At 50.1% G+C, this 114,064-nt stretch carries 109 protein-coding genes and 1 tRNA gene (2 of these 110 running past the window's edge); 50 read left to right on the top strand and 60 right to left on the bottom strand.

All coding sequences use genetic code 11. From position 1 onward, the window contains the following. Window positions 1-483, top strand: partial view of a glycosyltransferase gene (locus CWE21_RS00860; protein ID WP_126832261.1) — the 3' portion only. The gene continues 822 nt to the left of window position 1, outside the view; the window shows 483 of its 1,305 coding nt (coding positions 823-1,305); its start codon lies beyond the left edge, outside the window; the stop codon is at window positions 481-483. Window positions 484-994: 511 nt separating this feature from the next. Here the strand turns inward: CWE21_RS00860 and rplT are convergent. The 4 genes from rplT to thrS form a co-directional block, all read right to left on the bottom strand. Next, the gene (gene rplT, locus CWE21_RS00855; RefSeq protein ID WP_126832260.1) at window positions 995-1,348 is read right to left on the bottom strand and encodes a 50S ribosomal protein L20; all 354 of its coding nucleotides are present in this window, start codon (window positions 1,346-1,348) and stop codon (window positions 995-997) included. 16 nt (window positions 1,349-1,364) lie between these two features. Further along, window positions 1,365-1,562: a 50S ribosomal protein L35 gene (rpmI, locus tag CWE21_RS00850; protein ID WP_026862320.1), complete on the bottom strand. Its 198-nt coding sequence runs from the start codon at window positions 1,560-1,562 to the stop codon at window positions 1,365-1,367. Window positions 1,563-1,638: 76 nt separating this feature from the next. Next, the gene (infC, locus tag CWE21_RS00845) at window positions 1,639-2,181 is read right to left on the bottom strand and encodes a translation initiation factor IF-3 (RefSeq protein ID WP_126832259.1); all 543 of its coding nucleotides are present in this window, start codon (window positions 2,179-2,181) and stop codon (window positions 1,639-1,641) included. 19 nt (window positions 2,182-2,200) lie between these two features. Then, window positions 2,201-4,117, bottom strand: a complete 1,917-nt coding sequence (gene thrS / locus CWE21_RS00840; RefSeq protein ID WP_126832258.1) for a threonine--tRNA ligase — start codon at window positions 4,115-4,117, stop codon at window positions 2,201-2,203. 139 nt (window positions 4,118-4,256) lie between these two features. Between thrS and CWE21_RS00835 the strand changes: the two genes are divergently transcribed. Both CWE21_RS00835 and CWE21_RS00830 read left to right on the top strand, forming a co-directional pair. Beyond that, window positions 4,257-5,147: a DMT family transporter gene (locus tag CWE21_RS00835; RefSeq protein ID WP_126832256.1), complete on the top strand. Its 891-nt coding sequence runs from the start codon at window positions 4,257-4,259 to the stop codon at window positions 5,145-5,147. Between the two features lie 79 nt (window positions 5,148-5,226). Next, on the top strand, window positions 5,227-5,421 hold the full coding sequence (locus CWE21_RS00830) for a CPXCG motif-containing cysteine-rich protein (protein WP_126770070.1): 195 nt from the start codon (window positions 5,227-5,229) through the stop codon (window positions 5,419-5,421). A gap of 91 nt (window positions 5,422-5,512) precedes the next feature. Here the strand turns inward: CWE21_RS00830 and CWE21_RS00825 are convergent, their stop codons facing one another. Then, the gene (locus CWE21_RS00825; RefSeq protein WP_126832254.1) at window positions 5,513-6,121 is read right to left on the bottom strand and encodes a riboflavin synthase subunit alpha; all 609 of its coding nucleotides are present in this window, start codon (window positions 6,119-6,121) and stop codon (window positions 5,513-5,515) included. On the opposite strand from CWE21_RS00825, the gene CWE21_RS00820 reads away from it, so the two are divergent. The 4 genes from CWE21_RS00820 (at window position 6,120) to CWE21_RS00805 (ending at window position 9,708) form a co-directional block, all read left to right on the top strand. Further along, window positions 6,120-7,184, top strand: a complete 1,065-nt coding sequence (locus CWE21_RS00820) for a DUF3080 family protein (protein WP_126832252.1) — start codon at window positions 6,120-6,122, stop codon at window positions 7,182-7,184. The two genes, CWE21_RS00825 and CWE21_RS00820, sit on opposite strands and share 2 nt — an antisense overlap. An 87-nt stretch (window positions 7,185-7,271) precedes the next feature. Continuing rightward, window positions 7,272-7,664, top strand: a complete 393-nt coding sequence (locus tag CWE21_RS00815; RefSeq protein WP_126832250.1) for a DUF6746 family protein — start codon at window positions 7,272-7,274, stop codon at window positions 7,662-7,664. Window positions 7,665-7,672: 8 nt separating this feature from the next. Continuing rightward, window positions 7,673-8,509 (top strand): AAA family ATPase, encoded by an 837-nt coding sequence (locus tag CWE21_RS00810; RefSeq protein ID WP_126832248.1) that lies wholly within the window; start codon window positions 7,673-7,675, stop codon window positions 8,507-8,509. Then, on the top strand, window positions 8,509-9,708 hold the full coding sequence (locus CWE21_RS00805; protein WP_126832247.1) for a vWA domain-containing protein: 1,200 nt from the start codon (window positions 8,509-8,511) through the stop codon (window positions 9,706-9,708). Before CWE21_RS00810 ends, CWE21_RS00805 begins: the two co-directional genes overlap by 1 nt. Here CWE21_RS00805 and CWE21_RS00800 read toward each other — a convergent pair. Beyond that, window positions 9,662-10,129, bottom strand: coding sequence for an Rrf2 family transcriptional regulator (locus CWE21_RS00800; protein WP_126832245.1), 468 nt, complete (start codon window positions 10,127-10,129; stop codon window positions 9,662-9,664). The genes CWE21_RS00805 and CWE21_RS00800 overlap by 47 nt on opposite strands. 103 nt (window positions 10,130-10,232) lie before the next feature. Here CWE21_RS00800 and CWE21_RS00795 point away from each other — a divergent pair, with 103 nt between their 5' ends. Continuing rightward, on the top strand, window positions 10,233-10,454 hold the full coding sequence (locus CWE21_RS00795) for a hypothetical protein (protein ID WP_126832243.1): 222 nt from the start codon (window positions 10,233-10,235) through the stop codon (window positions 10,452-10,454). Between the two features lie 141 nt (window positions 10,455-10,595). Then, window positions 10,596-10,672 (top strand) — tRNA-Val (locus CWE21_RS00790). A gap of 7 nt (window positions 10,673-10,679) precedes the next feature. On the opposite strand, the gene rnk is transcribed toward CWE21_RS00790, so the two are convergent. Together rnk and CWE21_RS13570 are read right to left on the bottom strand one after the other, a co-directional pair. Beyond that, window positions 10,680-11,084, bottom strand: a complete 405-nt coding sequence (rnk, locus tag CWE21_RS00785; protein WP_126832241.1) for a nucleoside diphosphate kinase regulator — start codon at window positions 11,082-11,084, stop codon at window positions 10,680-10,682. 67 nt (window positions 11,085-11,151) lie between these two features. Further along, window positions 11,152-11,523, bottom strand: a complete 372-nt coding sequence (locus tag CWE21_RS13570) for a GreA/GreB family elongation factor (protein ID WP_420821121.1) — start codon at window positions 11,521-11,523, stop codon at window positions 11,152-11,154. A 309-nt stretch (window positions 11,524-11,832) separates the two neighbouring features. On the opposite strand from CWE21_RS13570, the gene CWE21_RS00775 reads away from it, so the two are divergent. Next, on the top strand, window positions 11,833-13,758 hold the full coding sequence (locus tag CWE21_RS00775) for an acyl-CoA thioester hydrolase/BAAT C-terminal domain-containing protein (RefSeq protein WP_126832237.1): 1,926 nt from the start codon (window positions 11,833-11,835) through the stop codon (window positions 13,756-13,758). Between the two features lie 209 nt (window positions 13,759-13,967). After that, entirely contained in the window at window positions 13,968-14,177 is a 210-nt protein-coding gene (locus tag CWE21_RS00770) for a cold-shock protein (RefSeq protein WP_126832235.1), read from the top strand. Window positions 14,178-14,246: 69 nt separating this feature from the next. Here the strand turns inward: CWE21_RS00770 and CWE21_RS00765 are convergent, their stop codons facing one another. Genes CWE21_RS00765 through zwf form a run of 6 tightly spaced genes read right to left on the bottom strand, consistent with a single transcriptional unit; the run spans window position 14,247 to window position 20,279 of the window. Then, window positions 14,247-14,528 carry a hypothetical protein gene (locus CWE21_RS00765; protein ID WP_126832233.1) on the bottom strand — a complete coding sequence of 94 codons (282 nt, stop codon included), beginning with the start codon at window positions 14,526-14,528 and terminating at the stop codon, window positions 14,247-14,249. A gap of 41 nt (window positions 14,529-14,569) precedes the next feature. Further along, window positions 14,570-15,217 carry a bifunctional 4-hydroxy-2-oxoglutarate aldolase/2-dehydro-3-deoxy-phosphogluconate aldolase gene (locus tag CWE21_RS00760; RefSeq protein ID WP_126832231.1) on the bottom strand — a complete coding sequence of 216 codons (648 nt, stop codon included), beginning with the start codon at window positions 15,215-15,217 and terminating at the stop codon, window positions 14,570-14,572. Between the two features lie 12 nt (window positions 15,218-15,229). Beyond that, a complete protein-coding gene (gene glk / locus CWE21_RS00755) occupies window positions 15,230-16,225 on the bottom strand; it encodes a glucokinase (protein WP_126832229.1) in 996 nt (331 codons plus the stop codon). Window positions 16,226-16,253: 28 nt separating this feature from the next. Then, window positions 16,254-18,071, bottom strand: a complete 1,818-nt coding sequence (gene edd / locus CWE21_RS00750) for a phosphogluconate dehydratase (protein WP_126832227.1) — start codon at window positions 18,069-18,071, stop codon at window positions 16,254-16,256. Window positions 18,072-18,074: 3 nt separating this feature from the next. After that, entirely contained in the window at window positions 18,075-18,767 is a 693-nt protein-coding gene (pgl, locus tag CWE21_RS00745) for a 6-phosphogluconolactonase (protein ID WP_126832225.1), read from the bottom strand. 36 nt (window positions 18,768-18,803) lie between these two features. Further along, window positions 18,804-20,279: a glucose-6-phosphate dehydrogenase gene (gene zwf / locus CWE21_RS00740; protein ID WP_126832223.1), complete on the bottom strand. Its 1,476-nt coding sequence runs from the start codon at window positions 20,277-20,279 to the stop codon at window positions 18,804-18,806. Between the two features lie 135 nt (window positions 20,280-20,414). On the opposite strand from zwf, the gene hexR reads away from it, so the two are divergent. The 4 genes from hexR to CWE21_RS00720 all read left to right on the top strand — a co-directional run bounded on the left by hexR (window position 20,415) and on the right by CWE21_RS00720 (window position 28,131). After that, window positions 20,415-21,275, top strand: coding sequence for a transcriptional regulator HexR (gene hexR, locus CWE21_RS00735; RefSeq protein ID WP_126832221.1), 861 nt, complete (start codon window positions 20,415-20,417; stop codon window positions 21,273-21,275). Between the two features lie 2 nt (window positions 21,276-21,277). Next, window positions 21,278-22,333 (top strand): type I glyceraldehyde-3-phosphate dehydrogenase, encoded by a 1,056-nt coding sequence (gene gap / locus CWE21_RS00730; protein WP_126832219.1) that lies wholly within the window; start codon window positions 21,278-21,280, stop codon window positions 22,331-22,333. Between the two features lie 153 nt (window positions 22,334-22,486). Continuing rightward, window positions 22,487-25,123: a glycoside hydrolase family 16 protein gene (locus CWE21_RS00725; protein ID WP_126832217.1), complete on the top strand. Its 2,637-nt coding sequence runs from the start codon at window positions 22,487-22,489 to the stop codon at window positions 25,121-25,123. A gap of 32 nt (window positions 25,124-25,155) precedes the next feature. After that, window positions 25,156-28,131 carry a TonB-dependent receptor gene (locus CWE21_RS00720; protein WP_126832216.1) on the top strand — a complete coding sequence of 992 codons (2,976 nt, stop codon included), beginning with the start codon at window positions 25,156-25,158 and terminating at the stop codon, window positions 28,129-28,131. A 107-nt stretch (window positions 28,132-28,238) separates the two neighbouring features. Here the strand turns inward: CWE21_RS00720 and CWE21_RS00715 are convergent, their stop codons facing one another. Next, window positions 28,239-30,749 (bottom strand): glycoside hydrolase family 3 protein, encoded by a 2,511-nt coding sequence (locus CWE21_RS00715; RefSeq protein ID WP_126832214.1) that lies wholly within the window; start codon window positions 30,747-30,749, stop codon window positions 28,239-28,241. Next, window positions 30,749-31,981, bottom strand: a complete 1,233-nt coding sequence (locus CWE21_RS00710; protein WP_126832212.1) for a sugar MFS transporter — start codon at window positions 31,979-31,981, stop codon at window positions 30,749-30,751. Before CWE21_RS00710 ends, CWE21_RS00715 begins: the two co-directional genes overlap by 1 nt. A gap of 100 nt (window positions 31,982-32,081) precedes the next feature. Here CWE21_RS00710 and CWE21_RS00705 point away from each other — a divergent pair, with 100 nt between their 5' ends. The 4 genes from CWE21_RS00705 to CWE21_RS00690 are packed head-to-tail and all read left to right on the top strand — an operon-like array spanning window position 32,082 to window position 36,120. After that, on the top strand, window positions 32,082-33,443 hold the full coding sequence (locus CWE21_RS00705) for a GH1 family beta-glucosidase (protein WP_126832210.1): 1,362 nt from the start codon (window positions 32,082-32,084) through the stop codon (window positions 33,441-33,443). Continuing rightward, entirely contained in the window at window positions 33,440-34,765 is a 1,326-nt protein-coding gene (locus CWE21_RS00700) for a glycoside-pentoside-hexuronide (GPH):cation symporter (protein ID WP_126832208.1), read from the top strand. The genes CWE21_RS00705 and CWE21_RS00700 overlap by 4 nt, the downstream gene beginning before the upstream one ends. Window positions 34,766-34,779: 14 nt before the next feature. Beyond that, entirely contained in the window at window positions 34,780-35,769 is a 990-nt protein-coding gene (locus CWE21_RS00695) for a LacI family DNA-binding transcriptional regulator (protein WP_126832206.1), read from the top strand. Window positions 35,770-35,811: 42 nt separating this feature from the next. Next, a complete protein-coding gene (locus CWE21_RS00690) occupies window positions 35,812-36,120 on the top strand; it encodes a membrane lipoprotein lipid attachment site-containing protein (protein WP_126832204.1) in 309 nt (102 codons plus the stop codon). Here CWE21_RS00690 and CWE21_RS00685 read toward each other — a convergent pair. From CWE21_RS00685 to CWE21_RS00625, 13 genes are all read right to left on the bottom strand, one after another. Next, on the bottom strand, window positions 36,117-36,974 hold the full coding sequence (locus tag CWE21_RS00685) for a DUF7281 domain-containing protein (RefSeq protein WP_126832202.1): 858 nt from the start codon (window positions 36,972-36,974) through the stop codon (window positions 36,117-36,119). The genes CWE21_RS00690 and CWE21_RS00685 overlap by 4 nt on opposite strands. After that, window positions 36,971-38,212, bottom strand: coding sequence for a hypothetical protein (locus tag CWE21_RS00680; protein WP_126832200.1), 1,242 nt, complete (start codon window positions 38,210-38,212; stop codon window positions 36,971-36,973). The genes CWE21_RS00685 and CWE21_RS00680 overlap by 4 nt, the downstream gene beginning before the upstream one ends. Continuing rightward, the gene (locus CWE21_RS00675) at window positions 38,212-38,841 is read right to left on the bottom strand and encodes a condensin complex protein MksE (RefSeq protein WP_126832198.1); all 630 of its coding nucleotides are present in this window, start codon (window positions 38,839-38,841) and stop codon (window positions 38,212-38,214) included. The genes CWE21_RS00680 and CWE21_RS00675 overlap by 1 nt, the downstream gene beginning before the upstream one ends. Continuing rightward, window positions 38,838-42,512 (bottom strand): ATP-binding protein, encoded by a 3,675-nt coding sequence (locus CWE21_RS00670; RefSeq protein WP_126832197.1) that lies wholly within the window; start codon window positions 42,510-42,512, stop codon window positions 38,838-38,840. The genes CWE21_RS00675 and CWE21_RS00670 overlap by 4 nt, the downstream gene beginning before the upstream one ends. 131 nt (window positions 42,513-42,643) lie before the next feature. Then, the gene (locus CWE21_RS00665; protein ID WP_198675033.1) at window positions 42,644-43,009 is read right to left on the bottom strand and encodes a BON domain-containing protein; all 366 of its coding nucleotides are present in this window, start codon (window positions 43,007-43,009) and stop codon (window positions 42,644-42,646) included. A gap of 116 nt (window positions 43,010-43,125) precedes the next feature. Further along, the gene (locus tag CWE21_RS00660) at window positions 43,126-43,512 is read right to left on the bottom strand and encodes a TM2 domain-containing protein (RefSeq protein WP_126832195.1); all 387 of its coding nucleotides are present in this window, start codon (window positions 43,510-43,512) and stop codon (window positions 43,126-43,128) included. Next, window positions 43,502-43,759, bottom strand: coding sequence for a membrane protein insertion efficiency factor YidD (yidD, locus tag CWE21_RS00655; RefSeq protein WP_126832193.1), 258 nt, complete (start codon window positions 43,757-43,759; stop codon window positions 43,502-43,504). The genes CWE21_RS00660 and yidD overlap by 11 nt, the downstream gene beginning before the upstream one ends. Window positions 43,760-43,765: 6 nt before the next feature. Next, on the bottom strand, window positions 43,766-43,981 hold the full coding sequence (locus tag CWE21_RS00650; RefSeq protein ID WP_126832191.1) for a DUF4177 domain-containing protein: 216 nt from the start codon (window positions 43,979-43,981) through the stop codon (window positions 43,766-43,768). A 64-nt stretch (window positions 43,982-44,045) separates the two neighbouring features. Then, on the bottom strand, window positions 44,046-45,416 hold the full coding sequence (locus tag CWE21_RS00645; protein WP_126832189.1) for a serine hydrolase domain-containing protein: 1,371 nt from the start codon (window positions 45,414-45,416) through the stop codon (window positions 44,046-44,048). 82 nt (window positions 45,417-45,498) lie between these two features. Next, on the bottom strand, window positions 45,499-46,605 hold the full coding sequence (locus CWE21_RS00640; RefSeq protein WP_126832187.1) for a hypothetical protein: 1,107 nt from the start codon (window positions 46,603-46,605) through the stop codon (window positions 45,499-45,501). Between the two features lie 144 nt (window positions 46,606-46,749). Further along, on the bottom strand, window positions 46,750-47,148 hold the full coding sequence (locus CWE21_RS00635) for a DUF1294 domain-containing protein (protein ID WP_126832185.1): 399 nt from the start codon (window positions 47,146-47,148) through the stop codon (window positions 46,750-46,752). Then, window positions 47,148-47,426, bottom strand: a complete 279-nt coding sequence (locus CWE21_RS00630; RefSeq protein WP_126832183.1) for a hypothetical protein — start codon at window positions 47,424-47,426, stop codon at window positions 47,148-47,150. The genes CWE21_RS00635 and CWE21_RS00630 overlap by 1 nt, the downstream gene beginning before the upstream one ends. An 81-nt stretch (window positions 47,427-47,507) precedes the next feature. Then, complete coding sequence (locus tag CWE21_RS00625) at window positions 47,508-48,503, bottom strand: AraC family transcriptional regulator (protein ID WP_126832181.1); 996 nt, start codon at window positions 48,501-48,503, stop codon at window positions 47,508-47,510. Between the two features lie 116 nt (window positions 48,504-48,619). Here CWE21_RS00625 and CWE21_RS00620 point away from each other — a divergent pair, with 116 nt between their 5' ends. The 5 genes from CWE21_RS00620 (at window position 48,620) to CWE21_RS00595 (ending at window position 53,992) form a co-directional block, all read left to right on the top strand. Continuing rightward, entirely contained in the window at window positions 48,620-49,915 is a 1,296-nt protein-coding gene (locus CWE21_RS00620; protein ID WP_126832179.1) for a flavin-containing monooxygenase, read from the top strand. Beyond that, complete coding sequence (locus CWE21_RS00615; RefSeq protein WP_126832177.1) at window positions 49,915-50,811, top strand: bile acid:sodium symporter family protein; 897 nt, start codon at window positions 49,915-49,917, stop codon at window positions 50,809-50,811. The genes CWE21_RS00620 and CWE21_RS00615 overlap by 1 nt, the downstream gene beginning before the upstream one ends. Beyond that, the gene (locus CWE21_RS00610; RefSeq protein ID WP_126832175.1) at window positions 50,808-51,752 is read left to right on the top strand and encodes an SDR family oxidoreductase; all 945 of its coding nucleotides are present in this window, start codon (window positions 50,808-50,810) and stop codon (window positions 51,750-51,752) included. The genes CWE21_RS00615 and CWE21_RS00610 overlap by 4 nt, the downstream gene beginning before the upstream one ends. Continuing rightward, window positions 51,749-52,528 carry an SDR family NAD(P)-dependent oxidoreductase gene (locus tag CWE21_RS00605; protein WP_126832173.1) on the top strand — a complete coding sequence of 260 codons (780 nt, stop codon included), beginning with the start codon at window positions 51,749-51,751 and terminating at the stop codon, window positions 52,526-52,528. Before CWE21_RS00610 ends, CWE21_RS00605 begins: the two co-directional genes overlap by 4 nt. 267 nt (window positions 52,529-52,795) lie before the next feature. Continuing rightward, entirely contained in the window at window positions 52,796-53,992 is a 1,197-nt protein-coding gene (locus CWE21_RS00595) for an alginate export family protein (protein WP_126832171.1), read from the top strand. A gap of 22 nt (window positions 53,993-54,014) precedes the next feature. On the opposite strand, the gene CWE21_RS00590 is transcribed toward CWE21_RS00595, so the two are convergent. From CWE21_RS00590 to CWE21_RS13525, 4 genes are all read right to left on the bottom strand, one after another. Next, entirely contained in the window at window positions 54,015-54,320 is a 306-nt protein-coding gene (locus CWE21_RS00590; RefSeq protein ID WP_241970185.1) for a Rho termination factor N-terminal domain-containing protein, read from the bottom strand. 24 nt (window positions 54,321-54,344) lie between these two features. Beyond that, window positions 54,345-54,572: a hypothetical protein gene (locus tag CWE21_RS00585; protein WP_126832169.1), complete on the bottom strand. Its 228-nt coding sequence runs from the start codon at window positions 54,570-54,572 to the stop codon at window positions 54,345-54,347. 103 nt (window positions 54,573-54,675) lie between these two features. Continuing rightward, the gene (locus CWE21_RS00580; protein WP_126832167.1) at window positions 54,676-54,975 is read right to left on the bottom strand and encodes an addiction module antidote protein; all 300 of its coding nucleotides are present in this window, start codon (window positions 54,973-54,975) and stop codon (window positions 54,676-54,678) included. A 9-nt stretch (window positions 54,976-54,984) separates the two neighbouring features. After that, the gene (locus CWE21_RS13525; protein WP_276567292.1) at window positions 54,985-55,116 is read right to left on the bottom strand and encodes a type II toxin-antitoxin system RelE/ParE family toxin; all 132 of its coding nucleotides are present in this window, start codon (window positions 55,114-55,116) and stop codon (window positions 54,985-54,987) included. 198 nt (window positions 55,117-55,314) lie between these two features. On the opposite strand from CWE21_RS13525, the gene CWE21_RS00575 reads away from it, so the two are divergent. The 12 genes from CWE21_RS00575 (at window position 55,315) to CWE21_RS00515 (ending at window position 68,648) form a co-directional block, all read left to right on the top strand. After that, window positions 55,315-56,190 (top strand): WYL domain-containing protein, encoded by an 876-nt coding sequence (locus CWE21_RS00575; RefSeq protein WP_126832165.1) that lies wholly within the window; start codon window positions 55,315-55,317, stop codon window positions 56,188-56,190. Window positions 56,191-56,193: 3 nt separating this feature from the next. Then, window positions 56,194-57,405: a DUF429 domain-containing protein gene (locus CWE21_RS00570; protein ID WP_126832163.1), complete on the top strand. Its 1,212-nt coding sequence runs from the start codon at window positions 56,194-56,196 to the stop codon at window positions 57,403-57,405. Window positions 57,406-57,840: 435 nt separating this feature from the next. Further along, window positions 57,841-59,034 (top strand): hypothetical protein, encoded by a 1,194-nt coding sequence (locus tag CWE21_RS00565; RefSeq protein ID WP_126832161.1) that lies wholly within the window; start codon window positions 57,841-57,843, stop codon window positions 59,032-59,034. 36 nt (window positions 59,035-59,070) lie between these two features. Next, a complete protein-coding gene (locus CWE21_RS00560) occupies window positions 59,071-60,153 on the top strand; it encodes a hypothetical protein (RefSeq protein ID WP_126832159.1) in 1,083 nt (360 codons plus the stop codon). A 26-nt stretch (window positions 60,154-60,179) separates the two neighbouring features. After that, window positions 60,180-60,836, top strand: coding sequence for a hypothetical protein (locus tag CWE21_RS00555; RefSeq protein ID WP_126832157.1), 657 nt, complete (start codon window positions 60,180-60,182; stop codon window positions 60,834-60,836). Window positions 60,837-60,844: 8 nt separating this feature from the next. Beyond that, window positions 60,845-62,401: a CsgG/HfaB family protein gene (locus CWE21_RS00550; RefSeq protein WP_126832155.1), complete on the top strand. Its 1,557-nt coding sequence runs from the start codon at window positions 60,845-60,847 to the stop codon at window positions 62,399-62,401. Between the two features lie 482 nt (window positions 62,402-62,883). Continuing rightward, entirely contained in the window at window positions 62,884-63,570 is a 687-nt protein-coding gene (locus tag CWE21_RS00540; RefSeq protein ID WP_198675032.1) for a hypothetical protein, read from the top strand. A 444-nt stretch (window positions 63,571-64,014) separates the two neighbouring features. Continuing rightward, window positions 64,015-64,512, top strand: a complete 498-nt coding sequence (locus tag CWE21_RS00535) for a hypothetical protein (RefSeq protein WP_126832149.1) — start codon at window positions 64,015-64,017, stop codon at window positions 64,510-64,512. A gap of 1 nt (window position 64,513) precedes the next feature. Further along, window positions 64,514-64,885: a hypothetical protein gene (locus CWE21_RS00530; RefSeq protein ID WP_126832147.1), complete on the top strand. Its 372-nt coding sequence runs from the start codon at window positions 64,514-64,516 to the stop codon at window positions 64,883-64,885. 146 nt (window positions 64,886-65,031) lie between these two features. Then, window positions 65,032-65,856 (top strand): alpha/beta hydrolase, encoded by an 825-nt coding sequence (locus CWE21_RS00525; RefSeq protein ID WP_126832145.1) that lies wholly within the window; start codon window positions 65,032-65,034, stop codon window positions 65,854-65,856. 81 nt (window positions 65,857-65,937) lie between these two features. After that, on the top strand, window positions 65,938-67,191 hold the full coding sequence (locus CWE21_RS00520; RefSeq protein ID WP_126832143.1) for a DEAD/DEAH box helicase: 1,254 nt from the start codon (window positions 65,938-65,940) through the stop codon (window positions 67,189-67,191). A 56-nt stretch (window positions 67,192-67,247) separates the two neighbouring features. After that, complete coding sequence (locus CWE21_RS00515; protein ID WP_126832141.1) at window positions 67,248-68,648, top strand: GGDEF domain-containing protein; 1,401 nt, start codon at window positions 67,248-67,250, stop codon at window positions 68,646-68,648. Here CWE21_RS00515 and CWE21_RS00510 read toward each other — a convergent pair. The 12 genes from CWE21_RS00510 to CWE21_RS00455 all read right to left on the bottom strand — a co-directional run bounded on the left by CWE21_RS00510 (window position 68,645) and on the right by CWE21_RS00455 (window position 85,408). Next, on the bottom strand, window positions 68,645-69,724 hold the full coding sequence (locus CWE21_RS00510; RefSeq protein ID WP_126832139.1) for a sensor histidine kinase: 1,080 nt from the start codon (window positions 69,722-69,724) through the stop codon (window positions 68,645-68,647). The genes CWE21_RS00515 and CWE21_RS00510 overlap by 4 nt on opposite strands. Next, on the bottom strand, window positions 69,721-71,436 hold the full coding sequence (locus tag CWE21_RS00505; protein ID WP_126832137.1) for a two-component system response regulator: 1,716 nt from the start codon (window positions 71,434-71,436) through the stop codon (window positions 69,721-69,723). The genes CWE21_RS00510 and CWE21_RS00505 overlap by 4 nt, the downstream gene beginning before the upstream one ends. After that, window positions 71,433-73,223 carry a sensor histidine kinase gene (locus tag CWE21_RS00500; protein WP_126832135.1) on the bottom strand — a complete coding sequence of 597 codons (1,791 nt, stop codon included), beginning with the start codon at window positions 73,221-73,223 and terminating at the stop codon, window positions 71,433-71,435. The genes CWE21_RS00505 and CWE21_RS00500 overlap by 4 nt, the downstream gene beginning before the upstream one ends. Before the next feature lie 94 nt (window positions 73,224-73,317). Further along, entirely contained in the window at window positions 73,318-74,016 is a 699-nt protein-coding gene (locus CWE21_RS00495) for a GOLPH3/VPS74 family protein (RefSeq protein ID WP_126832133.1), read from the bottom strand. A gap of 356 nt (window positions 74,017-74,372) precedes the next feature. Then, complete coding sequence (locus CWE21_RS00490; protein ID WP_126832131.1) at window positions 74,373-75,404, bottom strand: IS110 family RNA-guided transposase; 1,032 nt, start codon at window positions 75,402-75,404, stop codon at window positions 74,373-74,375. A gap of 102 nt (window positions 75,405-75,506) precedes the next feature. After that, window positions 75,507-76,091, bottom strand: coding sequence for a DUF924 family protein (locus CWE21_RS00485; RefSeq protein ID WP_126832130.1), 585 nt, complete (start codon window positions 76,089-76,091; stop codon window positions 75,507-75,509). Then, the gene (locus CWE21_RS00480) at window positions 76,079-78,487 is read right to left on the bottom strand and encodes a cellulose synthase subunit BcsC-related outer membrane protein (RefSeq protein WP_126832128.1); all 2,409 of its coding nucleotides are present in this window, start codon (window positions 78,485-78,487) and stop codon (window positions 76,079-76,081) included. The genes CWE21_RS00485 and CWE21_RS00480 overlap by 13 nt, the downstream gene beginning before the upstream one ends. Further along, entirely contained in the window at window positions 78,474-79,664 is a 1,191-nt protein-coding gene (gene bcsZ, locus CWE21_RS00475; protein WP_126832126.1) for a cellulose synthase complex periplasmic endoglucanase BcsZ, read from the bottom strand. The genes CWE21_RS00480 and bcsZ overlap by 14 nt, the downstream gene beginning before the upstream one ends. A gap of 11 nt (window positions 79,665-79,675) precedes the next feature. Further along, window positions 79,676-81,901, bottom strand: a complete 2,226-nt coding sequence (locus CWE21_RS00470) for a cellulose biosynthesis cyclic di-GMP-binding regulatory protein BcsB (RefSeq protein ID WP_157982713.1) — start codon at window positions 81,899-81,901, stop codon at window positions 79,676-79,678. 2 nt (window positions 81,902-81,903) lie between these two features. Further along, on the bottom strand, window positions 81,904-84,474 hold the full coding sequence (gene bcsA / locus CWE21_RS00465) for a UDP-forming cellulose synthase catalytic subunit (RefSeq protein ID WP_126832122.1): 2,571 nt from the start codon (window positions 84,472-84,474) through the stop codon (window positions 81,904-81,906). Beyond that, window positions 84,471-85,223: a cellulose biosynthesis protein BcsQ gene (gene bcsQ / locus CWE21_RS00460; protein ID WP_126832120.1), complete on the bottom strand. Its 753-nt coding sequence runs from the start codon at window positions 85,221-85,223 to the stop codon at window positions 84,471-84,473. Before bcsQ ends, bcsA begins: the two co-directional genes overlap by 4 nt. Further along, window positions 85,220-85,408, bottom strand: coding sequence for a hypothetical protein (locus CWE21_RS00455; RefSeq protein ID WP_126832118.1), 189 nt, complete (start codon window positions 85,406-85,408; stop codon window positions 85,220-85,222). The genes bcsQ and CWE21_RS00455 overlap by 4 nt, the downstream gene beginning before the upstream one ends. A gap of 141 nt (window positions 85,409-85,549) precedes the next feature. Between CWE21_RS00455 and CWE21_RS00450 the strand changes: the two genes are divergently transcribed. From CWE21_RS00450 to bcsG, 3 genes are read left to right on the top strand one after another with little or no spacing between them, the layout of a single operon-like run. Next, the gene (locus CWE21_RS00450; protein WP_126832116.1) at window positions 85,550-87,091 is read left to right on the top strand and encodes a BcsE family c-di-GMP-binding protein; all 1,542 of its coding nucleotides are present in this window, start codon (window positions 85,550-85,552) and stop codon (window positions 87,089-87,091) included. 1 nt (window position 87,092) lies between these two features. After that, the gene (locus tag CWE21_RS13355; RefSeq protein ID WP_157982712.1) at window positions 87,093-87,242 is read left to right on the top strand and encodes a hypothetical protein; all 150 of its coding nucleotides are present in this window, start codon (window positions 87,093-87,095) and stop codon (window positions 87,240-87,242) included. A 21-nt stretch (window positions 87,243-87,263) separates the two neighbouring features. Continuing rightward, complete coding sequence (bcsG, locus tag CWE21_RS00445) at window positions 87,264-88,871, top strand: cellulose biosynthesis protein BcsG (protein ID WP_126832114.1); 1,608 nt, start codon at window positions 87,264-87,266, stop codon at window positions 88,869-88,871. 76 nt (window positions 88,872-88,947) lie between these two features. Here the strand turns inward: bcsG and CWE21_RS00440 are convergent, their stop codons facing one another. Continuing rightward, window positions 88,948-89,292 carry a BON domain-containing protein gene (locus tag CWE21_RS00440; protein WP_126832112.1) on the bottom strand — a complete coding sequence of 115 codons (345 nt, stop codon included), beginning with the start codon at window positions 89,290-89,292 and terminating at the stop codon, window positions 88,948-88,950. A gap of 159 nt (window positions 89,293-89,451) precedes the next feature. Here CWE21_RS00440 and CWE21_RS13390 point away from each other — a divergent pair, with 159 nt between their 5' ends. The 3 genes from CWE21_RS13390 to CWE21_RS00425 all read left to right on the top strand — a co-directional run bounded on the left by CWE21_RS13390 (window position 89,452) and on the right by CWE21_RS00425 (window position 90,559). Continuing rightward, the gene (locus CWE21_RS13390) at window positions 89,452-89,907 is read left to right on the top strand and encodes a hypothetical protein (RefSeq protein ID WP_198675031.1); all 456 of its coding nucleotides are present in this window, start codon (window positions 89,452-89,454) and stop codon (window positions 89,905-89,907) included. Window positions 89,908-89,976: 69 nt separating this feature from the next. Further along, the gene (locus CWE21_RS00430) at window positions 89,977-90,267 is read left to right on the top strand and encodes a type II toxin-antitoxin system RelB/DinJ family antitoxin (RefSeq protein WP_126832110.1); all 291 of its coding nucleotides are present in this window, start codon (window positions 89,977-89,979) and stop codon (window positions 90,265-90,267) included. Between the two features lies 1 nt (window position 90,268). Beyond that, window positions 90,269-90,559 (top strand): type II toxin-antitoxin system RelE/ParE family toxin, encoded by a 291-nt coding sequence (locus tag CWE21_RS00425; protein WP_126832108.1) that lies wholly within the window; start codon window positions 90,269-90,271, stop codon window positions 90,557-90,559. Window positions 90,560-90,579: 20 nt separating this feature from the next. Here the strand turns inward: CWE21_RS00425 and CWE21_RS00420 are convergent, their stop codons facing one another. Continuing rightward, a complete protein-coding gene (locus tag CWE21_RS00420; protein WP_126832106.1) occupies window positions 90,580-91,977 on the bottom strand; it encodes a M14 family metallopeptidase in 1,398 nt (465 codons plus the stop codon). Between the two features lie 133 nt (window positions 91,978-92,110). On the opposite strand from CWE21_RS00420, the gene CWE21_RS00415 reads away from it, so the two are divergent. Continuing rightward, window positions 92,111-93,172, top strand: coding sequence for a S66 peptidase family protein (locus CWE21_RS00415; RefSeq protein WP_126832104.1), 1,062 nt, complete (start codon window positions 92,111-92,113; stop codon window positions 93,170-93,172). Here CWE21_RS00415 and CWE21_RS00410 read toward each other — a convergent pair. The 3 genes from CWE21_RS00410 to CWE21_RS00400 are packed head-to-tail and all read right to left on the bottom strand — an operon-like array spanning window position 93,169 to window position 97,683. After that, window positions 93,169-93,795: an L-threonylcarbamoyladenylate synthase gene (locus CWE21_RS00410; RefSeq protein WP_157982711.1), complete on the bottom strand. Its 627-nt coding sequence runs from the start codon at window positions 93,793-93,795 to the stop codon at window positions 93,169-93,171. The genes CWE21_RS00415 and CWE21_RS00410 overlap by 4 nt on opposite strands. Continuing rightward, window positions 93,779-96,253 carry a DUF2309 domain-containing protein gene (locus tag CWE21_RS00405; RefSeq protein WP_126832100.1) on the bottom strand — a complete coding sequence of 825 codons (2,475 nt, stop codon included), beginning with the start codon at window positions 96,251-96,253 and terminating at the stop codon, window positions 93,779-93,781. Before CWE21_RS00405 ends, CWE21_RS00410 begins: the two co-directional genes overlap by 17 nt. Further along, complete coding sequence (locus CWE21_RS00400) at window positions 96,250-97,683, bottom strand: NADH-quinone oxidoreductase subunit L (protein ID WP_157982710.1); 1,434 nt, start codon at window positions 97,681-97,683, stop codon at window positions 96,250-96,252. The genes CWE21_RS00405 and CWE21_RS00400 overlap by 4 nt, the downstream gene beginning before the upstream one ends. A 122-nt stretch (window positions 97,684-97,805) precedes the next feature. On the opposite strand from CWE21_RS00400, the gene CWE21_RS00395 reads away from it, so the two are divergent. Together CWE21_RS00395 and CWE21_RS00390 are read left to right on the top strand one after the other, a co-directional pair. Next, window positions 97,806-98,741: a LysR family transcriptional regulator gene (locus tag CWE21_RS00395; protein ID WP_126832096.1), complete on the top strand. Its 936-nt coding sequence runs from the start codon at window positions 97,806-97,808 to the stop codon at window positions 98,739-98,741. Continuing rightward, a complete protein-coding gene (locus CWE21_RS00390) occupies window positions 98,731-100,215 on the top strand; it encodes a protein adenylyltransferase SelO (RefSeq protein WP_126832094.1) in 1,485 nt (494 codons plus the stop codon). The genes CWE21_RS00395 and CWE21_RS00390 overlap by 11 nt, the downstream gene beginning before the upstream one ends. A 31-nt stretch (window positions 100,216-100,246) precedes the next feature. Here the strand turns inward: CWE21_RS00390 and CWE21_RS00385 are convergent, their stop codons facing one another. Then, entirely contained in the window at window positions 100,247-100,735 is a 489-nt protein-coding gene (locus CWE21_RS00385; RefSeq protein ID WP_126832092.1) for a TspO/MBR family protein, read from the bottom strand. Between the two features lie 13 nt (window positions 100,736-100,748). Then, window positions 100,749-101,021: a TIGR03643 family protein gene (locus tag CWE21_RS00380; RefSeq protein WP_276567291.1), complete on the bottom strand. Its 273-nt coding sequence runs from the start codon at window positions 101,019-101,021 to the stop codon at window positions 100,749-100,751. Between the two features lie 139 nt (window positions 101,022-101,160). On the opposite strand from CWE21_RS00380, the gene CWE21_RS00375 reads away from it, so the two are divergent. Further along, the gene (locus CWE21_RS00375) at window positions 101,161-102,912 is read left to right on the top strand and encodes a long-chain-acyl-CoA synthetase (RefSeq protein ID WP_126832090.1); all 1,752 of its coding nucleotides are present in this window, start codon (window positions 101,161-101,163) and stop codon (window positions 102,910-102,912) included. Here CWE21_RS00375 and CWE21_RS00370 read toward each other — a convergent pair. Next, entirely contained in the window at window positions 102,884-103,561 is a 678-nt protein-coding gene (locus CWE21_RS00370) for a DUF6498-containing protein (protein ID WP_126832088.1), read from the bottom strand. The two genes, CWE21_RS00375 and CWE21_RS00370, sit on opposite strands and share 29 nt — an antisense overlap. 123 nt (window positions 103,562-103,684) lie before the next feature. On the opposite strand from CWE21_RS00370, the gene CWE21_RS00365 reads away from it, so the two are divergent. The 3 genes from CWE21_RS00365 (at window position 103,685) to CWE21_RS00355 (ending at window position 105,553) form a co-directional block, all read left to right on the top strand. Then, window positions 103,685-104,941, top strand: a complete 1,257-nt coding sequence (locus tag CWE21_RS00365) for a DUF418 domain-containing protein (RefSeq protein ID WP_126832086.1) — start codon at window positions 103,685-103,687, stop codon at window positions 104,939-104,941. Between the two features lie 67 nt (window positions 104,942-105,008). After that, a complete protein-coding gene (locus CWE21_RS00360) occupies window positions 105,009-105,260 on the top strand; it encodes a ribbon-helix-helix domain-containing protein (protein WP_126832084.1) in 252 nt (83 codons plus the stop codon). A gap of 5 nt (window positions 105,261-105,265) precedes the next feature. After that, the gene (locus tag CWE21_RS00355) at window positions 105,266-105,553 is read left to right on the top strand and encodes a type II toxin-antitoxin system RelE/ParE family toxin (RefSeq protein WP_126832082.1); all 288 of its coding nucleotides are present in this window, start codon (window positions 105,266-105,268) and stop codon (window positions 105,551-105,553) included. Here CWE21_RS00355 and CWE21_RS00350 read toward each other — a convergent pair. From CWE21_RS00350 to CWE21_RS00320, 7 genes are all read right to left on the bottom strand, one after another. Beyond that, window positions 105,550-105,951, bottom strand: a complete 402-nt coding sequence (locus tag CWE21_RS00350) for a YchJ family protein (protein ID WP_126832080.1) — start codon at window positions 105,949-105,951, stop codon at window positions 105,550-105,552. The genes CWE21_RS00355 and CWE21_RS00350 overlap by 4 nt on opposite strands. Further along, window positions 105,951-107,138 carry a 2-methylaconitate cis-trans isomerase PrpF gene (prpF, locus tag CWE21_RS00345; protein ID WP_126832078.1) on the bottom strand — a complete coding sequence of 396 codons (1,188 nt, stop codon included), beginning with the start codon at window positions 107,136-107,138 and terminating at the stop codon, window positions 105,951-105,953. Before prpF ends, CWE21_RS00350 begins: the two co-directional genes overlap by 1 nt. Before the next feature lie 4 nt (window positions 107,139-107,142). Continuing rightward, window positions 107,143-109,743: a Fe/S-dependent 2-methylisocitrate dehydratase AcnD gene (acnD, locus tag CWE21_RS00340; RefSeq protein ID WP_126832076.1), complete on the bottom strand. Its 2,601-nt coding sequence runs from the start codon at window positions 109,741-109,743 to the stop codon at window positions 107,143-107,145. A gap of 11 nt (window positions 109,744-109,754) precedes the next feature. Continuing rightward, window positions 109,755-110,879 carry a bifunctional 2-methylcitrate synthase/citrate synthase gene (prpC, locus tag CWE21_RS00335; protein WP_126832074.1) on the bottom strand — a complete coding sequence of 375 codons (1,125 nt, stop codon included), beginning with the start codon at window positions 110,877-110,879 and terminating at the stop codon, window positions 109,755-109,757. A 199-nt stretch (window positions 110,880-111,078) separates the two neighbouring features. After that, the gene (gene prpB / locus CWE21_RS00330; RefSeq protein ID WP_126832072.1) at window positions 111,079-111,957 is read right to left on the bottom strand and encodes a methylisocitrate lyase; all 879 of its coding nucleotides are present in this window, start codon (window positions 111,955-111,957) and stop codon (window positions 111,079-111,081) included. Further along, window positions 111,954-112,655: a GntR family transcriptional regulator gene (locus tag CWE21_RS00325; RefSeq protein WP_126832070.1), complete on the bottom strand. Its 702-nt coding sequence runs from the start codon at window positions 112,653-112,655 to the stop codon at window positions 111,954-111,956. Before CWE21_RS00325 ends, prpB begins: the two co-directional genes overlap by 4 nt. A gap of 173 nt (window positions 112,656-112,828) precedes the next feature. After that, complete coding sequence (locus tag CWE21_RS00320; protein WP_417682918.1) at window positions 112,829-113,341, bottom strand: fasciclin domain-containing protein; 513 nt, start codon at window positions 113,339-113,341, stop codon at window positions 112,829-112,831. Window positions 113,342-113,565: 224 nt separating this feature from the next. Between CWE21_RS00320 and CWE21_RS00315 the strand changes: the two genes are divergently transcribed. Further along, a protein-coding gene (locus CWE21_RS00315) for a YceI family protein (protein WP_126832068.1) crosses the window boundary here: on the top strand, window positions 113,566-114,064 show its 5' portion. 86 nt of this gene lie beyond the right edge of the window; the window shows 499 of its 585 coding nt (coding positions 1-499); it begins with the start codon at window positions 113,566-113,568; its stop codon lies off the right edge, out of view.

Raw genomic sequence — 114,064 nt, 5'->3', positions numbered from 1 at the left:
CTAACAGATATCGTCATTGAAGCACTTCAAAGAGCAGGCGTGCGGGGGATTCTGGCAACAGGCTGGGGCGGTATGGAAATTAAGGCATTGCCGGAGAGTATTATTGCAGTTGACCAAGTACCTCATTCGTGGCTATTCCCTCGTGTGTGCGGGCTTGTGCATCACGGAGGCGCAGGAACTACGGCTGCTGCCTTACAGGCGGGTAAAGCGTCTATTGTTATTCCGTTCTTTGGCGATCAGCCCTTTTGGGGAAATCGCTTACACTCGTTGAATGCCGGAGCCGCCCCTATCCCATTGAAAAAGCTGACGGTGGAAAGACTTGCGGCAGGCATTAAAGAGATAACCACAAATCAAACTATAATCGAACATGCCGCAGCGCTGGGAGCGAGTTTGCGAGAAGAACACGGCGTGGAGAAAGCTGTTGCAATAATTGAAAGCCTTGTATGCAAGCCTAACCAAGCATTGCAGCGGACAAGCCGCTGAATGCGGCGTTAACGTCTGCTAATGGCACAAAGCCGAGATCCGACGAAGTGGTACTTTCCGTGAAAGTTGTGGTGCGATTAATTTGCAACACGTGGTAAGGAGCGGTTGCAATGTGGTGGTAAATTAAGTGCAATTAATCAAGAAGGTGAATCAATGAGTGAACAACTGAACTGTCAAAGCCGCATGGATGCGGCGACAACTCTGTACTTGCCGCAAACAACTATCCCCGTCCTGCTAAACCAATGACGTAAACTCCTATCTCTCCCGACTTGTTGGAACAAGTCGCACTCACAAGGTGCAATTAAACACTGAACAAAAATTCATGGATGAATGGTTACCGCCGAAGGACTCGGCGCAAATAAAAAACGTACATACCATTATACACAGTATGTACGTTTGAAATAAAAGCCGCTGACCTTATATGTAAAGCCCTGTCACTCACTCACATGCGAATAGACACTGTTTTTACTATATACTCCTCGTAGCTCCCTTTTTCAACTTTATTCATGGCTTACAGAGAGCTTTTAGCTTTCTCTACTAGCGCAGCAAAACCACTTTGGTCATGTACTGCGATGTCAGCCAGAATTTTACGATCGATTTCAACAGATGCTTTTTTCAAACCGTTGATAAAGCGGCTGTATGACAAACCGTTTTGACGTGCTGCAGCGTTGATACGCACAATCCACAATTGGCGGAATTGACGTTTCTTGTTGCGGCGGTCACGGTATGCATATTGACCTGCTTTGATAACTGCTTGCTTCGCTACGCGATAAACGCGTGAACGAGCACCATAATAACCTTTCGCCTGCTTCAGGACTTTCTTGTGACGCGCACGCGCGATCACACCACGTTTTACTCGTGCCATTTGCTATCTCCTTTCCTTACGCGAATGGTAACATACGCTGAACTAAGCCAACATCGGCTTCGTGCACCATGCTCTTAGCACGCAGGTGACGCTTCCGCTTTGAGCTCTTTTTGGTCAGGATGTGACGCAAATGAGACTGTTTACATTTAAAGCCGCCTGAAGCGGTTTTTTTGAAGCGCTTAGACGCGCCCTTTTTCGATTTCATTTTCGGCATGAAAACTACTCCGCATTGTTAATTACAAGTGTAACAGGGTGAGGTCGGCCAACGCCTTCCTACTTGTGGACCACAGTTACTTCTTAGCAGGGGCCAGAACCATAATCATCTGGCGACCCTCAGCCCGTCTTGGGAACGACTCAACAGTTGAAATCTCTTGCAAATCGTCTTTGATACGATTGAGCAATTCGATGCCAAGCTCTTGGTGCGCCATTTCACGGCCACGGAAACGAACGGTGACTTTGGTTTTGTCACCTCCCTCGAGGAAGCGAGTCAGGTTGCGTAGTTTTACCTGATAATCGCCCTCATCAGTACCAGGACGGAATTTGACTTCCTTAACCTGAATTTGCTTCTGATTTTTCTTTTGCTCTTTAGCGTTCTTAGCTTTTTCGTAGAGGAACTTACCATAATCCATCAGACGACAAACTGGTGGCTCCGCATTTGGGCTAATTTCCACCAGATCAACACCGGCCTCTTCGGCCTTCTCAAGAGCTTCTTGAATACCTACGACACCAATCTGATCACCTTCAACGCCAATCAAACGTACTTCGTTTACGCGAATTTCGTCGTTGATCCGATTTTTATCTGCAGCTTTCTGAGTTCTTTTTCCGCCTTTAATGGGTCATTCCTCCAATCAATTAACTAATTTTGCGACTACGTACTTCGTCTTGCAGCTCAGCAATAAATTGCTCCAAGCCTTTTACGCCTTGGTCTTCGCCGCGACGGGTACGTACCGCAACCGCTTGGTTCTCGACTTCTTTATCGCCAACAACCAACATATAAGGAACACGTTTTAATGTGTGCTCGCGAATTTTAAAGCCTATTTTCTCATTTCTCAAGTCGGCTGTCGCCCTAAATCCGAGTTTATTCAACTCTTTTACGGTATTTTTGACGTAATCCGCCTGATTATCGGTGATATTCATCACTACAATCTGCGTTGGCGCAAGCCAAAGTGGGAAATAACCTGCGTATTCTTCAATCAGAATACCCATGAAACGTTCCAGCGAGCCCAAAATTGCGCGGTGAATCATTACCGGCGTGTGGCGCTCGTTATCTTCACCTACATAAGTGGCGCCTAAGCGACCCGGTAAGGCGAAATCGAGCTGTACAGTACCGCACTGCCACGCACGACCTAAACAGTCATGCAAGGTGAATTCAATTTTCGGACCATAGAATGCGCCCTCTCCTGGCAAGTACTCAAACGCAATGCCATTGTTTTTCAAGGCTTCAGCAAGAGCTTGCTCGGCGTGATCCCATGTTGCATCATCACCTAAACGTTTCTCCGGACGCGTCGACAGCTTCACCACAATGTCTTCGAAACCAAATGTTTTGTAGGTTTCGTAGACCATCTGAATACAGCCACTCACTTCGTCTTGAACTTGTTCTGGGGTACAGAAAACATGCGCATCGTCTTGCGTAAAGCCACGTACGCGCATCAAGCCGTGCAAGGCACCCGAAGGTTCATTACGGTGACAGCAGCCGAACTCAGCCATGCGCAACGGCAAATCACGGTACGATTTCAAACCTTGATTGAAGATTTGCACGTGTCCTGGACAGTTCATTGGCTTGATTGCATATTCACGGCTTTCTGATGCAGTGGTAAACATCAGTTCAGAGAATTTTTCCCAGTGCCCTGACTTTTCCCACAAGACGCGGTCCATCATCAACGGACCTTTCACTTCCTGATAGTCATACTCACGTAGCTTCTCGCGTACGTAACTTTCCAGCTCTTGGAAGATAGTCCAACCGTTGTGGTGCCAGAACACCATACCTGGTGCTTCTTCTTGCCAGTGGAACAAGTCTTGCGACTTACCGATTTTACGGTGATCACGCTTTTCCGCTTCTTCAAGACGCTGCAAATAGGCTTTTAACTGTTTCTTGTCTGCCCAAGCGGTGCCGTAGATACGCTGCAACATCTTGTTGTCAGAATTACCACGCCAGTAGGCACCCGCCACCTTCATAATTTTGAAATGTTGGCAGAACTTCATGTTCGGCACGTGCGGACCACGGCACATATCGACGTATTCTTCATGATGGTAAAGCGCAGGACGGTCGTCTTGGCTAATGTTTTCATCAAGAATTTCAATTTTGTACGGTTCGTGACGGCCGACAAAAGCTTCACGCGCTTCTTGCCAACTCACTTTCTTTTTGACGACTTCATATTCGGTTTTCGCCAACTCTTTCATGCGCTTTTCAAGCGCATCTAGGTCGTCTTGGGTCAGGGCTTTATCAAGATCAACGTCATAATAAAAACCGTTATCGATAACCGGGCCAATCGCCATTTTCACTTGCGGAAATAACTGTTTTAACGCATGACCTAAAAGGTGCGCGCACGAGTGGCGGATGATCTCAACGCCTTCCTCGTCTTTCGGGGTAATAATATGAACCGTCGCATCTTCGGTGATCAGGTCACAGGCATCCGCCAGTTGACCGTTAATTTTACCCGCCACGGTCGCTTTGGCGAGGCCAGGGCCGATATCTTGAGCTACTTCGAGGATTGAGACAGGTTTATCGAAAGCGCGTTGACTTCCATCAGGCAGCGTTACTACAGGCATTCTTTTGTTCCTTTTACAGTGGTGGCACCTACCAAGTGTCACTTGTGATTCAACGAGAAGCAGCCACTATACCGCATGGCTGCAGCGCACGCAATGCAACGCTTGGCCTTGATTTAAGCAACAGGTAAGATAGCGCGCTATGGAATCTTTACTTGGCCCAATGGCCGCCCTTTTTGCCGCGCTCTTTTGGGCCCTTGCCAACCTGCTCTACAGTCAGGCCGGTAGCTATTTGTCTGCCAGTCAATTGAACTTGGTCAAAGGCTTTGTCGCTGTGCCCCTGCTGTTCATTGTCGGCCTGGTCACCCAGCAATTGGTTCACTTTGATGGCAGCACCGCCGCTTGGCTCTTGCTCGCCAGTGGGGTCATTGGCATCACACTCGGCGATACTTTGTATTTCACCGCCTTACGCCGCATTGGCCCGTGGTACACCATGTTATTCGAGTACCTTGCTCCGCCCTTTGCTGCCATCATCGCTTGGCTTTGGTTGCAAGAAGCGATGAGCACGCGAGAAGTGTTCGCTGCATTAGTAGTTTTGCTCGGCATCATTATCATTACTACCGAGCGTAACCCACAGCGCCCGCAGGCTACCTTGAATTTAGCAGGTATAAGCGCCGCCACCGGTGCCGCGTTGTGCCAAGCGCTTGGCCTCGTTATGGCTTTTGAAGCGCTCGCCAGCTTCAGCGTCAACCCACTGCAAGCGGCCTTTGTGCGACTTGCCGCCGGCACCGCCGCGCTGACTGTTGCACTGCTCCTGTTAAAACCGAAAATGTTTTTACAAACCAAAGCAGCCCTACGGCATACCTCGTTACCATGGCTGCTGATTGCCATTTTTATGGGAACCTTTTTGGCCATTTGGCTACAACAAACTGCCATAGCTTATTTACACCCTGGCCTAGCCCAAACGCTGCTTGCGACCGCACCGCTGTGGCTTATTCCCATCCAATGGTGGCGCGGTGAGCCGCCCACTTTGCGCAGCGTGCTTGGCGCCCTCATCGCCGCCGTCGGTATCGCCGCACTTTTTTTGCGTTAGAACTTACCTCGTTAAATGGCATGAATGCATTCTTTGCACCATACTCAGCTTAGGTAGACATGTAAGCGAGAGGCATACCATGAATGTTGAAAAACTTCACGATGCCGCAGTGCGCTGTCCTCATTGCGGTCATCAGATTCACGTCAGCATTGACGTGTCACAAGGCGATCAAGATTATCAAGACGAGTGTCCGGCGTGCGGCAGTGATGTGCATTTGGATGTCCACGTCGACGACGCGCAAGACAAAATTATCGTCAAAGTACTAGAAGAGTGAAAGGCGATGTTTGATGTTCGCTGTTCGCACGCTCGCTTAGGCTCGCTCTTTGTTTAAACAAACAACGAACAGCGAATAGCGAACATCGCAGTTACCGGGTTTGTTCTAGGTAGCGATTTACTGTGTCGACAATGGTGATGGTTTGTTGATCAAACTCTAAATTCACTTTATCGCCCGGCTTCATATCGGCTAGATTTGTTAAACGCAACGTTTCTGGGATCAAATGTAGCGAGAACTGACTGTCATGCACCTGACCAATCGTAAGACTTGCGCCATTAACGCTGATAAAGCCTTTGGCAAAGACATAGGGCTTAAACTCAGCGGGGAAAGCTATCCACATCGCCACATTATCGGCCGTTTCAGACATCGTTTCTAGAGTGCCGGTGGTATGGATATGGCCCGAGACATGGTGGCCGCCAATTTCATCACCGACCTTCAATGAGCGCTCAAGGTTTACCTTGCTACCGACCGCTAACTGCCCCAAATTAGTAAGCTTGAGGGTCTCGTCGATCACGTCAAAATGCACGTTATCTGTGCTAAATTGAACCACTGTTAAGCAACAACCGTTAATAGCTATACTGGCACCGATTTCGAGATGGGTAAGGAACTGCGGTGCAACTTTTAAGGTCAAGTGGCGAAATTGTTCGCGTTGATCAATCGCAATAACTTCAGCTTGGGTTTGAACGATACCGGTAAACATGATGCGTGACTGGCTCCAACAACAAAGAATGCACACTATTGTACGGTCTCTGCGCGGGCTTGGCTATGCTTCATTAGCCTTCTTGCTGCTGGCCTGTAGTGATGTGCCAACCGCTCTAGCGCCCTTGCACGATTACCAAGCGCGAGTCGCCAATACATTAGAGCGCGAAGCGGTTGATTATCAATCGGTACCTGTACCGCAGCTACCCGATGTGCGCGACCTGCGTGTGGAGGTGCCGCGCGTCAGTGTTTCGCTGCTCGATTCTTGGCGCCTTGACCAATGTGCGGCGGGTCAGTTAATTGCCCAGCGCAACAGCGCCCTCGGTAAGCTCGAAGGCGGACTCACTCGTTATTTTTTTGACCGCAGGCTTACTCAGGCTATTGCGAGCTGTATTGAAGACCTAGAGCTCAGCGGAGAAACGGCGTTAGCGTCACGGTTACAGAAAGCCTATACCGAAAAATTAGCAACCTTACCCGCAAGTAAACAGTTGGCGATAGCAACGGACGATGCCCTGCGCCATACCCTGCGTGTTGCGGCAACAAGTCACAAAACGGCAGATGATGATGCGTTCGCTGCGGCACTCGCCGCGCTTGATCCACTGTTGGCGGTGTTAACAGCGTCCACGACCGACGCCCCGGCGATAGATGAGCCGCAACTTGAGCAAGCGCTCGAACATCTACACCAGACCGATTACCTTCCCAGATTATGGCGTACGCTGCATGAGTTGGACGCCTACCTAGTTCAACTAGAGCCTCTACTAGACAACCTTTCTACAGTTGCCGGCTGCACCAGTGCTGGGCGACCGGAGCGTGCTGAGGTGCTGCATACGGTGTTCTTGAAGTACTTTATTCAACAAGTGCAGCCGCAACTTGCTGGCTTTACCCGGCAAGGCTATGAGGTCAACGAGCGCTTACAGCAACTCGCAAAAGTTACGGAACAAGCGGCATTGCAGGATTACTTACAACAATTACAGACATTGACCCAACGCTTGAATCAACGCGCTCGTGCACATGTACAACCTTGGCAAGATTTCTTTACCGACTGCGGGTTTACACCAGGCTAACTACCTCTCTTGGTGTATCGACAATGTTCAGGTATTATTGATAATAATTCTCATTAAGAATCTAACTCATCCTACGAGGACTTATTTATGAAACGTACGCTTGCTACATTAACATTCACCGCATTAATATCTGCCACCCTTGGTCTTGGCGTTGCACACGCCGATGAGGACCAGCGTTATGAACACTTTAAAGGTCAACCAGCAAAGAATCTCGATCAAGCACTGTTTAACTTGGCTAATTTCAACGCAAAGTTAGAAGAGATCATGGCCAAAGACGAGTTAACGGCGAATGACATGGCCACCATTCATCAATTGAGCTACACCCTTGAAAACGCCCTACAGCGCCTCGATGAAGAAGTGGACACCATGCAAGAAGTGCTGGAAGAAGTGCATCTTGCTTCGGAAAGCATGGATTATGAAACGGTGAAGAAACAAGGTAAAGTTTACCTCGAATCGACCGGTAAAATCGTGAAAAAATAAGGAATCGTATGCACTTTAGCAGTACCTCGAGTTATATCGTTGCGGACGAATTGGCATTAGCGGTGAACGCCGCAGTAACGCTTGAAAAGCCGCTGTTGTTGAAAGGTGAGCCAGGTACTGGCAAAACACGCTTGGCCGAAGAACTGGCCGCGAGTTTAGGCGTACCGTTGCTGCGGTGGCAGATCAAATCAACCACCAAGGCACAACAAGGACTTTATGAGTACGACGCGGTGTCACGTCTGCGCGATAGTCAGCTCGGTAGCGATAAAGTGCATGATATTGCCAACTATATTAAACCGGGCAAGCTTTGGCAGGCCTTCACCGCCCCAGAGCGCCCGGTGTTATTGATCGATGAGATCGATAAAGCCGACATTGAGTTTCCCAATGATTTGCTGCACGAGCTAGATCAGATGGAATTCCATGTCTACGAAACTGGCGAACAAATCTCTGCCAAGCACCGCCCTATTGTGGTGATCACTTCGAATAATGAGAAAGAGTTGCCCGACGCCTTTTTGCGTCGCTGTTTCTTCCATTACATCAACTTCCCTGATGCCGATACCTTGGCACAGATAGTCCGTGTGCATCACCCCGATATTCAGCGTGATTTGCTGCAAACCGCATTGGAAGTCTTTTTTGATGTCCGCAACCTACCGAATTTAAAGAAGAAGCCTTCAACTTCGGAGCTCATTGACTGGTTGAAGCTGTTATTAGTGGAAGATATTGGAATAAGCGAGCTCAAGGAAAGCAATGGCTTAATGCCGATGTTTGGTGCGCTTCTTAAAAACGAGCAAGATGTACAGTTAGTTGAAAAACTGGCCTTTATGGCACGTCGTCGAGACAGCTAATGCTTATCGACTTTTTCTTTACGCTGCGTAAGCATGGCCTGAAAACCAGCATTACCGAGCTGATGGACCTACTCGCGGCACTCGAAAAACAAGTGGTGTTTGCCGACGTTGAAGCGTTTTATTACCTTGCACGCTTAACTTTGGTCAAAGACGAAAGCCAGTTTGACCGCTTTGACCGTGCGTTCGCGGAATACTTCGAGGGCGTCGAACAAGTCGACCTTGCCAGCGCCATTCCAGAAGACTGGCTGCGCCGCTCGCTGCAACGCCAGCTTACCGAAGAGGACAAAGCCAAGCTGCAAAGCATGGGTGGCTTAGATGAGCTATTGAAAGCCTTTCAAGAGCGCATGAAAGAGCAGCAAGAACGTCACGCTGGCGGTAACAAATGGATTGGTACCGGTGGCACATCCCCATTTGGAGCCTATGGTTACAACCCTGAAGGCATTCGCATTGGCCAAGATGGATCTAATGCCCGCCGTGCGGTCAAAGTCTGGGACAAGCGCGAGTTTCGTGACCTCGACACCGAAGGCGAACTCAACAACCGTACCATGCAACTTGCTTTACGTAAGTTACGCAAATTCGCTCGCACCGGTAGTGCAGAAGAGCTCGATTTAGATGAAACCATTCGCGCTACTTCACAAAAAGCCGGTTTACTCGATTTGAAATGGCGTCCGGAACGCCACAATGCGGTGAAAGTCCTGCTCTTATTTGACGTCGGTGGCTCGATGGATGATTTTATTTACGAGTGCCAGCAACTCTTTGCTGCCGCTCGCAGTGAATTCAAACACCTAGAATTTTATTACTTTCATAACTGTGTTTATGAAGAGGTGTGGCAGTCTAACGAGAGGCGCTTTAGCGAGAAAACGCCGACCCGCGAACTCATCAATACATATGGCCGTGATTACAAGCTTATTTTCGTTGGGGACGCCACCATGGGGCCCTACGAAATAGCTTACCCCGGCGGCAGTGTCGAACATTGGAACGAGGAGCCTGGTCAAGTGTGGATGCGCCGCTTGTTGAATCATTTCGATAACGCGGTTTGGCTCAACCCGCAACCGTTGGAACACTGGAAGTGGCATCATTCGATCGACATGATGCACGAACTCATGGGGGGCCGCATGTACCCCATGACGCTTGATGGTATCAGCGAAGCCATTACGACGCTGTTGAGAAAATCTGCAACAACTGCCCCCGTTTCTTAAGCAAGTCGGCGAGGGTAAACTCTCGTAAGTAGTCGTAAAATAGCTCTTTGCCACGCGCCACAATGCCATTAAGCTCGCACGCTGGTAGTGCCACACAATAAGGGTTGTGGCACTCAATCCACGGCTCATCGCCCTCAAGCTGACGTATCACATAATCCAAACGAATTTCATTAGGCGCTTTAGCCAGGAAAAAGCCACCATTTTTGCCGCGACGTGTTTCAATCAACTGCAAACGGCCCAAATGATGTACCACTTTGTTGACGTGATTACTCGACAAACTGAAGGTTTCACAAATGTCTTTGATCGTGGTTAAGCGCTCAGGTGCTGTGGAACCTTCACCTGCTGCTTTATTCGCGCTCTCCTTAGCGCCCAGGTACATCAAGATCCGTAAACCATAATCAGTGTATTTTTTTAATTGCATTCGCTCAGCCTACCCTTTGCAGAGAATTACACTCGTAAACTTGATTTCAGTCAAAGATACATGAATAATGCATATTACAAAACATGCATTGGAGATGTAGGTTATGACAGCACAAACTTTATTGCGTTGCGCCAACACTGCGATGGTCGTATTTTTGGTGCTTTTCTGCATTGTCGCTTATCTGGCATGGGGTATGGAAGCGCAACTTCCCCTTATGTTGATCGCGGTCTTACATTTTTTACAAATACTTCTGGCTGGGCTTTTTAAAGTTTCGTATGTGGTGCGGCTAATTGCCCAGAATCAATTAGGCTTGGCGTTACGCTAACCACCGTAACAGCGGCAACTGCTGAAATGTTAGACAAACAGTTCTCCAACCCGCGATTTTTAGCAAAAATGGCTTGCACCTCTACCGTAGAATGAATAATATAGCGGCCGTTCACGCAACGTGGACGCGTTATTAAAATGTACGACCGTAGCTCAGTTGGTTAGAGCGCTACCTTGACATGGTAGAGGTCGGTGGTTCGAATCCACTCGGTCGTACCAATTATTCTTAGCTCACGTTATCCATTTGCTGATTTCGACTAGCAGCCACCCCCAAAACCTCTACCGTTTGTAAACCACGATTGGTTTGCCAAGTGATACGCTGTCCGACACTTAAACCAATTAGCGCTGCACCTAGGGGTGCAAAAATAGATAAGTTATCAGCGGCGTTAGGCGCTTTTCCTGGTACTACCAAGGTGCGAGTGAAAACTTTATCGGTATCGACCACGCGAAAGGTCACTTGCTGATTAAGCGCCACACAGTCGTCTGGCAAGTCAGCAGGCTTAACGATTTTTGCGCGCGCCAACTCGGTTTCCAGTGCATCAATAAATTCCGGTGTTAGTGTCGCGTCGACCAGCCCCATCTCAATGGCGTCAAGGTCACGTTGCGTCAAAATAATTTCTGGCTTGGTCATTCTAATTCTCCTTAACTACTGCCAAGAAAAAAGGCTCCGAAGAGCCCTTTATTAGTCTTCGATTTAATCATTTACTGTTAATTTTCATTACTTCCCAACAACTCTCTTGGCCGTGCCAATCGAGCTTGATTCTTGCACCGCGGTGGCATCCGAGCACAGCGCTACCGATGGGTGAAAGTATCGAAATCTTATGATCTAGGGGTACCGCCCTCTGCGGTGTTACCACTTGGATGGTGATTTGTTCACCGCTCGCCCGCTGTTTAAGCGTTACTCGACTGCCAACCCTCACACAAGCGTCCAAACGCGAATGACGATGCGAGGCCGTATCCAAATTATTCAACAAAGACTGCAATCTTTGTGGCTGTAGCAAAATGTGCTGACTTGCGTCTTGAAAAATAGGCTGACGCGTACAGGCCGACCTGCTACAAACGTTCAACATGCGCCTAAGCACGATGCTTCTCCGAATGTTTTATGTGGTTAAGATTTAGGTGTTTTCGAACAACAAGAATTGCATGCCGGACACAGCAGCTGCGCCCGGCTTAAATTGGAAAGGTGAGATCGGTACTCAGTAATGTGTAGCTCGACTTAAACATAAGCCCCTCAACAGTGTAGAGCTCTATGATAGCCCAACGGCTTTTTTTAGCAAGCTCCCTTGTCATTGAAATATTTGTTTTCATTCAGTTACTTGAAAGGTCAACAAATTCACTCTTTAATGGCTGCTTAAACAACAAGCTAAAATCACAACACTATGTCCCGTATCTTAAAAGCCATGACGATTATCGTTACCGTAACCGCCCTCAGCGGTTGTGGTGAAAAAGGTTATCCGAGCAACTTATTGGTAGAAAAAGTCTCAACAGCTGATTTGCAAGCCATCCTTATTGCCCCCAAAAGCAGTAAACCGAGCGCAACGGTCATCGTTCTCAGCGGTTCAGATGGTGGCTATCAAAGTGCCGCAACTACAGCTGAGAAGCTTGCGGAACATGGCATCGCAGCTCTAGCCGTGGCTTATTTTGGCATGGACGGTGTACCGGCAACCCTAAATGAGATACCGCTCGAGTATTTCAGCAATGCGGTGGAATTTATTGACCAACATCCGCAGCTTACCCGCAATCAGTGTGGTCAGATAGGTGTCGTGGGTAGCTCTCGTGGTGCTGAGTTGGCACTTTTACTCGGTGCTCACAATGCCGATTTTGCGCCAATTGCGGCACTTTCACCGAGTTCGCATGTGTGGGGCGGCGTGGGTAATAGCAGCGCCGCCTGGACTTTTAAAGGCGAGCCACTGCCTTATGTAGAGCGTCACTCGGACCCAGATTATGCGGTCGAGCGCTTCATCGGCGTTGGCTATTTTAGCGAGGATCTTAGCCATGACGACGGTTCCAAAGCCTTGATTCCGGTCACCGACATTAGCGGCCAGGTATTATTACTGGCTGGCACGGACGACCAACTTTGGCCCTCTGCGCAGATGGCACAAACGATAGAACAGCAATTCGTTGATAATTTCCAACCCAGCAAGGTACAGGCGCTCTACTTCGCCGATGCGGGTCATGTCATTGCACCTGGGGCACCGAGCAACCTAAACGAAGTCACAGCAACTAGTGGCACGAAAATAGTTCTAGGCGGTACGACCGAAGCCAATCAACAAGCGCAAAGACTGGCTCTTGAAGCGATGGTAAAACTCTTTAGTGAACCCGTTTGCCGCACCACTCCCAAGGAAAACAGCTTTGCCCCAGAAAAACTCATTGAACTGCGCGAGCTCGTTGACCAAGCCGGAAGTTCCTCGATGGTGCTCATGGAAAATGGCGAAATTTCCTTTGAATTCGGTGACATTCATCGTAAACACACGATTCATTCGATTCGTAAGGCCATGCTCAATTCTTTATACGGCATTTATGTTGAACGCGGCGTTATTAACTTAGATGCAACGCTCAAAGAGCTGGGTATTGATGATATTCACGGCTTGTCCGACATTGAGAAATCAGCAACGGTCAGACATCTTCTTAAATCCCGTAGCGGTGTTTATCATCCGTCAGCGGCGACCAACGCCGGCATGTTAGCAGCCATGCCCGAGCGCCATAGTGTCGGACCAGACACGCAGTATGTCTATAACAACTGGGACTTTAATACTGCCGGAGCCATTTTTGAAAAGCTCACTGGTGAAAGTATCTATACCGCCTTCGCACGTGAGATTGCCGAGCCTTTAGGTATGCGCGACTATAAAGGGCAATTCACAACTATCGACGATGAGACGGACCTTAAAAGCCTTGAGGTCGACGGTTTTTATTACTACGAACCTGAAAAATCAAAGTACCCAGCCTACCATATGCGCATGTCAGCCTATGATATGGCACTCTACGGTCAACTCTACGAAAACGGCGGTATGTGGAACGGTAAACGCTTGTTAAGTGAGGACTGGATAGAGCAAAGCACAACCTCATACTCGGTAACCAACGCTTATATGGACTTTGGCTACGGCATGCTTTGGAATGTTATCAACCCTAATGAAGAGCGCGAAAGCAAATCGTTTTATCACACGGGCGTTGGCATCCACATGCTAGCTGTCTATCCCGCCGCTGACTTCGTTTTCGTGCATCGGGTTGCAACTGAGCACGATGCCCCATTTGACCAGCAGAACCTTTATCGCATTATCGGCGGTATCTGGGGCGCGCGGCGCTAGAAAAATAAAAAACGATATAGTTTGACTTCGGTAGGAATAAGCGTATTGTGGGCGGCGTTGGATAAGAATTTGAAAGTTAAATCTCCTCTACGACGCCTCATTAGCAGTAAGTCTTCGTCCTGTAGCTTTAAACCTCCATTTTTACCCGCATGACCGCGTTAAGGTCGTGAACCTTTGCGCACAACAAATTAATTTATAGGATGACTATTATGTCTAATACAGTAACTGGCGTTGTTAAATGGTTTAACGAAGCAAAAGGTTTTGGTTTCATCGAGCAGCAAGGTGGCGCAGACGTATTTGCTCACTTTAGCGCTATCCAAGGTAACGGTTTCAAAACCCTAGCTGAAGGCCAAGCCGTATCGTTCTCAATTACTCAAGGTCCTAAAGGCCCACAAGCTGAGAACATCGTAGCGATTTAAGCCATCGTTGCGATTACAAGCAAAAATATATAGTTGAGCCCTGGTTTCCCCAGGGCTTTTTTGCTTGAGTTAAAGGATCCCTACAGCAAGTTCAGCCCAGGTCAAAAGAAATAGAATAATCGCGCCCACCGTCAACAAAGATTTGTAACGTGTGGGAACAAGAGTTCGGCCTACGAGAATTACGCTCCCTGTTACGAACAACAGCGTTGCCATCACAGCGTAATCAACAACTCCCCAATTCACTTCGTCGCTGAAATGTCCTGCGATAAAGGGGATCGAAAGCACAACTACAATAAGAACTAAAAGCCCAACAAAGTGCTTTAATTGCACTTTTCCTGTTACCTTACTCATGCCCCCTCCTTTATTTCCCTATTCGGATGCAGACTGACGTCTTACGTTCGTAGTTTAGTCAAAGCGGTTGCAGCAGCGTCTTCCACCGCGAGCCAGTTTTTCGCATCGATAGCATCTTTCGGTAAAATCCACGAACCACCGACACATTTCACGTTCGGCAGCGCTAAATAGTCTCGGTAATTACCTTGGTTGATTCCACCTGTTGGGCAAAAACGAATGTCAGGAAAAGGTCCCGCGATCGATTTCAGCATTGCGCAACCGCCAGCAGCCTCCGCGGGGAAAAACTTGAGGTGGGTATAGCCCAGTTCCTTTGCCGTCATCAATTCCGAGATGGTCGCAACGCCCGGTATCAACGGAACATCACCGTGTGCACCCGCGCGCAAGAGCTCATAGGTAATGCCTGGACTGATCGCAAATTGCGCACCAGCCGCTTTCACTTGCGCGAGTTCTTCTGGAGTAGTAACCGTACCAGCCCCGACCACTGCCCGCGGTAGTTTTTCGCGGATCTTTTCAATGGCTGCCAGAGCAACTGGCGTTCGTAGTGTTACCTCTAAGATAGGCACTCCAGCTGCCATTAACGCCTCGGCCATGGGTACTGCGTCTTCAAGCCGTTCAATCACCATAACAGGCACTACGGGGCTCAGCTTAAATAAATCACTTGGCGCTAATTGCCAATGGGGAAAACTCATATCGCCCTCTACTTATTTAGATTGTTGTAATGACTGTTTCAAATATTGCCCCACGCCTCGCAAACCAGCGTGTTCTGCCGTGATAACAAAGCAAGGGATCGCCTCGGCCACTTGGCAGAAACGGCCCTTATGCTCAAATCGTGCGCGAAAATTAGAGGTTGCCATCAGTTGCATCAACTTCGGGACCACGCCTCCGGCAATGTATACACCACCGTAGGTATTCAAATTCAGCGCTAAGTTACCTGCAAAACTGCCCAAGCTTGCAAAGAACTGATTCACCGTTTCTAGTGCAAGCGTATCGATACCGCTCAGCGCACGTTGTCCTATCTTCGCTGCACTTAGCGGTACCACATTGCGGCCGTGGTAGTCCGCCAGGGCCAAGTAAAGCGTCTCGAGACCGGGCCCTGAAAGCACGCGCTCGGCCGAGACGCGGCCAAAGCGATTGTGAATAAAGCGGTGAATTGCCCATTCCTTTTCATTGGTAGGCGCCCAGTCGACATGGCCTCCCTCACCTGGCAGCGGCATCACTTGACCGTCGGGTAAGGTAATAAGGTGCCCTACGCCTAATCCTGTACCGGCACCGAGTACCGCTTTCGGAGCTTTCGGGGTGATTTTGCCACCGCCAATCTGTTTTAATTCGTGCGGTTGCAAAGTAACAATACTCATCGCCGCGGCCGCGAAGTCATTCAACACTTTAAAGGTCTTCAAGCCCATTGATTTACGCACACCGCGTATCGAAAACTGCCAATGGTGGTTGGTCATATTGATTTCGTCAGTGTCGACCGGACAAGCAATGGCAATGGCGACGTGCTCAAGCGGTACATCTTGCTCACGACTGTACGCTGTCATCACGTCCGTTAGGGTCGGATAATCGGCGCAGGCGAACACCTGCACACGGTCTAACTCGAAAGTGGTTAGGTTAATACGACAAAAACGCGCATTAGTCCCACCGATATCGGCCACGACAGCGCAGGTGTCCGGCGCCAACGCTTCAGTTTCATTTACCATCTTTATTCTTCTTTATTTTTGGTTTCATTTACTGTTCAGAAAATAACACACAGGCACCCTCTTCGGCGCCACTGTAATTGGTACGGAATACACCAAAGAGTTCGCGTCCCATGCCTTGATGGCTATCGCTAAGGTCAAGCGTGGCCTGAGCACGTTGTTCCAACGCATCACTCTCTACCAGTACATCCAAGGTACCACTTAAGGCATCGAGGCGAACTAAGTCACCGTCCTGGATTTTACCGATAACTCCGCCGTCCACCGCTTCTGGCGTCACGTGAATCGCCGCTGGAACTTTACCCGATGCACCCGACATACGACCATCGGTCACCAAGGCAACTTTATAACCGCGTTTCTGCAGCACGCCCAGAGGTGGCGTTAACTTATGCAGCTCTGGCATGCCGATAGCTTTTGGTCCTTGGAAGCGCACCACGACGACACAATCGCGGTCCAGTTCACCCGCTTTAAAACGTTCTTCAAGTTCGTGTTGGCTCGACATCACCACTGCAGGTGCGGTAATGATTTCAGTTCCTTCTGGAATAGCTGAAGTTTTCATAACCGCGCGGCCTAAGTTACCGGATAAAACTGCGAGTCCACCGTGGTCACTGAATGGTGCATCAGCGCCGCGCAACACGTCCGTGTCGAGAGATTTTTCAGGACCATCGCGCCATACTACTTTGCCATTTTCCATTTCCGGCTTTTGCGTATAACGACGTAAGCCTTGACCGGCAACGGTTTTAACGTCTTCATGCAACAATCCGGCATCTAGCAAAGTGCGCACTAAGAACGCCATGCCACCGGCACGCTGAAAGTGGTTAATGTCTGCATCGCCGTTCGGATAAATCCGTGTCACCAACGGTGTTACGCTGGAAATTTCAGCAAAATCGTCCCAATCGATGCGGTAGCCAGCCGCACGCGCGACAGCTATCAAGTGCATGGTGTGGTTGGTTGAACCGCCCGTTGCCAGCAAGCCAACGAGTCCGTTAACGATACTTTTCGCCGTCACAATCTCACTGATCGGCGTATAATCGGTGCCAAGATCAGTGATACGGGTGACTTGTTGCGCGGCTACACGAGTCAGTGCTTCACGTAATTCACTGCCGGGATTGACGAAAGACGAGCCAGGCAGTTGTAAACCCATGATCTCAACGACCAATTGATTGGAGTTTGCAGTACCGTAAAAAGTACAGGTACCAGGACTGTGGTAAGACGCCGCTTCGGCCTCAAGTAAGTCATCTTTGCTTACTTTACCCTCCGCATACAGCTCACGTACGCGCGCTTTTTCTTTATTGGTGATACCTGAAGGCATCGGTCCTGCGGGCACAAAAACAAAGGGTAAATGACCAAAGCGTAACGCGGCAAGCAGCAATCCTGGTACAATTTTGTCGCAAATACCCAGCATCAAGCCGCCATCAAACATGTTGTGCGACAAACTTACTGCCGCAGCCATGGCAATCACGTCACGGCTTACCAGACTGAGCTCCATGCCCGGTTGGCCTTGCGTGACACCATCACACATCGCCGGTACGCCACCCGCGACCTGGGCAACACTGCCTACATCACGGATAGCGGCTTTTAGCTTATCGGGATAGTCGTGATAAGGCTGGTGCGCCGACAGCATATCGTTATACGCCGTCACAATACCAATATTCGCTCGGGTTAGGCTGCGCAATTCGCCTTTGTCTTCTTTACCGCAGGCGGCAAAACCATGGGCGAGATTGCCACACGACAAAGCACCGCGGTGCGGACCTTTGCGTCGTGCCGCTGCCATTTGCTCAAGATAACGTTGCCGATCGGCGGCGCTGCGCTCTTCAATACGTTGCGTAACACGTTCAATAACGGGATGCATAATTTACTCCTCTGGCACTGCCAGCATGACCTCAACGGGAACACTGTCCTGCTGCAATACCCAACTTACGGGAAAGTCGGCGTTTTCCTGCAGGGCTTGTGCAAGCACTTTAGCTTTGCCCGCCCCCGAGAGATGAAAATAGATTTGGCGGCTGTTTAACAGCCGCGACAAGCTTAACGTCATGCGCTGATGCGGTGCCGTTGTTGGCGTCATCGCTGCGACAGCGTCATCTGTGCTGAGCGCATGCTCGAGTTCGGCGCTACACGGGAAAAGTGATGCGGTATGCCCGTCTTCGCCCATACCCAAAATAACCACATCAAAACGCGGCACCTTCGCCAAGCGCTCGTTGATCTGCGCAACAGCATCGGCAGCGTCAGCGTCAGCTGTTAGTAAGCTAATAAAATTCGCGGCTGCAGCCTGATGTTGCAGTAAGTGCGCTCGCACTAAACGCTCATTGCTCTGAGCATCGGTCGCTGGCAACCAACGTTCGTCAGCGAGCAAAATCGTAATCTTTGGCCACGGCAGCATCTGCTTACTTAGACGCTCGAATAATGGCACGGGGGTGCGCCCACCAGACACCACCAAATAAGCATGTCCGCGTTCCGCAACGGCCTGCTCCAACTCGCGGCACAGTTGGCGTGAAAACTGGTCGATTAAGTCACTATCGTGATTAAATTCTTTTACTAAAGCAGTCATTCTGTATCTCTTTTACTTCACTAGCTTAAAGCCAACTTACGCGTCGTCGTCCCACTCGCGGCCATCTTGGGCAAGCAGCGTTACGGAGGCTACAGGCCCCCAAGTACCGGCTTGGTAGCTCTTCGGCAGTTCGCCCAAATGCGACCACGCAGCTCGAATACCGTCGATCCAGCGCCATGCGTGCTCAACTTCCTCGCGCGACACAAACAAATATTGGTTGCCTTGAATCGCTTCTAGCAATAAACGTTCATAAGCGTCGGCAATGCGCTTGTTTTCAAAGGTTTCGTAAAAGCTTAAATCTAAGGTCGTCGGTTTTAGCTGCATCTGCTTACCGAGTCCTGGCACTTTATTCATCATTTGAATTTCGACGCCTTCGTCAGGCTGCAACCGAATAATCAAGCGGTTTGGCGGCAGTTGGCTTAAGCTTTCATGGAAGATATTGTGCGGTTGACGCTTAAAGGTAATGACGACCTCGGTGCGCTTTTCTGGCATGCGCTTGCCGGTGCGCAAGTAAAACGGCACACCTGACCAACGCCAGTTATCGATATGAGCCTTAAGCGCCACAAAAGTCTCGGTCGAGCTCTCTTTACGAGCACCCTCTTCCTCTAAGTAGCCTGGCACTTTACTGTCGGCAACAAACCCAGCAGTGTATTGACCCCGTACCGTGTCATCTTGCACATTGTCAGCGGTTACTGGACGCAGGGAACGCAAAACTTTGAGTTTCTCTTCACGGATATTCTCGGTATCAAGGCGCGTGGGTGGCTCCATCGCAATCAGCGATAGCACCTGTAGAAGGTGGTTTTGAACCATATCGCGCAGCTGACCTGCGTCATCGTAATAGCTCCAACGCCCTTCAACACCCACCTGCTCAGCAGCGGTGATTTGGATATGGTCGATGGTATTGTGATTCCATTGATCAGAAAAAATAGAATTGGCAAAACGCAGCGCAAGTAGATTAAGCACCGTTTCTTTACCAAGATAATGGTCGATACGGTACACTTGAGATTCGTCAAAATATTCAGCCACTTGTTTATTGATTGCGCACGACGAAGGCAAATCTTCGCCCAGCGGTTTTTCCAACACTACCCGCGCTGGCTGCTTGGTTAAGCCAATACTGCTGAGGCCGTCACAAATGGTCGAAAAAAGCTGCGGCGGGGTTGCGAGGTAACTAATCGGCGTGCGCCCTTCTGCAGGCTTTACGATATCGGCAATGGTTTGATAAGCAGCGATATCTTTGAGATCGACGTTACAGTAATGAAGTTTTTCAGCAAAGCGTGACCAGACTTCGTCGTCAACAGCTTCTTTGGTCATGAATTTGTTTAAGCTTGCCAGTACCTGTTCGCGGTAGGCGCTGGTGTCGATGTCATCGCGTGCCACACCAACAACGCGCGCGTTGGCGTGCAATAAGCCCGACTTTTCTAACTGATACAGCGCTGGTAGCAGCTTGCGCCGTGCCAGATCGCCCAAAGTCCCGAATAAAATCAAATCGCAACAGGCTGCAGACGTGGTCATGACATTCCTCTTTTGTGGGTCTGTATTTTCTTCTTATTATGTAATTTTCCAACAAATCGACTAAGATGCTAGCAACCTATTGCTATAAAATCCATTAAAATGTAATTTAATTACAAAATAGACTAGGATTTAGCTATGAACCTTATCGAACAGTTACAGCACAGCTTGCCTAAGCTCAGTAAATCAGAGCGCAAGGTCGCCCAAGTTATTCTGGCCGATCCGCAAACCGCTATCCATCAAAGCATAGCAAGTCTGGCTGAGCGCGCAGAAGTGAGCGAACCAACAGTCAACCGTTTCTGTCGCACCATGGGCGCCAAGGGCTACCCCGACTTTAAGTTATTGCTCGCGCAAAGCTTGGTCAAAGGAACGCCCTACGTCAATCGCCATGTTGAGCAAAACGACAGTCTTGCTGACTATACGGCGAAAATCTTTGAATCGACCATGGCGGCTCTGAACGTCACCCGCAATCACGTCGACAATGACGCGCTGCACGATGCGATTACCAAACTAAATGCCGCGACAAAAATTGCTTTCTTCGGACTCGGCGCGTCGGCCTCTGTAGCCCATGACGCACACAACAAGTTTCTTCGCTTCGACACACCGGTACAGTTTTCCGATGACGTACTGATGCAACGCATGGCGGCGATTAATGCCAAGGCCGGCGATGTCTTGGTGTTTATCAGCCATACCGGTCGTACCAAGGCGCTCTGCGAAGTCGCGGCCATAGCTAAAACAAGCGCTGCAACGGTAATTGGCCTAACCGCAGCAAACAGTCCGCTCGCTGCCGAGTGCGATATTGTGCTGTCGACGCAAGTGCCAGAAGACACGGATGTCTACATGCCGATGGCATCACGGATCGCACAACTGGTCATCATCGATGTGCTTGTTACCGGCTTTACTTTAGATAAAGGGCCCGAGTTCCGTGAAAAATTACGGCTTATCAAAGCCAGCTTACGTGATTCGCGTTACCAAAAAACGACAGAGAACAAGGAGTAATTATGACTATTCGCGTGGCTATCAATGGGTTTGGCCGCATTGGGAAAAACATCGTTCGTGCCTGGCTTGAGCGCGAATTGCAGGACACAATCACAATCGTTGCCATTAATGACCTTGGCGATCCGGCCATTCACGCCCATCTGTTAAAGTTTGATTCCGTGCACGGACCTTTAAAGGCTGAGGTTACAACGCAAGGTGACGCACTGCAGATCGGCGAGCATTCTATCAAGTTGCTCAGCGAGCGCGACCCAAGCAAGCTGCCTTGGCAGCAGCTCGGTATTGATGTGGTCTACGAATGCACAGGCTTATTTACCCAACGCGAGAAAGCCGACCTCCACCGTCAAGCTGGGGCGCGCAAAGTGCTGGTCTCAGCTCCAGCGAAAGGTGCGGATGCGACCATTGTGTATGGTGTCAACGACCAGTTATTGAATGATAGTCATGAGATCGTTTCCAACGCCTCTTGTACCACCAATTGTCTAGCACCTGTCGCGAAGCCTCTGCATGATGCGTTAGGTATAGAGAACGGCCTGATGACAACGGTCCATGCCTACACCAATGATCAGAATCTCAACGACGCTTACCACAGCGATCCGCAACGAGCTCGCGCTGCTGCGCTCTCGATGATCCCGTCAAAAACTGGAGCGGCGGCAGCTGTGGGCTTAGTGATTCCTGAGCTACAAGGTAAAGTTGACGGTCTCGCGGTACGCGTACCGACGCCCAACGTTTCCTTGGTTGATCTGTCTTTTATCGCCCAACGTGACACCAGTGTTGAAGAAGTGAATCAAATTATTCGTGAAGCCATCCAAGGGAAACTCGGCCAAGTGTTAAGTATCAATACCCTGCCGCTGGTTTCGACCGATTTTAACCATAATCCGCATTCTGCTGTTTTCGATGCCAGTCAGACCCGAGTCAGTGGTCGCTTGGTGAAAGTTATGGCTTGGTACGATAACGAATGGGGCTTTAGTCAACGTATGCTTGACACCACAATAGCATGGCTGCATGCCACGAATACCACGACTGCACCGACTTCATCGACAGCTTCTGTCAGCACCTGTTAACAAATAAATAAGGATTTTTCGGCGAACGTGATTGACGCAAAAAATTTCTTGTTCTATGTTATGAAAGCGCTTTCATAGAGCAGCTTTTAAAAAGCAAGAATTCTAATAATTACAAAAGCAGTACAACATGAGTAATCAACCAGGAACTCAGTTATGTCTAACAGAACTCTAACCAAGAGCCCGATTGCGGCGCTCTTTCTGACCCTCGGCCTCGTCGGCTGTGGCGGTGGTGATGTCAAAACCAATTCGGATTTTGATGCCGTCGACACAACCGCGCCGGTAGATGATTGGCAACTCGTCTGGAGTGATGAATTCTCCGGCAGCAGCATCGATGAAAATAAATGGAACTTTGAGGTCAACTGTGCCGGTGGTGGTAACCAGGAACAACAGTGTTACACCGACAGCTCAGACAATGCGTTCGTCTCCGACGGATCGTTAAAGATTGTTGCCCTACCCGCTGAAGAAGGCGCTGAAAAGCCCTACACTTCTGCTCGCCTAAACACCAAATACAAAGGCGATTTCAAATACGGCCGTATCGAAGTTCGCGCCAAAATGCCGTTTGGTCAAGGTACCTGGCCTGCGGTGTGGATGATGCCCACCGATGAAGTTTATGGTGGCTGGCCAAAATCTGGTGAAATCGATATTGTCGAAGCGGTCAACCTCAAAGCTGCTGACGCTGAGGGAAATCCTGAATCTCATGTTTACGGTACGCTCCACTACGGTCGTGACGCGCCGCAAAACTCCTCTTCGGGTAAAGCCTATAAACTTCCTGACGGCGCCAACCCTGCTGATGATTTCCACACTTACACCATCGAGTGGCAAGAAGGTGAAATGCGTTGGTATGTCGACGGTTACCTCTATCAAACGCAACAACAATCACGTGTGCGCTATAACAGCAAAGGCGAAGCAGTAGGCCTTCGTCATCGCGGTTGGTTTGCTGAGTTTTATAACCAAGCCACGGGTGAACTCGAGACGGTTTACGATGCGGCGCCGTTTGACGAGCGCTTCCACCTGCTTCTTAATCTAGCGGTTGGTGGCACCTGGCCAGAAAATGTGAATGAGCTTGGCATTGATGCCGAGGCTTTTGCGAATGGTCAAACGTTTGAAATCGATTATGTTCGCGTTTACGAATGTGCAGCTGACCCCATCACCGGTAAAGGCTGTGAAACCATTCGTGCCGGTTATCTTGACGAAGACACCTTGGTTGAAGGTGAAGCGCCAATTCCGTCACCGCCATCTGACGGTGTTGCGCGCAATCTGACCATCTTTGATGGTACGCCGAATCCAAATTGGCCAGCATGGGATTGCTGTGGTGGTTCAACTCCTGAGTTGGTGGATGATGCTGAGAAAGGCCCATCGTACCGCTTTACAGTAGGTGCGACGCCAACCGTAAATGGTTTTGTCTCGCGTTCAGCATTTATTACCGACCCGAATGGCCAGCCCTCACCTTTCGATGCCTCGCCGATCCTGGAGACCGGTTCTGTTTCCTTCGACCTAAAAGTCGTATCGCAACCTGCCGCGGCAACTACCTGGTTGTTCAAAGTCGAAAGTAACGAAGGCTCTACCTTTGCCGAGCTGCCGATCAGTTCAAGCGAAGAAGGCGTAGCACCGGTTGCCGGCGAATGGCAAACCGTCACCTTCCCGCTGCAAGTTTTATCTGACGCTGGTCTCGATGTTTCTGCGATTGATGTCATCATGGTCTTCCCTGCTTGGGGAACCGGTGAAGGTGCTGAATACTTGTTGAATAATGTAGAAATTGCCGCGCCAGAAGGTCCTTCTCCTGAACTCGTATTGTTTGGCGACGAAGCGAATCCAGATTGGCCATTGTGGGATTGCTGTGGCGGTACCACCCCAGAAGTTGTCACTGACGAAGAACGTGGCCAAGTTGCTGAGTTCTCCATTGGTGCAACGCCAACGGTTATGGGCTTTAAACCTGCCGATGGCAGTGGTATTCAATTCGACGCCAGTGCTCTTCTTATCGAGGGTGTGGTGCAGTTCGACATGAAAGTTGTGAACCCACCAGCTAGCGCAGATGCCGTATGGAAATTCAAGATCGAAAGCGACGGCGCCTCAACTGCTGTTGAAGTCGACTTAGCCACGGGCAACGCCGGTAACGCACCTATCACTGGCGAATGGCAAACCTACACGTTTAGCTTACAAGAGCTTTCCGATTTGGGCTTAGATGTATCTGCGATTGACGTCATCATGATCTTCCCTGCTTGGGGAACCGGTGATGGTGCGGTCTACCGCGTAGACGAAGCGCGCATCTATAACCCAAGCGCAGGCAACGACGGTTTGACCATTTTTGAAAACAATATCGCAAGTGGTTGGTCATTGTGGGATTGCTGTGCAGGCACGACGCCTACGATCGTTTCTGCCGATGCCCCTTACGGCTCAGTCGCTCAGTTCGAAATTCCAGGCTGGCCTGAAACCGTGCTCGGCTTCTTAGCTGACGAAGGCGTAAGTTACGATGCTTCTCCGCTTGTCGCCAACGGCGCTATCAGCTTTGACATGCGTATTGTTAATCAGCCGAGTGCAGGTCCAACGGATTGGTTCTTTAAGGTTGAATCAACAGGTGCTGCAACTGCGGTAGAGTTGCCACTCTCTGCTGGCAACTACGATACAGCCCCAGTCGCCGGCGAATGGGCGCGTTACAACTTCCCGTTACAAGAGCTGTTTGACGCTGGCCTCGATATCAGTGACATCAATGTCATCATGGTTTTCCCTGCTTGGGGCACCGGCCAAGGCGTGGTGTACCAAATCGATAACGTGCAGATTGCTAACTTTTAACGCGTACAGCGCAAAAACGGACGATGAATAAGATGAAAAAAACAACGTTTATGAAAAGCCCTGTCGCGGCAGCTGTGTCAGTAGTTCTCACCGCCGGTTTGATGACACCGCTCTATGCGCAAGAGGTTGAAAATAATCAAGCTGAGCAAGAGCAAGTACAAGAAGAAAACGTCGAAGTTCTTCAGGTTCGCGGTATTCGCGGCAGTCTTGCGCGCTCAACGGACTTTAAACGCAACAGTGACGGCGTCGTTGACGCCATCTCTGCTGAAGAGATTGGTAAGTTTCCAGACACCAACTTAGCCGAATCACTGCAACGTATCACCGGTGTATCGGTAAGCCGAGTCAACGGTGAAGGTAGCCAAATTACCGTACGTGGTTTCGGTCCTGAGTTTAACTTGGTGACCCTCAACGGGCGCCAAATGCCAGGGACTGGTTATACCCGCTCGTATAACCTAGAAAACCTGTCTTCAGTAGGTGTACGTTCACTTGAAGTCTATAAGACCGCACGCGCCGCCACACCAAGTGGTGGTTTGGGTGCGACAGTAAATATTGTGACCCGCCGTCCACTGGCGAGCCCAGGTCAGAACTTCACCATCATGGGCAAGGGAATTCATGATACTTCGGTTGAAACAGGTGATGATGTCACGCCAGAAGTTGCTGCAATTTACAGCAATACTTTTGCTGACGACCGTGTAGGTGTGGCCTTTACTGTTTCGCAATCGCGTCGTGATTTTCGCTTGCAACAGGCCAACGTCCAAGGTTGGCAGGCGAACGTCGGTCTCCCCACTGACCTTGACCCAAGCAAAGTGATCGACCCACGCCCTATCGATGAAGAAGGTAACCGCGTTGGTAACCATTTCTTCCCGAAAGACATGAACTATGGCTTTGCTGATTTGGCGACTGAACGCACCAACGGTCAATTTACTTTGCAGTTCGCTCCGGTCGACGACCTCATTATTACCACAGACTACACCACCAGCCGCGCCCTCACCGGCCGTGAAGCCTTTGGTTGGGGTATCTGGAACGAATTCGGCGGCAACATTAATGCCTACGAACTCGACGAAAATGGTACTGCGGTTTATGCCGATATCGCCGGTAACGATGCCTCGTTCACCGCCGAGAAAGGCACCACTGAAGTCAAAGCCAAGTCCATTGGCCTGAACATTACCTATGACGTCAGTGATAGTTTGCGGCTCTGGTTTGATGCCCATGATTCAAGTAACGCGACCGACGACGGTGCTGACCCTGGCAGCGGCATGTTTGGTCAAGTGATCTTGGGCTCAGACCAGCTGCGTTCGAAGATCTACGATTTCCGTCAAGGCGATATTCCGCAAATGTTGGTTAACTGGAACAACGGAACCAGCGTGCTTGCACCAAGCGAAATCGACTCGAACTTCAGCCAATTCTTCCGTCGCGAAGGTGAATCAAATGTGAAGCAGTACCAATTGAAAGGTGATTGGTACAACTACAACACTTTTGACGCACCGCTCGTTAAAATTACCGCTGGCTTATCGCGCACTGACCAAGATTTGTCTGGCTACACTGCGTGGAGTGGTTTACGTGGCGGCCCAGGCTTTAATCCATCGTTCACGCAAATCTTCCCAGATGGCATGTTCACCTACAATTCGACAGGTGACTTCCTTGACCAGTTTGCCGGTGGCGGTAGTAACTTAATGACGAATTACTATTACACCTTTGATTACGATGAGGCTGTCGCGCGTCAGACTGCTTATTTGACCGAAGAGTTAATGGGTAGCGATGCTTACATGCCAGCGCCTTTCTTCGACGGTATCGACAGTAACAACAGCCTGCGCGAAGTAACCGATGCGATTTTCATTCAGTCAGATTGGGAATTCATGCTCGGTGACTACCTAGCTGAGTTAAATGTCGGTCTACGTTACGAGCAAACTGACGTTACCAGTAATGTTGCCCAACGTGTTGAGCGTCAAGTTAACTGGGTAAGTGCGTCAGAATGGATCATGCAGTACGAACCGACCGACCAGGTGAACTTCCTCACCCTGACCGGCGAGCACGACGTATTGCTTCCAATGCTCGACTTAAAAGTTGAGTTTACTGATGAACTCATTGGTCGCTTCTCAACCGGTAAAACCATTGCTCGTGCGCCATTAGGTGCCCTTGCCGGTGGTCGTTCATTAAGTGGTAGCCCTAAGCCTGGTTCACGTTCTGGCTCGACAGGTAACCCTAACCTGTTACCGTTTGAATCGACGAATATCGATTTGGCGTTGGAATACTACTACGCGCCAGGAAGCTACGCATCGATTGGTTACTTCCGTAAAGACGTCGATAACTTCATTCAAAACACCATCAACGAGATCACCGTCGAAGGCTTACGCGATATCTTCGAAGGTCCACGTTACCAGCAAGCCGTTGCATCGCTTGAAGGCCGTGGTGAGCAAGCCACCAGTACCGCCATCTTTGAAGAGATGCTGGCTCTTGGCTTCGGTAACGGTGAAGGTGTGATTGAACCCAATGCGGATGATCCACTGATTGTATGGCAAGTGAGCCAGCCTTCGAATACTGACGCGAAAAGCGTCGACGGCTTCGAGGTGGCGGTGCAGCACTTGTTTGGTGAGTCAGGCTTTGGCCTCGGCGTTAACGCAACCGTCGTTGACGGTGACGTGAAGTTTGATGTCGATAGTTTGAGCCAACAAGCACCCCTTTCTGGTTTGAGTGACTCAGCTAACCTCCAGGCCTTCTATGAAGACCATGGTTGGTCAGTGAAGCTCACTTACGCATGGCGTGATAGTTACCTCATTGGTGTTGGCCAAGCTCAAGGCTCAGCCGACAACCCACCACAGTTTGCCAAGGCTTACGGCCAGTGGGACATGAGCATAAACTATGACGTTACCGACAAATTTACGGTTTTCTTGGAAGGGATCAACCTGACCAATGAAACCGAAGAAGGGTACGGACGCTACGAAGAACAGTTCCTCTTCGCACGTCAGTACGGTCCCCGTTATGTGTTTGGAGCGCGTTACAGCTTCTAACCTAACGGTGAGCAAACGAAACGAAACGGAAAAGGAACTACGAAAAAAGCCCGCACTTGCGGGCTTTTTTTTATGCGCTAATTATGAGCTAAAGAGAAGTTGAAGCGCTACAGACAGAGCGCTTCGTTTTCGCTGGTTGGCACAAGGCGAATATCGTTAAAGCTTACCGACCATTCGCTGGCTGTACTTAACCCGAAGATGCCGCTGGCTTTAGCTAAATCAAAGCCCCGCTCTTGTAAGCACGTGAGGCTGAGCTCAAGGGTTTGCCACTCACCTTGCGGTAAGCCTTGCAGTTGTGCACTCATTGCCGCTGAGGCGCCACATTGTTCACCACAATACAGGTTTAGCATGACATCGTTGGGTACGGCACTATCGACTCGAAGCGTCACAGACAACGCACTGTCAGCACTTGCATAGGCGCGTAAATCGCGTGGGAACGGTGTGACGAGGTTAAACGCAGCTAAGCTCTCGCCGCTGAAGTTAAACTGTCGCGCATCTTCTTGGACTTCGTCGTCAAAGGTTTCACTGCGAACTGCGCCAAGCTCCTGAATACTGCTTTCGACGGCAGCACGCTGCTCGCCGCTGCGGAGCTCGAGCAACCATGGTGATTTCACTGCGCGTTCAAACACAACAAGAGGGTCAATATCGCCGCTTTCGCCAAGCTCTTCGTTCAGTTGGTCAGCGAGGATCGCTTCGCTGCTACCATAGCTTAAGCCAGCACCGACTTCGAGCAGTGCCGCGCTAGCATCGGGATCCGCAGGCCAAGCAAATGGCAAACGCCCGGTCACGTCATACTGAATGCTACCGTCGGCATTGCGCAACAGAACATCGGCAACACCTTGCCCTTCGCTACCCGGCAACCAGACCGCCATAAAGGCATCAGAGGCGTTAAACTCAGGGTTTGTCCATAGTGGGCGGCCAGAAATAAACAGCGTTACCACAGGAATGCCCTGCTCTTTCAGTTTTTTCAGCAACGCGAGATCGGTTGCATTACCGCGTTGATAGTCAAGGTTGTCGAGGTCGCCATTTCCCTCGGCGTAAGGCTGCTCACCGAACACTACTACAGCAACATCTGGCTGCTCGGTAAAATCACCATTTTCGCTTAGTATCGCCTCGCCACCAGCGGCAGCGACTTGCTCAGCAATGCCTTGATAAATCGACGTACCACCAGGGAAGTCCTCGTTGGTATTACCGGTCCCTTGCCAACTGATGGTCCAGCCACCCGATTGTTGTCCAATATTGTCAGCGCCCGAGCCAGCAACCAGAATCCGTTGGCTAGGATCAAGCGGTAATAATTGCCCCTCGTTTTTCAAAAGCACCAATGATTGACGCACCGCTTCGCGTGCAACGGCGCGGTGGTCGTCGGCACCAATGAGGTCCAAACGTCCAGCCAATGGGCGCTCTGCTGGGCTCGGTTTGTTAAACAAGCCAGCACGCATTTTCACCCGTAAAATACGGCGCACCGCATCGTCGACACGACTTTGCGCGATCACGCCGTCTTTCACTTGCTGAATAAGATTCTCGTACAGCGGTTTCCAGGCATCGGTCGGCACCATGTAGACATCAAGTCCAGCGTTCGCCGCTTGTGGGCAGTCATAGTTGCTGCAGCCAGGAATTTGGCCATGGCCATTCCAGTCGCCGACCACAAAGCCGTCAAAGCCCATCTTGCCTTTTAATACATCAGTTAACAGGTAATCATGACCGTGTAGTTTATCGCCATTCCAGCTGTTAAAACTCGCCATCACGGTTTGCGCCCCGGCATTCAAGCCGCCGACATAGCCCTGTGCATGCACATCAAATAAGGTTTGCTCATCGACTTCGGTATTACCTTGGTCGATACCGGCTGTGGTACCGCCGTCACCGACAAAGTGCTTCACCGTGCTGATCACGTGTTGATCATCAAGAAAGTTCTCGCCAACCTTACCCTGCAAGCCCGTCACGATAGCTGCGGCATAATCGCGTACGATACTGGGGTCTTCAGAGTAGCTTTCGTAGGTACGGCCCCAACGTAGGTCTTGCGCAGCCGCAACAGTTGGGGCAAACACCCAATCAATGCCGGTCGCCATCACTTCGCGGGCAGTGACATGTGCAATTTGTTCAATCAGTTCAGGATTATTCGCTGCACCTAAGCCAATGTTGTGCGGAAAAATCGTCGCGCCAATCACGTTGTTGTGACCGTGAACCGCATCGGTACCCCACATGGTCGGAATGGCTGAACCATCCAAACTATCGTCAACGGACGCTTGGTACATGGCCTCAGCTAGGTCAATCCAGTCCTGCGGCGTGGCGTATTTGTCGTTGTTCGGGAAAGCACCACCACCGTTAAGATAAGAACCAAAACCGTAGCGGCGCATATCTTCGACGGTAATATCGCGAATTTCCGGCTGGATCATTTGCGCAATTTTCTGCTCAAGAGTCATTTGCGCAAGCATTTCGGTAATGCGCTGTTCAGTGGCTTGATCGAGCACCACTGGGGAATCTATTTTGGGCCAGATGGCCTCAACCTCTGCGGCTGCATCAGCAGCCGTGGTTGTTTGTTGGGTCGATTCAGCGCAGCCACCTAAAGCGAGGACGATGGCTGCGGCAAGTAACTTCTTTGGGAACGGACCTTGTGCCATTACGCTGCCTCCTGTGCAACTTTCAATGTACGTGGCTGATAACCACGCATACCGTAGTAGGCAATATACACGTAACAAATCAGCGGAATAATGAACGACATCTGGACGCCCACTTGGTCAGCTAAGAAGCCTTGCGCAAGCGGCACAATCGCACCACCGACAATTGCCAGGCAGAGAATGCCCGAACCTTGACCACGGCTTTGCCCCAGATCTTGCAGCGCTAGACTGAAAATCGTTGGGAACATGATTGAGTTGCACAAGCCTACGAACAACAATGACCACATAGCTAGAGTACCTGAGCTGGTCATAGTGGTTGCCAGCAGCAATACAGCAGCGACGGCATTGAAGGCCAACACGCGGTTACCACTGAGTTTTTGCATGATTGCCGCACCTAAGAAGCGACCCACCATCGCGCCACCGAAGTACCACGAAATATAGTGTGAGGCCTTTGATGTACTCATGTCGCCAATCTCAGGCATCGCAATGTACATTGCCAAGAAGCTTCCGATACCTACTTCAGCGCCAACGTAGACGAAAATACCGAGTGCACCGAGCACGAGATGTTTCTGCTTCCACGCCGAGCCTTCTTTTGGTAGCGCCAAAGCTGGGTCAACCTTGCCCATATCAGGTAATTTTAAACGCAAGAAAATAACCGCCATCAACACCAATGCACCGGCCAAAATAAAGTATGGCAGGCTTACGGTGTCTTTCGATACTCCGGTTACTTCTGGGTCAGCCACACCACCGAAAATCAACCAGGCGCCAAAAAACGGTGCCACAGTGGTGCCTAGAGAGTTAAAAGCTTGCGTCATGGTAAGACGGCTTGAAGCGGTTTTCTCGTCACCTAAAACGGTTACGTAAGGGTTAGCAGCAACCTGCAAAATGGTAATACCCGAAGCCAAAACAAATAGCGCTAACAAGAACAACCCATAAACTTCTGCTTGCGCGGCCGGATAGAACAGTACACAACCGGCACCGGCAATCATCAAGCCGGTTACAATTCCCGACTTGTAGCCTATTTTGCCAATCAAGTACCCCGCTGGGACCGAGACAATAAAGTAAGCACCAAAGAAACAGAACTGAATGAGCATCGACTGCGCATAGTTCAAGTCAAACAACAATCGTAGGTACGGAATCAGGATGTCATTCATGCAGGTAATAAAGCCCCACATGAAGAAAAGAGTGGTCAGCGCAGTCAACGCAAACCTGTAATTAGTGTTCTGTTGGGTCATAATCGCCTCAATCGTTATAATTTTTTGACCTTAGGCCGATTTATGGCCTATGATGAAAGCGCTTTCATTTATAGCATACTTGGACGGTTTCGCAATCCTTATGAAAAAAATAAGCCTACCACAGCAATCAAAAATGCTTACCTCTGACTTTGTCTTTGGTGTCGCTACCTCTTCCTTTCAGATCGAGGGCGGTGCCGCTGACCGTGAACTCAGTATTTGGGATACCTTCTGTGCTGAACCTGGACGCATCAAAGACGGTTCAAATGGCTTAGTCGCTTGCGAACATGTGCAGCATTGGCGTGCAGACGTTGAGCTGATTGCGAGCCTTGGTGTAGACGCTTACCGCTTTTCTGTCGCCTGGGGTCGGGTCATTAACGCCAATGGCCAAATCAATCAAGCAGGCTTGCAGTTTTATGTGGACCTCGTTGACGCGTTGAATGCCAAGGGCATTGCTTCGCACATGACTCTGTATCATTGGGACCTGCCCCAGTACCTGCAAGACCAAGGCGGCTGGCTGAATCGTGACACCGCCTATCGTTTTGCCGAGTATGCTGAGGTCATGGTGCGCACCTTGGGCAATAAAGTGGCCAGTTACGCCACCTTGAACGAGCCTTTTTGCAGCGCTTATTTAAGTTATGAAGCGGGTATTCATGCGCCGGGTATGAAGAATCGTAGTTATGGTCGCCAAGCCGCTCATAACTTGCTGTTAGCCCACGGCCTTGCACTGCCGATTTTGCGAAAGCATGCACCGCAAGCCGAGCATGGCATCGTGCTGAATTTTAGTCCGTGTTTTGCCGCCTCTAGCGCGGCCGCTGATGTTGCCGCAGCTAACTTGGCCCATGCCTATCATAACTTATGGTATTTACAGCCGTTGCTAACCGGCACTTATCCAGACCTTGGCGACGCTCTGCAAGCCGATGAATTGCCGAAAGTTGCAGCCGGCGACCTGGAGCTTATTTCCCAGCCGATTGATTTTCTTGGAGTGAATTACTACACCCGTACGGTGTTTCGCGACAAGAACGGCTGGTTCTCCGACGTACCGCCAAGCAAGCCACCATTGACGACCATGGGTTGGGAGATCTATCCGCAAGGCTTAACCGAGATCTTGGTGCAGTTAAAAGAGACCTTTGCCAACCTGCCACCTATTTATATTAGTGAAAACGGTGCTGCCTTCCCTGATGAATTAATCGACAATGCAGTACACGATGACGCCAGAATAGATTACTATCAGCAACATCTATTGGCAGTGAACGATTGTATTGACGCAGGAATCGATATGCGCGGCTATTTTGCTTGGAGCTTACTCGATAACTTTGAATGGGCGGAGGGTTATACCCAACGCTTTGGCATTGTGCACGTCGATTACACGACGCAAAAGCGCACGCTAAAAGATAGCGCCAAAGCATTGCAGGCCTTGTGGCTCGAGCGTGCTGCGCAACTGCAAACGGAACCCGCAGTATGATTTCACGGCGCGAAAAAGTAGCTTATGGCTTGGGTGACACCGCCAGTAACTTAATTTTCCAAACCGTGATGTTGTTCTTAGCCTTCTTTTATACCGATATCTTCGGTATTTCAGCAGGCACGGTCGGCACGATGTTTTTGGTCGTAAGGCTTATCGATGCGGTAACCGATCCGTTGATGGGGCTCCTTGCCGACAAAACCAATACCCGTTGGGGGCAATTCCGCCCTTACCTATTGTGGTTGGTGATCCCCTTTGCCGTTTGCAGCATTCTGGCGTTCACCACACCCGATCTCGGTGATACCGGCAAAGTCATCTACGCCTATGCCACCTACACCTTACTTATGCTCGCCTACACCGCTATCAATATCCCCTACTCGGCACTGGGCGGCGTGCTAACTAAGGACCCAGACGAACGGGTGTCAGTACAATCGTATCGCTTCGTGTTCGGTATGTTTGGTGGACTGATTGTCACATTGCTGACCTTACCGCTGGTAGATTGGTTTGGCCAAGGCGACAAAGCATTAGGCTACCAATTGACGATTGCTGCTATGAGCGTGCTCGGTGTGGTGTTGTTCCTCCTCTGCTTCGCGGGTACCAAAGAGCGCATTCAACCACCCCATGACCAACAGCTCAATTTCGGCTCGGGGCTGAAAACACTGTGGCAAAACGACGCCTTGCGGACCTTGGCGATCGTGGCCGTGCTCTTGCTGATTGGTATTGCGATAAAAAATACACTCGCGATTTACTACGTGAAGTATTACCTCTTGCGCGAAGATCTCATCACCACGTTCGTATCGATTGGTATGGTTGGGAATATTCTCGGCTGCGCACTCGCCAATCCGTTGACCCGCCGAGTGGATAAAGTTCAGGCCTACAAAGCACTGCAAATAATCGCCGCGGTGCTTTCTGCAGCAGCATTTTTCGTGCCAGCCGACCAACTGGTGCTGGCCATAGTGTTGTACTTTTTCTGGAGCTTCTTCTTGCAGATGGCAACGCCAATGCTCTGGGCCAAAATTGCCGACGTGGTGGACTTTGGCCAACGTGAATCCGGTTTACGCGCCAACGGCTTAGTTTATGCCTCGGTGGTATTCTTCATCAAAATCGGTATCGCTTTGGGCGGTGCCATCGCCGGCTGGTGGCTTGCGGTCTATGACTATCAAGCCGGCCAAGCGCAGACCGAACATACACAACTAGGCATTTTAATCGCCTTCACTTGGCTTCCAGCTATCGCATCACTGCTTGTTGCTTGGGTCATGCGCGGGTACACTTTGAATCGTGCGCGGGTGCAACAGATTGCCCGAGAACTCGAACAAAGTGCATAACGAGAACAAAAAGCATGGCCACCATTTATGAAGTATCAAAATTAGCCGGGGTATCTTTAGCCACTGTTTCCCGTGTGATAAACAATACCGCGCCCGTGCGCGCTGCGACTAAAGAAAAAGTCGAAGCAGCCATGCAAGAGCTAGGCTATCGCCCCAACTCAGTCGCGCAATCACTGGCCAGCAACCGCTCCAACAGCATCGGCATCTTGGTGTCGGAACTTGGCGGCCCGTTTTATGGCGAACTACTCAATCGCATTGAAAGCGAATTCCGTGCGATCGGGAAACACGTAATTGTCGCCGCAGGCCATAGTGATGCTGAACTGGAGCGCGACAGTATTGAGTTTCTACGTAGCCGCAACTGTGACGCGCTGATTTTACACGTTGAATCAGTCAGCGACGATTACCTGCGCGGTATGGCCGATAGTGGCACGCCGTTTGTAGTCATTAACCGCCACGTCGAAGCCGTGGCGGATCGCTGTATCACCCTCGACAACGAACTCGGCGGCTATCTCGCAACCCATCATCTACTCGAACGCGGACACCGCCGTATTGCCTACGTTTCTGGCCCAATGTGGAAGAACGACGCCAGCGAACGCTACAAAGGCCATCTGCGTGCCCTACAAGAATATGATATCGGTGAAGATAAGAGTTTGTTCTTTGAAGGTGACTTCCAAGAGACCGGCGGCGTGAACGCTCTGCACCACTTTCTTGATAGCAAGTGCGACTTTACCGCTTTAGTCTGCGCCAACGATGAAATGGCCTCAGGTGCCATCACTGTCGCCCATGAAGTCGGCCTAGAAATACCCGAACAGCTTGCCGTGGTTGGCTTCGATAACGTCAACTTCTCGCACTACACTTACCCGAAGCTCACGACCGTCGATTATCCCATTGAAGAAATTGGCCAAATGGCGGCTCGGTGGGTACTCAAACATGTTTATAAGCAAGCAGTTCCGGATTTAAAAGCGGTCTTCCAACCGCAACTTATTGCACGGGATTCGGCTTAACGCTAAAGTCAGGAAAGATAACAATAAGCAAAAGGAATGATCATGAAAAAGTTTATTTTTACTGTCGTTGCAGCAGTTACTCTAAGCGCTTGTTCGCCATCATCTGGTGAAACTTATCTCGATGAATTTGAGAAGCTGGAAAATGACCTCAGCCAACTTGCTGAACAGGCTGAAGTTTGCTTTTCAGAAATTGAAGCCACAATGGATAAGTACGATCACCTGAACCCTAGTAATCAAGAAGACTTCGATAATCTTTTCAGCGAAGCCGAGCAGCAGCGCTACAACGAAATTGAAGATAACGTCGAAGAGCAATTGAAAAAACTGCGCGATATTTTCGATCGCGAATGCTAATTGCCTAACGCCTGAATCGTTAACCACTCCAGTGCTTCCTGCTGCAACCATTGTTGCAGCAGGCCAGATTGACTTCTCTCCATATACTCAAGATACTCCCGCAACTGCGGTGCAAGCTCTTGGTTTCGTGTAAGTTGCTGTAACGTTTGAAACTGTTCCGCGGAAAGCGCAGAACTGTGTGCTTTTTCACAAAAGCGTTTAAAAGATGGTCCAGCAATACGGTGACAACCAAGTTGAAAAGCAATTGCGATGCCGGCCGCATCGAGATCACCAAAATAATCCATGGTTTTACCCGTCTCTAACCAACGCTTACGTAATGTTTGTGCGCCTTGGGCATAGACATGATCGCCACGGTAACTCACCAACGCATTGGGAGCGAGCGGTAACGCAAAACTAACGAGCTGGTAAAAACAATCGAGATTTTCAACCAGAACCAACTGCTCATAAGCAGCCAAATCAAGCTCATTCTGTGCGACATCAAGAATTTGCCATGTATCGTCACTGCCAGTGCGTTGTGCTAGTAACACCCGATTGGCGCGTGGCCCTGTGCGGTTGCTCTTAAATTCATATTTGCCCTGCTGTGCTTGTTCGAGCGAAGTTCGAGCAAGCGTTTCATCAAGTGGTGCGTAGCCCAACTGAACCAAGCGCTCAGCCACTGACGCTAACAGCTCTTGCGTATAGTCAAAGCGGTCGCCTTTCGGCGGCACAAAGCTAACCAAATATTCTTCTTCACACCATTTAAGTATGGCGACATCGCGCGCTTTTACTTCACAATTAACCGTCGTTTGGAGTTTCAGCTGTTGTTGCAAACCGCGCAAGTATTCAAGCTGACGGGGGCTTAGGCGTTCGCTCATAATCTACCTAAACGCAAGGTCACGTCGTCAATCACCCGAACCTGATTGAACCATTGCTCCTCATACTCGCTGCGTTCGAGCACAAACATACGCTGTTGTTGCTGTGGTAAACCTGCGAACTCGGCAAGGATCTGAAAGAGCCACACCTCCGGTGACCATTCGAGCTCTTGTGTCACCAAGTAATCGATAGCAGAATCACCCGCTTTATTCTCAAGTACCGCCAGGAAATACTGTTCAGCGTCGGCTTTGAGTTGTTGCTGACGGGCTTCAACTTCGGGGGCGCTGGCTGTGGTCGTAAGCACGTCATCATTTGCACTCGCTGTTGATTTCGCCGTTTTCAGTGCAAGCTCTTTATAAAGCTGATGTACGAGGCCGACGATCTCTGGGCTGTCCGCACGCCGATCGAGAGCCACCGCAGCCGTGACCGAAGTAGGTGCCGCACAATTAACGAGTTTCGGCACCTGACTGCGATAAGCATAATCCCCCACCACAAAACTTGGATGCTGCCGCAAAAAACTCGCCATCTGGCTGACCAACAGGCCTCGCGCTTGTTGCTCGCGGAAGCGGCCCATCAGTTCCACTAAGCGCTTTTGCACCTCAAGTAAGCTGGCCAAATGCCGGTCTAAATGATTCTGTAGGCGGGTGACCAGCACCTTGCGCAATACCGGATTGCCTTCTGCAAGCTCAATCATTTCGTTGAAGTTAAGCAAACTAATGCCATCAAGCAGGCGCTTAATTTGCTCCTGTGCACGACTATTTTCGCGGATTTTGTCACTGAGACTGCTGACAAAACCGAAGTTACTATTCAAGCGGTGCCAAAGGCTATGAATCGCCTCTTCAAACTGGCCCGTTAAGTCGTACACCGTTTCGTGAATTACTTGCAGTTGCAGGTCGGCTTTCACATAGTCGCCACGGCGACGTGCCTCACGGTAACTTTCGACACGCACGCGAATGGTCTCGAGTTTTTCTGCCACATCGGCATGAATCTGTCGCCGCGCTTCATCCGTGACCAACGCCGCAATAAGTTGTGTCACAGGTTGACGCAACTTAAGTCCAAAGCTGTCTTCGGGGTGATATAGCACGCGCGCATCAATGAGCTTTCGCCGCGTACTCTCAGAGAACGCATCGGGGTCAATTTCGCCTTGCAGGTAGCCTTTCATGAGCGTCTGCGCGTGCTTGCCGATCAAGGCAAGACGCTCTGCACCAAGGCTTAGCATACCGCTTATCGGTTCTGCCATTAGAGCAAGTCCTCTTGTTGCGGCGATTCTTCCAGCGGGATGTTTTCCTCATCCTTGATGAAGCGCACCAACTCGAGCAGATAATCCATCTTGCCGGTAACGGTAAAAAACAGTCGCTCTTTGTGGGGTTGCTGCAGGTAGCCGTGCTCGACCAAACGCTTGGCGATTTGCTTGGCCTGCGCATCGACACTATCAGCCTGAGAATTGAAAAACTTGTCTTTGGCTAGCGCTTGCAGACGTTGCTGCAAGCTCGGATGATCTTCGGTTTTCAAGATCAACTCTTGTAGCTTGACGATGTCGCCGGGACTCAACACGCTGTCATGCCCAAGTGCTTCTTGCACATAGGTCAGCCATTCAAGCAACGGCAACAACGATGCCATCACCACCTGTAACTGCTGTTTCATATGCTCGCGGGCATCTTGATCGATATGCCGGTAAGCCAGAAAAAACACGCTCGTATCGTCATTTTGTGCCACCCGCCGATTCAGCGGTTGCAAGTACTCATCGAGCTGCTCACGCAAAGCTTCTTGTTGCAGCCTCTGATAGTGCTCGGGCTCGGTTACTGCGCAAATAAATTGGCCAGCCAATAGCTTCTCTAATAGCGGACCATGTTGGAGTAACGGGTTCATGCTTCAACCTCCGCTTCGCTCAACTGTGCTAATTTTTCCGCTAACGGTGACAACCGCGGCTTGATGCGTTTCAGTTGACCTTTATTCGGCTGCTCATGATGCGGCTCTATTAAATAGCGATGATTGAAGAGCAATAATACGTCCGATTCAGGGTTCGGAAACGCGCCTACGATATAGATCGCGTTATGGTCACAAGCGGCGAACAGCTTCTCGACATTGTGATAAGCCAAGGTACCAATTTCATCGACAGGCCAATGCAGCACCACTCCAGCATCTGCGGGTCGCAGCAAACGGGTAAAGGCCAGCAGGAACTTAACTAAGATCAAGTAAGCCATACCGTGGCTCGATGACTCCAGCAATTGCCGATCATTGCGGATCACCATTGCTTGGCCTTTTTCTTGAATATGCAGCTCAAGGCGCAGCAGCGATTCGATACTGTAATCCTGATCGCTACGAATCAGCTCAGCGACCTGCGCAAGTTCGTCGAGGTAAGCTTGTGACGGTACTAACTCACCGGACTGCCGCCACTGCTTGTAATGCTTCGCCATTGCTTTCAGCGGCGCCCAAAAACCTAATTCATCGATGGTGGAACTGATCTTGACCTCGGCCTTTTGAATCGCATCGAGGGGCAAATCGTCGCTCACCTCTTGCGTCAAACGACGACTGAAATCATTCACGCGCTTGTGGATGTCGTCAAACACGGTGAATACATCAACCAGACCTTTACCAATGGTAATGCCCTTGTTGATGGTTTGCTCCTGGCGATCTTCAAGAATGCTTAGCAGGTTTGCCAACGCCTCAACCCGTGCACCCATCTCAGGCGCTTCGCCCAACTCCGCCAGCGACTTTTCAATAAAGCGGGAAAAATCGCTATCGACGTCTTTGTGCAGCTCGCTTTCGAATTGTGTGAGCTGATGCTGCAGCTCCTTCTCGACTTTTTGGGCCTGCTCAAATAAGTCATGGGCACGCACCAAGCGTTCATTAACGTCGCCAACCGCCTGACTGTTGAGCTTATCGGGTTGCAAGGCGACCGGTAGCGCTGCCATGCGAGCGACCATCGCCTGGAGTTGTGCCAACAGCTCTTTTTGTTGTGCACGGCGTGCTTCAGCTGTTTTGATTTGCGCTTTCAAGTCTTCGGTTTCGCGCTGATAGTCGCTCTTCAGCTTGGCTAACGCATTTTCGCCTTCGCGCAACGCCTGCCGCGCTTGCAGCTCTTGTTGTTGCCACTTCGGCCGTTGCAACTTCCACTCGTCGGCCATAAACGCCTGGTAGGCACGATACGATTCGCGTTGCTGCTCGGTAAGCTGGATCTGTTCTTCCAACGCTTGCATTGCCGTCTTCGTGCGTTCGAGCTTCGCTTTATCCACTCCGTCTGCAGCAAGTTTGCCATTGAACGCTTGCTCCAGATCGTGCATCTGCTCTTTGGTCTGTGCGCTTTTACGTTGCGACTCTTGATCGCACTCTGCCATGGCATCGAGAAACTGCTGCTGCGCCTCTTGGTGTTCAGCTTTTCGCTCGAGTTCAGCCGCTTTCGCATCGCTTTCTAATTCGGCCAGTTGTTGCTGTAATTGCTGCTCTAGGCTAGCGAGGTGTTGCTCGAGCTTGGCTACTTGCTGCACAGCTTGTTGCTTCCGCTGCTGTAGGGCCGCTTTATGTTCTTGCTGCAAACGCGCTTTGTGGTCGCGGGCATAGTCGAGATCTGCCTTACTCCCTTTACGCTTTTGCAGCGCTTTGGCTTCAAGTTGTTCTGCTTCAGTGACTGCCTCATTTGCTTTGTGCAACTGACTCTCACTGTCCTTACGCTCTTTGAGTCGCTGCGCAAGCTCAGCTTCCGCCTGCTCAAGCAGCTCTATCAAGCGCTCTTCGGTGGCTGCGTGCTCAGGTAGTTCAAGCGCCTGTAGATCGAGTTTTACACCAAAAATCGTTTCATTCTCGGCCCCAGACTTTTGCGGTAGCAAATCCGTGCGCTGCAATAACGGCTCGGCAAGCACCTTGCCAAAGCTATGTTGCCAGTGTTCAACGTTGTCGCGCAGAAACTGGCGTAAGCTGCCCGCTGCAGGTTTCAAACGCTGACGTAAAGTTTCCAACGTATCATTGGCCGCGGCTTCATTACGCCGCGCCTGATTCACCTGCTCACTGCTCTGCAGGCGCTCTTTTCGGCGTAGTTCCAATTGTTTGAGCGCTTGATCCACCTCACCTTGGGCCAGCTCCAAAGCGTCCATGCAGGCCTCGAATCGCGCATCCGCTAACTGTATTGCCTCTTGCTCGGCTTCATTTAGCCCGCTGTTCTGGCTTGTCGCTTTCTGTTGCGCAAGCTGTTCGCGAGTGTCTTGTAATTGTGGTGTGAAACTCTGTTGCAACGCGTTCTGTTGCTGCTGTAATGCGCGGCGCCCCGCTTCGAGACTATCATTAAAGCTCTCGTTGAGTTGGGCTAACTCAGCTTGGTGTGCGTCCTTTTGGGTCTGTAATTGCGTACGCACTTTATCCAGCCGTTGCTGCAGTTTTAGCTTTTCCGCATCCAACTGACTCTGCGCATCCTTATGCTTATCAAGCAACAGGCGGTAATGCTCTTCCAGCTGCTGCAATTCCTCGCGTTGTTGTGGCAGTTTTTCTAGCGCGCGGCCCCAGGCTTCCATATCTTCATCGCGATAGCGATCGTAAGTTACCTGTGCGCGCTCGAGTTTGCTTTCAGCGGCTTCAAGCTCAGCGCTCGCCTCTTGCTTGGTATCAAGTAACGTTCGTAACTCGCGATTGTAATTGTCTTCAGCAACGTCGCGTTTGCGCTTCCATTCCTGCAACTGGGCCTCAAGGTCGGCCTGTTGCGTTTGCAACTGCGCATAATCTTCTTCCAGCACTGACTTCAGGTGCCACAGGCCTTCATTGGTATGGGTACGTTCGCTGTTTAACTGCTGTAACTTTTGCAGCTGCGCCTGTAACTGTTCAACTTTCATGTATTGGCGCATCTGCTGCAGCCAATGCTGAATTTTGGCGCGAGTAAAAGTGTTTTCTGGTCGTTCGTAACCGTCTTCTTCAAGAATTGCCGCAAGCATACTTTTCAGCGTGTCCATCTTGCCTTCTTTGGCATGCACCGCCGACACCAACTTTTCGATATGCCGCAACGCAAAGCCGTCGGGTGCCAACGCAAACTTCGCAGCTAACTTTTTCGCTTTCAAGCGTTCGGCGCGTTGACTGCGCTCAAGCTTAATGTCATTGAGAATGATGCTGCGGTATTCGCTGACGGCGCTAATTTTATGGCTGGTTTCAATACCTGCTTGCTTCAGTTGACTCATCCAATCGCTGTAATCGCGTGCAACCGTGCCCTGCTTGTTCTGCTGCAGATACCATTGCGGCTCATAGGCCGCGTCAACAAAACGATAGTCAACGCCATCGGCGCGCTTGGTCAGCACTACGTGGGCTGGCCCCTGCGTCGGGCGCTCGTAAGCATAAATGACGTAGCTATTTTTGAACGGTAAGTAATATTTATCGAAGTTTTCGCGCGTGCGTGGTACGACTTTATTCGGTAATTCACCATAAAACACTGGCACCATCCGTTGCAGTGTGGTTTTACCCGAAGCGTTACTACCACAAATATTGGTGTGACCATCAAGATCGAGCTCTACCACTCCAGGCATATGGCCGTTGATCATGATGATTTTGAGAAGTTTTGCCATGGCGTCCTTGGCTCTTATTATTAGTCATATGAATAGGCTAACTATACCCTTAGCCGTGCGCATAAAAAAGCCCCGCAATGCGGGGCCAAAGGTCGTGCCGGGGGGCACTATGGAGTGAGAAAGAAACTAAATTAAGAAGCGTCGGCGCTCTTTACTTTGATATCGTTCTCAACGTCTTTCACGCCTTCGATACCACGGACAATTTTCTCAGCCGTATCGATGTCTTCTTCTTGCTCAACAAAACCACTCAGCTGCACCACACCATCATTGGTTTCAACGTTAATTTCGAGCACATTCAAGGCGTCGCTAGCCAAAATGGTCGCTTTAACCTTAGTGGTCAGCGCCGCATCACTCACGTACTCACCCGTTGCTTCTGCAGCTTGCTCGGCTTTATTTTGCTGATCCTGAATCGCGTCCAAGTTCATAGCCAATACAGCTGGACCAAAAGTCAGAGCGAAAACAGACGAAATCACAGTAGCTAAACGTAAGTTTTTCATGAGAACACCTCCAGTTGGTGACGAGTTAAAATTAACTTACGCTTTCACTATAGCGAGCCAATTCTAACCTTGAAGGCGCTTTTCCGAGCTTTTACAAGCTCAAGGTTTTGTAAAGATCAATGTGTCACAACCCGCGTTTGGTTTCGTGCCTGTGCCAGACAGTCACGCATCACTTGGTTGTTGTAGCGCTGCACAATACGTTGCGACATGAATAATTGCGGGAGTTCAAGCAGCACCAACAGAATTAAAAGTACAAAACCGCCCAGCGGAAAGGTCAAAATACCGATGATCATCAGGGTTAAATCGATGCTTCCCCAAAGGTATTTGCGCAGATAAAAGTGATGTAAGCCGGCCACAAAAAAGTAATTCAAAACAGCATAAGTGTCCGGATCTTTGATTTGCTTTTCTTGCAGTTTATAAAACAGTTTGCGTTGCTCAGGGCCCAGTTCACGGACCTGCTGTCGCAACTGCTCCTCTTCTTCTTGGAGTTGCTCAAGATTCATGGGACTTTAGACTCGTGGGTAAGGTAGGTACAGGGTCGAGGTGTTTTGCAACGCAATCAGGATCATTGCAGCGCCGAATGCGCTGCAAGCCCAACTTGAGACCTTGGCCAAGGCCGTGGCGTTCGATCGCTTGTGCTGTATATTCCGAGCAAGAAGGCTCAAAATTACAATCCAAGTTAAAGAAGCGACGCGAGCCACCTCGCCGCTGATACCAGCGGATCGCGCCAAGCACAGAGGTCTTTAGCATCGTAACTTAGCGACCAAGAGTAATAATGGCCGCTTCACGCGTCCAAAATAGCCAAAAGCGCTTCTGCTCCAACACCTGAAACACGACCTGCCAGCCATCGGCAGCCTCGCGGTTCAGCGTCGCTTCGATTTTCTTCAGCGGCAAGCCACTTGAGCCTAGCAATAGCGTGCCGCAGCCACCTTCGGCCACGTGAATCATCTTATATTCAGTGAATTTAGACATCGTGCATTCCTTGTTTTTTTGTTGTTATATCCGCCAACCATACTAGCGAAACAACAAGGATTGTCTAGTCAGTTACGCGCTCCCCAACTAATTCATTGCCATTGATGCGAATCACCATTCTGGCGCCGTCAAAATGAATCGTTAATTCGTCCGTGTAGGTAAGACCAATCACGCCCTCGCCTTTGTTTGCCATCAATTCATCGTTCATAAATAGCTTGTTCTCGTGCGCATGAAGCTTAATGGTGGCAGTATCCATACCGAGATGTATTTGGGTTTGTTCGGCGTCGAAACGATACGTTCCTAACTGACCTGCAAACATTACAGGTTTGGCAAGCCGATTGGCGTCGGGCGGCGCAACTTCTTGCCCTTTTAAAGTCAGGTAAATATCGGCCAACATATTTAAGATCGGCGTATTGCCCCAGTTAGAGGTAATCGCAATGAAATCTTTACTCTGTGGCGCACGGACCATGACGCTTTTGGTGCCATAACCACTCCCTGCAGCGAAGTACAAGGTTTCGTCACCAAACTGCTTAATGCTCCAGGCATACCCTTCGGCGTCGGTCTCACCGCTTTTGATGTGCGGCGTAAACAACAAGGCCGTGGTTTCCTCACTCAGCAGCTCGTGCGACTCAATCGCTCGCACGTACTGATATAAGTCGCTTGCTGTGGAATACAAACCACCGCCCGCATTGCCACCGTAATGCTTACTACGTTGCGCAAACTGAAGACCGCTGCTACTCATGCGGTATGGCGTGGCTTGGTTGTTAACCACGTTGCGACCGTCATAGTACCCCGTGTTCTGCAAGCCCATGGGCACCAGCACTCGCTGCGTGATGAAACGTCCATAACTTTGCCCAGATACCTGCTCAAGCAACGCGCCGAGCAGAATCAAACCAGAATTCGAATAGCCGTACTGACTACCGGGGGTGAATAACAGGTCTTGCTTATCTACCAGTTGCGTTGCTTGTTGCTTCAACGATAGCTCATCATGCGGTTGCACGCCTGACTCCCGTGGCAGTCCAGAACTATGCGTCAGCAGCTGATGCACAGTTACTTGGTCTTTCCAAGCAGCGGTTAAGTATGGCAAATAGCCGCCGATGCTTGCCTGCAAGTCAATCTTGCCCTCCTCAACGAGCAACAGAACCGCAAATGCCGTGAAGGTCTTCGAAATGGAATTGATTGAGTTGCGCGTGGTGGGCGTATTTTTGATGCCAAAACTGCGGTTTGCGAGGCCATAGCTTCGCTCAAATAGCGGATGATCGTCTTGAACAACTTTGACGGTGCCTGAGAAGCCATAGGTATCTTCATATGCGGCCATCAAATCATTTAGTTTTGCGGGTATCTCTTGCTGCGCAGTAGCTGAAAAAGCTGGCGTTTGCGGGCCGATTAGACTCAGCATCACAAAAATGAACAAGTAAATTTTAGGGAATTTCATAGGTTACGACTCTCCAGTTGCCTTTGTGCAAAGATTTTATTTTCTTTGCACAAAGATAGCAACTGGAAAGCGTAACAAAAGATTACTGCGAGTTATATAAAGCGCTGCGTAACAAACGGGCTTCGCTATAGGTGATCACACCATCGCTTACCAGTTCATACGATATTGCTTTCTCGCAATTTGAAGGCCCACTGCGCACTGAACGGATACCACGCGATGAGGTTTCCTCTGGACACGCAGCGTAGTGATCCATAATGGTGCAGCCTTGTTCGTCAACATAGTTGGTCACTGAAGAATCATACTCGCCAAACATTACGGTTTCCTCAGTCAATGAAGCGCTGCATTGGTCCACATCATCCGGAACGCCATCAGCGTCCGCGTCAGGCATACCGAAATAGATCGTATCCATTTCACCTTCGGCATAGAATTCCAGATAGCTGCTTTCACCGCCGTCTATGTAGTCGTATTGCCTAAAGTCGAATTGAAAATAGAATTCACCATCACCGAAATATTCAACGGGCTCAAGCTCCGTGCCGGTGTCCGTGAAGAGTGGAGGATTCATCATCATGTAGTTGTAGTTATCGACATCAAAGTCATACTCAAATTCACCACAGTTATAGTCTTCTTCAAATTCTGCGCTACAACCGCCTTCTTCTTCCCTATCCTCTCGATAATCAAATTCGATATCATAACCTTCGTCAACGCTTACAAATTCGCCAACATCTTGTGACCCAACTTGTTCATTGTCGAAGACGATGAATTCGCCGTCATCATAGTAATATTGATAGAACTCAAAGTCGGACTCATCGACATGTTCCGCCTCGAAATTCACTTCCATTGGAATACTACTTTGCGGCACGACATTGCCCATAGCATCTAAGAATTGAAAGGTTAGCCCTACCAGAGCGGCTTCCTCTGGGTCGCCATTATCTTCGTAGTACACATCACGCCAGTACATATAAAAGTATTCATCGTAAAACATGCGATCATCGTCATAGGTCGCAATCGCACGGAACCGTACAATACTTTCTTCGTTATCGAGCTGGAATCCTTCACGGTCGGTATCAAAATCAAGGTATTCGACGTTACCTTCAAAAATAATGGTTCGGACATCGGCGAGAGCTGGTGCCGTTGCGCCGAGTGACGCGCAGATGGCGCCGGCAAGCAAAGATTTCTTAATTGTTTTCATGGTCGTATCCACATGTTGATAGAGTAGGTGTCTACCGCCGTACAACATTATTTCGGCATTGGCTAAATATTAGCCAGCATGTGGGGTTGCACAATATGCTGAAGCGCATATAGCTATTGGTATAAGAACTGCTTATTGAGGCCTTTAGCGCGTATAGCTGCGCGCTTGCATGATGAGATCATATGCGTGATGCTCAAGCGCCAAGCCAAACTCACTCAGCCAGAGCAAGATAAAGAGGTTCACGAGTACCGTACCCCAAAAGTAATTTCGAAACGGCTGCTTGCGTGTTTTGTGTCGGAACATATGCCGAGCTAATAAACCTCCTAGCCAACCTCCCGCCGCACCTAATGTAAGTAACGTGCGCTCGGAAACACGCCTGAGATCACGCTCGGCGTGGGATTTGTCGTGGCTATAAATGGCAAATGTGAGGACATTAATGGTTGGAAAATAAAACAGCACCCAGGCAGGCATCTGTCGTGCAACAACAGCATAAACAATCGCCGCCATTACAGCGGCGAAAAGACCGAAAGATAACATCCGCATTATAAATTGTTCTCTAATTCATCCATGACCACATCTACTTTAGCTAAAGTTACCAGATCGTCAAAGCTATCTTTAAGTGCATGCTCAATAGCTTGGCGCTGGCTTTCACCTTTAAGCATGTAATTCACGGTTGCTTCGGCAATCGCGTAATACTCGTCTTTGCAGTCGTTCTCAACGCAGCAGGTGTGCATTGGGTCGGTGGTATAAAGGGCGTGATTAATCCGTTCACAAAACGCATCGAGTTTCGCATCGGTCCAATCTTCCATACCTTTCATCATGGCTCGCTCCGTTACTAGAAACTAAGAGCAAGTTAGCGCGACTGTGCGACACCTGATGTCGCACAGTGATCAATCATGAGCCTATTGGTGACGGCGATAGTCGGAAAACGTCATGCCCGTCCAACGCCGAAAGGCTTTGGCGAACGCTTGCTCGTCGCTATAGCCAAGAAAATCGGCCAGACTGGCTTGGGTGACGTGGGGTTGCTGTAATTGCTGCAAGGCGAGATGCTTTTTGACCTGCTGCGAGAGCGCATTGTAGCTGGTATTCGCTGCGGCTAGATGACGTGCGAGGGTGCGCTCGCTTACCGCCAGGCTTGCCGCAAGCTGTGGCCGCGTGAGCCATGGTTGCCGATGCAGCAGCGCCTCGATGCGTTCCGTCAGCGACCGTGGCTGCAATTGCTGTAATTGTTGCTGCGCCAGCTCAAGCATTTGTTGCTGCAGCAATGGATTGACTTCTTGCTGACGAAAATGCCAATCGTCGTCACTGTAGGTAATACTATTCTGTGCTTGCTCAAAACGAACTTCGGCGTCACCAAACGCTTGTTGATAGAGCTCCGTGGGTAACTGCTGCGCGTGTTTGAATTGCACCTGCAGCGGCGTAATCGCTTTGCCAGCGACCCAACGAGCACCTGTGGCAATACTCGCAAAAATTGCCTCGATACGCAGTGCAACGGCGATTTTGAAGTGATCTTCGTAGCTGATCTGCCAGCCGCTAGGTGACTTCGCCTTGCTGAAAGTACCGCCCTCCCCGATAAGCGACGAATAGTTAACTAAGCTCTCGACCGCCGTACTCAAACTGGGGGAGCTTAACAATAAGAAACCAATCGTATCGAAGTGCTGCGGCTGCAATGCCATGCCTATTTGCAAGCCAAGCTCCGGCTGCCGCTGCTGCTCAAGTGCTTGCCATAACGCATCTTGTAGCGCCAGCGGAAGTCGCTGTTGGCTTTGTTGCGCAGCCAATTGCTCGGTCAATGTCGGGGGCAGCTGCACGCCCAACTGTGCCAACTGGTGCACAATTGCCTGAGTGAAGCTTTGCGTGACGCTGGCTTTACAGAGTGGTTGCTGTTGTTTGTTCATAAAGCTACTTTACGCTGGATGGCCTAAATTAACCAGTTGCTTGTCCGAACAAAGCATGGCTTGATCCCGATCAATTGTTATTATCATGCTATCTGATGTTGATTAGGGAACAACAAATGAATCCATGTGTAGTCATTGGCGCAGGACCGATGGGCTTGTGTACAGTACGACGGTTGCTTGAGCAGAACCTCGAGGTGATTGGCCTTGAGGCGCATAGCGATGTGGGTGGACTGTGGGATATCGATAGCCCTACCAGCACCATGTATGACTCGGCGCATTTAATTTCATCGAAACGTATGACCGAGTACAAAGACTTTCCAATGGCTGAGCATGTAGCGACCTACCCCAAGCATGATGAAATGCGCCAGTATTTTCGTGACTACGCTGCACACTTTGATCTCAAAAAGCATTACCGCTTCGGTAGCTGGGTCGAAAAAGTCGAACCGGCAGCGGACAAACAATGGCGCGTGACCTATCGCCAAAAAGATGAAACCCATGAAATTCTGGCGAGCAACGTACTGCTGGCTAACGGTACCCTGCACCATCCAAATCGCGTCGAATTTGTCGGCGAGTTCAACGGCGAAATGCTACATAGCTGCGATTATCGTGACCCGGCTATCTTCGAAAACAAACGCGTGCTCATTATCGGTTGTGGCAATAGCGGCTGCGATATCGCCGTAGATGCCGTGCACCGCGCGAAAAGTGTCGATATGACCGTGCGTCGCGGCTATTACTTCTTGCCTAAGTTTGTCGCTGGGCGGCCGATTGACACCTTAGGCGGTAAAGTTAAATTACCCTTAAAGCTTAAACAGAAAGTCGATGGCCTGCTCGTACGACTTTTATCAGGAAAGCCAAGCAGCTTCGGCCTGCCCGACCCTGACTACAAAATGTATGAATCACACCCCGTCATCAATACTTTATTTTTGCATCATATCGGTCATGGCGACATCACGGTGCGGCCTGATATTAAACAACTCACTCCCGATGGCGTCGACTTTGTTGATGGCAAACACGGTGACTACGACCTCATCTTGCAGGCCACCGGTTACAAGCTGCATTATCCGTTTATCGAGCAAGAACACCTGAACTGGCGCGGCCATGCACCGCAGCTTTATTTGAACGTCTTCAACCCGCTGCATGACAACCTCTTTGTCATGGGCATGGTTGAAGCCTCTGGGTTGGGCTGGCAAGGTCGCGACGAGCAAGCACAACTGGTGGCCGAAGTGATCCGGGCGCAACGCGATGCACCTAAGCGGCACGGCCAGTTCTTCGCTAAAGTGCGCGCCCATGCCAACGAACGCCTGGACGGTGGCATGAACTACCTACAAGTTGAACGCATGGCCTACTACGTGCACAAAGACACCTATTTGAAAGCCTTGGCCAACGGAATGCGCCAACTTAAGGCCTCATGATGTCCGCAACCTCTTTACTGGTGCTCAATGCCGTACTGGCGATGATGATGTTTGGCATTGCGTTGAGCCTCAAACCCGACGACTTCAAGCGCGTGGTGCAACAACCCAAAGGTCCTCTCGTTGGGCTATTAGCGCAATTCCTGTTGCTGCCACTAATAACCTTTGCCGCGATTTCAATAGTGCCAATACCCGCAGAGATCGCGCTCGGCTTGTTGCTGGTGAGTTGCTGCCCGGGTGGTAGCTTCTCGAACCTGATGACCTACTTGGCCAATGGCAACGCCGCAATGTCCGTCAGCATGACCGGTATTGCCAGCCTCGCCGCGTCATTACTCACGCCGATTAACTTCATGTTCTACGCGAGTCTGAACCCACATACCGATGCCCTACTAAAATCCATCGACGTTTCGACTTGGGACATGCTGGCAATTGTGTTTTTCGTCCTTGCCATTCCCCTCGCTTTAGGCCTTTGGTGTGCGCGTGTCTTCCCGCGGTTTGCGCTGCGCAGCGAGGGCTTTTTCCGCATCGCCTCGCTGTTGGCATTATTTGGTTTCGTCGCTATTGCGCTAGTACTCAACTGGGAGCGCTTTGTCGCCGGCGCCAGCATCTTCTTGTTGGCCGTTGTAGTGCACAATGCGGTGGCACTTAGCATCGGTTGGGGCTCAGCCCGTGCATTGGGTTTACCGGTCGCTGATCGCCGTGCGATCACCCTTGAGGTGGGCCTACAAAACTCAGGGCTTGGCTTAGGGATCATCTTTACCTACTTCTCGTCACTCACCGAAATGGCGATTATCGCCGCCGCGTGGGGGATCTGGCATCTGATTTCAGGACTTAGCCTGACCTTGTTCTGGCAGTCACGTGACCGCCGTGCACTTGCAGTAAGAGGTAGCAACGCATGAAGGTCTTAATTACCGGTAGTGAGGGTTATATTGGCCAAGCTTTGGTAGCGAAGTTAACGCCGAAGTGCGAAGTCGTGGGTATCGATTTAGCGCAGCGCGCGCCAGCACAGGAAAATTACACCTTTGTCGCCATGGATATCCGCGCGAGCGAACTTACAGAGCTTATGCAAACGCACGGCATTACCCACGTCGTTCACCTGGCGAGTGTGATGCAGGCCAGCCCTGACCGCCAGCGCGACTACGACATTGACGTAAATGGCACCCGTAACGTGTTAAACGCCTGCATTGCGGCAGGCGTGCAGCATTTCACTGTGACTAGCAGCGGCGCAGCTTATGGTTATCATGCCGACAACCCTGACTGGCTAAGTGAGAGCGATCCATTGCGCGGCAATGAGAGCTTTGCTTATAGCCACCACAAGCGCCTCATCGAAGAGCTGTTAGCTGAGTTTCGTGCGGATCACCCTAAGCTACAGCAACTCGTACTACGCCCAGGCACTGTTTTAGGCCGCACCACCGATAACCAAATCACCGACTTGTTTAAGCGCAAGCGGCTGCTAGCAATTAAGGGCTCGCCCTCTCCCTTTGTGTTTATCTGGGACAAAGACGTCATTGAAATTATTTACCAGGGCGTGCTGCACTCAAAAGCGGGCATTTATAACTTAGCGGGTACCGGCGCCATGCCTATGCAGGAGATCGCACAAGTATTGGACAAGCCCTTAATGATACTACCAGCGTGGCTACTCGGCGGCGCTTTGCGTATCGGTCATGCCCTAGGGCTTACCCAATACAGCGCCGAGCAGCTTGATTTCTTACGCTATCGCCCGGTGCTAGATAACACCGCCTTACGCGAAGAGTTTGGCTATACGCCCATGAAAACCAGCCGTGAAGTGTTTGAGTTTTTTGTTGAGCATAATCTGCATGCCGCGGAGCTCTCGAAATGAAACCCGCCGCGCTGATAACCGGCGCAGCCTCGGGGATTGGGCTCGACTTGGCTCGGCTGCTACAACACGACTACCAACTGGTGCTGTTAGATGTGAATCAAGAAGGCCTAGACGCCTGTGCGAAGCTGTTCCCCAGCGCGCGCTGCTATCAAGTGGATCTCGCCAGCAGTGAAGCACTGGCTGAGCTTACCGAGTTGTTGACTGCCGAGCTGCCGCGCTTAGATGTCCTCATTAATAATGCTGGCGTCACCCATCGCTCACTAGCACGTGAAACCTCACAACAGGTTATACATAAGGTCATGGCCGTCGACTATTTTGCGCCCGTGAAACTTACCCAAGCACTCATGCCACTGCTCGAAGCCGAAAACGGTGGATGTATTGTCACCATAGGTTCAATGGCGGGTTGGATGCCAGTCATCGAGCGCGCCGGCTATTGCGCAGCTAAGTCGGCATTGCATCAGTACTTTGAAGTGTTGCGCGTAGAACTAGCAACGGCGGCGTCACCAGTGCGCGTGCTGCAGGTGTACCCAAGTTTCCTTGATACCCCGATTGAAAACCATGCATTGGACGGCTCTGGCGGTATCGCCCAACACCCACGCTCTATGGTCGGTAAGATGCGTTCAAGTCAGTGGATGGCCGAGCGCATCGTCGCGGCGCTCGATACAGGCCGTGAACGCTTGTTCCCCGATAAATTTACTTACTTCGCAAGCCTACTCTATCGCCTCGCACCAAGGCTTTATCAGCGCTTGATGCAGCGCAAGTTCGCTCAGTCGTAGTGGGACCAGAGCCTTAACACCTTGACTTGCCGCGTTTCGGACAGCACCTGATAGACCAAGCGGTGCTGAATATTGATACGCCGCGAATAGGTTTACACCAGGTAACTTATCCCTCTATTGGTTTAGCCATTTGCAACCCCGTAGGGGTAGACTTGCTACGCCTATTGGTACTGCACCGTCTTATTCGTGGTAGTTACATGATATTTAATGGTTTTCTTGTTTTTGACTCCTAGAATGGGTGGGAGTCAATCAAGCAGGAAGACCGTTATGAAAACACCTATTGCTATTGCCCTCACCGCCATTTTCTCAGGTACCCTCTTCACGCCTTTTAGCAGTCACGCCAGTGAGCTTGTCACACTACAAGATGCGCTTGCCGATGGCTCCACTGATATTTTGCTGCGCTACCGTTACGAACGCGTCGAGCAAGACAGCTTTGACAAAGACGCCAATGCGTCTACCCTACTCACCCGCTTAAGCTACAAGAGCGCTGACTATCAGGGCTTCTTCACACAACTTGAGTTTGACCATGTGACGGCAATAGGTAACGACAACTACAACAGCACGGTGAATGGCAAAACGCAGTACCCTGTGGTTGCCGACCCAACGGGGTCAGACTTTAACCAAGCTTACCTAGGTTATCGCAGTGGCAACTTGCTGGTAACAGCAGGACGCCAGCGCATTAATCATAACGACCAACGCTTTGTTGGCGGTGTCGGCTGGCGGCAAAACGAGCAGACCTATGATGGTTATCGCCTGCAGTATGCTGTGAATTCTGAGCTGAAACTTGATTACAGCTATGTCCACAACGTCAATCGTATCTTTGGCAATGACAGCCCGAATAGCGACCTTGACGGGAATCTCCACCTGTTCAACAGCAACTACGTACTGAGCAAAGCACACCAATTAGGCGGCTTCGTGTATGAGCTCGACTTTGACACCGCACTTGCGTTCGCGACGCGTACCTACGGTGTGAATTACGACGGTAAATTCGGCGCTTTCAAAATTCATGCAGCCTATGCGTATCAAACGGAAACAGGCGACAACCCTGCAAGCTTTGGCGCTGACTACTTCAACATCGATCTGAGCACACAACTCGCTGGCGTTAACTTTGGTGTGGGTTACGAATCACTGGGAAGCGATAATGGCGTCGGCTTTAGTACGCCGCTGGCAACCTTACATAAATTCCAAGGTTTTACCGATAAGTTCCTCGGTACCCCAGCTGAAGGGATTAATGACATTTACCTCAAAGTTTCAGGTGCGGTTGGCAAGTTAGGACTAAGCGCCAGTTGGCATGACTTCACATCAGACGTCGATGACATCGATTACGGCACTGAATTCAACATTACCGCCAAGTACCCGCTTGCAAAAAATATAGGACTGCTCGTGAAGTACGCCAGCTACAACGCCGATAGCCTGTCGGACGATACCAACAAGCTATGGGGTATGCTGACTTTTAAGTATTAAGAAATGGTTTTAAGAAATGGTTTTAAGAATTGGCTTCTCGAATCGCAGCGATCAGCTCGTCTTTGCTCATTTCGCTGCGGTTCTCGATGTCGAGCTCTTTGGCACGGTTATACAGCTCTTGATTGGTGCGGTCTTCAAGCCGTGAGTGAGGGTTCCCCGTGCCTTGGCTGGTCTTGTTGGGCGTAATGCCCTCTTCGCGGCGCTGCTTGTTGACCGTGCGCGCCGCAATTTCTTCCGCTTGCTCTTCGCTCTTTCCCTCATCGAGCAGGCTTTGCTTAATGTGCTGATACTGACGTTCGTCCTTTTCGCGCCATGCGTCTGGCATCATTGATTCCTTGTGCGTTGGTAATGCTTAGTCTTTGCAGTTTAGCTTCTTGCGCGCGGCAAGAATATCGTCCAGCAGACTATCGTCCGGACCAGGCATATTCTCCGCCGTTGCCGTTTGCAACTCTTCTGCGTCGTATTTCCACTGCGCCAGAACCTTGCACTTCTCGTCTTCTGACAAATTACCGTCATCTAGCACTTCTTGCGGCTTGTTATAAACTTCCGCGGGATCTTGTAGGATGTCTTCGAGCTTCATAACGCCTCCTCTATCGCATGTTAAACATGCATTGTAGATGGTCGGTGAGTTCGTTTTTCCTATGCATTAAGCCTAGCTGATGTAGCGTGATTTTCCAGCGTGCTTACTCAGCATTAACCGTCTTTAGTTCTAGCGACAACCCAAGCGCCGTAGCGACCTTAGCGACAGTTGCAAATGTCGGGTTGCCCTGTTCGGAAAAAGCTTTATAGAGGCCCTCGCGGCTAATCCCCGTATCGCGAGCTAGTTCGCTCATGTTCTTTGCCCGGGCGATCACGCCGAGCGCATGTACTATAAACGCTGGATCACCATTAGCCTCGTCCATACAAGCATCAAGATAGGCTTGGATAGCCTCATCACTATCAAGATATTCAGATGAGTCCCAGCGGGTGAGTTTTAGTGTCATGGTAATGTCTCAAGTTGTTTTGAAGTCGCCAAGTAAAGTAACTTCGAGCCTGTCAATTTTTGCTTGTATCAGAGCTCTTCCTTGGCGATCTTTTAAAGCAGCAAACCACTTATCAAAAACTTCTGTCTTTAGAATATCCATATCCTTTGCCAACTATAGTTAACACTCTTCATTGTGTCAACTGCGGTTAACACATTATCCAAACTTAACAAAAGGAAGGCTAAGTGGAACGTAACGACATGGCAAACGTATTGTTTTGTCAGCTTTAACCGAGGACTTTACATCCGAGTCAAAATAAACCAGACTGGATTTATTCATACAAAAATAACAACAACTACTATGCTCGACACAATCTCATACGCACAGAAACAACGCCTCGCTTATATCGATTTTTGTCTACTCTTTCGCGGCTCGGTGCACCGAAATGACCTCGTGCAACGCTTTGAAGTCGGTCTATCGGCAGGCTCACGCGACTTCACCTTATATAAGGAATTGGCGCCGCAGAATTTAACCTACGACTCCAAAGCCAAGCGCTATTTTCAGACCGAGCAATTTGTGCCGCTATTTGAGCACGACGCCCAGCGTACCTTGGTGAAACTCGCAAACGATATCTCCGACGGTTTCGATGCCATCGGTGACGTGCACTTTCCAGTTGAAGCGCCTTCAACGCTCAACGTCCCCAACATCTTTATTGTCGCGCGCATCGTACAAGCCATGCTCAACGGCAAAGCCATTAGCGTCAGCTACACCTCGTTAAGCAGCGGCAACGTGACACGCGAACTCGTGCCCCACGCCATCGTCGACAACGGCCTGCGCTGGCACGTGCGCGCCTTCGACCGCAAATCCGAAAGCTTCCGCGACTTCGTGCTCACTCGCGTGCGCGCCGTCAACTTCGTTGACACAGCCCCCGCCCCGCACGAAGAAGCCGAAGCCGACCACGCGTGGCAGCGCCTCATACCACTGCAACTTACACCACACCCGCATAACATCGACTACCCCAAAGCCATCGAAATGGACTACGGCATGCGTAACAGCGTACTCAACGTCGAAGTCCGCGCCGCCATGGCCGGCTACCTGCTACGGCGCTGGAACGTCGACTGCACCGCCGACGCCGCGCTACGCGGCCCCGAATACCAGCTTTGGCTGCAGAACCGGGCTACCTTGATGGATGTGGGGAATTTGGCGATTGCGCCGGGGTATGATTCGAAAGGATAACGTATGAAGCTCGCAGGTATCGATTTAGCTTGGACAGAGAAAAACTGTTCTGGTATTGCGTTCGGGAAGTTAACGGGGAATAGCTTAACGGTCAATCATATCGATTGCGGAGTCTTCTCACCGAATTCAATTTGCTCAGAGTTAAAGAATCGGCATATCGATGGGGTCGCGATAGATGCTCCACTGGTCATTAATAATCCCACAGGGATGCGCGAGTGCGAGCGCTCAATTGGTCGCGAGTTTGGTTCAAAAAAGGCCTCATGTATGCCAAGTAACCTCTCGAAGTATCCAAATCATCCGGCTGTTAACCTCTCAGAACAACTGTTAAATGCTGGATACAACCACCTTAATATACATTCAAAATGGCAAGTCGAGTGCTACCCTCACCCTGCGATAATTACGATTTTCGATTTAGTTGAACGCCTAAAATATAAAAAGAAAAAGGGAATGCGTGTAGCCGACCAGCAATATGGCTTACACAAACTAGGAAAGCTTCTTAAAGCCCTTGAAATTTCGCCAGTGCTCCAGCTTCATATACCTAGCAAGGTTGCTCTAGAAAACTTTGCTTTTGGAAGTGAGGACCGCCTATCAGGTAAAGCACTCAAAAATCACGAAGACAAGCTTGATGCGTTGGTTTGTCTTTATGTTGCAGGCTTACATGCAACGCAGAATACAGTGACTCACGGCACCATAGAAACTGGTTATATTGTTACTCCAAAGTGCCAGTCCTATATAAATGTGAATTCGAGCGAAGAACCTTGGCATATGGCTCCATGGGCAGTTGAAACAGCATACAATTACTATCGCGCAGCGATTGAGACGTGGAGAGTAGATGGCAAAGTTAGTATGACCAACGCGGCATTAGCAATTGAGATATTGCTGAAAAGCTTTCGTTTGACACCGGCATTGAATATTGGTGATGCAAATGAGCGATACGAGTGGAAGCGCAACTCCGTCGCAGGACATGATCTTTCAGCCTTGTACGACGACCTTCCTTCGCCTTTAAAAGACAAACTGGTCGCTTCTGCGGATTTAGTGACGTTAAACAAATACCGTAATCATTTTTCACAGTCCCGTTATAGCTACGAAGTGAATGCTCGTGTTGGCTACAATGATGACTTGCTGAAATTAGCGAACCTGATGATTTGTAGAGCTGTGAAGGTTTATCTGGAGCATGGGTGTAATGACGCGTTCATTAAAAACTTTTCAGTCTAAACATCCAATCGATAGCCTTGATGCTCCATAATCCCACCAGCACCAAATTTTGAATCAAGCCGGAGCATAAAATCACCCTGCCACGCCTCAGATTTTATTTTTCACCCTTCGCAAAAATAGGCAATCTCACACCTATTACCATCACAAGTTCGCGTGCCTTGCTCTGCGCGTTTGTTTAACTTTGAGCAATGCTCTGCCGCATAATTATAAAGTTCAGACAAGTCAGATTGATTCAACTCATATACAAACCGAATAAGCTCATCATTAGCCATGAGTACACGGTCATTTCCCGACAACCGGCTATTGGGTGCAGCACAACCAACCATAATTAAAGTCAGTAATACCACCGAAATTAGTACTAAAATTTTGGGCTTGTTCATTCTTTAATCTTCGTCTATTCTGAGAAAATCTTTACATAGACTTTACAAAGTAATTATGGAAATAACAAGAAAGGATGCAATTCGAGCTCTGGGGCTCTTCTTGTTTATCGCTTGTACGCCGGTTAGCTACACAGCTGATGCAAAGCCCACCGTAACCTGGTCGGGCGTGGGTTTTTCTGGTGACTGGGGTAGTCGCGCCGAAATCTATCCGCATACCAGCAGTTACTTTTGCACAACACAGCCCTGTGACGCCTCAAATTCAATCGAGATCTGGGCACGTGAGCGACTACTTGACTCCGGCGCCTTAAACGAGAGTAATTTTACTTTGAAGCTAGGTCTTATCGATGAAGATGCGCTGGATAAAGTCGGTCTAGCGTTAGCAATTGCAAATGAATCCGTGGTCATAGAAGAACTCAGCGTCGGTGGTAAGGTTTCTTACTTGACCAATTACAGTATCGCTGGAAGTTCGCTTTTCTTTGACCTAGCAAGCAAAAAACTAATTTACTCGGTGCCTCTCATTACACGTTATACGACGGTTTATGACTCGAAGCCCGATACCCAAGAACAACAAACCGTGTTCCAAAGCATGCTCCAGAACGACAGCTTGGGCATCAATTTCTTTGACGAAATGGCGGAGCGCCTCGCCAAAGTAGAGTTTCAAGCTGAGCCGACGGCATACCTAAAAATTACCGCAGCGAGCTTTAGCGATGACGTCAGGGAAAACTTTTCAGAGCAATTTAACTTTGGTGCCGCGCAGCGATTCCTTGCCACCTACTTCGAAAACGTTTTTGTGAAAGAGACGGGTTATGCGCTCATCCCCAACGCTGTCGGGCACGCAGTAGGAAATAAGATTGCCACACGCTTACCTTCTGGCGATCTAACAATTGAACTCCCCGACCCCGGTTACACCATGACCGTCAACGTAGCCAAACTCTTATTCCAACGCAAACCTGGCAACGGCTCCGATTCATTTTGTTGGGCCGCTAGAGTTCAGTGGCAGCTGCACGAGTTAGTGTTTGGCGAGGAAACTGTTGGTTCTACCGATCTAAAAAACGTCAACTGTGCGGTCGTAGGACACGATTCGATTTTGTCACACGATGCTGAGTACATGAAATTGATCATGGGTATGCTCGAAAAGTATGCCAAACAATTCAAAACGCAAGACGCAAACTGGATAAATAAATACACCGATAATCCAAAGCATACCCGTGCTGCGATAAAGAAACTTAACGAGGTTTTCGCCCAGTAGCGAAGCAAATAATAATCCTAACAACAGGCTATCACTATGAAACGTTACCTAATTCCACTCCTAGTTGTCTTCCTTGCTTTTAGCTCAATAGCATCTGAAGCAAAAGAGGTTCGGGGCGTCGGTTCTGTCAAATACAGTTGGTTTAATGACGAAGTAAAAGCAGAAGCCATCGAAAAAGCGAAAGAAGATGCATGGAAGAATTATGTCGGCAGCTTTACTTCGGCGCAAATGGCGATGTATCAATCACAGCTAAAAAGCCAGTTCGCAGCTGAACTCCCCAATCTGATTTCAAATGTTCGTGTCGAAGCCGAGAAAAACGATAAGAGCCAAGACTTATTCAACGTCGCCATTCGCGCTGAGATCAATGATGCACTCGTTGCAGAAATTTTTCGACGCAACTCTGCTGCAGCAAACCAAGACTATCGTGACGCAGCAGACTTTGGTTCGCTCTTCCTCGCCAAGGTAGTTGTCTCGCAAAAACGCTTTGACGACCGTCGTACAGAGGTTGAACGCACCAAAACCAATTCAACAGTCGAGGAAGACTTTGCCAGCGATGATACTTCAGCGGTCGATAGCGTTTCGACCAGTGACATGACCGTGCGTGAAACAGGCGGTAGCACAGTAAGTCGTCGCGCAGAATCTGAATACGAAGTTAACGAAGACTACAACGACTCGCTCGCTGATGTCGTTTACGAAAAGCTTGAAGATGCGGGTTATTTCCCGCTCGAATATGTTGAGCTAACCGATTGTGGTGCGCCATTTATCGAAGACGTTTACGGCGAGTTTCGCAGTAATGCCGACATGAGCTCGCGCATGGAAAAATCCATCCGTGACGCCGCAGTCGATTGTGGCTGGTCCTATATCGGTATCGGTTCAGTTACCTTAAGTGGTCACCGTAACGACTCCGCCACCGGTTTGCGCGCTGTCGATGCCAATGTCTCTTACTCCGTGTGGAGTATCGAAGATGGCCGTGCGCGCCGAGTCGCCTCCGTACGCAACAAAACTCACACCGCGATGCACCAGAGTGAGCTTGCCGCCGAGCAAGAAGCTGTTATTAAGGCCGCAGAATATGCACTTGATACGGTGGTCGCGAAATTACAACAAAGAAGTGTTCGATAAACACCCCTACTTAAAGGAACTAAACCATGACTACAAAACTCATCAAACTTTTCAGTGTCGCCGCACTTTCATTGTCAGTAGCAGCCTTAGCGTTACCAGCTAACGCGCAAAGCTTTGGTTTTGGCAAAAAAGAGAGCTCGGTTGATTGGGGCGACGTCTCAACTCAATCGGACGCTGCACTAATTAACCTTTATCAAGGCCAGGCAACCCTTTCAAGCGCAGTGGCAGACCTAGCTGACATTCTAGAGTTGCAAGACGAAGCCGCTGGTTTGCGCGCCTCTGCACAAGCAGTCAGCGAATGTGGTGCAAGTTCATGCTCAGAGTTTTCTGAAGTGACCGAACAGGATGCCAAGGTGCAAGAACAGGTGGTTGCGGAGCTGGAAAGACAAGCTGAGTCTCTTTCTGATGATCAAAAAGCGAAAGCCGAAGAAGCTTTGAAGAAATATGTTGTGGGCGGTATTCAATTCGCAACAGGTCTAAAGGACGCACGACGCTTGGGTGAAATTGCTGCTGACGCTCCGATGCTGCAAAAACCTAAATTCTTAGGGCTTATTAAAGCTGTTCCCACCGCTGCAAAAGGTGCTGCCAATATCGCGCAGACCGCCCCGACTCTTTTTAATATTGCAACCGCTGCAGATATTAAAAAGCCAGAAGGTGGTGACGAAATGCTAGGTATGATTTAGGAGGCTTTATGCAACGGAAAACTAATTGGTTTATGAAAACTAAAATCGCCGGCGCCCTAGTAGCTGTAGCGTTGTCCTCTCAAGCCTACGCGCAAAGTCATTGTGATGCGATGGCTGCCGAAGCTGACGCAATTAGCGGTGCAGTGCCAAAGTTCGAAAACGGCCAATTAGTTTCCGTTTCAATGTATGGCGAGAGCACTTTTATCTCAGCAAAACGAAGTCTCATCGCCAGCGCCCGCACTGAAGCCGAAATGCGCGCTAAATCTTCGCTCAGCGCATTTTTTGAAGAACAGATTGCGCGTAATACTCTTGCTGAAAGTCTAATGGAAAGCGCTGAGTTAACCTCAGCAGACGGTTCAACAGAAGCTTATGCTGTTGAACTAAAGCGAACCTCTGACTATATCTCCTCGAACAGCTCAGCTGTTTTACGCGGGGTGGTAAAGCTAGAAGAATGCGTCGATACGGACGAAAAATACATTTTGGTGCGCATGGGCTGGAAACCAAGCTTTGCAGAGCAAGCGCAGCAAGCACAGAACCAAGCAGCAAACCCTACACCGAGCTCAACGACTTCGACGAGTAATACCCAACCATCACAACGTGCTGCTGCATCCGGAGGTCCAGATTCGCCGACAAGCACGAGTTCTGGTAAAGCAGGTGTTCAATACACTGAAGTAGAAACGATTGGTAACGGCGCCACTTATGAAGACGCCGTACGCAGTGCGCTTCGCTCGGCAGTTGCGCAAGTGTTTGGCGAAAGCTTTGCATCGAGCCAGTCGGTTAGCAAACAAGTCGACACCCTAGAGCTCTCCGACTCAGAGAATAATAGTTATGCAGTAGCCGCTGAGGCGAGCAGTACTACTGAATCCAGTTCAAGCACAACCTCGGGCATTATTCGCAAGTACCAAATCCTGCAAGTTGAAGAGCACGCTGATGGCTACACGACCACGCTCAATGTAGTGCTAGCGGAATACAATAGCGGCCTCGATACATCCAAACAAAACATCGTGGTCTTGCCGACCTTAGCAAACGCCGAGAACATCGCAATTGCAGAAAGCATTCAACGAAGACTCGAACAGCAATTAGCTCGCTCGAACAAATTCAATTTGCTCGACCGAGAGTTCATCGATGCTGCCAATAGTGAACTCGGCTTTGTCGCCTCTGGAAATAGTCCAGTAGAAGAGCTCTCGCGACTGGGTAACCAAGTCGGCGCCGATTTGTTGGTCATTACTGAAATCAGTAACTACGCCATTAATACTTCTGAACGACAAGTCGGTAATCGCACTTTAGAGCGGAGCGAACTTAACGCTGAAGTGCGAGTGAAAGTGATTAATCCAGCCACCACGCAGGTCGTAGTCAGTGACATTGTGAGTATTAGTGGCCACCGCGTGCCTAAACCTAGCCTAGCAAATTACGCCGACATCATTACCCGACAACTCAGTGCAAAAGTCATGGAGGCGCCGGTAGTGGAAGATAATGCCGCGGCTAGAAGGAAGGTAGAAGAAGCGAAAAAGCGCGTTGCTGAAAAACAAAAGAAAATGGAGAAAGAATATGAAGACGATTGGTAAAACCCTATTAGCAGTTTCACTGCTTGCAGCTTCTGGAGCAAGTTATGCCGGGGCGTGCGACGCAATGGAAGCTGAGATTAGCGCAATTTCAGGAGCCGTACCGAAGTTTACTGAAAACGGCGAACTACATTCGATTTCAATGTACGCCGATGCGACTTTCATCGCACCGAAACGCAGCTTGATCCGCACCGCACGAGACGAAGCGGAATTACGCGCCAAATCAGAGCTCGCCAAGTTCTTTGAAGACGCAATTGCAAGAGACACCCTCGCTGAGTCGTTGACGGAGCAAGCAGAGAAAACAGACGGCGCCGGTAATACTGAAGCGGTTGCCGTTGAGTTAAAGCGCGCTAGCGACGCTATTAGCAGCAGTACCTCTGCAGTTATTTCAGGCATCGTTAAACTGGATGAATGTGTAGATACAGAGGGTAAGTTCTTGATCGTTCGGATGGGATGGAAGCCCGAATATGCGCGCATGGCGCAGAATGCAAAAGCGACCGCACAAGGTGATGGTTCTGAAAAGACCAAAGCAGAAGAACGTGCCAAACAGAAAGTTAAAGAAGCAAACGGTTATCGTAAGAAGAGCGACCTCGCAGATGACTTTTAAGGCCTTTGTTGTTGGCGTTATGACACTCGGTGCGGGTGCGTTTGCACCCACCTTCGCCGGGTGTTTAAATCAAGTGACCGGCGATATTGGTAACAACTTTACCAGCGCAGTCATGTGCACAAATACCCTTCCCAGCCCTGCGTACCAAATCAGTTACTACGAGGACAGCGACGTCATTTTCTCAATGTTTAGCTTCGACAAAATCAATGCTGGCTACATGTGTATTAGTCATGGAGAAGTCGAAGGCGACAACCTCCAGTGTCGTAAAACCGGATTGAGTTCCGTACCGGATGAGTTCGAGAATCGGGGAAGCTTGGTAACAACTTTCGATCTAAGTTCGGTCAGTAAGCAGCCTGCATTTACTGAGATTTTTACAGACGACTTTGAGTTTGCGACAGCAAAGAGTGCTGCGCAAGCTACACGTGATAAGTGCTTTGTAGGGGTTCGCGACGACGATGTTTATATCGTCTTTGATTCTGCTGAAATTTATCCTCTGAGCAATTGCTTGTTTGCGTTTGAGGAGTTTTTAGCGGACAACCCGAAGGTTTGGCTTCGATTGAACTGAGTCGAAATATTGTTTCTTGTGGTGTTAGATAATTTAATTACTGGCGTGACTTGGGAATTCGAGGAAGGGTCTGCTTTGAGCGAATAGCGGACCTTCCGACTTTCGGTCTACTTCAACTAGTGACTAAGTAAGTGTGGATGATGCCAACGATGCGCGGCACATTAACTTCGACAATATTGCGTGTTTTTTTGTTGTCTTGTGTATTTAGGTCGTTTACTGTCAATGACATAACAAAAAATAAAGGTTAGATATCGTGCGCTCGGTAGAGCGTAACTGCGCATGCTCAAATTGCCTTTATTAACTTGGGACTTCTCAAGTCAGGAAGGTTATCTTGATCAGTAACCTAAGAGCCGAGAGCTATCACTTGAACGAGCTCTGAAGTGCGCACGCACAATATACAAATGTTAGGTGCAACTCAGTGATGATGAAACTTGAGGGAAATGAATGTCACTAAAAGATATAAGTCATCCGATTCTGTATTCGGCAATGACGACATTAGCTTATAACATCAATAAAAAATACTATGAGGATAAGCATTACATGTGGTGCACTCCATATTTTGGCTCTGATTTTGATTCTCCTCATTTTACAGTTCCTCCTAGCTCATCTCCTGTAGAGATATACAACACCTTAAAAAAAGAAGTTGAAGGCGCCGATCATCACAATACGAAAATTGACCTTAATAGAAGAGGAATCCGAAAAGGAGCTTCAATCATGTTGAAGCTGGGGAAAATAACTCAAGATGCTCACGATGAAATTGTTTACATTTCAAAGAATGCCAAAGATCAGCATTTTAGACCTCTTCTATGTGTAATTGCACGACTTGAAGCTGTGCCGTATTACCAAAAGGTAGATGTTAAAGATAGAGCAAACCCTCTATCGCATGAGTATATCTTGTCGGATTTGCCGCAGTCCGCGTTTGACATTATTAGGATTGGTTAATATGAAAAAGCTTGAAGATTTAGTGCAGGGTCATGAAGTAATAGATATAAGGTCGGCTTTTTATTATTTAAGTAGATATTTAAAACAAGCTGATTATTTCACTGAATACGAAAAAGATTTTTTTGAAGATGATTATCAAAGTGCCCCGTCTGATATAGCTAAGGATCTTACTTTCTCGTTGATAAAATTCATAGAAGAAAGCGCTGGGAAGAAAGCAGAAGAATTCGATGATGAAGAATATATTAAATGGATGGACATAATTAATGCCGTCGAATCTAACTTGGATCCTGAGCCTTCTGACGTGGTGAAGCGATCAGCAGATCAAGTAATAGATGAGTTGTTTTTTCCAGAGTTGGGGAAAAATAACGAGTGAAGCACCTAACAAGTCAAATCACACGGACGCAGCAAAGCTGCACCGGTGTTTGAGGCGTTAACGTCCGCTATTGGCACTTAGCGGAGGTTAATTGGTAACAGAGGCTCCGCTCAAAAAACACTACTCCAGACACAGGAAGTCAAAAAATGAAGCCATACCCCCTACTCGCTCTCCTCATCTTCGCGCCGATGACCCAAGCGAACGAGCCAGTCGAAATTCCCCGCAGCACTAAAGTGGTGCTTAAAGACGAAAACAGCGAGCGCAGTTATCCGATCTTCATCAAAACGCCCCGCTCTTATGCCACGAGTCCGGAGAAGCACTACCCTGTCATCTACCTCACCGATGGTATGTACGGTTTTCAGATTGCCTCGGGCGCGACGCGGTTTCCAATGAATAGTGGTGCAATGCAGGAGGCGATTATTGTCAGTTTAGCGTATTCGGTGGGTTCGAAAGGTGCCTCGAGTCGTATCCGCGATTACACGCCGAGCAAGGCCGCGGATTGGAAGCTAGCGACGGGCGAAGCGGCGAATCATGCGCACTTTATTCGTGAGACTGTGTTCAGCTATATGCAGAAAAACTATCGCATCAGCGCAGCGAATCAAACCTTTGTAGGCAATTCATTAGGTGGGCTGTTCGGTGCTTATGTGCTGTTTGAGCATCCTGAGATGTTCGACAACTATGTGCTAGGGAGTCCTTCGGTGTGGTTTAATGACCATGAAGTGTTAGCCCGCGAGATCAAGACTACAGAAGCCCCAATCAAAGTCTACCTGGCTGTGGGTAGTCTAGAGCGACCGCAGTATGGCGAAGGACAAGACATGGTCGCTGGTGCACAGCAGCTTCACGCAAAGTTACAGGAAGAGGCTAGCGAGAACGTCGCGATCAAATTGAACATCATCGATGGTGCCAAACACGCCACTGCGTTCCCTACCACCTTGATTCAAGGGTTAGATTGGATTTACGGGTCAGAGTAAGAAAACACTAAATAAACTGCGCTGCACCCCACTCTGCGCTATAATGTGCGTCCTTATCCTAATTAAGTTGCACATTTATACATGACATTTTCTGAACTCCAGCTTTGCCCCGAAATTCTGAATGCCCTCACCCGCCAAGGTTATACCGAGCCAACTCCGATACAAGCGCAAGCGATTCCGCCGGTGCTCGAAGGTCGTGACGTGATGGCGGCGGCGCAAACAGGGACGGGTAAAACTGCGGGCTTTACGTTGCCGATTTTAGAGAGGCTGAAAGACGGCGAACGCGCGAAAGCAAATACGGCGCGGGTACTTATTTTGACGCCGACGCGCGAGCTGGCGGCGCAAGTTGGTGAAAGCGTCGCGACCTATGGTGCTGGACTCAATCTTAATTACGCGGTGGTCTTCGGTGGGGTCAAGATCAATCCTCAGATGATGAAGCTGCGCAAAGGCGTTGATATTTTGGTCGCCACGCCAGGTCGTTTGCTAGATTTGTATCAGCAGAACGCGGTGAAGTTTCCAAAGCTTGAAGTGTTGGTGCTGGACGAAGCCGACCGCATGCTCGACATGGGCTTTATCCACGATATCAAGAAGATCATCAAGCTGTTACCAGCTAAGCGTCAAACGTTGATGTTTTCGGCGACGTTCTCGAAGGACATTCGTGCATTAGCGAAAACCTTGGTCAATAACCCGGTTGAGGTTTCTGTGGCGCCGCCAAACTCTACGGCAGAGCGAATTGAACAAACCATGTACACGGCGACCAAGAACGAAAAGCCGCGCATGCTGATGCAGCTGTTACGCGATCTGAGCTTGCCGCAAGTGATTGTGTTCTCACGCACCAAACACGGCGCTAATAAACTTGTGCGTCAGCTTAACGCTGATGGTTTTCTTGCCGCCGCCATTCACGGCAACAAGAGCCAAGGCGCACGTACCAAAGCTCTCGCCGAGTTCAAATCAGGTGAAGTGAATGTGCTCGTTGCGACCGACATCGCCGCGCGTGGCCTCGATATCGATAAACTGCCGTATGTAATCAATTACGACCTGCCGCAGGTTGCTGAGGATTATGTACATCGCATCGGCCGCACCGGCCGTGCTGGGCAAACCGGTCATGCCATCTCATTGGTCATGGATGAAGAGTACAAAACGCTTAAAGCGATCGAAAAGCTTATCGGTCAACCTATTGAGCGCAAGCAGTTACAGGGCTTTAGCAATGTTGAGCTGACCGGGAAAACCCCTCCACCACCGCGCGGTGGTCAACAGCGTAAGCCTCGTCGCGATGGCGCAAGTGCCAACGCGAACAAACGTAAGGGCAAGCCGTCAGGCAATCGCCGTAGCTGACATTAAAATTGAGGAACGCTATACTCAGAAAAAATTAACAAAAAGAGTAACTAACCATGACCTCAACGAACACAAAGTCTTGGCCTTTGGTAGTCAACACAAGAGTACTAGCAACCCCGCTTGCGCTATTGTGCATACTGTTTGCTGTGGTCGTTTTATTTGGTTATGCCGCGGGTATGGAGAATCTCTACCGCCCGATAGCTGATGGACCTGCGACGCACCCGCTCACAGCTACAACTATTCTACTTTTAGGGGTCGGTGTTCTTAGTGCAGAACGCGCAAATCGAATAACTCAAACATTATTTATTACTGCGCTTGCCTTTGCCTTTTGCCTGCTAGCTGTGAATATTTTTGACATTATAAATCATACGCAGCAGGCAAATTTGTTGACGCCCTTTTATAAGGTTGTAGACGCGGAAGGAGCGATTGGTAAGAGTAACAAGATGGGTGTAAACACCTCCATTACGCTGCTTTTTGTCGCTTTTTCGTTGGTATTTCAACATATTCACTTTCCGACGATCGCACAATTATTGTCGTTTTTGGGCATTGCCGTACCGACAGTTTCATTCACCGGCTATGCATACGGTCTCGATAATTTCTACGGGCAAATGTCGCTGATAAGCGCGACCTTAGGTTTTGTTCTCGGGGCTGCCACGCTTGCTCGGAACGCCCACAATAACCCGATTCGTTCCATTTTAAGCCCCTACTTCGGCGGCAAACTTGCACGATTTCAGGTTCTCATTGGCTATGCGTTTCCTGCGCTGATTGGCTATTTGATGCTGAAATTCGTCACCTCAATTGATGGACTAGCGGTTGGGCTACTGATCGTGATCATGAGCTGGTTTATTATTTTGATGGTAAGCATTTCAGCGATGTTCCAAACTGCAGCAGAACAAAGAACACAACGCCTCATGCGTCAACTCGAGCAACAGGCGGAAACCGATCCTTTAACTCAGCTACCCAACCGTCGACGCTTTGTTGAGTTCCTCACCCACGAACTCAACCGACTAAACCGACACCAGCGTAATGATCTTTGTCTCTTGATGCTCGATATCGATCATTTCAAAAACGTCAATGACACCGCAGGTCATGACGTAGGTGATCGTGTGCTCGTTTCACTTGGCGCTTTACTTCGCTCCTCTGTACGCAAAGTCGACCTTGTGGCACGAATTGGTGGAGAGGAGTTTGTCGTCGTACTTCCTGATACTAACTTTAATGGCGCGCACCGGGTTGCCACTCACCTTCTTGATTATGTTCAACGAATGGAAGTACCGGGTTGGACTGATACCCATGGTGGTATTACAACGTCGATAGGTATTGCTGTCGCCCACAAGCAATCGAGTATTGAAAGTTTGCTTGCCGAAGCAGACAGTTGCCTCTATCAGGCAAAGAAAAATGGCCGAAATCGCATTGAGCCGCAGGCCGAGCTAGATAGACCTACGGCACCGACAACTTAATCGCTCGGTGCGGCTATTTCTTTCGGCCAGATAAGCTTAAATGTTGCACCGCTCGAGCCCGATTTTAAGTCAATCGAGCCGCCGCATTTTTCGATTATACGCTTCACGATGGCTAACCCAATGCCACTTCCCTCGACTTCATCTTGCGACTTCAAGCGGGTAAACATTTCAAAGATGCGCTCTCGAAATTCAAAAGGCACACCTGGACCATCGTCCGTGACTTCAATAACATAATCGTGGTTTACGTCTTCAATCGACACTTTGAGCTTTCCATGCTTCTTATCATGATGTTTTATCGCGTTAGAAATAAGATTGCGCAAAACAATCTCGAACTCTCGTCGTGGTAAAGTGACCTCAGTGTCTGTTGCCTCTAACTCGAAATTAGATTCAGTATCCAACAGTGTCAGAAGCTCCATCGCCATCACTTTCAAGTTGAAAGTTTGGTAGCGCCCCGAGATCTGGCTCATTGTTGAAAATAGCAAAAGGTCATTTAACAAACGCTGTAAACGCACTGCACGGACTTGGATCATGTCAAAGTAGTCGCGTACCTCGTTCGATAAAGCGTTACGGTGCTCTTCGTTGATCCAATCAATAAGTTGCTTAATATTTGCTAACGGAGCTTTCAAATCATGCGACGCAATATGAATAAAACTCTTCAAGTCTTTATTTGACTCTTCCAGTTTACGTAATGCCTCCTCTTGCTGCGTAATATCGGTTGCGATTCCCAAAATATAGCACTCACCACTTTCAGTGTAGAAGCGACGCTTTTTTGTTAAAAGCTTGCGAATCTTTCCATCAGGAAAAAGTATCGTTTCTATGGTTTCGTTATACCCCGTCTCGAACGCTAGCCTGTCGTGCGCCAAGAATGCATCCCGGTCCTCCTGTGAATACGACTCAACAGTTGTTGATCCAATTACATGCTCACGCATATCGGCTGGATAAATAGCCAAAAAGGCATCGTTCGCTTTAACAATTTCAAAGCGCTCGTTTTTCACGAAAGCTAGGCCGGGAATGGTATTAAAAAGAAGCTCAAGGAAATGAGCGCTGGTTAAATCTTCGCTCTTCGCAAGAGTCATACTTTATCCTGCCCGAGCAGCCACTGCTGTTTTAGTTCGCTAGCTGCAAGCGGTTTGCTAAAGTAAAAACCCTGAAGTCGATCCACCTCTAAATCAACGCACATTTTATGTTGATAGGCTGTTTCTATTCCTTCCGCGACCGTCTTATAATTCAATGATTTCGCAAAAGCACAAACCGCTTTAAGCATACTGTCATCCTGGCCACTTTCAGCGGACTGGACGAACATTTTATCAATTTTCAAAATAGTAAATGGGTAATCTTTCAAGTGCGATAGCGACGAGTAGCCGGTGCCAAAATCATCAAGAGCCAGCTCAACACCTATGTTAGCCAACTCATTGAGTGTATCCACTGCCTCCAAGCTAGTAACTAAATTACTCTCAGTTAGTTCTAACTCAAAACGATTTGCCGGAATGCAGTAATGTTCGATGCACGTACGGCAATAGTCAATTAACCCTTTATCCTTGAGCTGCTTCGCAGATAGATTGACCGCTACAGAAAAAGAAATGTCAGTTAGCGCAAACTCATCAAGCCAAACACGAAATTGTGCGCATGCTGACTTAATCACCCACCGTCCCAGCTCGTTAATGAAGTTCGACTCTTCTGCAATAGAAATAAACTCATCTGGCGGTATCATGCCCAGCTCGGGATGTTGCCAACGGATCAACGCTTCAATTCCAATAAGTTTCTTGCCGTCGCGATCGACTTGTGGCTGGTAGTGTAAGACAAATTGTTGCTTTTCGAGCGCGTTTACAAGATCGGACTCTAACCGCGCACGTTTCTCTATTTGTTCATGAAAATCGCGCGAGTAATATTGTGCTTGTCCTCGTCCAGCTCCCTTTGCTCTGTACATTGCGACATCAGCGCTTTTCATCAGCTCGACGGCATTGCTGCCACATTCTGGATAAGTAGCAACGCCTATGCTGGCAGACACCCGAACTTTGTCTCCCTCAAGCAGAAAAGGTTGCTCAAACTCCTCTAAAAGACGATTTACCAGCATACGGGCATCATTGGCATGTTCGAGCGATTCGACCATGATGGCAAATTCATCACCACCTAAACGAGAGATCTTATCGTCACCACGCAGCGGCGTCCGCAATCGTTGTGCAACTTGTTTCAACAGCGAGTCACCTGCTTGGTGCCCAAGCGTATCATTGATGTTCTTAAAGCGGTCCAAATCAATCATTAACAGTAAAATATTTGTTCCCTCTCGATTTGCGCGAGGAATGGCATATTTTAAGGCTTCGTCGAAATAGTAACGATTCGTTAGTCCAGTCAAAGAATCCTGTTCCGCGAGTCTTTTTAGTTGGTCGTGACTTGCCTGGATTTGCCTCTCAAGCTCATAACGTTCCGTCGCAAGTAACACCGAACGTTTAAGTCGAGCAGCAGTAACTTCTCCTTTCATAAGAAAGTCCTGTGCGCCTGCTTCAATACAGCGCACAGCTAGCTCCTCATCGTTACTATGACTAATCATCACCATAGCTGCACTAGAATCGTTGGTTCCGCGCAACTCTCTTAGGACTTCGATTCCATTCGTAGGAGGCAACTGATAGTCCAATAAAATCAGATCATAATCACCATTTTTGGCGTGTTCTAACCCTTCATTCGCGGTAGTTGCCTCAGTAACTTTTTTTACTCTAAGCTCGGAATCCTTGAGAACCTTTTTTGTTGCCAAACGGTCAACGGTATCATCATCGATAATCAAAACGTTCATAATGCTCCCTCACCACTATACACTTCCGACTTTTCGCTTATGGGCCAAACAATAACGAACGTCAATCCGCCAGACAAATTCGTTTCTAAGCGATAACTACCACCCATTTTCTCTATTATCTTTTTAACGATCGCAAGGCCCAATCCACTTCCCTCAACTTCATCGCGCGGTTTTAGCGTATGAAAAAGCTCGAACACACGACCTTGGTATTTCACAGGAATGCCTGGGCCATCATCCGCGATCTGAATTTCAAGCGCACCATTAAGCCATCGACTTGTAACGGTTATCACGCCACTGTCACGATGATGGTGCTTTACCGCATTATTCATAACGTTACCAAGTACTCGTCCCAGAGCTTCCTTGTCTGTCGTGACTTCTTGGACATTCTCTTGCAACTGTAGCTCAAAACCTTGCGGGTGTGCATTTAGACTAAATAATTCACTAACAAAATCAGGAAAGTCGATAGACTCGAAAGGTTGACCCTTTTTATCAACTCGTGAGTATTGCAAGAGCGCGTTTAAGAGGCGTTCTAATCGTAAAATTCGACTTTTTAGAAGCTTCAAGTATTTTTCAGCGTCCTCTGAAAGTGTTCCTTGCGTCTCATCTTCAATCCATTCGCTTAATTGTGCGATGCCGCGTAGTGGTGCTTTCAAGTCGTGCGACGCCACGAAGGCAAACCGATCTAACTCCTTATTTGCCTCGATTAGTTCTTCATTTTGTTTAATTAATTCTGCTTTCGCTAGTTCCAGTTCGGTTCGTCTTTCGTTAAGTCTTCGTGTTGCTTTCTGCGCTAGTTGGGTAGCGCGCTGCTTTGTTTGCGAAAGTGTTAAAAATAAAGTGATCAGTAAGATATCTATCACAATACCAGTGACGAGAATAACTGTAGGCTCAACAGTTTCAACTTGCTCAGCAAATGCCCGTGAAGTCTCTAATTCGAACGTCCAAATACGTCCGTACATTCCCACCTCGCGAGTCTCTGCAAACATCGGCTGATACTCATCCGTATCTCGCCCAACATCTTCAAATAGCAAGGTGTTTTGGTCTCGGATGGTAAAGTTGATGAGATCATTAACATTGCTCAGTGCTCCACCCATCAATTTGTTTACAATAAAAGGAGCATAAACTAAGCCCGCTAGATTGCTCGACTCGTCACCGTAAGTTGAAGGTATTTCGTCGGTATACCACGGCACGTAAAAAAGAAAACCAGGTGTTTGTTGGTCGTCTTGAACTAAATTTATTGGGCCGGTTATTTGGGCACTTCGTTCGTCTCTCGCTTTGGTGGCTGCGTTATATCGATTCTGTTCGTGAGCCATATCTAAACCCACAGCTTTAAAGTTGGTCTGTATAGGTTCGATATACGAGATTGGCCAAAATTCGTTCTTATCGTGAGCTGGAAAGATTACAAAGTTAGGCATTGAACTACGCTGCCAAGCAAGAAATGCAGCTTTCTTACTGGAGGGGACAAAATGAATCACGCCGATACCATTGATACCGGGAAACCGTTCTTCAACATTTAACGTCGCCGCAAACTCTTTCCACTCAGCCCGACTCATTTCAGGCGGCATAACCTTGAGCATCGCCACGCCGGCACGCAAAGCCTCTTCATACTTGGCCATACGTTCTACAAGAAGATCTATTACTTGACCCGACTGAAACTTGAACAACGCTTCAGACTTCTCGTACGCCTGCGTGCGAGTGATATGCCACGCTGACAGTGTCAATGCGAGTGACAAAACGACGACAACCCAGTGGTACCACTCTAAACTGCGAAAAAGCTTACTTTTCATTGTGATTTTTTACACACATTTAAATAACATAGGGTTAATATAACAGCGTATCTGATTAAGGCAAATTTGCTTCAGCTAAAGGTTCATCATAGAATCAGCAGCTGGGTGTGCTAGCTGACGACGCGGTTGTGGCGGCGGTGATAGCAGGCATCATCACGGCAATCATCACCGCGACTTCAACCGCGGCAACTACTTCTTTCGCTATAGCACCTAACTCTTCGCCTTTGGCGATGTTTTCGATGCGCTTCTTGCTCGAATTCAATTCCTCTTTGCTAAACACCTGCTCAAGCAACCGTGCGCTCTGCGCAAGCGACACCATAAGCGCTATGCGCGGATCGATTTCCAACGGACGATCCAGCACTAAACGGCGCATTTCATGACGCAAATGTTGTTCTGGCTGTGGATTGACTTCGGGATAGACTTTTTGCGTAAACAGCCAAAGAACTTTTTTCTTCTCAATTTCGATAATACCGTCTTTAACAAGCTGTTCAGCGACCTTATGCTTTAAATCTTTGATATGACCGATACTTGAGACCCAGTCCTTGAGCTTACGTCGACGCTTAGCTTTGCTAATTTTTTCTAATGCTTCATCGAGCACCTTGTCGCCTGTTGGCGAGTCATCAACCACGTCGACCTTATCTTTATCGTCCCGATCCACCTGAATCCGCTTTAACAGCAGTAACTCTGCTAGCACTGCCGCCGCCACGCTATACTCAATGTAAGCGCCACTCATGGTGCCTTTCTCTTCGTTGAGCGCAAGTAACATCAGTCCTTCGTACAACTTAATATCCATTCGTTTCTCCCAACCAGTATCTTTCAAATTCTTGCCATTTTTATTGGCGCTAGGCTTGCCCCGCAGTAAAACTGCGTATATGGTCTCCTCCAACTTTGCAAGTTAAAACCGGTCGTAAGCGAAGTTGCGTTCGTATATTCGGCCTCGAGTCACAATGTATTCACTTCTAGCTCATTGTGGGGCCTTGATGTAATCCGCGCATGGTGTGGCCTATCGGGCTAACGTCATTCAATGACTGCAGTTCATCGGTCTCACGCCATGCAGGATGACTCGTTTACCATCAGTTTTAATTCACAATCGTTGTTGTAGCTCTTACGTCGTTCTTTCGGGTGACTCTATTAAAAAGATGCGCTAGCTTACGCAGCCATCGCGCGATACTCTTGCTCTTTGGTTTGCATCGCCCAAACGATGCGCAATAGTTTGTTCGCAACCGCCACAGCGGCAACATTGTTGCCACGACGCTCTGCCACGCTGACCGCCCAGCGGCTGAACTTATCATCTTTATTCTTGGCCACTCGTATCACCGAGCGAGCACCGTGAATCAGTAAGCTTCTTAACTGACTATTGCCGCGTTTACTTATACCGCCAAGCATCGTTTTGCCGCCACTACTAAACTGCCGAGGCACCACACCTAAGTACTCTGAAGCGCTTCTAGCGTGCGCAAACTGTTTCATATCGCCAAGCTGCGCGATGAGCGTCATCGCTGTTATCGGGCCAATGCCCGGTGCTGTTTGCAAGCGTTGTGCTTGCGCACTGCTGCGTGCTAACTCTTTTATCTTGTTCTCGTACAATTCAATCTGCGCATCAATGCCCACGATATAATCGTACGACAGCTGCACCAATGAACGCCCTAGCGTTTCTAGGCCGTTGTCCGCATCTTCCAAAATCTCCGGCAACTTACGGCGTAGCGTATTAATGCCTTGGCCGATGAAAATGCCGTACTCGCTCAGCTGTCCACGAATGCGGTTCACTTGTCGCGTACGCTCTCTGACGAGGCCATCGCGTTGCTTTATCAGCATCATTGCGTCTTGCTCAGCCACTGTTTTTAATCGTACTGTTGGCATGCCAGGCCGGCTCGCTGCTTCACAAATCGCTCGTGCGTCATTGGCGTCGTTCTTGTTCGTCCGCACATACGGCTTTACGTACGCCGGTGGGATCGCCATCGTGCGATACCCCAACTTCTCTAACTCACGGCGCCAGTGATGACTGCTACCACAGGCTTCCATCGCGACCAGACAATCGTCACTGCGCTCTAACTTGGCAAACCATTGCAGCAAATCTTTACGCTTGAGCTGCTTGTTGGTAACTTTTTCATCCTGTGCATCAACCGCATGCACCTGAAAAACATCTTTTGCCAAATCCAGTCCGATTCTGGTTACAATACTCACCTGTGTCTCCTCCAGCATGTAAATGATCACGTATCATTTTGGCACATTGCGATGCCGTATTGTTGGAGGAGACCATTACATCGGGCTACAGTAATTTCTTAGTTAGAAGCTGGAGCCGGGTTGGCTTAAAAACTCTAGCTCCGCGGGTGTAGAAGCGCGCCCGAGAGCTTTGTTACGATGCGGATAGCGGCCAAAACGTTCGAGAATTTCACGGTGTTTGATTTCGAATTCGTAGTTGGTTTCGAGTCCCGGTTGGTTAAATAGGCGCATGGCTTCATCGTGCACCAGCAGGGACTCGCTATGCATGTACGGCATATACAAAAACGCGCGCTGCGAAGCATTCATCGATTTATCAACGCCCCCTGCCACCGCTTCTTGCGCGAGCCCCAGCGCTAATGGGTCTTGCGCGAATGCACGAGCGTCATCGCGATAGATATTGCGTGAAAATTGATCGAGTACCAAGATTTCAGCAAGTCGACCAAGTCCATCGGTGCCCGGCCCCGCCGCATCTGGGCGGCGCCACTCCCAGCACTCGCCCGCAGCACATGCCTTCAACACCTTATTGAAACGCTTGTTGATTGCTTGGTCCAATGCCTCGCTCTTTTTGAACCAGTCCTGCGGTAAAAGCTCTTGAAACCAAAATTCTAAGACCGCTTTTGGGCTTTCGCTTTCTTTTATTCCCACCATGGCTCGCTCACGTAACGTTGTGGTGGAAAAGGCGGTCGATTAGGGGCGCGGCGTGAACCACCGAAATCGTACCGCAAGTACAGGGTAAAGTTGTTCGGATCATAGAATTCGGAACGCTCCAGCAATGCACTCGCACCAATATACCAATGATTACTCACTTGATACTCCAGTGTTGCGCTCAAGCTGCGGCCAAAGCCTCCTCCTTCGCCCCCCTCAAACACAGGCGTGATACCAGTTTGCTCCGTCAAAGCCAGCGCTTGTTGCTGGAGTTCAGGATGCTCTGGGAAGAAGTCGGCAGCATGGAGGCGCGATTCGGATTGTCCAAACGATGCGCGCACGTGATAGGCAAAACGCCCGAGGCGCCCATACACACTCAACGGTATGCTCAGTGAAAAGTAGTTTTTAGGGCTGTAATAACCGCCTTGTCCATAGGTGGTCTGACTTTGATCGTTATCAAAGCCCCATGCCAGTGCTGTCAGGCCACTGTCAAAAGCCAAGGCCTCGGTGTCATAAAACGTTTTATAGACTCCCGTGTAGGCATACCAGCGCTGGTTTGATTTTACATTGGTTCCTGTGTAGCGACTTACACCGAAATTTGACCACCAACCCCAGCCTGTACCCTGGTCCCAGTTCAAACTGCCGCCCAGTGTCGTTTCGACAACGGGTCCCCATTCACGAGCAGAGTATGGGTCCTGTGCTCCAGCAAAGTTAACCAATGCCGAAGTTAAGATTCTGCGTTCAATTTCGGCCCCCCATCCAAACTCTCCTAAATCACCGTCGTAGCCGAGCGAGCCAACCCATTTTGACTCAGCAAACCCGATCGGTGACCTACCAAGGTCGGCGTGCCAATTTTGCCACTCGATACCGACACCTACTGCCACGCCGCTATCTTGCGCTTCAGGCCACAGGCCTGTTGGGCAGCTATCGTCGCATAACAAGCCGGTGCCAAACCGCGAACGCCAGTAACTATCGTTTAAATCGGCGGCACCGGCGTTAAGTTTGGTTGGTTCGATCTGGACAAACCAACGATCCTCTTGTTCGCTACCGAAGGTTGAACTGTAACGTAGCATCCATGTCTTCGCTTCTAATGAGCTAATGCCCGGCGTGCTATCGCGGTCAGCAAGGTTGTAGCCAACCCATAAAAACCGTTCGGCCTTGTTACGCTCAGCTTGCGACAGCTCGTTGCTATTTGCCTCCGTCGCTACGCCAGCTGTCGCTATCCTAGCCTCAACCTGAGCCTCTGCCTGGGCTTGCGCTTCGGCTTGTGCTGCTCTTGTGGTTAAGCGCTCGAATAAGGCCACAACCCCATCACCTTCCTCCTCGGCGAGTACTTGGCGAGCGAGTCGCAAGGCTTCTGGCTCGCGGTCGAGCTTTTCTAGGATCAGCGCGTAGGCAAAGCGGGCGTCGGTGGAGTTGTTTTCGTCGATTAACTGCTGCATTTCGCTTTCGGCTTTAGCGTTCTCTCCAGCCTCTACAGCAGCTACCGCCCGATCAAATGCTGCCCAAGGATCGGGAAGCTCCGGAACTTCAGGCTCCACCGGAGCTTGTGGTTGTGCATTGACAACACGCTGTTGCGTGGGCTGAACTTCATTCTGTCGCGCAATTAATTGTTTTCGATAACGAGCAATTTCGGCATGCCGCGGATAATAACCAGCGAGTGTGTTTACCTCTCTTAATGTCGCAGCGTTAGGTGTTAAGCTAGGAAACGCTCGCAGCCAAAGGGTTAAGGCTTGTTCACCATAGACTGGGTTGAGACTCAGCTCGGTCAGTCGCGCTAAAGCTTCTGGCTCAACCGCATCAATCGCCACTTGATGCCCGATAATTGCTAGCTCCAACTCTGGCGCCTCAGGGTACCACGCCTGTAATTGACGTAGGCCGCCGATCGCTTGCACGCGACTCTGCGCACTGCCAATAACATCCCAATAAAGAATTGCAGTATTAAGCGTTATCGGCGGTGTGGCATACACTGAGTTAAGCAATTGCTCTGCCTCATCATAGCGCCCAGCAAAATAGTACAGTTCAGCCTGCGAAAGGGTTTGTTGTTGTGCCGTCGATAGCTGCATTCGTTCAGCGACTCGACGCGTCGCAATATGCTGCGGCGCCTGTCGTTGTAGCCGCCGCCACAAGCGTTGCACATCGCCGATGCGTTCCTCAGCAAGTGCTGCATAAATCGCCAATTCAAGTAATTGAGGATGCTCTGGAGCTACGCGCATCAATTGTGCCATAACCTCTTCGAGCTCAACGTCCTGTTTACGATGACTCCACAGCTGCAAGCGCTCCTCGACTAAACTACGAGAGCGTTCATACAGGCGTTGGTCGACCTGGTCAATTTGACTGGCAGGTTGCGTGTTCTGCCAGACTAAAAAGGCAAGCGTAAGTGATTTAGTTAGAAACATAGGCACACTCCGGATTATTCCAATCCGTTTTTAACTCGCCGCTAGCGTTGAAGTTTAAGCAACCTTGATCGGCCCCAATACCGTACAAGAGCAACATAGTGTCGTAGTAATTGTCTGCATAGCTTGCTGGGTTCATTGCCGCGACCCTTTGCCGTTCGACTGCAGCAAGCTCTGGAGCGACCTGCTCAAGAAGCGGTAAAACCGCCGCCGAAAAACCTATAGGCCCGTGTTCAGCATAAGCACCGGTTAACCAATTCGTATGTTGCGCCATACTCCCCAAGTTTTCCACTGCAGTTGGTACACCAACAAAACGTGCCAGTTGTGCTTTTGCATTTGCGTCATGCTGTGCGGCTAAAGCCCACCAAAAATAGACGCGTATGGCATCGTAGTCGGCTTCAGCTTGTTGTTGCTCGGCCAACTCACCGGTGTGTTTAAGAACGATCCAGTCACTGGCAAAACCCTGCTGATGGTAGTTCAACAAGGTCGTTGCGCTTTCGTAGACTTGTTGCCACTCCGCAGCACCAAGCGCATTAGCGAAATACTTTAGCAATGGCAATGCATAATAACTCAGGTTCAATTTAACCGTTTGCTCGGAACGATCAACAAAGCCAAAATAGCCTGGCAGCAGCCAGTGATGAGAGCCTATAAGCTCAACCTCTCGGGCCAAAATTAACCATGCCAAACGTTCACCTAACGCACGGTAGCGTGGAGCCTGCCACAACTCACCGGCTTGCAGTAGCGCGTAGGCGAGGATCACATCAGCATCGCTTGCCGAGTTATCATCGAGTATCTGCCACTGACCGTCACTTGTGCGTCCCCAGAGCCACGCCGGAAGGTGAGTGGTCAAGTCGCCTTGGGCTAAATTATTCTCGGTCCACTCAAGTAATTTAGCAAACAGTGCTTCATCGTTAGCTACTAACGCAAATAACATTGCGTAACTTTGTCCCTCTGACGTGCTAATCAGGCGCTCATCACTGTGATCGATAACTCGCCCCTGTTCATCAACGAATCGCTTCACCATGCGCTGGTAATGATGTTGAAAAACTAGAGCTTCAGCTTTGGCCATAAGTCTCGGATCTGACGGTGTCGACTGCGCCGTGTTCTCTGGTTCGGCTTGGCCACAACCGCACAAGAGCCCCAGCAAAACTAACGCAATGACATGTCGCAGAGCACTCATCAATTTCACCCCTATTGACGCGTACGAACTTTGGCGACGAACAAGCGATAGAGCGCGATAACGAGTACCAGTAACGCGAGTAACGCAAGTACGGTAACCAACACAGGGTACTTTGCCAGGTGGTACATGAGTCGGTTCCACCAACTCAAATTGCCGACATAGTAGCTTTCCTGTGGCTCGAAAGAGCTCACCCGGGCGGGTGTTAGAACAGCCAAAAAGCCAGTCATTTCGTTCGACAATGTATCGCTAATCAATGCTTGGCGATACCGATCGAGATAGCTATCAGTAGTGGCGGTCACGGCAACCACCGAGCGTTGCTCAGCAAACGGTGATCTAAAACCCACTACCGCTGCGCTTGGTCCACTATTTCTTAGTGCAAGTTGCGGGCTGTAGAGTAATTGCTCGCGCCCTGCTAAGCGTTGCTTTTCGATTTGACGATCGAGTTCAGCGGTGCCGTAAGCTTTAAGAAAACGTTGCAAACTTTGACTGCCGATTAGCAATACATCTTTGTCGGTTGTTTCCGGCAAATTGGCTGCACTCACGAGCTCCAGCTGTGTTGCCGGGTATCCAGTTGCCCCACTGAGCTTCGCCAATGTCATCAATAAGGTGACATATAAATCACCATTAAGTTGTTCAGGTACTACCACTAACGTTTGTGACAAATCATCCCAACGGGTAAATGGGTAACCTGTTTTCATGAACAGTTGCACATCAGGCAATGCCACATAATTATCATAGCCACGTAGATCAATGGTCGAGTCCCCTTCAATAACGCCTTGCGAGTTCAACAAAGGAGGCGTACTACACACATCACTTACATTGCCAAAATCAAACCGAAACTCCATATTATTGACCGCGCCGAGGCGGAATGAGGGTAAGGTCACATTGTCATCTTCGGGCAGCAGCGAGCCTGATAAAATCGGAATCCGCAAACGTTCTTCATTATTTTCGCTGCCCGTTTCATTTAAATCGAATGCTTTGATGAATTCGTTATTGATACTCACCAACATGCGACTTTCATCTTCGCTTAATGGCGGGGTGTACCGGAAGCGGAGGTCCAACGGAATACCGTTACGTTGCCAAATAAACAAGTCGGGCGGTAAACGCAACTCAACATTTACTGGAGCCGTATTGCGCGCGGAACGCTGCAACTCACTTGGATGGTCCACCAGCTCACTAATCTGCACCGGACGCTCGGTGGAAACCCACCGCGGAGCTTGGTACGCGTCACGCGGTGCCAATGCTTGTGGCTCCACTACCACCTGGTCGCCACTCATCGTTTGATTACTCAGTACAAACGTACTTACCGTGGCGCGCAATTGTTCCTCATCTGGCGCTGCAATCAGCAATAATTTGTAAGCAGGATAAGCTGGGTTGGGCACGACTCTTACGGTCGGCGCTGTAACCTTTTCCAACCGATGAAACGGTCTTGGTCGTTGCTCGTTAGTCAAGGTCATAATGGCATGGTCTTGCGGCCATTGCTGGCGCCACTCGTGATCCTGCAATAAGCTTCCGATGGCAGGCTCCACGTCGTAATGCTCAACCGTAACCGCGCGCCAATCAGCGACTTGGCCAAAATAACTCGCCAATACGGCATGTGCTTCGGCTGTTGCCATAGTTGGCACGCCAAAACTGACAAAGTTGAGGTTCACAGCGCTAAAGTCATTCCGATCAAACCATGGTTCCGGGAAGTAAGACAACTCGTTCGCTACACGAAGCTGCTGATAGTCGAGCGTTAAGGTACTGTCATCTAAAAACTCAATCCAGGCTGCAGGCGATGCTAGCGTGCACTGCCCATTAAACACTTCACTGATTAATTCGAGGCGAAGTTGGTTGTAACTAGTGAAAAGGCGCGGATCGATGTTGAAGCTGCGGCGCTGCACGGTATTCGCCATACTTTTTTGTAATGACACGCTACCAATGACTTCTTCATTCATGCTCACGCGGAGTTGACTTACCGTATCGACCATTGCCGGCGAGATCATAAACGCCAAGTCTAGCTCTGCCCCTTCAACCACACGATCATAACGTCCGCCGAAGCCAATGGTCATTTCGGGACGTAAACCATCAATCCGCAGTTGTTGCGAGTTTGCGGCAGCATTTAGCGAGTAATCTTCTTGCCAACGAGGTAGCTTTTGCCACTCCTCAAGCATCTTCTCTTGGTTTTCGACTTGCGCTAACACTGGCGCACTTCCTAACAGTACGGTCAGAAATAGCCATGGCAATGTCCAAGACATTCTCATCCTTCGTTCCTCGTTATTGGAGACCGTGGCAAAATACTCAGAAAAGTACGCCAGGCTCTACCTAATAGATTCGCTACCGGTCTCATCCTCGGTGCCAAATGCAAAAAGAGTCGCTGGTAGCCTTTAATTCCGATACCAACCACTTCAGTTAAACTTTGTATGGGTTTATCAACACTATCTTCCGGACGCCAGCCAAGCCATGCATCAGCGCGCGCAAAGGTGGCCCGTAAAAACGCGCGCTCCTGCTCGTAGGTGTCAAATAATACGCGCGTGCCAACACTTTGACCACGTCGCGACTTAACCTGCAATTTCACCGCTATCTGTTGCGTGCCATCCACTAAGATAAGATTTACTAAATCGCCCTCGCGCAGCAGTAACCCTTTCGGTAACTCTAAGCCAACTCCAGCATGGGAGAAATCCGTCATCGTTACTTGGTACATTCGTTCTTCGTGATCAACGATAGTCACTACTTTGTTTACATTGATACGGTGGGCATTGCGCACTTGTTTCGCCTCTTCTGCAACAGCGACGGCTCCACCTAATAATATAAGGTTATAGGTCACCCAAAACAGATTCAATACAACGGTTAAGTACTCGTCCTTAGGGCCTTCTATAAGACGCCAAACACCGAAACCAAACCCTAATAGACTCAGCGTAATCAAGGTGATATATGGCCACGATATACGCCAGTCAAAAAAGGAACGCTCGGTAATTCCGCCTTTTTGCGTTACATTAAACTTACCAAGTTTAGGCGAAATGAGCGCCACAGTTGTGGGTCGTAAAATGTACCATGCCAATACAGTCTCATACATTTCCGCCCAAAACGAATGGCGGAACTTACCTTGCGAGCGCGAGTTCGCAAGGTTGGCATGGACGAGATGCGGAATGGCGTAAATAGCGATCATAATCGCTGGAGCAAATACGATATAACTATGCAGTAGCAAAAATGCCAGTGGCGCCAATAAAAAAATCACGCGCGGAATACCATTTAGAAAATACAACATGGCATTGGCGTAACAGAGTCGCTGCCCCCAATTGAGGCCTTTGCCTACCAATGGGTTATCAACTCTAAATATCTGCGCCATTCCCCGCGCCCAGCGTATGCGCTGCCCGATATGAGCGGATAGGCTTTCGGTAGCAAGGCCGGCCGCCAAGGGGATATTCAAATAGGCAGAGTTATAGCCGCGACGATGCAGCTTTAATGCCGTATGCGCGTCCTCGGTTACTGTCTCGACGGCGATTCCACCAACCTCCTGCAGGGGACCACGTTTCATAACTGCGCATGAACCACAAAAAAATGACGCGTTCCACATGTCATTGCCATCTTGTATTAGGCCATAAAACAATTCGCCTTCATTGGGGTTCTTACGAAACACGCGAAGATTTTTTTCAAAGGGATCGGCCGAGAAAAAGTGGTGTGGTGTCTGTACTAATGCGAGTTTATCATCACGCAGGAACCAGCCCATGGTTAACTGCAGGAAACCCCGAGTTGGAATATGATCGCAGTCAAAAATCGCTATGTAGTCGCCAGAGGAGTACTTCAAAGCGTGATTCAAATTGCCCGCTTTCGCATGACTGTTATCCGGGCGGGTCAAGTATGTGGCGTTAATTTCTTCACAAAAACGTCGAATTTCATCACGTTTACCGTCGTCCAGCACATAGACATTGAGCTTTTCTTGTGGCCAGTCAATAACTTGAGCCGCCAAAATTGTGTGTCGTACGACCGACAAGGGTTCATTATAGGTCGGTATAAATATATCCACGCTGGGCCAAAGCCCAACATCGTCAGGTAAAGGTGCAACTTTTCGTTGCAACGGCCATGCTGACTGAATATAGCCCAGCGTCAGAATGGTCCAAGCGTATACCTCAGCACTGAGAAGGATGAGACCGAACACCATATCCATGGTGACATCCCAGTTAATCGTCTGCGTAACCCGCCAAAACAAATAACGTGTACTCACCAACACCGACAACGTCACCATTAGCAGTAAAGGGATGCGACCTCGAATATTACGAACCCACAACGCCACTGCCCAGAAACACAAGAGCAGAATCGCTTGCGACGTTGCTTCCATTGGTAAGCCAATAATAATCAGTGCGGTGGCGCTGGCAATGATCGTTAACACGATACGAAACGGAAGATTCCACCGCGTCGTTTGACTCTGTGCTCGTTGTTGAAAAAAGCGCTCAAACCATAGCGTCGCCCAACGCAACGGATGACTTAATGTTGCGCGCACACCTTTTTGTGTAACTTCTACGGGGGTTGCCACCGACCAGCCTCGCCGCCGTTGCTGGTCTCGTTCAATGCGTGTTTTTGCGACCAGTAACCAAACACTTTGCAATAGGATTCTGATAACATCCAGCGGATTCGGACGATCCCAACGTACATGTGGAAACCAAAACCTTAAACTGCGGCGCTTATCAAACTCGGGCCCAAGCTTGGCCTGTCGTTGCGGATTCACTTGCAGCAGCACGACCTCAAGGTAAAGCAAAAGCATGTTCATCGCCGCCCGTAACACGGGTTGGCGACGCCGCAATTCTTGCCACTGTTGACGGATCAATATCACTGTTCAATCTCCGCAGAGGCTTGTAGCCATGCTGCCAGCTCGGCGAAGTCAGCGTTGCCCTGCGCTCCTAGCGTGTACTCAAAAAGTAATTGCTGCGTGGCGAGTGCCTCGGGGATATGTTGGTCACGATTAATGTAAAGTGGCAGTAACCATTCTGGATCAAGTTCCGCCTGACATAAGTCAAAAATGTCACGCGGTAATTCAAGGTGCGGTGCAACCTTATTCATGATCGCACGGTATCTTAATTGTTCCGGGCGGTCTTGGCGCGCCTGCCAACGCTGCAAGTTCATATAACAACGAGGTTCAGGCTCTAGCACCAGCAAGCATGATGCGGCATTCGGTAACATTACATTCGGGGCAAAGCTGAAACCCGTCGGCAAATTCAGCAAGACCCAATCTACGCGTGGCTTACTTAGCTCTTGCAGCTCCTGTAACAGTTGCTCGAAACGCTGTTGATGTTGCGCCGTAATCGATTGCGTGTTTTCGGTGGCGCTGCCATAGGGAGCGACAAGCACGCCTGAAGCTGAGATAAAAGCGGATTCCAGTAAGCTTTTCGGCGCCTCAGCATCAGTAAAAACACCCATAGCCTCTGTTAGCGGCTGACCAAAATGCGCGGCGAGATGATTCTGCGCACAACAGTCAATAACCGCAACGCGTTGCTCGCCTTGCCGTAAGGCTGCTGCGAGGTTTGCTGTTAGAGTTGTCGCGCCGGCTCCGCCGACGAGGCTCTCAATCGCGAGTAATTTCATTCTGTGGCGCTCGAACTGGTGAAGGCAGACGTTTGCTTGCTAAACAGACGCCATTTTTTACGTATTGCCGCGACGCGTTGCGTGGCAACGGCCTCGATGAACGGCTGCTGATACGAGGGCACAAAATACCGGAGATTACGGATGTCGAGCGCAGTACGATCGTCGCTACCTTTTGCTGTACTCATAATGCCCCTTTCGCCCTCAAATCCAACTTATTGATTACATTTATATATAATCAACATACTGAGTGTTATTTTTTATCAGTTGTTTTTAGTTATTTTGGTTTGTTATCATACTAAAAATTATAAAGAAAAGACAAACACTCAATGCTTACGCTAGCGGAGTTGGTAAATCATCACGAGAACATTTTGCCACCATTAAATGGTGGCCAGGTGCATGCGTTTAGTGCAAACACCAGTGAGCCGCTGGCGAAGTTAATCTCGGTTCTCCACCAGCAAACCTCCGTGCTTTATGTCTGTGATATCAACATCACCGAGCGCAAGCGGCTTTTTCCTGCCAGCCATGATATCTCGCAAGCCGAGATGAAGTTCCGTCGAAACTTTAAAGCCGGTGACTTTTACGCTGGACTTGAACGGTTAAGCGCAAACCACCAGGCCATTGTTTTTCACTTTAGTGCAGAACGAAGCCCTCTAAGCGACTTTTTGTTAAACGGAAAGCAACTTGTCACACTCGAAAACTGGGCGGCCCGACATAATAAAGTAGTTTGTTTCTGTTTTTCTGGCGATGTCGCAGCAACATCGCTGCAACAATGGCTAAGACAAACTGAGAGTCGATTCCAAAGCTTGAGCAGTTTTACTGCCACACAACAAGGCTATTGGTTCGAGGTTCATTACTGGTTTTACCAAGGCAAAGTTCGGCAAGACAAATTTCGTATTCGGGTCGATAGTCAGCAACAATGGACGCTTGACTCCTCAGGCTTTTTAGACGAGCAGCAAGCTAAGTTACGCTTAGAAAGAGCGCCCATCTTCTACCTTAGTAGTGCTGTCACTGGTCAGGAGATAGCTCCTGCTGAATGGCAACAGTTACATTCTGAGACAGCGATAACTGCAGCGCTGGAACGCAATAGCGATGACGCCCTTCTTCTTTCCTATTACCGCGGCCAAGATGTTACCGAGTTAATGCGCACCATATTTACGCTACGTAGTCACTTTGGTCGCTACCTGCGCATCTACATCCGCGAGCTCGATCAAGCGATTCGGCATACCGACGAACAATTGCTATTACAGGCCGGCGCAACCTTGATTCTGCCGATCAACTTACGCTTTAACCAAGTGATTTCTTTGATCGAGTCATCTGTGGGCTGGCGTTTTGCGCGTAGTTTGCCCGCTAGCTTTGCTGCGCTACAAGAACAATTTGTCCCGGACGAGCTGCAAGGCTATCAGCCGCTAACTAAGTTTGTTGATCATGTTCGTCGACTCGCACGTTTAGCCAATGCACAAAACATTGATTTCAGCTTCATATTAGGCAGACCTGCCCGCGGACTCAAAGTGGTCGACGTGGTGCAGCGCTTTCAGCATCGGCGTGGCGGCGATCTGATTAGTAGTGTTGAGCGCCAGGTACCGATTTTCCTATTCGGTTGTCGTGCTCAGGATGTTAAGCAGACATTAGAGTTTTTATTTGGGGCGCCACTTGCTAACTTGTTTGCCAAAGACGAACGTGTTCATACCTTGCAGAGTTTAGAAGACAAACTGGACCTGCTGCAGACTGTTAATGAACAGTTAGACTTAACCGAGATGCTCGGGCAAGCGGATGTAGTGGAAGAAGATACCTCTGATCACACCTACCGCCGAGTTTTCCCACAAAGTTTCTCGCCCTTACGAACTGTTACCTCGCCCAAGGAATCTTGATATGCCAGAAACTCAAGTCATTCAGATTGCGCTTGCGACCTTTGCACTAGGTTTTCTTGGTGGTCTTTTTAGTCTCAAACTACTTAAGCTGTTCTTTAACTGGTTGTGGCGACTGACCGCACGCTTCCGCTATTTTCGTAAGCTTAATTAATGAGTAAATATCGAGGAATTCATGGCTGAACCAAGCCTCTACTGGCGTCATCGCGAAGAGTTACTCAATCGCCCTCTATTTATGTGGCCAGGCCTTAGTGCGTGGGCCTTTTATTTTATTGCCAAAGTTATTCTAGCTTTTCGTGGTTATTTAGAAATAGGCCTTTGGGAAAACTTGGCCATGATGATGTTGCTCACCTTACCAATGCGCACTACAGCGCTCAAATGGTTGCGGCAAATTGTGGCGATCCCCGTCGGTCTCGGGTTGCTCTACCACGAAAGCTCATTGCCGCCATTTAGCAGCATCATCGACCAATGGTCCTCCATTACTGGCTTTAGTTTCGCCTATATGTGGGAACTACTTACACGCTCGATACAAGTTGAGTTTATTATCGTTCTTCTTATTGCGTGGATTGGCTTCGTATACTTGCAAAATATAGTTCGCATGACGGTCATTGCTTTTATCGCAGTCATTGCTGCCGGTGTCGCCCAACAGCCTGCCGAGACCCCATTGCAAGCCGTACCAACGACGCTGGATCTGACCACCATCGATACCCCAGATGCGATACAGTTCAATTCGCCAAGCGAAAAGCTCGAAGCCTTTTACGATGAGCAACAAAAATTCAAGTTAACGCCCAGTCGAGAAAGCACAGCCGACTTCGATATTTTGCTAATCAACATATGCTCGATGTCGTGGCAAGATCTGGCCACCGCTGGCTTACAAGACCACCCGGTGATCAAAGATGCGCACCTAATGTTCGAGAACTACAACAGCGCGACGTCTTACTCGGGGCCGTCAGCATTACGTTTACTACGCGCAAATTGTGGCCACCAGCCCCACCAACAACTATTCACTAACACTCCGCAATGCATGGTCAGCCAACAACTCGAAAAGCTAGGTTATCGCCCTGAGGTATTGTTAAACCATACCGGTGAATATGATGACTTTAGCGGCCTTTTGCAGCAATTTGCTGGCATGCCAGCACCGCAATTCAATACCAGTGCGCCGATCAGTATGACAGGTTTTGACGGCAGTCTAATTAAATCCGACAGTGCTATTCTGCAAAACTGGTTGGCCAGCAGCACAAACAGCGATTCGCGCTTTACTTTTTATAATACGCTCAGCTTACACGACGGTAATCGCGTGCCCGGTTTCAATGGCAATAGTTTAGATAGTTATGCCATGCGGACCGCCACGTTGCTAGATGAGATTTATCAGTTACAAATGGCAATTAAAGCTTCGGGACGGCGTGTTTTACTTATTATTGCTCCGGAGCATGGGGCGAATCTAAAGGGAGATGCCTTACAATTGCCAGGGTTACGTGAGATACCAACCCCGCCGATCACGCATGTTCCAGTGCTGATTTCCCTATTTGGCGAAGGCTTTGAAGCGCCGCAGGAACAACTGGTAGTTGAGCGCAATACTGGGCCTACCGCAATTACCAGTGCGATCTTCGAAATAAATGCGCAACAACCGTTTAGTAACCCGTCCTTCTCATTAACGAAAGTGGCAGAGCAGTTACCATCGACGGAATGGGTTGCAGAAAATAAAGATATCAAGGTGATCGACTACAAAAACAACTTCTGGTTGAAAATCAAAGAGCGTAACTGGTTGCCCTACAAACAGTAATGGACTTTTGTTATTAAAAAACCCCGTGGGCAAGCGCGGCCACACGGGGTTACGGGAGATTGTATCGAACTGGAAATTAAGCTTCAGACTTCACTTTCAGTTCGTTACGAACGTTTTTAACGCCTTCAACATTGCGTACTATACGCTCGATAGCACTGATGTCGGCTTGGCTTTCAACTTCACCGCTCAGCGTTACTTCACCGTCAGTAGTTGAAACGTTGATTTGCATGCCACTTGCTTGTGACATAAGTGCACTTTTAACGTTTGCAGTAATCGCTGAATCACTGATATGGTCACCAGCCTTTTCCATACCCTGCTGCTGTGCAGTTTCTGGATCTTGCAAGGTAGTCGCCATTGCGACGGTACCGAACGTAAGTGCCATTACTGAAGCGATTGAAGTAAGTACATTAGATAGTTTCATAATAGTTCCTCCTAGTTGTTCCCAATTGCTTGGTTCGATTTCACTATAGCTATCTTCGCTTCAGCTTAAAGTCCCTTTGCAGGGCTTTTGCTCTTTCAAGATTTGGTTAATTTCTGAGCATGGGTTATACCTATAGATACTCTATGCAGGAGGTACCCCATGAAAATCGCAACTCTCATTATGGCTGTAAGCCTTGCTCTAACAGGCTCTGCCTTCGCACAAGACCAAGCGCAAGCCGAGCAAGAAACCGATCGCAATCCACAAACTGGTAAAGAAATCAAAGACACGCAGCGTGCTGGTAAATTTAAAGCCGGTAAGGCACTGGCGGATACGGTGAAAGCCAAAGCGCCAGACCCTGATTATCTTGATGACGACGATGACGGTGATGGTCTTGGTGATGTCGATGGTGTCGGTGATTTAGCCCGCGAAGAAGCCCACGAGGCTGCTCACACCGTGCAACAAAAAGAAGGTGCCGATGCCACCAAGCGCAAGCGCCCTGGTCGCACCAAATACGGCGACATCACATTGAAAAAAGGTGCTGCCGAAGCTGACGACGGAAGCGCCGAAGCTGATAAACCGAAAAAATCGGACAAAAAGAAAGGTGATAACAACTAGCAAACCACGGCTCCTGTGCTAACATTTGTGTGTACATATTGGACTTACAAATGCTACGCAGGAGCAGTTATGGAAACGCGTATTCAATTCCGCATCGATGAAGAGACGAAGCGTCTCGCGCAAGAAATGGCTGAGAGTCAAGGAATGACGCTAAGCGAGGCCTGTCGTCGGCATACAGAATTGTTGGCAGAGCAACAGCGTTTAAAAAGCTCTCATGACGAGTGGTTAGCCAAAGAAGTTCAGCGAGCATACGCAAAACTCGAGCGCGGTGAAGCCGAATTTATCGACGCTGACACTGCCAACGAGCGCATGCGAACTTTTAAACAAGCGTTAGCGCAACCAACGGGTAAGGATACTTAACATGATCTACTGGGAGAAGGATGCCCTAAATGATCGCTTTGAATTCTATCGCTTCATTCATGCGGAGAACCCATTAGCCGCAGAGCGCGCTGATACCTATTTGACTGAAGCTATTCAACGGCTCGAGCGTTTCCCTGAGCTTGGCGTTCAGCGCCAAAATCTACCCGGTCGCTTGCTTGTTCTACCTACGCTATCGCTTTTGGTTCTCTACACCGCCGACGTAACGGCACAAGCCACTACTATCTACGTGCTACGGGTGCTGCACCAAAGACAGCACCCGCCCCTCGAATAACGAACAACGAATAACGGCTTTTACTGCAGTTGAATAACCACTCCCGCCAACACGGCTAGCGCTACCTCACCTTGCTTATTCAACAAAAAAGTAGCGTTTTGCCGTTGTTGGGGGCGTGAGCCAGGGACATCGCGCGGATTCACCAACACCGGCAAATGCGTGCGTACATTGAGCATGGCGTCAGCACCGACAAAATGGGTGTAGCCCTGCTTGAGTAAATCGAGATATTCGTGATGCGACAAAGCTAAAGCCTCGCCAGAAGCTGGTAGCTCGTAGGCTTTGCCAGCCTGATATACGTATTCGTTGGTGTCATAGCGATCAAATGCTGGGAACACTGACAAGTCGCCCACTTCGCGGATGTAGCCGTTTTGTCGCGCATCGCTGCTGCGATTGATACCGATATCGACACGATATTCGTGGCCGCTATCACGCACTAGCACTTGCTCCAAAATTACATCTTTGAAGCTATTTGAATTGTTCATCGGAATGCTGTGATACGGCTCTAGCGTTTGCTCGGCGTAGTGTTCACCGGCAATGCTATCGATCGCTTCAATGAGCATCGCGACGTTTACCGCACGGGCTTTCTGCCGATTAGGATCGTTCGGAAACGCGCCCGATTCGATCAAAATGGTGCTGATGCCCATCGCCGAGAAGTTATCGCCAAACGCACGCGGAGCGAAGGTGTCGTTGTAGCGACCCATGTGCCCAGGGATGATGCGATCGCCGACCGCTTTCATATCACCGATGAGCTGCATCGCGCGGTGACGTTTGTCATTGATGTCCTTGGCGTGATTGAACGCTGGTGCAAGCAACGAGATCGTGGCTGGCTTGCCGGTATTGCCCACTTCGTAGTAGCGACTTTGGTCATGCAGGTTAAAGCCAAAGTCTGGCTTCAGCTCACGGCCTTGCGCCATCAATACACGCCCTTCTGGGGTTTGTAGCGCGCGCGCATCGCGATTCACGTCGATGCCTTGAACGTTATAACGCTGAGCTAGTTCGGCGCCATCAGGGTTAACCATCGGTATCATGTGCAAGGTGATTTTGTCGGCCCAGTGCTCACGCCAGGTCGCGTCCTTTTCAATCTTGTGCATGAGATCGAACAGTGCTGGGGTTGCGGTCGATTCGTCACCGTGCATTTGCGACCACATTAATACCACGGTATCGCCGTTGCCGACGCTGAAACGATAAATCGGCCGACCTTGATAGGACTCGCCCACCTGCTTGGTGGTGATTACTTCGCTGCGTTTAACGCGGCGGATCAAGGGTTCAATATCTGCTAAGCGAATCTGCTGTTGGTCGAGGCCTGGTAGCATTTCAACTTTATGTTGATGGTTTTCGTGCGCTTGCGCTGCTACGCTCAGCGTCATACTGGCACTGACAACTACACTTGCGATAAGGCTTTGAAAGCTTTTTTTCATTTTTTATTGCACTCTAGGGTTCAATTACTAATAAATTATTACTAGGATTGAGCGTAACGGTTACGTCGAATCGGCGTCAACTGACAGTCGTTGAACAGGCACAAAACTAAGACCAACAAAAGGTGACCTTGTCATGGATCGCAGATCGTTTATGAAAACGCTAGCCGCCGGTGCGGTAGCAACCTCTGTTTTATCGCCTAGCGCGCTGGCCAATGCGCCGCTATTCCAGCAAGGCAGCGGCCTCGGCGCTGGGCGTTTACCCAAGCGCCTGAAAAGAGGTGACACGGTACGTATGGTGGCGCCTGCCAGTGCGGTGTTGGATCGCCACCACGTGCTGATTGCCAAAGAATCGTTTGAGGCCCTGGGCTTTAACGTTGAGCTTGGCGAATACGTATTTGGCCGTCATGGCTATTTGTCCGGAACCGACGCCGAGCGCGCCGAAGACGTCAACAAGGCCTTTGCCGATGACAGCGTAGATGCTGTGATTGCGGTGCGCGGCGGCTGGGGCTGTAATCGTATTTTACCTCTGCTCGACTACGATATGATTCGCGCCAACAACAAAGTTCTGCTTGGCTACAGCGACATCACCTCATTGATGAACGCGTTGTACGTGAAAACCGGCATGGTGTCATTTCATGGCCCTAATGGCTTCTCGTATTGGGCGGATTTCCAAGCGCAACAGTTCCGTGATGTGATCATGGACGGCAAATCAACCACCATGCGCAACTACAAAGAAAAAGAAGAAACCTTGACCATGATGAGTAACCGCACCACCACGGTGAATAGCGGTACGGCGCAAGGTGTACTCGTGGGCGGTAACCTGACCGTATTAACCAGTCTCTGCGGAACGCCTTACTTCCCTGACCTCAAGGGCAAAATTTTGATGCTCGAGGATGTCGGTGAAAACATTTACCGCATCGACCGCTTCTTGTCGCAATTACAATTAGCTGGGCATTTAGAAGGCGTTGCTGGCATTGTCTTTGGCCATTGCACCGAGTGCGATCCAGGCGGCGGTTTCGGTAGCTTTACCCTGCACGAAGTATTTGAGCACTACTTCAAGCCGTTAGGCGTGCCCACCTACACCGGCGCCCAGTTCGGCCACATTCGCGACAACCATATTCTCCCGGTTGGCCATGTGGTTGAACTCGACGCCGATGCGGCAACCCTGAAATTACTCGGTTCAGCGGTCGCCTAAGCTATTTCTAGCTCCGTGCCGAGCAGCGCAGCTAAGGCCGCTGCCGGCACACTTCCCTCACGGGTGATGATGGGCTGCTTGCCGCGTAAATCGAGAATCGTAGACTTCGCATTAGCGCTGCACTCGCCACTGTCTAACACCCCGTCAATTTTGCCATCAAGTAACTTATGCGCGTCTTCAGCCGTGCAATAGTCGTCGCCAATCGACGGCACGATGATCCCTAAATTGAAATTGCTAAGCAGCTCACGCAATTGCTCCTGCGCAGGCACCCGCAATGCGATGCTATGGCCGCCGCCCGTGATAAGTGGCGATACATGGGGGTGACGGTGCAGTATGAGGGTTAGCGCCCCGGGCCAGTGCTCCTTGACCAGTTTCTCCGCCACGGCGGGAATATCGACCGCCCAATCCTTGAGCTGCCGCGGATGACCAAGGTGCACGATGGACGGTTCACCGATCGGCCGCTCGAGCACCGCATACGCACTTTTTACCGCTTCAACATTGCTCGCATCAGCGGCTACGCCGTAAGCAATATCTGTCGGCAAGGCGACAATGCCGCCGAGCTCTAGGATGCGACCAATATGGCGCAACTCTTTGGGCTTTTCCGCATTAAATCGCAAGGTCATGTTGCGTCTCCTGTAGTTTTGAAATTGCTTGCCAGCCTGCGGCGTTGCGCTGCTGCAGGTCGCCTGTTGTGGGTTCCCATTGCCATAGATACAGCCATTCATTTTCGACTAATTCGCGTACCACCTTTTGTTCAGCGATGACTTTATCGATAGCGCTGATCGACGCCGCGATGACCACGGTGAGGCGCAGTGGCTGGTGATACCAATCTTTGCCATCATGCAGCGATTGACGCGCCAAACCGATGCGCAGGTCTCCACCATTGCCTTCGAACACGCCCACGCCATCGGCCACCACGTTGTGCAGCATTTTGTTGCCGCTGCCGAAGGTTTGCGGAGCCGTCATTGAGCCGTAGTACTGCATGTTGATCCAATGCGCGACCACCATCGGTGCGGTCATCAGCTGAGTTAATACCGCTTGCTCGGGATCACGCTCGGCATAGTACGTATGTAGGAACGCCCGTGCGTCGAAGTGGCCTTTGGCGGTCGCTTCGCGCGGCGCAAAAATGATCGCTGCGTTGCGGGCTAAGCCCCACTCTGGGCGCAGTTCCGCCCAATTTGCCGCCCGCTGCTGTAGCGCTTTCGCCGCGCGCGGTTTATCGGCGAGTCGACCGCGTTGTTCTTTTTGGGCAGAGGTGCTGGCTTTTTCCAGCCATTTTTCGAGCTGTTGAGTGTCACCTTTATGTGCAGAGTCCGCGCTGTTTTTCGTCTCCGAATCCGTGCTCAGCACGCGCAAAACCTGCTGGGTCGTGTCATGCAGCGCCGGCAAAAACAGCGTTGATTGCGGAATGGTAATGCCGTGTTCGGCAGCCAAAATTCGCCGCACCTCTGCCCTATTAAATAGCTGCACCAACACCCGCGCATTTACTTCACCCGATTGCCCGCCACAAGCGCCACAGTCAAGGCTTGCGGCATGCGGGTTATTCGCCACGCAAGCACTATGACCGACAATCAGCACCTGCCGCGCGAAATTCTCCGTCAGCCCCATTCCGCGCAGCGCATTCGCCGCAAGCCCCGCCAGCTCTGCATCCGACGCCGGCTCCGCCGCCGCCCGCGCCGCCGCCCGCTCGCAAAGAGAGGGCTGCCCTCTCTTTGTTATCTGCCATTCGCGGGGGCGGATGACTTCGCTGCCGATGCGGGCTTGGGGTTTGGGCCAGAGGCTGCGTTCGAGCAGCTTCCAGATTTTGGCGAGGCCGCTCATTTCGACCCAGCCATAGGCGCCCGCTGGGCTTTCCAACGAGCGGTGCCAGCTTGCGGCACGCCAGCTGTGGGTACGTTGGGCCTGCGCTGCTGCGTCCTGTTTTTGGGTCACGCGAAATTGCGGGGCGAGCAAGCCCGGCAATTGCGGCTTCACTAAGCTCTCGCTGACCTGATAATCGACCGGCAAGCCAAAGAAGCCGGCAAAACCAAAAGTCTGAATGCCTTTATCCTGTGCTTCGAGCGCACGGCGCATCGGCTCCGAGCGCACATCGATACAAAACACTGCCTGCAATTGCGGCGCGCCTGATGTGACTGGTTGCAATTGGCCCAACTGCTGCGCTAACGAAGTTTGATAGCTCAGCTCCAGCGCGCGTTGCCACACCCATAGCACCTCCTGCTCGTGCACGGTTTGTGCACGCCGCTCAGCGAGCGACTGATAAGCATCCACAAAGCGTTCCCGTTGCGTCGCGTTACTCAGGCGCCAACAGACCAGCTCCCACGCCACACGGATGGCAAGCAGTTGGTCCAGCTCGTCATACACATTCTCGCTGTTCTCGAGTTCGCGCGCCCAACGCCGCTGCGCAAACACGCTGGCCCAGCCGTAGATATCATGTAAGGCTACCTGTAACCAAGCATCCAGCTGCTCAGGCATACTCAAGGGGATCTCCTCGGCAATCAGTTGCCACAACTCCGCACTGCTGCGTGGCAATGTCGCAAGTTCCTCTTCCACGCGCCGCTCACCGACCAACAGTTCGATGCCGCGGTCATGGCGAACGATATCAAGCCACGCCAAATACAACGCATCGGCACTGTCCGCGCCATTAAATTGCTCTGGATAATTGACCCACAGCGCACAAAACTGACTCAGCTGATGCACGATTTCCGTGCGCCACGGCAACGTCCGCGTACGTTCCTGCCCGCTATTCATCACCTCGGCAATGCTCGGCAGTGCGCCCGCGCTGCTGTCCATGGTTTGTAACGCCTGCAGCAGTTGCTGTGCCGACTGCTGCAAACCATGCTCTTGCGCCGCTTGCGCCAAATGTTCCGGTTGGATCTCACGCAGCCAACGTTGCTGGTAATAGCTCGCCGGCATCAACAAGCGTACGTTTTTATGGGTTTGCTCATATTCAGCAACTTCACGTATGGACGCCTCTCGATGCTGCCACCATGGGTTCACCGCAATACTGCGCGGCAGCGGCCACACGGGGGCCACGCGCTTACAGACTTGCTGGCCTAATTCTTGTAACGTCAACTGACTCATGCGCGGTCTCCTTTACGAGGGGTTGTCGAGGGCAGGCGCAACGGCCATAACCGTAAGCTAAAGCGTGTCGCCCATTCATCCAGATACAAGCCGGCATTCAAGGCGATAAACAGCCGGTGGCCGAGCGCACGGCGCGGACGGTACAACAGCCACAAATACACGGCGGCAATGCCCAGCAACACCAAGCACACCCACAAATCGATGCCGAGCAGGTAGTGGCCCGAATACGGCGCTGGCAGCAGCAAAGTGAAGATCCATGCGCCGGCAACATAAAGCGCAAGCCAAAACGCAGCGATGAGTGCCGTGCGCAGACTATGGCGTCGGCCAAAGTAGTCGATTTCACTCGCCAGCCACAGCGCGAGCGCCATACCGACCGCTAACCACGGGGCAAAATAGAGTTGTGCGCCGAATAACCAAGCGGCCAAAACCACCAGCGCCAATGCCAATACCGAAGCCAACAGCAGTCCCTTAACCCGAGGCAAGGTAAGCTGCGCAAACTGCTGCCGTTCGCCCTGTTCAACCACGCTTCCGGCCGAAAGAAAGGAGTAGGCTTTGTAGCATGAGTGGGCGAGCAGGTGCAGCGCGGCCAAGGCATAGAAACCGAGACTGATCTCCACCAGCATCAGCGCCATCTGTGCCACCGTCGACCAGGCCAAACGCACCTTGACGCTGATCCGTGTCATGGTCACCGATGCTGCCACCAACATGCTCAGCCCCGCGACAATCGCGAGTAACCAGCGCGCCCCTTCGGCAGGCGTCAATAAGGGCGCGAATTGCAATAACAGGTAACCGCCAAGGTTGATAATGCCGGCGTGCAACAAAGCCGACACTGGCGTCGGCGCTTCGACCACCTGCAACAACCAGCCGTGGACCGGCAGTTGCGCACACTTCATCGCCGCTACGGTGACCAGCAAGAAGGCCAGCCAGTTGCTGACACTGGGGTCGCTGATTTGCGGCAATTGACTGATCGCATGAATGTCATACACAAGGTAAAGACTGACGAGGGTTACGGCCAATAGCGTTTCGGCGATGCGCGCGAAGATAAACTTTTTGTGCGCTGCTAGCAGTGCGCGTGGACGCTCGGGGTAGAACACGAGCAAGCGGTGTAAGGTGAGGCTTACTGACACCCAGCCAAGCCAAAACAGTAAAAAATGGTCGGCGATGGCGGTTAATAAAATAGCGCCGATGGTTGCGACGAGGCGGCGCCAGAACTTGCTGCTGTCGCGCTCATCACGAAACTGCAGCGCCGCGTAACGCGTAACAATAAAGCCGATAAAACAAATCATCGCCGCGAAACCAGCACTTAACGGCGTCAGACCGAGCCCAAAAGCATAGAGCGGCGTTGAAAAACCACTTGCCATAGCAATACAGCTTGCAAGAAACAGCCCCATGAGAATTACCAGTACAGTTTGCGTACCACGCCACGGCATAAATTCCCTACCCTTAGCAAAAATGAACATGCGGCTATTCTGCAACCACTGGAAGCATTATAAAAATACATATATTATTTATTTATGTTCACTTTTATAGAACGATAAGCGAAAACCAACCTATGAACCGACTCAACTACCATCATCTGTACTATTTTTGGCGCGTGGCCAAACAGGGGAACCTCACTGCCACTGCCGAGAAGCTCGCGATTTCGCAATCAGCGCTGTCGGCGCAGATCAATCAACTTGAGCACAGCATTGGGCAACCGCTGTTTGCCCGTGAGGGGCGGCAATTGGTGTTAACGGAGCTGGGTCATACGGTGCTCAACTACGCCGAGGATATTTTTCAACGCGGCGAAGAGCTCCAGCAACTGCTAAAGCGCGGCGTTATTACCCTGCCCTCATTACGGATCGGTATGCTCTCGAGCATGTCGCGTAACTTTATTGAGAGTTTTATTGAGCCGCTACTCGGTGACAACGCACACGCCAAGCAAGCCAGTTTCCGCTTGCTAGCGCGCCCACAGCCAGAGCTACTCGACTTGCTTGCACAGCATCAAATTGACGTAGTACTGACCAACCGTGAAGTGTCATTAAGTGATGACATTGCCTGGCAGTCGCAACTGTTATCACGGCAAGCGCTCAGCGTTATTGCCCCGGCCACGAGAACGGATTTGCCTAACCACATCGATCCTGCCTATCGCCGCCAACGCTGGGTGGTACCGGGCAGTGCTTCACCATTACGTGCGGCGTTTGAAGGTTTTTGTACTCAGCATCAACTCGAACCTGAGATCATCGCGGAGGTCGACGATATGGCCATGTTGCGACTGTTAGCGCGTGACAGCGGCGCTCTTGCGGCCATGCCAGCCGTCGTCGTAAGGGACGAATTGCAAAGCGGCGTACTAAGTAAACGCTTTGATCTGCCCAATGCCTTTGAGAACTTTTACGCGGTCACGTTGCAACGGAAATTTCAGCATCCGCTGTTGTCAGAGCTGTTACAATCACCCATGATCGATGCCATACAGCAAGCGACTGCGGAGCAACAATCGGATGCCCAATAAAACGCCACAAACCGAACACAGTTACATGCAACTCGATCCGCGTTTGAGCGCTAGTTGTGCGCCCACGTCAGTACAGCAACCACAATGGCTTGCGGTTAACACAGAGCTGGCCGAATATCTCGGTATTCCTGAAGCTTTATGTGGCACTGAGCAAGGCGCGCGGGTGTTTGCCGGCAACGAAGTTCCCGACTGGGCCCAGCCTGCAGCAGTCGGCTATGCGGGGCATCAATTTGCCAATTATGTACCGCAACTTGGTGATGGCCGCGCAGTGTTGCTGGCAGAGATCATCGCCAGCGACGGCAAGCGCTACGATCTGCAGCTCAAAGGCTCGGGGCGCACGCCTTTTTCTCGCGGCGGTGATGGCCGCTCACCTATCGGCCCGGTATTGCGTGAATACCTTGTAAGCGAAGCTATGCACCGTCTCGGCGTACCGACCACGCGCGCATTAGCAGCCGTGGCAACCGGCGAATTAGTCCAACGCGAACACGCCGAGCCGGGCGCGATTCTGACCCGCGTGGCCAGCAGCCACCTGCGCGTCGGCACCGCACAGTACGTATTGGCCTTTAAGGACCGCGCGCTGCTGCAACGCTTCGCAGACTACGTGATTCAGCGCCACTACCCAGATTGCGCCGACGCCAACACCAACGCCGACACCGACGCAAAGCAACCTTATTTGGCCTTACTCGAAGCGGTTATCGAGCGCCAAGCACAACTGGTGGCGAAATGGATGAGCCTTGGCTTTATTCATGGCGTTATGAATACCGATAATATGACACTATCAGGCGAAACCATTGACTATGGCCCCTGCGCATTTATGGAGGCCTACGACCCGGCCACCGTGTTTAGCTCGATTGACCGCCGCGGCCGCTACATGTACCAAAACCAACCGCCCATCGCGATGTGGAATCTGGCGCGTTTTGCCGAAACCTTGTTGCCGTTACTACACAACGAAGACGAAGATGCCGAGACTGCCATAAAGCTGGCGACGGCCGCGGTTGAAGGCTTTGAGGCGCGCTATCAAGAACACTACTGGCAGGCCATGACGGCAAAAATTGGGCTTACACCTGAGCACAAAGGCGCACAAACTCTCGTCCAAGACTTCCTCGATCTACTCGAGCAACACAGTGTCGACTTTACTCTAGCGTTCCGCTTTTTGAGTGATAACGTGCCGACACGACTCGCTTCACTCTTTAAACAAGACGACGTCTGGCGCCCTTGGTATGAACGTTGGCAAGCAGCTTGGCCGGAAGGCTTTTCACCGAACCAATTAGCGCAAGTAAATCCAGCCTACATACCGCGCAATCATCGCGTCCAAGAAGTGATTGATGAAGCGATCAACGAAGGCTCACTGCGCAAGTTCAACCGCCTGAATCAAGTCTTGCGTGAGCCTTTCATTGAGCGCGAAGAAAATGCTGATTTGCTACTGCCAGCGGCGGCGGGCGAACAGGTCACCCGCACCTTCTGTGGCACTTAAGTTGTGGTACTTAAGTTGTGACACCTAACGGCTAGAGTGTGCCGGGGTTTAGTTGCCAAATACTAAAGTTAAGTAAGGCAGCAAAGGTAACCCAAGCGAGATAAGGCAGAAGCAATATCGCTGCTGCTTTATTTAAGCGCCAATACAGCACGATGGTAGCCACAATCGTACCCCAAAGTAAGATAATTTCGACGAAGCTAATCGCCCCTAAGTACCAGGCGAAGAACAACCAGCTCCACAACATGTTCAAGCCCAGCTGTACGAAATTCACCTGCAAGGCGCGCTTGGCTTGGCCTTGAAAACCAAATTCACGCCAGATCAGCCATGCCGACACCGCCATCATGGTATAGAGCGCGGTCCACACCGGCCCAAATAGCCACGCTGGGGGCGCCCAACCCGGCAACATCAGTTCACGATAAAACACTGGCGCATTGGCCGAGCCCCAGCCGCCAATCCCCGCGACCACAAAAGACAAGGCTAACCATGCCAGTAAACCACCGATTTGTTTCATAATGGGCATACAATATTCCTTTTTAGCGTTTGTATTGTGTCGGACAATAGCCGCGATTCACTCCTGGCTCGCGTAACTGCAAGTGCTTGGTCTTCCGCGCGGTGACGCGCTTGCGCCAGAGCCGAAACGAACTTGGCTTTAATTCACGGCGCATCAGCTGAATCACCTCTTGCTCAGACAAGCCGTAAGTATAGTCGATGGCCTCAAAGGGCGTGCGATCCTCCCACGCCATCTCAATGATCCGTGACAACTCATCCGGCCGCCACAACCTCTCCTGATTCTTTTCGTGCTTCACTTATCTAACCTACTCTTAATTCTAGTAAACTTTCCAATGTTTACGAATTTCGCGCAAAACAAGTTCACCATTGCACCCATCTCGAATTCAACATATGCTTCATTAACAAACAGCGAACATCTAACATCGAACAACAAAAATGTCTTTCGCAGAACTACTTAGCGCCCTCATCCGCTTTATCCCGCGACTGCCGCGTTTTTTCCTAACGCTGCTGCAACTCGCATGGGCGCACAAAGGCCGCCGCGGCTCCACCGGCTACTTTCTGCAACGTGCCGCGGCACGACACCCTCAGCGAAACTTCATCAAGAGCAAGACCGGCAGCTACAGTTATGCCGAGTTCAACCAATGGGTCAACGGCCTCGCGCACAAACTGCAGCAATTCGGTATACAGCCCGGCGATTGTGTCGCCCTGCTCGATCGCAATAGCCCAGAAGTGCTGGCGTGGGCCTTCGCCGTGAACAAGCTCGGCGCCGTCGCTGGCATGCTCAATCCCAAACAAACCGGCGCAAACCTAGCGCACAGTATTGCAGTCATGCAGCCGCGCTTAGTCGTCGCCACAGCAGAGTTTGAGCCCACACTTGCCGAACTCGACACGCTGCCAAGCCTATGGATTGCCAGCAAAGAACTCCACCGCCAAGCACATCAGAGCGAACAACCGAACCCCACCCATACAGCCACCATCAAGCTCGGCGCTACCTGCTTTTATATGATGACGTCAGGCACCACAGGTTTACCGAAAGCCGCTGCCATGACCCATTTACGCTGGTACAAAGCGGGCATTGCCTTTGGTCGCATGTCATTGAGTCTGAGTAAACGCGATACGCTCTATAACTGCTTGCCGCTTTATCACAACACCGCGCTGTCGATTGCCGTTAGCTCCGTAGTCATGACCCACAGCAGTTTGGCACTTGCCGAACGGTTTAGCGCCAGTCAGTTTTGGTCTGACGTCCGGGAATTTGGCGCGACCTGTTTTGTCTATGTCGGCGAACTGTGCCGTTATTTGCTGCAGCAATCGGTACAAGCCGAAGAGCGCAATAACAACATTCGTGCGGTGATTGGCAATGGCTTGCGCGCAGAACTCTGGGATGACTTTCAACAACGTTTCAAAGTGCCACGCATTTGCGAGCTGTACGGCGCTAGCGAGGGCAATGTCGGCTTTGTGAATGTCTTTAATTTAAAGCGCACCGTTGGCTTCTCACCGATGACCTATGCCATTGTGCGCTTTGACTATGAGCAGGAAACACCGCTGCGTGATGCTCAAGGTCGTCTACAAAAAGTTGCGAAGAACGAAGTAGGCCTATTGCTCACCGAAGTTTCCCGCAAAGCGCCGTTTGACGGCTATACGCACAATCCCGAAGCCAATAACGCCAAGTTATTTCGGGATGTTTTTAAGCCGGGGGATTGTTGGTTCAATACCGGTGACTTAGTCCGACATCAAGGTTATCGCCACATCGCGTTCGTTGACCGCGTCGGTGACACCTTTCGTTGGAAATCAGAGAATGTCGCTACCACCGAAGTCGAAGCGCACGTCAGTCGCTTTGGTGATGTGCTGGCTGCGGTCGCTTATGGCGTCAAAGTCCCCTTTACCGAAGGGCGTGCCGGCATGGTTTCGCTAGTGCTCGCTAAAGGTGCACGATTCGATGCTCAGGCATTCTATCAGCACATTCGCCAGTCACTGCCCGACTATGCACAGCCACTGTTTGTGCGCCTGCAGCAGGTGCACGAAGTCACGACCACCTTTAAGATCCGCAAAAGCCAATTGAAGTCCGAGAGTTTCGCCATTGACCATGTACGGGATCCGCTCTACGTGCTGGTTGACCGTCAGCAAGGTTACCAACCGTTAAGCGATGAACTTTATCAAGCTATTCACTCTGGGCAGTTGCGTCTGTAGTTACTTTGTGTGGTTTCACTAATCGATAAAAACGCCGCCACGGCAAGAAGTAAGCGGCATGGATAATGACCAGCACCAAGGCTTCTGACCATTGCAGCGCTTGCGCTCCAGCAAAGACAAAAATCAAGATATGCAAGCGCACCACCTTGGCATAGGGCTTCATCAGGTTCATCTTGCTCATCGCTTTTTTGGTGCTCTGCGGTTCTTGTGGCAACGGCGCGCGCTGACCAAGTAAATCATGACGGTCAGAGACCAAGACTATCAGCAAAAACCACCAATACTCGGTTACCACCCACAGATATTGTTGCGGGTCCAGAAAGAGTCCTTGGCGCTCAGCAGCGACCGGTATAGGAAAGAAATCATTGAGGAAAATAGCGTGGCCTAGGTGAAAGCCACCAAAGTGAACAGTAAAGAAGGCTAATAAAAAGAGACCATTAACGAGCCCAAACAAAAACATACCGCCGCCCACGCGATACATCGCCGCAACCCAGCGGACAATTGAGCTGACGATATAGGTATAACCAATCAACAGGCTACTCAACCACATACCCCAGACAATGCTATGGCCGTCATCGCGTTGCCAAAGGGCCAGCGAGAGCGCCGTTACAAAAAGAAGTAGGTCGAGCAAGATCTCGCGACGCTCTGTCATAAGTTTTTCAGCCTGTTGTTGAAAGTTGTTTAAAGTTGCTTACAAAGTTATCGACTTAACGCTTGTTGTCAATCTCTTAAAAGCGGCTAAGCTTAAACGCAAACAACAAAAAGAGAACATTTCATGACCACCACCACGACGCCAATCGCCCAACGCGAACGCATTCAAATGCTCGATGTGATCCGCGGCTTTGCCCTGCTCGGCATTCTGTTGATGAACATCGAATACTTTCAGCGGCCCATGACAGCGATGTTGTTTGGACTCGATCAATCTTTAACCGGCATTGATAAAGCTGTGGGCTGGACCGTCTTTACCTTCGTGCAAGGCAAGTTCTACACCATGTTCTCCTTGCTCTTTGGTATCGGTTTTGTGATTTTCTGCGACCGTGCGATTGGCAAAGAACACCCTCGGCCACGCTTACTATTTGTGCGTCGCGCCATTATTTTAGCGCTATTTGGCTGGGTGCATATTTACTTTTTCTGGGGTGGTGACATCTTACTCACCTACGCCATTTGCGCGCTTTTTCTCGTGCTATTTATCAATAAATCGGCCAGTAGCTTATGGAAATGGGGCGTAGGTATCTATTTATTGCCAATCCTGGCTGTATGGCTGGGCGGCATCGGCTTGCACTTTGCCCTGCAAGATCCCGCAGCTGCAGACGAAATACTTAGTGACATGACGGCAACACAGACGGCAATCAAAGACTTTATCGTGCAAGCCAATAGCGTCTATGCAGAGGGCTCATGGTCACAAATCATTGCCGTTCGCGTCGAAGAACTCAGCAAAATGTACGGTACCGGCGGCATGTTTTTCTTTTTGCCGACGCTATTGGGTATCTTTCTTATCGGTGCAAGTTTTGCGCGCAGTGGCGTATTCACTTCATTTGATAAGCGCCCTACCGCCTACAAACACTTGCTTCGTTGGGGGTTGATCTTCGGTTTGCCGGCGGCACTGTATACAGGTTTCTACAATACCAACCCGAATATGTTGTTACCCACCCCCGAATCAGCACTTGGCTTTACCATCGCCGCCGTCGCGAGTTTAGGTCTGTGCTTCGCCTACATGAGTCTCATTGCCTTGGCTCTGCGCGGCGCAGAACGTGCGAAACGGGAGCATTGGCTACGTCACCTTGCACCTGCTGGGCGCATGGCTTTAACGAACTACTTAACCCACTCAATCGTATTCACCACATTATTTTACGGGTATGGCTTCGGCATGTATGGCGAGATCAGTCGCAGTACTGCAACAGCACTGGCAATTGGTTTGTGGTTGTTACAATTACCTTTGAGTCGCTGGTGGCTGGAGCGCTACCGCTTCGGTCCTTGCGAATGGTTATGGCGGACGCTCACCTACGGCGAGCGCCAACCGTTTAAACGTTGACCGAACTTGCTAAAGTTGCAACTGTGGTGTAAATTTACACCACAGTAACCTAACCAATTGATATGCAATGACACGACAAAGTATCACTCTCACTGAACAGAACGACCTATGGTTGCGCGAGCATGTTGAATCGACGGGCGAATATGCCAGCAAAAGTGAATTGATTAATGATTTGATTCGCCGAGCACGTCGGGTTGAAATGATTAATGAAAAGTTAGCTCAAGCAGAACTCAGCGGTTATACCTCGCAATCAGAAGACGACATTTTGCGGGAATTTAAGCGCGAGTTTAAGCGTAATGTCGCGAAGAAAAGAAGCTAGTTACATTGGCTGTTTATCAACTTTCCAACGCAGCGAAAGAAGATTTACGCCGCATCTATGAATATGGTGTGAGTCATTTTGGCGAACATGCCGCGGAAAAGTATTACCGTGGTTTCTTTGCGACCTTTGCTCAGATTGCCGAGACACCATTACGCTACCCAAGCGTCGATTACATCAGACAGGGCTACCGTCGCGCCGTCTATGGTGTTGACAGTATCTATTTCCGAGTGCATGAGCAAAAAGTCGAGATCATGGCTATTCTCGGTGGACAAGATTTCGAACAATGGCTTTAAGCTAGGCTTTCAATCGGTTTAAGGTAATACCAACGGCCGCCCTCGCGCACGAATGCTGAAAGCTCTTCGTGTTCACCGACTTCGCCGTCGAATTGAAAATAAGCACAAAAGTGGACTCTGCCCTCGTCGCCGCTTTGCTCTGCGTTATAGATATCGAGCTGCATCCATTGCGGGCTGTCACTGAAGTCGAGTTCGCTGGGGCGGGTCGACGGATGCCAGGTGTCGAGTAAGTAGTCGGCCATGCCAAGTGCAAAAGCGCTGTAACGTGAGCGCATCAGCAGTTCGACATTCTTGGGCAATACAACGTTTTCACCCGCGAAAAGCGGATGAAAACGCCCACAACACTTACGATACAGACCGTTACCGCACGGACACTTCTTCGGTGCTTTAAAAGCCATTAGAAGCAATCACCTGGGACACGCACCCAGCCTTCCATCAGCACACGCGCACTGCGGCTCATGATGGCCTTACTCACGGTCCACTCGCCATCGACCTGCTTGGCTTCTGCGCCCACTTGCAAGGTACCTGAGGGATGTCCAAAACGAATCGAAGTGCGATCACCGCCACCGGCAGCCAAGTTGACCAAGGTGCCAGGTACAGCTGCAGCCGCCGAAATCGCCACTGCCGCAGTCCCCATCATGGCATGGTGCAATTTACCCATCGACATGGCCCGCACGAGCACGTCAATCTCTGTTGCATGAATTTGCTTGCCACTTGAAGCAAGGTAGTCCTGCGGTGGCGCCACAAACGCAATCTTCGGCGTGTGTTGACGATTGGCTGCCTCAGCCACATCAGCAATCAAGCCCATTTTCACCGCACCATGGGCACGCAAGCTTTCGAACATCTGCAAGGCTTGCGGATCTTCATTGATCGCACCTTGCAATTCCGTGCCGTTGTAACCAATCGCCTCGGCGTTGACGAAAATCGTCGGAATACCGGCGTTGATAAAGGTTGCTTGCAACTCGCCCAAACCTGGAACTTCAAAAGTATCGAGCACATTACCCGTCGGGAACATCGCACCCTCTCCGGCGGCTGGGTCCATAAACTCGACCTGCACTTCGGCTGCTGGGAACGTCACACCGTCAAGCTCAAAGTCGCCAGTCTCCTGAACTTCACCGTTGGTCATGGGGACCCGCGCAACAATAGTTTTCTCAATATTGGCCTGCCATATACGCACCGTGCAAATGCTGTTTTCCGGTACTTGGGCGGGGTCAATAAGACCATTACTGATAGCAAACGAGCCAACTGCCGCAGTTAAATTACCGCAGTTGCCGCTCCAATCGATAAAAGGCTTATCAATCGACACTTGACCAAATAGATAATCGACATCGTGATCTGGGCTTTTTGAGCGCGACAAGATCACCGTTTTACTGGTGCTTGAAGTCGCCCCACCCATGCCATCGGTGTGCTTACCATAAGGATCAGGACTGCCAATCACGCGCAACAATAAGTTGTCACGCGCCGCGCCAGGGACTTGTGCTGCTTCCGGCAAATCGTCAAGACGGAAAAACACGCCTTTTGACGTCCCGCCACGCATGTACGTGGCAGGGATCTTGATTTGCGGTGCAAATACGTTATCGCTCATAAACTTAGCTCGCTTCTGCTTCGAGGAAGTCTTGGGCAAAACGCTGTAATACACCACCTGCCGAGTAAATCGATACTTCTTCGAAGGTATCCAAACGGCATTTCACTGGCACTTCAAGCGTTTCACCATCGGCGCGATGAATGATCAACGTCATGGTTGCACCCGGAGCAATTTCGCCTTTCACGTCATAGGTTTCACTACCGTCAAGCTTCAACGTTTTGCGTGTCGTGCCCGCTTCGAATTCGAGCGGCAATACGCCCATACCAATCAAGTTAGTACGGTGAATACGCTCAAAACCTTCAGCAACGATACACTCGACACCTGCAAGGCGAACACCTTTCGCCGCCCAGTCACGTGATGAGCCCTGACCGTAGTCAGCACCGGCGACGATAATCAACGGCTGCTTACGCTCCATGTAGGTTTCAATTGCTTCCCACATACGCATCACTTTGCCTTCCGGCTCGACGCGCGCCAACGAACCTTGAATCACTTCACCGTTCTCATCCCGTACCATTTCATTAAACAGTTTCGGGTTGGCAAAGGTCGCGCGTTGCGCTGTCAAATGGTCACCACGGTGCGTCGCGTACGAGTTGAAGTCTTCTTCAGGTACACCCATCTTAGCGAGGTACTCACCCGCCGCACTGTCGGCCAAAATCGCGTTCGACGGCGACAAGTGGTCGGTGGTGATGTTGTCACCCAACACCGCTAACGGACGCAAACCTGTGAGCTTGTTCTCCGCAGCCATTTGGCCTTCCCAATACGGTGGGCGGCGAATATAGGTACTCATCGGACGCCAGTCATACAACGGATTGTTCTGCTCTCCGTAGTCAACAGAAAGGCTAAACATCGGGTCATAGACTTTACGGAACTGCTCTGGCTTCACCGATGCCTTCACGATGGCATCGATTTCTTCGTCACTTGGCCAGATGTCTTTCAAGGTAATTGGATTACCTTCGGCATCAAAGCCAAGCGGATCTTTTTCGATATCGAAGCGAATCGTACCAGCAATCGCATAAGCAACAACCAACGGCGGTGACGCCAAGAATGCTTGCTTCGCATAAGGGTGGATACGCCCGTCGAAGTTACGGTTCCCTGAAAGTACCGCCGTCGAATACAGATCACGGTCGATGATTTCTTGCTGGATCTTAGGATCCAAGGCACCGCTCATACCATTACAGGTCGTACACGCAAAAGCCACCACGCCAAAACCGAGCTGTTCAAGTTCAGGCAGCAAATTGGCTTCTTCAAGGTACATTTTCACGGTTTTAGAACCCGGTGCCAGTGAGCTTTTCACCCAAGGCTTACGGGTCAACCCCAGCTTGTTAGCATTTCGCGCAATCAAGCCTGCCGCAATCATGTTGCGCGGGTTACTGGTATTGGTACAGCTGGTGATTGCCGCAATAATACAAGCACCGTCGGGCATCAGGCCATCTTCAGGTGCATCAACGTGCTTCGCTACTCCGCGCTGCGCCAACTCGTTCGCTGGCAATAAGGCATGTGGGTTCGACGGGCCGGCCAGGTTTCGTTCAACCTTGCTTAAGTCGAAGGTTAACACGCGCTCGTATTCCGCGGTTTTTAAGCTGTCACTCCACAAGCCGGTTTCTTTGGCGAACGTCTCAACCAACTTCACCTGCTCGTCGTCACGACCAGTCAGCTTCAAGTAGTCGATGGTTTGATCGTCGATGTAGAACATCGCGGCTGTGGCACCGTACTCAGGTGTCATGTTAGAGATGGTCGCGCGGTCACCCACGGTCAAGGCGTCAGCGCCTTCACCATAAAACTCAAGATAAGCACCCACCACGCGTTCTTTACGCAAGAACTCGGTAAGGGCCAATACCAAGTCGGTACCGGTGATGCCAGGACGCAACTTGCCTTTCAGCTCAACACCGACGATGTCGGGCAAGCGCATATAAGAAGCACGGCCTAGCATCACGCTCTCGGCTTCTAAACCACCTACACCGACCGAGATGACACCTAAGGCATCAACCATTGGCGTGTGACTGTCCGTACCCACACAAGTATCCGCAAACGCCACACCGTCACGTACTTGTACCACCGGAGACATTTTCTCCAAGTTGATTTGGTGCATGATGCCGTTGCCTGGTGGGATCACATCAACATTTTTGAATGCCGTTTTGGTCCAGTTAATAAAGTGGAAACGGTCATCATTACGACGATCTTCAATGGCACGGTTTTTCTCGAACGCATCTTTCTCGAAGCCCGCATGTTCCACCGCCAACGAGTGGTCAACGATCAACTGTGTTGGCACGACTGGATTTACTTTCGCTGGGTCACCGCCTTTTTCAGCGATGGCGTCGCGTAAACCAGCCAAGTCGACTAATGCGGTTTGGCCTAGAATGTCGTGACACACGACGCGTGCTGGGAACCATGGGAAATCCAAATCGCGCTTACGATAAATCAATTGGCTAAGTGCATCGGTGAGCTCACTCGGCTCACAACGACGCACCAAGTTCTCGGCAAAAATACGTGAGCTGTAGGGCAGTTTGTCGTAGGCACCTGGCTCGATGTCGTTGACCGCTTTGCGCGTGTCGTAGTACATCAGCGAGGTACCGGGCAACTGCGCCCGGTAGTTTTCGTTAAACATCCAATCGCTCCTTAGCGTTCGTTCAGTGCTGGTACTGGACGTGGCTCTGGACCAATGTAATCCGCACTTGGACGGATGATGCGGTTATTTGCACGCTGCTCTTTCACGTGTGCAGTCCAACCGGTTACGCGTGACATCACGAAGATTGGCGTGAATAACTTGGTTGGAATGCCCATGAAGTGATAAGCAGAAGCATGGAAAAAGTCCGCATTCGGGAACAACTTCTTCTCGCGCCACATAACTTCTTCACAGCGCACAGACACGTCATACAAACGCGTATCACCATTCTCTTCAGCAAGCTTCTCAGACCATGCTTTGATGATGTCGTTACGTGGATCGAACTCACGGTAGACCGCGTGACCGAAGCCCATGATCTTTTCTTTACGCTCGAGCATGCCCATCAAGGTTTTCTCAGCATCATCAGCGTCTTTCATGTCTTCAATCAATTCCATCGCGGCTTCGTTGGCACCACCATGCAATGGACCACGCAGTGAGCCAATCGCACCAGTCACACATGAGAAAATGTCCGATAAGGTCGAAGCACAAACACGTGCAGTAAAGGTCGACGCGTTAAACTCGTGCTCTGCATACAGAATCAACGAAGTGTTCATTACGTCAGCATGCAATTGTGACGGCTTCTTACCGTGCAACAATTCTAAGAAGTGCGCGCCGATTGAATCTGCGTCAGTTTCAGTTTCGATGCGCTTGTTGTTGTGGCTGAAGTGGTACCAGTACAACAAGATGCTTGGAAACGCCGCCAACAGACGCTCAATTTTGTCGTCCGCTTGGGTGAAATCATCTTCTGGTTCAATGTTGCCCAAGAACGAGCAACCGGTACGCATCACGTCCATCGGGTGCGCGTCGGCAGGAATACGCTCAAGCACGTCTTTCAGTGACTGTGGCAAGCCACGCAACTTCGCCAAACGGCCTTTGTAAGCAGCCAAGTCGTCCGCTTTCGGCAATTCACCGTGCGCCAACAAATAAGCCACTTCTTCGAAGCTTACTTTTTCTGCCAATTCCTTGATGTCATAACCGTAGTAGGTCAAGCCTGAACCGCTTTTACCAACGGTACATAGTTTAGTTTCACCAGCAACTTGTCCGCGCAAACCCGCGCCACCTAATTTCTTATCAACCATAATAAACTCCTTAAAAATCGTTGTTCGATATTCGCTGTTCGAAAAATCGTTGTTCGATATTCGCTGTTCGAAAAACCGTTGTTCGATATTCGCTGTTCGCACGCTCACTACGTTCGCTTTTTGTTTAGATCTAAACAAACATCAAACAGCGAATAGCAAACATCGCCTTTCATAAACATCGAACAGCAAACATCGCTTTTTATTTTTTAAATAATTCGTCGAGCTTTTGCTCGAATGCGTGATAGTTCAAGAACTCATACAATTCCGCGCGCGTTTGCATATCATCGACCACCGCTTTTTGATCGCCGTTGGCAAGAATGCTTTCATAAACATTCAGTGCGGCTTTGTTCATGGCACGGAACGCGCTCAATGGATACAGCACCATCTCGACACCAACATCGGCAAGTTCTTGTTTGTTGAACAATGGTGTTGCACCGAATTCGGTAATGTTAGCAAGAACTGGCACATTCAGCGCGTTGGTAAAGGCTTGGTACTGTTCAAGAGTGTGTACAGCTTCGGCAAAAATTGCGTCAGCGCCAGCTTCAACACAGGCTTGTGCGCGTTCGATGGCCGCTTCTAAACCTTCTTGTTGTAAAGCATCGGTACGCGCCATGATCAAGAACTGATCGTCGATACGCGCGTCAACGGCGGCTTTTACGCGATCCACCATCTCACCTTGAGTGACAATTTCTTTGTTTGGACGATGGCCGCAACGCTTTTGGGCGACTTGGTCTTCAATGTGAAAACCAGCTGCGCCAGCGCGGGTCATTTCTTTGACCGTACGCGAAATGTTGAAGGCACCGCCCCAACCGGTGTCGGCATCAACCAACAAAGGCACGTCCGTAGCACCCGTGATACGGCGAATATCTTCACACACATCGTTCAACGACGTCATACCGAGGTCTGGCAGGCCAAACGAGGCATTGGCAACGCCCGCACCTGACAAATAAAGTGCTTTGTGCCCTACTTTTTCGGCCATCATTGCGGTGTAGGCATTAATGGTGCCGACAATTTGCAATGGGTTTTCGTCTTTAATCGCTTGGCGCAATTTTGCGCCTGCACTGTGTACCTGGCTCATGCGTGTTCCTTCTCTGCTAATTGCATTTCGTTTAATTGCTTCTCAATGTTGCGGCGCGACGCCGCGATGTGCCGACGCATCAATAAATCGGCAAGTTCGCCATCGCGATTGGCAATGGCACTCAATATGGCTTTATGTTCGTCGAAGGCCCGTGACACCCGCGGTCCATTCATCCCCATCTGTACGCGATACATGCGCACCAAATAATACAACTCGTCACAAAGCATATTAATTAGATAGGGATTCTTGCTGCCTAAAATGACACGGTAATGAAAATCGAGGTCACCGGCTTCTTGATAGTAGCTTTCGCCTTCACGCACACGTTGCGTACTCAGATGTTGATCGAGCAAGGCAGCGAGTTCATCAATTTCTGCGGCGGGCATCTGCTCTGCGGCAAGGCGACAGGCGAGTCCTTCGAGCTCTTCGCGGATTTGATAAAGGGCAATCAAGCCTTCTGGCGTCAGGGTCACCACCCGTGCCCCCGCATTCGGGATACGTTCGATGAGGTGACAGCGCTCTAGGCGTGCCAGCGCTTCACGCAAGGGGGCGCGGCTGACGTCGAAGCGGCGTGCTAACTCGGGTTCACTGATCTTGCTGCCTGCGGGAATGGCACCTTCGACAATGGCACGTTGGATCTCGTATAGCACACGGTCGGAGGCGGTGATCGCTTGGCGTAGTAAACTTGGATGTTCGGTCATATTTAATATGTCGACAGTTTCCAAAAGAGAAGCGCATTTTAATGGGTTTTTATGTGCATTTCAATGATCCAAGCCAACAGATTGTCGACAAAGTGTCATTTATGCAAAAAAAAGCCCCGCAATGCGGGGCCTACTGCTTACTTACTCAGGGAGAACTCTTTTGCCGTCAAGGATTAACGCATTGACGGTGGCAGAATCACCGCGTCGATCACGTGGATCACGCCGTTGCTTGCCATAATGTCGGCTTTCACGACATTAGCGCCGCCCACTTGCACACCGTCGGTAGCGTCGATAGCGACTTCTTCACCTTGCACGGTGGCTGTCGACAATTCTTTACCTGCGATCGCAGAGCTAGGAACTTTGTCGCCCAACACGTGGTAGGTCAATACAGCAACCAATTGGTCTTTGTTTTCTGGCTTCAAAAGATTCTCGACCGTACCTTCTGGTAACGCTGCGAAGGCATCGTTGGTCGGTGCAAAAACGGTAAATGGACCGTCACCTTTTAAGGTGTCTACCAAGCCTGCCGCCTTTACTGCAGTAACTAAAGTAGAGAATTGACCATCGCTGGCGGCGATGTCGACGATATCTTTTTTGTTGCCGTGATTATGTGCTGCTGCTGTAGTTGATACTGCGGCGATGAGCAGTGCACCTGCTAACCATTTCATTGTTGATGCTAGATTTAACATGGTAATACTCCTTGCTAATGAAAATATCGAAAAGCGTTGTTTGCTAATCGCTGTTCGCTGTTTGAAATTATTTGGCGTCGTGGGGTTGTACGTTGGCGTGTTCGAAAAAGGATTAATTTTTATACGATAATTTTATGTAAAGGCGGTGCGAGCAGATAAATACGAGTGATCAATCAAAGGGATATGCTAGTATTACTAATTACATTTTCAGCCTTGGAGGTTATATGTTGAAGTCACTCCTTACTGCAACAGCAGCGGCATTAGTGCTGAGCGCTGGTGCGCACGCCGACGATTGGACCCTCGATAGCGAGCGTTCAACGCTGCACTTTGTTTCAGTGAAAAATGACAACGTTGCCGAAATTCATCGCTTCACTGAACTCACGGGTGAAATGAATGACGGCGAGCTCAAGGTGACGATTCCAGTCGCAAGTCTTGATACAGCGATTCCGATTCGCAATGAACGTATGCTCGAGCATTTATTTAATGCCGAGGAGTATGCGAACGTAACTGCGACAGCATCGATTCCAACAGAAATTTATGATTTAGAAACCGCCACTGGCACACTACCGGTCGTAGTGCCTATCAAGGTATTTATTGCCGGCGAAGCCGTCGAAGTTGATGCCGCCTTGCAAGTCACCAAACTTGATGCGGACCACGTTGTTGCGACAACCTCGCAACCGGTATTAATTAGCGCAAAAGAGTTTGGTCTGGTTAAAGGTATTA

This window comes from Pseudidiomarina aquimaris (assembly GCF_003987395.1).
Taxonomy (GTDB): domain Bacteria; phylum Pseudomonadota; class Gammaproteobacteria; order Enterobacterales; family Alteromonadaceae; genus Pseudidiomarina; species Pseudidiomarina aquimaris.
This window is presented reverse-complemented; position numbering and strand designations above follow the sequence as displayed.

Excerpts from the sequence above, each read along its gene's own strand:
- CWE21_RS00675 (WP_126832198.1), bottom strand. The coding sequence starts at position 38,841 with ATGAACCCGTTACTCCAACATGGTCCGCTATTAGAGAAGCTATTGGCT.
- CWE21_RS00765 (WP_126832233.1), bottom strand. The coding sequence starts at position 14,528 with ATGAGTAAGGTAACAGGAAAAGTGCAATTAAAGCACTTTGTTGGGCTT.
- CWE21_RS00820 (WP_126832252.1), top strand. The coding sequence starts at position 6,120 with ATGATGCGTGACTGGCTCCAACAACAAAGAATGCACACTATTGTACGG.
- CWE21_RS00560 (WP_126832159.1), top strand. The coding sequence starts at position 59,071 with ATGAAACGTTACCTAATTCCACTCCTAGTTGTCTTCCTTGCTTTTAGC.
- CWE21_RS00590 (WP_241970185.1), bottom strand. The coding sequence starts at position 54,320 with ATGATGCCAGACGCATGGCGCGAAAAGGACGAACGTCAGTATCAGCAC.
- CWE21_RS00510 (WP_126832139.1), bottom strand. The coding sequence starts at position 69,724 with ATGACTCTTGCGAAGAGCGAAGATTTAACCAGCGCTCATTTCCTTGAG.
- CWE21_RS00500 (WP_126832135.1), bottom strand. The coding sequence starts at position 73,223 with ATGAAAAGTAAGCTTTTTCGCAGTTTAGAGTGGTACCACTGGGTTGTC.
- CWE21_RS00575 (WP_126832165.1), top strand. The coding sequence starts at position 55,315 with ATGCTCGACACAATCTCATACGCACAGAAACAACGCCTCGCTTATATC.
- CWE21_RS00550 (WP_126832155.1), top strand. The coding sequence starts at position 60,845 with ATGCAACGGAAAACTAATTGGTTTATGAAAACTAAAATCGCCGGCGCC.
- CWE21_RS00665 (WP_198675033.1), bottom strand. The coding sequence starts at position 43,009 with ATGAAAAACTTACGTTTAGCTACTGTGATTTCGTCTGTTTTCGCTCTG.
- CWE21_RS00605 (WP_126832173.1), top strand. The coding sequence starts at position 51,749 with ATGAAACCCGCCGCGCTGATAACCGGCGCAGCCTCGGGGATTGGGCTC.
- CWE21_RS00720 (WP_126832216.1), top strand. The coding sequence starts at position 25,156 with ATGAAAAAAACAACGTTTATGAAAAGCCCTGTCGCGGCAGCTGTGTCA.
- zwf (WP_126832223.1), bottom strand. The coding sequence starts at position 20,279 with ATGACCACGTCTGCAGCCTGTTGCGATTTGATTTTATTCGGGACTTTG.
- CWE21_RS00440 (WP_126832112.1), bottom strand. The coding sequence starts at position 89,292 with ATGAAACTATCTAATGTACTTACTTCAATCGCTTCAGTAATGGCACTT.
- rpmI (WP_026862320.1), bottom strand. The coding sequence starts at position 1,562 with ATGCCGAAAATGAAATCGAAAAAGGGCGCGTCTAAGCGCTTCAAAAAA.
- CWE21_RS00685 (WP_126832202.1), bottom strand. The coding sequence starts at position 36,974 with ATGAGCGAACGCCTAAGCCCCCGTCAGCTTGAATACTTGCGCGGTTTG.
- bcsQ (WP_126832120.1), bottom strand. The coding sequence starts at position 85,223 with ATGAAATTACTCGCGATTGAGAGCCTCGTCGGCGGAGCCGGCGCGACA.
- CWE21_RS00480 (WP_126832128.1), bottom strand. The coding sequence starts at position 78,487 with ATGTTTCTAACTAAATCACTTACGCTTGCCTTTTTAGTCTGGCAGAAC.
- CWE21_RS00615 (WP_126832177.1), top strand. The coding sequence starts at position 49,915 with ATGTCCGCAACCTCTTTACTGGTGCTCAATGCCGTACTGGCGATGATG.
- CWE21_RS00390 (WP_126832094.1), top strand. The coding sequence starts at position 98,731 with ATGCCCAATAAAACGCCACAAACCGAACACAGTTACATGCAACTCGAT.
- bcsZ (WP_126832126.1), bottom strand. The coding sequence starts at position 79,664 with ATGAGTGCTCTGCGACATGTCATTGCGTTAGTTTTGCTGGGGCTCTTG.
- CWE21_RS00385 (WP_126832092.1), bottom strand. The coding sequence starts at position 100,735 with ATGCCCATTATGAAACAAATCGGTGGTTTACTGGCATGGTTAGCCTTG.
- CWE21_RS13390 (WP_198675031.1), top strand. The coding sequence starts at position 89,452 with ATGAAAATCGCAACTCTCATTATGGCTGTAAGCCTTGCTCTAACAGGC.
- CWE21_RS00530 (WP_126832147.1), top strand. The coding sequence starts at position 64,514 with ATGAAAAAGCTTGAAGATTTAGTGCAGGGTCATGAAGTAATAGATATA.
- rnk (WP_126832241.1), bottom strand. The coding sequence starts at position 11,084 with ATGACCAAGCCAGAAATTATTTTGACGCAACGTGACCTTGACGCCATT.
- CWE21_RS00395 (WP_126832096.1), top strand. The coding sequence starts at position 97,806 with ATGAACCGACTCAACTACCATCATCTGTACTATTTTTGGCGCGTGGCC.
- CWE21_RS00375 (WP_126832090.1), top strand. The coding sequence starts at position 101,161 with ATGTCTTTCGCAGAACTACTTAGCGCCCTCATCCGCTTTATCCCGCGA.
- CWE21_RS00680 (WP_126832200.1), bottom strand. The coding sequence starts at position 38,212 with ATGGCAGAACCGATAAGCGGTATGCTAAGCCTTGGTGCAGAGCGTCTT.
- CWE21_RS00370 (WP_126832088.1), bottom strand. The coding sequence starts at position 103,561 with ATGACAGAGCGTCGCGAGATCTTGCTCGACCTACTTCTTTTTGTAACG.
- CWE21_RS00620 (WP_126832179.1), top strand. The coding sequence starts at position 48,620 with ATGAATCCATGTGTAGTCATTGGCGCAGGACCGATGGGCTTGTGTACA.
- prpB (WP_126832072.1), bottom strand. The coding sequence starts at position 111,957 with ATGAGCCAGGTACACAGTGCAGGCGCAAAATTGCGCCAAGCGATTAAA.
- CWE21_RS00580 (WP_126832167.1), bottom strand. The coding sequence starts at position 54,975 with ATGACACTAAAACTCACCCGCTGGGACTCATCTGAATATCTTGATAGT.
- CWE21_RS00515 (WP_126832141.1), top strand. The coding sequence starts at position 67,248 with ATGACCTCAACGAACACAAAGTCTTGGCCTTTGGTAGTCAACACAAGA.
- CWE21_RS00610 (WP_126832175.1), top strand. The coding sequence starts at position 50,808 with ATGAAGGTCTTAATTACCGGTAGTGAGGGTTATATTGGCCAAGCTTTG.
- prpC (WP_126832074.1), bottom strand. The coding sequence starts at position 110,879 with ATGGTTGATAAGAAATTAGGTGGCGCGGGTTTGCGCGGACAAGTTGCT.
- CWE21_RS00505 (WP_126832137.1), bottom strand. The coding sequence starts at position 71,436 with ATGAACGTTTTGATTATCGATGATGATACCGTTGACCGTTTGGCAACA.
- gap (WP_126832219.1), top strand. The coding sequence starts at position 21,278 with ATGACTATTCGCGTGGCTATCAATGGGTTTGGCCGCATTGGGAAAAAC.
- CWE21_RS00425 (WP_126832108.1), top strand. The coding sequence starts at position 90,269 with ATGATCTACTGGGAGAAGGATGCCCTAAATGATCGCTTTGAATTCTAT.
- CWE21_RS00455 (WP_126832118.1), bottom strand. The coding sequence starts at position 85,408 with ATGAGTACAGCAAAAGGTAGCGACGATCGTACTGCGCTCGACATCCGT.
- CWE21_RS00625 (WP_126832181.1), bottom strand. The coding sequence starts at position 48,503 with ATGAACAAACAACAGCAACCACTCTGTAAAGCCAGCGTCACGCAAAGC.
- CWE21_RS00725 (WP_126832217.1), top strand. The coding sequence starts at position 22,487 with ATGTCTAACAGAACTCTAACCAAGAGCCCGATTGCGGCGCTCTTTCTG.
- CWE21_RS00360 (WP_126832084.1), top strand. The coding sequence starts at position 105,009 with ATGACACGACAAAGTATCACTCTCACTGAACAGAACGACCTATGGTTG.
- CWE21_RS00350 (WP_126832080.1), bottom strand. The coding sequence starts at position 105,951 with ATGGCTTTTAAAGCACCGAAGAAGTGTCCGTGCGGTAACGGTCTGTAT.
- CWE21_RS00805 (WP_126832247.1), top strand. The coding sequence starts at position 8,509 with ATGCTTATCGACTTTTTCTTTACGCTGCGTAAGCATGGCCTGAAAACC.
- CWE21_RS00520 (WP_126832143.1), top strand. The coding sequence starts at position 65,938 with ATGACATTTTCTGAACTCCAGCTTTGCCCCGAAATTCTGAATGCCCTC.
- CWE21_RS00800 (WP_126832245.1), bottom strand. The coding sequence starts at position 10,129 with ATGCAATTAAAAAAATACACTGATTATGGTTTACGGATCTTGATGTAC.
- CWE21_RS00570 (WP_126832163.1), top strand. The coding sequence starts at position 56,194 with ATGAAGCTCGCAGGTATCGATTTAGCTTGGACAGAGAAAAACTGTTCT.
- CWE21_RS00430 (WP_126832110.1), top strand. The coding sequence starts at position 89,977 with ATGGAAACGCGTATTCAATTCCGCATCGATGAAGAGACGAAGCGTCTC.
- CWE21_RS00650 (WP_126832191.1), bottom strand. The coding sequence starts at position 43,981 with ATGTCTAAATTCACTGAATATAAGATGATTCACGTGGCCGAAGGTGGC.
- CWE21_RS00405 (WP_126832100.1), bottom strand. The coding sequence starts at position 96,253 with ATGAGTCAGTTGACGTTACAAGAATTAGGCCAGCAAGTCTGTAAGCGC.
- CWE21_RS00485 (WP_126832130.1), bottom strand. The coding sequence starts at position 76,091 with ATGGTGGGAATAAAAGAAAGCGAAAGCCCAAAAGCGGTCTTAGAATTT.
- CWE21_RS00645 (WP_126832189.1), bottom strand. The coding sequence starts at position 45,416 with ATGAAATTCCCTAAAATTTACTTGTTCATTTTTGTGATGCTGAGTCTA.
- CWE21_RS00770 (WP_126832235.1), top strand. The coding sequence starts at position 13,968 with ATGTCTAATACAGTAACTGGCGTTGTTAAATGGTTTAACGAAGCAAAA.
- CWE21_RS00700 (WP_126832208.1), top strand. The coding sequence starts at position 33,440 with ATGATTTCACGGCGCGAAAAAGTAGCTTATGGCTTGGGTGACACCGCC.
- CWE21_RS00825 (WP_126832254.1), bottom strand. The coding sequence starts at position 6,121 with ATGTTTACCGGTATCGTTCAAACCCAAGCTGAAGTTATTGCGATTGAT.
- CWE21_RS00365 (WP_126832086.1), top strand. The coding sequence starts at position 103,685 with ATGACCACCACCACGACGCCAATCGCCCAACGCGAACGCATTCAAATG.
- CWE21_RS00555 (WP_126832157.1), top strand. The coding sequence starts at position 60,180 with ATGACTACAAAACTCATCAAACTTTTCAGTGTCGCCGCACTTTCATTG.
- CWE21_RS00525 (WP_126832145.1), top strand. The coding sequence starts at position 65,032 with ATGAAGCCATACCCCCTACTCGCTCTCCTCATCTTCGCGCCGATGACC.
- thrS (WP_126832258.1), bottom strand. The coding sequence starts at position 4,117 with ATGCCTGTAGTAACGCTGCCTGATGGAAGTCAACGCGCTTTCGATAAA.
- edd (WP_126832227.1), bottom strand. The coding sequence starts at position 18,071 with ATGCATCCCGTTATTGAACGTGTTACGCAACGTATTGAAGAGCGCAGC.
- CWE21_RS13525 (WP_276567292.1), bottom strand. The coding sequence starts at position 55,116 with ATGGATATTCTAAAGACAGAAGTTTTTGATAAGTGGTTTGCTGCTTTA.
- CWE21_RS00420 (WP_126832106.1), bottom strand. The coding sequence starts at position 91,977 with ATGAAAAAAAGCTTTCAAAGCCTTATCGCAAGTGTAGTTGTCAGTGCC.
- CWE21_RS00810 (WP_126832248.1), top strand. The coding sequence starts at position 7,673 with ATGCACTTTAGCAGTACCTCGAGTTATATCGTTGCGGACGAATTGGCA.
- CWE21_RS00815 (WP_126832250.1), top strand. The coding sequence starts at position 7,272 with ATGAAACGTACGCTTGCTACATTAACATTCACCGCATTAATATCTGCC.
- CWE21_RS00705 (WP_126832210.1), top strand. The coding sequence starts at position 32,082 with ATGAAAAAAATAAGCCTACCACAGCAATCAAAAATGCTTACCTCTGAC.
- CWE21_RS00690 (WP_126832204.1), top strand. The coding sequence starts at position 35,812 with ATGAAAAAGTTTATTTTTACTGTCGTTGCAGCAGTTACTCTAAGCGCT.
- CWE21_RS00470 (WP_157982713.1), bottom strand. The coding sequence starts at position 81,901 with ATGTCTTGGACATTGCCATGGCTATTTCTGACCGTACTGTTAGGAAGT.
- CWE21_RS00715 (WP_126832214.1), bottom strand. The coding sequence starts at position 30,749 with ATGGCACAAGGTCCGTTCCCAAAGAAGTTACTTGCCGCAGCCATCGTC.
- CWE21_RS00830 (WP_126770070.1), top strand. The coding sequence starts at position 5,227 with ATGAATGTTGAAAAACTTCACGATGCCGCAGTGCGCTGTCCTCATTGC.
- bcsG (WP_126832114.1), top strand. The coding sequence starts at position 87,264 with ATGGCTGAACCAAGCCTCTACTGGCGTCATCGCGAAGAGTTACTCAAT.
- CWE21_RS00595 (WP_126832171.1), top strand. The coding sequence starts at position 52,796 with ATGAAAACACCTATTGCTATTGCCCTCACCGCCATTTTCTCAGGTACC.
- CWE21_RS00640 (WP_126832187.1), bottom strand. The coding sequence starts at position 46,605 with ATGAAAACAATTAAGAAATCTTTGCTTGCCGGCGCCATCTGCGCGTCA.
- yidD (WP_126832193.1), bottom strand. The coding sequence starts at position 43,759 with ATGCTAAAGACCTCTGTGCTTGGCGCGATCCGCTGGTATCAGCGGCGA.
- glk (WP_126832229.1), bottom strand. The coding sequence starts at position 16,225 with ATGGTAAATGAAACTGAAGCGTTGGCGCCGGACACCTGCGCTGTCGTG.
- CWE21_RS00410 (WP_157982711.1), bottom strand. The coding sequence starts at position 93,795 with ATGACCTTGCGATTTAATGCGGAAAAGCCCAAAGAGTTGCGCCATATT.
- CWE21_RS00695 (WP_126832206.1), top strand. The coding sequence starts at position 34,780 with ATGGCCACCATTTATGAAGTATCAAAATTAGCCGGGGTATCTTTAGCC.
- CWE21_RS00585 (WP_126832169.1), bottom strand. The coding sequence starts at position 54,572 with ATGAAGCTCGAAGACATCCTACAAGATCCCGCGGAAGTTTATAACAAG.
- CWE21_RS00535 (WP_126832149.1), top strand. The coding sequence starts at position 64,015 with ATGTCACTAAAAGATATAAGTCATCCGATTCTGTATTCGGCAATGACG.
- CWE21_RS00635 (WP_126832185.1), bottom strand. The coding sequence starts at position 47,148 with ATGCGGATGTTATCTTTCGGTCTTTTCGCCGCTGTAATGGCGGCGATT.
- CWE21_RS13570 (WP_420821121.1), bottom strand. The coding sequence starts at position 11,523 with ATGTTGAACGTTTGTAGCAGGTCGGCCTGTACGCGTCAGCCTATTTTT.
- CWE21_RS00710 (WP_126832212.1), bottom strand. The coding sequence starts at position 31,981 with ATGACCCAACAGAACACTAATTACAGGTTTGCGTTGACTGCGCTGACC.
- rplT (WP_126832260.1), bottom strand. The coding sequence starts at position 1,348 with ATGGCACGAGTAAAACGTGGTGTGATCGCGCGTGCGCGTCACAAGAAA.
- CWE21_RS00400 (WP_157982710.1), bottom strand. The coding sequence starts at position 97,683 with ATGCCGTGGCGTGGTACGCAAACTGTACTGGTAATTCTCATGGGGCTG.
- CWE21_RS00325 (WP_126832070.1), bottom strand. The coding sequence starts at position 112,655 with ATGACCGAACATCCAAGTTTACTACGCCAAGCGATCACCGCCTCCGAC.
- CWE21_RS00775 (WP_126832237.1), top strand. The coding sequence starts at position 11,833 with ATGTCCCGTATCTTAAAAGCCATGACGATTATCGTTACCGTAACCGCC.
- CWE21_RS00320 (WP_417682918.1), bottom strand. The coding sequence starts at position 113,341 with ATGTTAAATCTAGCATCAACAATGAAATGGTTAGCAGGTGCACTGCTC.
- CWE21_RS00670 (WP_126832197.1), bottom strand. The coding sequence starts at position 42,512 with ATGGCAAAACTTCTCAAAATCATCATGATCAACGGCCATATGCCTGGA.
- CWE21_RS00835 (WP_126832256.1), top strand. The coding sequence starts at position 4,257 with ATGGAATCTTTACTTGGCCCAATGGCCGCCCTTTTTGCCGCGCTCTTT.
- CWE21_RS00565 (WP_126832161.1), top strand. The coding sequence starts at position 57,841 with ATGGAAATAACAAGAAAGGATGCAATTCGAGCTCTGGGGCTCTTCTTG.
- CWE21_RS00540 (WP_198675032.1), top strand. The coding sequence starts at position 62,884 with ATGCAAAAGCGACCGCACAAGGTGATGGTTCTGAAAAGACCAAAGCAG.
- CWE21_RS00415 (WP_126832104.1), top strand. The coding sequence starts at position 92,111 with ATGGATCGCAGATCGTTTATGAAAACGCTAGCCGCCGGTGCGGTAGCA.
- CWE21_RS00450 (WP_126832116.1), top strand. The coding sequence starts at position 85,550 with ATGCTTACGCTAGCGGAGTTGGTAAATCATCACGAGAACATTTTGCCA.
- hexR (WP_126832221.1), top strand. The coding sequence starts at position 20,415 with ATGAACCTTATCGAACAGTTACAGCACAGCTTGCCTAAGCTCAGTAAA.
- CWE21_RS00795 (WP_126832243.1), top strand. The coding sequence starts at position 10,233 with ATGACAGCACAAACTTTATTGCGTTGCGCCAACACTGCGATGGTCGTA.
- acnD (WP_126832076.1), bottom strand. The coding sequence starts at position 109,743 with ATGTTTAACGAAAACTACCGGGCGCAGTTGCCCGGTACCTCGCTGATG.
- prpF (WP_126832078.1), bottom strand. The coding sequence starts at position 107,138 with ATGAGCGATAACGTATTTGCACCGCAAATCAAGATCCCTGCCACGTAC.
- CWE21_RS00630 (WP_126832183.1), bottom strand. The coding sequence starts at position 47,426 with ATGATGAAAGGTATGGAAGATTGGACCGATGCGAAACTCGATGCGTTT.
- CWE21_RS00495 (WP_126832133.1), bottom strand. The coding sequence starts at position 74,016 with ATGGATATTAAGTTGTACGAAGGACTGATGTTACTTGCGCTCAACGAA.
- CWE21_RS00660 (WP_126832195.1), bottom strand. The coding sequence starts at position 43,512 with ATGAATCTTGAGCAACTCCAAGAAGAAGAGGAGCAGTTGCGACAGCAG.
- CWE21_RS13355 (WP_157982712.1), top strand. The coding sequence starts at position 87,093 with ATGCCAGAAACTCAAGTCATTCAGATTGCGCTTGCGACCTTTGCACTA.
- CWE21_RS00760 (WP_126832231.1), bottom strand. The coding sequence starts at position 15,217 with ATGAGTTTTCCCCATTGGCAATTAGCGCCAAGTGATTTATTTAAGCTG.
- pgl (WP_126832225.1), bottom strand. The coding sequence starts at position 18,767 with ATGACTGCTTTAGTAAAAGAATTTAATCACGATAGTGACTTAATCGAC.